This window comes from Streptomyces cyaneochromogenes, from assembly GCF_003963535.1.
GTDB classification, from domain to species: domain Bacteria; phylum Actinomycetota; class Actinomycetes; order Streptomycetales; family Streptomycetaceae; genus Streptomyces; species Streptomyces shaanxiensis.
Map to the genome: position 1 here is coordinate 3310909 of NZ_CP034539.1, position 113273 is coordinate 3424181.

At 70.8% G+C, this 113273-nt stretch carries 106 protein-coding genes and 1 pseudogene (2 of these 107 only partly in view); 55 read left to right on the top strand and 52 right to left on the bottom strand.

The window, feature by feature from the left end; translation table 11 throughout:
• Positions 1-705, bottom strand: the 5' portion of a protein-coding gene (locus tag EJ357_RS14765; RefSeq protein ID WP_126392060.1) for a sulfite exporter TauE/SafE family protein. 78 nt of this gene lie to the left of the window's left edge; only the first 705 of its 783 coding nucleotides appear in the window; its start codon is at positions 703-705; the stop codon falls past the left edge of the window.
• A 322-nt stretch (positions 706-1027) separates the two neighbouring features.
• Between EJ357_RS14765 and EJ357_RS14770 the strand changes: the two genes are divergently transcribed.
• The 5 genes from EJ357_RS14770 to EJ357_RS14790 all read left to right on the top strand — a co-directional run bounded on the left by EJ357_RS14770 (position 1028) and on the right by EJ357_RS14790 (position 6683).
• Positions 1028-2251 carry an NAD(P)/FAD-dependent oxidoreductase gene (locus EJ357_RS14770; RefSeq protein WP_126392061.1) on the top strand — a complete coding sequence of 408 codons (1224 nt, stop codon included), beginning with the start codon at positions 1028-1030 and terminating at the stop codon, positions 2249-2251.
• Positions 2251-4854: a nitrite reductase large subunit NirB gene (nirB, locus tag EJ357_RS14775; protein ID WP_126392062.1), complete on the top strand. Its 2604-nt coding sequence runs from the start codon at positions 2251-2253 to the stop codon at positions 4852-4854. Before EJ357_RS14770 ends, nirB begins: the two co-directional genes overlap by 1 nt.
• A complete protein-coding gene (nirD, locus tag EJ357_RS14780; RefSeq protein WP_126392063.1) occupies positions 4851-5201 on the top strand; it encodes a nitrite reductase small subunit NirD in 351 nt (116 codons plus the stop codon). The genes nirB and nirD overlap by 4 nt, the downstream gene beginning before the upstream one ends.
• Before the next feature lie 56 nt (positions 5202-5257).
• Entirely contained in the window at positions 5258-5842 is a 585-nt protein-coding gene (locus tag EJ357_RS14785) for a TetR/AcrR family transcriptional regulator (RefSeq protein WP_126392064.1), read from the top strand.
• A 73-nt stretch (positions 5843-5915) separates the two neighbouring features.
• Complete coding sequence (locus EJ357_RS14790; protein ID WP_126392065.1) at positions 5916-6683, top strand: SDR family NAD(P)-dependent oxidoreductase; 768 nt, start codon at positions 5916-5918, stop codon at positions 6681-6683.
• A 35-nt stretch (positions 6684-6718) separates the two neighbouring features.
• Here the strand turns inward: EJ357_RS14790 and EJ357_RS14795 are convergent, their stop codons facing one another.
• A complete protein-coding gene (locus EJ357_RS14795; protein ID WP_126392066.1) occupies positions 6719-7645 on the bottom strand; it encodes an oxidoreductase in 927 nt (308 codons plus the stop codon).
• Between the two features lie 318 nt (positions 7646-7963).
• Between EJ357_RS14795 and EJ357_RS14800 the strand changes: the two genes are divergently transcribed.
• Together EJ357_RS14800 and EJ357_RS14805 are read left to right on the top strand one after the other, a co-directional pair.
• Complete coding sequence (locus EJ357_RS14800; RefSeq protein ID WP_126392067.1) at positions 7964-9298, top strand: S8 family peptidase; 1335 nt, start codon at positions 7964-7966, stop codon at positions 9296-9298.
• A complete protein-coding gene (locus EJ357_RS14805) occupies positions 9295-9543 on the top strand; it encodes a hypothetical protein (RefSeq protein WP_126392068.1) in 249 nt (82 codons plus the stop codon). The genes EJ357_RS14800 and EJ357_RS14805 overlap by 4 nt, the downstream gene beginning before the upstream one ends.
• Before the next feature lie 49 nt (positions 9544-9592).
• On the opposite strand, the gene EJ357_RS14810 is transcribed toward EJ357_RS14805, so the two are convergent.
• From EJ357_RS14810 to EJ357_RS14825, 4 genes are all read right to left on the bottom strand, one after another.
• Positions 9593-10066, bottom strand: a complete 474-nt coding sequence (locus tag EJ357_RS14810) for an excalibur calcium-binding domain-containing protein (RefSeq protein WP_126392069.1) — start codon at positions 10064-10066, stop codon at positions 9593-9595.
• A 91-nt stretch (positions 10067-10157) separates the two neighbouring features.
• On the bottom strand, positions 10158-11315 hold the full coding sequence (locus tag EJ357_RS14815; protein WP_126392070.1) for an alkaline phosphatase PhoX: 1158 nt from the start codon (positions 11313-11315) through the stop codon (positions 10158-10160).
• Positions 11316-11803: 488 nt separating this feature from the next.
• Positions 11804-13288, bottom strand: coding sequence for a sensor histidine kinase (locus EJ357_RS14820; protein WP_126392071.1), 1485 nt, complete (start codon positions 13286-13288; stop codon positions 11804-11806).
• Complete coding sequence (locus tag EJ357_RS14825) at positions 13285-14106, bottom strand: response regulator transcription factor (RefSeq protein WP_175647395.1); 822 nt, start codon at positions 14104-14106, stop codon at positions 13285-13287. The genes EJ357_RS14820 and EJ357_RS14825 overlap by 4 nt, the downstream gene beginning before the upstream one ends.
• Positions 14107-14295: 189 nt before the next feature.
• Here EJ357_RS14825 and EJ357_RS14830 point away from each other — a divergent pair, with 189 nt between their 5' ends.
• The 3 genes from EJ357_RS14830 (at position 14296) to EJ357_RS14840 (ending at position 17072) form a co-directional block, all read left to right on the top strand.
• Positions 14296-14901, top strand: coding sequence for a carbonic anhydrase (locus tag EJ357_RS14830; RefSeq protein ID WP_126392072.1), 606 nt, complete (start codon positions 14296-14298; stop codon positions 14899-14901).
• Complete coding sequence (locus tag EJ357_RS14835) at positions 14898-16673, top strand: SulP family inorganic anion transporter (RefSeq protein WP_126392073.1); 1776 nt, start codon at positions 14898-14900, stop codon at positions 16671-16673. Before EJ357_RS14830 ends, EJ357_RS14835 begins: the two co-directional genes overlap by 4 nt.
• Before the next feature lie 111 nt (positions 16674-16784).
• On the top strand, positions 16785-17072 hold the full coding sequence (locus EJ357_RS14840; protein ID WP_126392074.1) for a hypothetical protein: 288 nt from the start codon (positions 16785-16787) through the stop codon (positions 17070-17072).
• Positions 17073-17228: 156 nt separating this feature from the next.
• Here the strand turns inward: EJ357_RS14840 and ppdK are convergent, their stop codons facing one another.
• The gene (gene ppdK / locus EJ357_RS14845) at positions 17229-19949 is read right to left on the bottom strand and encodes a pyruvate, phosphate dikinase (RefSeq protein WP_126392075.1); all 2721 of its coding nucleotides are present in this window, start codon (positions 19947-19949) and stop codon (positions 17229-17231) included.
• A gap of 406 nt (positions 19950-20355) precedes the next feature.
• On the bottom strand, positions 20356-21585 hold the full coding sequence (locus tag EJ357_RS14850; RefSeq protein WP_175647396.1) for an ROK family protein: 1230 nt from the start codon (positions 21583-21585) through the stop codon (positions 20356-20358).
• Positions 21586-21705: 120 nt separating this feature from the next.
• Here EJ357_RS14850 and EJ357_RS14855 point away from each other — a divergent pair, with 120 nt between their 5' ends.
• The 3 genes from EJ357_RS14855 to EJ357_RS14865 all read left to right on the top strand — a co-directional run bounded on the left by EJ357_RS14855 (position 21706) and on the right by EJ357_RS14865 (position 27211).
• Positions 21706-23244 carry an MGH1-like glycoside hydrolase domain-containing protein gene (locus EJ357_RS14855; RefSeq protein WP_126392077.1) on the top strand — a complete coding sequence of 513 codons (1539 nt, stop codon included), beginning with the start codon at positions 21706-21708 and terminating at the stop codon, positions 23242-23244.
• Complete coding sequence (locus tag EJ357_RS14860) at positions 23241-25178, top strand: amylo-alpha-1,6-glucosidase (RefSeq protein ID WP_126392078.1); 1938 nt, start codon at positions 23241-23243, stop codon at positions 25176-25178. The genes EJ357_RS14855 and EJ357_RS14860 overlap by 4 nt, the downstream gene beginning before the upstream one ends.
• 176 nt (positions 25179-25354) lie before the next feature.
• Entirely contained in the window at positions 25355-27211 is a 1857-nt protein-coding gene (locus EJ357_RS14865) for an alkaline phosphatase family protein (RefSeq protein WP_407698486.1), read from the top strand.
• 466 nt (positions 27212-27677) lie between these two features.
• Here the strand turns inward: EJ357_RS14865 and dusB are convergent, their stop codons facing one another.
• Positions 27678-28832, bottom strand: a complete 1155-nt coding sequence (dusB, locus tag EJ357_RS14875; RefSeq protein WP_126392079.1) for a tRNA dihydrouridine synthase DusB — start codon at positions 28830-28832, stop codon at positions 27678-27680.
• A gap of 64 nt (positions 28833-28896) precedes the next feature.
• On the opposite strand from dusB, the gene EJ357_RS14880 reads away from it, so the two are divergent.
• Entirely contained in the window at positions 28897-30342 is a 1446-nt protein-coding gene (locus EJ357_RS14880; RefSeq protein ID WP_126392080.1) for an MFS transporter, read from the top strand.
• Between the two features lie 138 nt (positions 30343-30480).
• Here the strand turns inward: EJ357_RS14880 and EJ357_RS14885 are convergent, their stop codons facing one another.
• The gene (locus EJ357_RS14885) at positions 30481-30777 is read right to left on the bottom strand and encodes a hypothetical protein (RefSeq protein WP_126392081.1); all 297 of its coding nucleotides are present in this window, start codon (positions 30775-30777) and stop codon (positions 30481-30483) included.
• A gap of 59 nt (positions 30778-30836) precedes the next feature.
• Positions 30837-31733, bottom strand: coding sequence for a helix-turn-helix transcriptional regulator (locus EJ357_RS14890; protein WP_126399499.1), 897 nt, complete (start codon positions 31731-31733; stop codon positions 30837-30839).
• A gap of 110 nt (positions 31734-31843) precedes the next feature.
• On the opposite strand from EJ357_RS14890, the gene EJ357_RS14895 reads away from it, so the two are divergent.
• From EJ357_RS14895 to EJ357_RS14905, 3 genes are all read left to right on the top strand, one after another.
• On the top strand, positions 31844-33289 hold the full coding sequence (locus EJ357_RS14895) for an MFS transporter (protein WP_126392082.1): 1446 nt from the start codon (positions 31844-31846) through the stop codon (positions 33287-33289).
• Between the two features lie 164 nt (positions 33290-33453).
• The gene (locus EJ357_RS14900; RefSeq protein ID WP_031477043.1) at positions 33454-33672 is read left to right on the top strand and encodes a hypothetical protein; all 219 of its coding nucleotides are present in this window, start codon (positions 33454-33456) and stop codon (positions 33670-33672) included.
• A complete protein-coding gene (locus EJ357_RS14905; protein ID WP_126392083.1) occupies positions 33669-34298 on the top strand; it encodes a GNAT family N-acetyltransferase in 630 nt (209 codons plus the stop codon). The genes EJ357_RS14900 and EJ357_RS14905 overlap by 4 nt, the downstream gene beginning before the upstream one ends.
• A 43-nt stretch (positions 34299-34341) precedes the next feature.
• Here the strand turns inward: EJ357_RS14905 and EJ357_RS14910 are convergent, their stop codons facing one another.
• Together EJ357_RS14910 and EJ357_RS14915 are read right to left on the bottom strand one after the other, a co-directional pair.
• Complete coding sequence (locus EJ357_RS14910; protein ID WP_126392084.1) at positions 34342-34947, bottom strand: TetR family transcriptional regulator; 606 nt, start codon at positions 34945-34947, stop codon at positions 34342-34344.
• Positions 34948-35160: 213 nt separating this feature from the next.
• Entirely contained in the window at positions 35161-36174 is a 1014-nt protein-coding gene (locus EJ357_RS14915; RefSeq protein ID WP_126392085.1) for an aldo/keto reductase, read from the bottom strand.
• Positions 36175-36362: 188 nt separating this feature from the next.
• Here EJ357_RS14915 and EJ357_RS14920 point away from each other — a divergent pair, with 188 nt between their 5' ends.
• Positions 36363-37427, top strand: coding sequence for a chitinase (locus EJ357_RS14920; protein WP_126392086.1), 1065 nt, complete (start codon positions 36363-36365; stop codon positions 37425-37427).
• A 33-nt stretch (positions 37428-37460) separates the two neighbouring features.
• The gene (locus EJ357_RS49335) at positions 37461-38234 is read left to right on the top strand and encodes a hypothetical protein (protein ID WP_228473068.1); all 774 of its coding nucleotides are present in this window, start codon (positions 37461-37463) and stop codon (positions 38232-38234) included.
• Here the strand turns inward: EJ357_RS49335 and EJ357_RS14930 are convergent, their stop codons facing one another.
• A complete protein-coding gene (locus EJ357_RS14930; RefSeq protein ID WP_126392087.1) occupies positions 38235-38840 on the bottom strand; it encodes a LysE family translocator in 606 nt (201 codons plus the stop codon). It lies immediately after the preceding gene.
• Positions 38841-39056: 216 nt separating this feature from the next.
• Between EJ357_RS14930 and EJ357_RS14935 the strand changes: the two genes are divergently transcribed.
• Both EJ357_RS14935 and EJ357_RS48285 read left to right on the top strand, forming a co-directional pair.
• Positions 39057-40166, top strand: coding sequence for an endonuclease/exonuclease/phosphatase family protein (locus EJ357_RS14935; RefSeq protein ID WP_126392088.1), 1110 nt, complete (start codon positions 39057-39059; stop codon positions 40164-40166).
• Between the two features lie 148 nt (positions 40167-40314).
• Positions 40315-40467, top strand: a complete 153-nt coding sequence (locus EJ357_RS48285) for a hypothetical protein (protein ID WP_175647398.1) — start codon at positions 40315-40317, stop codon at positions 40465-40467.
• A 57-nt stretch (positions 40468-40524) separates the two neighbouring features.
• On the opposite strand, the gene EJ357_RS14940 is transcribed toward EJ357_RS48285, so the two are convergent.
• A complete protein-coding gene (locus EJ357_RS14940; protein WP_126392089.1) occupies positions 40525-41436 on the bottom strand; it encodes a DUF4394 domain-containing protein in 912 nt (303 codons plus the stop codon).
• Positions 41437-41574: 138 nt separating this feature from the next.
• Positions 41575-42957, bottom strand: coding sequence for a glycine--tRNA ligase (locus tag EJ357_RS14945; protein WP_126392090.1), 1383 nt, complete (start codon positions 42955-42957; stop codon positions 41575-41577).
• A 162-nt stretch (positions 42958-43119) separates the two neighbouring features.
• Here EJ357_RS14945 and EJ357_RS14950 point away from each other — a divergent pair, with 162 nt between their 5' ends.
• The 4 genes from EJ357_RS14950 to EJ357_RS14965 are packed head-to-tail and all read left to right on the top strand — an operon-like array spanning position 43120 to position 46244.
• Positions 43120-44085, top strand: coding sequence for a metal ABC transporter substrate-binding protein (locus tag EJ357_RS14950; RefSeq protein ID WP_126392091.1), 966 nt, complete (start codon positions 43120-43122; stop codon positions 44083-44085).
• Between the two features lie 20 nt (positions 44086-44105).
• Positions 44106-44873: a metal ABC transporter ATP-binding protein gene (locus tag EJ357_RS14955; protein WP_126392092.1), complete on the top strand. Its 768-nt coding sequence runs from the start codon at positions 44106-44108 to the stop codon at positions 44871-44873.
• On the top strand, positions 44873-45775 hold the full coding sequence (locus EJ357_RS14960) for a metal ABC transporter permease (RefSeq protein ID WP_126392093.1): 903 nt from the start codon (positions 44873-44875) through the stop codon (positions 45773-45775). The genes EJ357_RS14955 and EJ357_RS14960 overlap by 1 nt, the downstream gene beginning before the upstream one ends.
• 58 nt (positions 45776-45833) lie before the next feature.
• The gene (locus EJ357_RS14965) at positions 45834-46244 is read left to right on the top strand and encodes a Fur family transcriptional regulator (protein WP_093909474.1); all 411 of its coding nucleotides are present in this window, start codon (positions 45834-45836) and stop codon (positions 46242-46244) included.
• Between the two features lie 130 nt (positions 46245-46374).
• Here the strand turns inward: EJ357_RS14965 and EJ357_RS14970 are convergent, their stop codons facing one another.
• From EJ357_RS14970 to EJ357_RS14985, 4 genes are read right to left on the bottom strand one after another with little or no spacing between them, the layout of a single operon-like run.
• The gene (locus tag EJ357_RS14970) at positions 46375-47211 is read right to left on the bottom strand and encodes an isoprenyl transferase (protein ID WP_126392094.1); all 837 of its coding nucleotides are present in this window, start codon (positions 47209-47211) and stop codon (positions 46375-46377) included.
• A 40-nt stretch (positions 47212-47251) separates the two neighbouring features.
• Positions 47252-47998 carry a DNA repair protein RecO gene (gene recO, locus EJ357_RS14975; protein WP_126392095.1) on the bottom strand — a complete coding sequence of 249 codons (747 nt, stop codon included), beginning with the start codon at positions 47996-47998 and terminating at the stop codon, positions 47252-47254.
• Positions 47999-48024: 26 nt separating this feature from the next.
• Entirely contained in the window at positions 48025-48648 is a 624-nt protein-coding gene (locus tag EJ357_RS14980) for a DUF1266 domain-containing protein (RefSeq protein WP_126392096.1), read from the bottom strand.
• 30 nt (positions 48649-48678) lie between these two features.
• Entirely contained in the window at positions 48679-48894 is a 216-nt protein-coding gene (locus EJ357_RS14985) for a hypothetical protein (RefSeq protein ID WP_126392097.1), read from the bottom strand.
• Positions 48895-49211: 317 nt separating this feature from the next.
• Between EJ357_RS14985 and EJ357_RS14995 the strand changes: the two genes are divergently transcribed.
• Together EJ357_RS14995 and EJ357_RS15000 are read left to right on the top strand one after the other, a co-directional pair.
• Positions 49212-50045 carry a helix-turn-helix domain-containing protein gene (locus tag EJ357_RS14995; protein WP_126392099.1) on the top strand — a complete coding sequence of 278 codons (834 nt, stop codon included), beginning with the start codon at positions 49212-49214 and terminating at the stop codon, positions 50043-50045.
• Positions 50027-50224 (top strand): DUF397 domain-containing protein, encoded by a 198-nt coding sequence (locus EJ357_RS15000; protein WP_126392100.1) that lies wholly within the window; start codon positions 50027-50029, stop codon positions 50222-50224. The genes EJ357_RS14995 and EJ357_RS15000 overlap by 19 nt, the downstream gene beginning before the upstream one ends.
• Here EJ357_RS15000 and EJ357_RS15005 read toward each other — a convergent pair.
• The 6 genes from EJ357_RS15005 to EJ357_RS15030 all read right to left on the bottom strand — a co-directional run bounded on the left by EJ357_RS15005 (position 50208) and on the right by EJ357_RS15030 (position 56823).
• The gene (locus tag EJ357_RS15005) at positions 50208-51083 is read right to left on the bottom strand and encodes a DUF6879 family protein (protein ID WP_228473069.1); all 876 of its coding nucleotides are present in this window, start codon (positions 51081-51083) and stop codon (positions 50208-50210) included. The genes EJ357_RS15000 and EJ357_RS15005 overlap by 17 nt on opposite strands.
• 105 nt (positions 51084-51188) lie before the next feature.
• Positions 51189-52160 carry an SCO2521 family protein gene (locus EJ357_RS15010; RefSeq protein WP_126392102.1) on the bottom strand — a complete coding sequence of 324 codons (972 nt, stop codon included), beginning with the start codon at positions 52158-52160 and terminating at the stop codon, positions 51189-51191.
• 1 nt (position 52161) lies between these two features.
• Positions 52162-53142, bottom strand: coding sequence for an SCO2522 family protein (locus tag EJ357_RS15015; RefSeq protein ID WP_126392103.1), 981 nt, complete (start codon positions 53140-53142; stop codon positions 52162-52164).
• Positions 53139-54056, bottom strand: a complete 918-nt coding sequence (locus EJ357_RS15020; protein WP_126392104.1) for an SCO2523 family variant P-loop protein — start codon at positions 54054-54056, stop codon at positions 53139-53141. Before EJ357_RS15020 ends, EJ357_RS15015 begins: the two co-directional genes overlap by 4 nt.
• A gap of 3 nt (positions 54057-54059) precedes the next feature.
• Positions 54060-55910: an SCO2524 family protein gene (locus EJ357_RS15025; protein ID WP_126392105.1), complete on the bottom strand. Its 1851-nt coding sequence runs from the start codon at positions 55908-55910 to the stop codon at positions 54060-54062.
• Between the two features lie 121 nt (positions 55911-56031).
• On the bottom strand, positions 56032-56823 hold the full coding sequence (locus EJ357_RS15030) for an SCO2525 family SAM-dependent methyltransferase (RefSeq protein ID WP_126392106.1): 792 nt from the start codon (positions 56821-56823) through the stop codon (positions 56032-56034).
• A gap of 181 nt (positions 56824-57004) precedes the next feature.
• On the opposite strand from EJ357_RS15030, the gene EJ357_RS15035 reads away from it, so the two are divergent.
• Complete coding sequence (locus EJ357_RS15035) at positions 57005-57574, top strand: GNAT family N-acetyltransferase (protein WP_126392107.1); 570 nt, start codon at positions 57005-57007, stop codon at positions 57572-57574.
• 94 nt (positions 57575-57668) lie between these two features.
• Complete coding sequence (locus tag EJ357_RS15040; protein WP_126392108.1) at positions 57669-59156, top strand: alpha/beta hydrolase; 1488 nt, start codon at positions 57669-57671, stop codon at positions 59154-59156.
• Positions 59157-59160: 4 nt separating this feature from the next.
• Here EJ357_RS15040 and EJ357_RS15045 read toward each other — a convergent pair whose 3' ends face one another.
• Complete coding sequence (locus EJ357_RS15045) at positions 59161-60303, bottom strand: abortive phage infection protein (RefSeq protein ID WP_126392109.1); 1143 nt, start codon at positions 60301-60303, stop codon at positions 59161-59163.
• Positions 60304-60456: 153 nt separating this feature from the next.
• Here EJ357_RS15045 and bla point away from each other — a divergent pair, with 153 nt between their 5' ends.
• Entirely contained in the window at positions 60457-61335 is an 879-nt protein-coding gene (bla, locus tag EJ357_RS15050; RefSeq protein ID WP_126399503.1) for a class A beta-lactamase, read from the top strand.
• Here the strand turns inward: bla and EJ357_RS15055 are convergent.
• The gene (locus EJ357_RS15055) at positions 61328-61765 is read right to left on the bottom strand and encodes a protein-tyrosine phosphatase family protein (RefSeq protein ID WP_126392110.1); all 438 of its coding nucleotides are present in this window, start codon (positions 61763-61765) and stop codon (positions 61328-61330) included. The two genes, bla and EJ357_RS15055, sit on opposite strands and share 8 nt — an antisense overlap.
• 103 nt (positions 61766-61868) lie before the next feature.
• Here EJ357_RS15055 and EJ357_RS15060 point away from each other — a divergent pair, with 103 nt between their 5' ends.
• Both EJ357_RS15060 and EJ357_RS15065 read left to right on the top strand, forming a co-directional pair.
• Positions 61869-62390 (top strand): SigE family RNA polymerase sigma factor, encoded by a 522-nt coding sequence (locus tag EJ357_RS15060; protein ID WP_126392111.1) that lies wholly within the window; start codon positions 61869-61871, stop codon positions 62388-62390.
• Entirely contained in the window at positions 62387-63328 is a 942-nt protein-coding gene (locus tag EJ357_RS15065) for a hypothetical protein (RefSeq protein WP_126392112.1), read from the top strand. The genes EJ357_RS15060 and EJ357_RS15065 overlap by 4 nt, the downstream gene beginning before the upstream one ends.
• Before the next feature lie 47 nt (positions 63329-63375).
• Here the strand turns inward: EJ357_RS15065 and EJ357_RS15070 are convergent, their stop codons facing one another.
• From EJ357_RS15070 to EJ357_RS15085, 4 genes are all read right to left on the bottom strand, one after another.
• The gene (locus tag EJ357_RS15070) at positions 63376-63786 is read right to left on the bottom strand and encodes a helix-turn-helix transcriptional regulator (protein ID WP_126399505.1); all 411 of its coding nucleotides are present in this window, start codon (positions 63784-63786) and stop codon (positions 63376-63378) included.
• A gap of 218 nt (positions 63787-64004) precedes the next feature.
• On the bottom strand, positions 64005-66410 hold the full coding sequence (locus EJ357_RS15075; RefSeq protein WP_126392113.1) for an ATP-binding cassette domain-containing protein: 2406 nt from the start codon (positions 66408-66410) through the stop codon (positions 64005-64007).
• Between the two features lie 26 nt (positions 66411-66436).
• Positions 66437-66847, bottom strand: a complete 411-nt coding sequence (locus EJ357_RS15080) for a VOC family protein (RefSeq protein ID WP_126392114.1) — start codon at positions 66845-66847, stop codon at positions 66437-66439.
• Positions 66848-67110: 263 nt separating this feature from the next.
• Positions 67111-67827: a FadR/GntR family transcriptional regulator gene (locus EJ357_RS15085; protein ID WP_228473070.1), complete on the bottom strand. Its 717-nt coding sequence runs from the start codon at positions 67825-67827 to the stop codon at positions 67111-67113.
• A gap of 226 nt (positions 67828-68053) precedes the next feature.
• On the opposite strand from EJ357_RS15085, the gene EJ357_RS15090 reads away from it, so the two are divergent.
• Genes EJ357_RS15090 through EJ357_RS15110 form a run of 5 tightly spaced genes read left to right on the top strand, consistent with a single transcriptional unit; the run spans position 68054 to position 74621 of the window.
• A complete protein-coding gene (locus EJ357_RS15090; RefSeq protein ID WP_126392115.1) occupies positions 68054-69682 on the top strand; it encodes an ABC transporter substrate-binding protein in 1629 nt (542 codons plus the stop codon).
• A gap of 17 nt (positions 69683-69699) precedes the next feature.
• A complete protein-coding gene (locus EJ357_RS15095) occupies positions 69700-70659 on the top strand; it encodes an ABC transporter permease (RefSeq protein WP_126392116.1) in 960 nt (319 codons plus the stop codon).
• Positions 70656-72647, top strand: a complete 1992-nt coding sequence (locus EJ357_RS15100; protein WP_126392117.1) for a dipeptide/oligopeptide/nickel ABC transporter permease/ATP-binding protein — start codon at positions 70656-70658, stop codon at positions 72645-72647. Before EJ357_RS15095 ends, EJ357_RS15100 begins: the two co-directional genes overlap by 4 nt.
• A 19-nt stretch (positions 72648-72666) precedes the next feature.
• Positions 72667-73686 (top strand): oligopeptide/dipeptide ABC transporter ATP-binding protein, encoded by a 1020-nt coding sequence (locus EJ357_RS15105; RefSeq protein ID WP_126392118.1) that lies wholly within the window; start codon positions 72667-72669, stop codon positions 73684-73686.
• The gene (locus EJ357_RS15110; RefSeq protein WP_126392119.1) at positions 73686-74621 is read left to right on the top strand and encodes a dihydrodipicolinate synthase family protein; all 936 of its coding nucleotides are present in this window, start codon (positions 73686-73688) and stop codon (positions 74619-74621) included. The genes EJ357_RS15105 and EJ357_RS15110 overlap by 1 nt, the downstream gene beginning before the upstream one ends.
• A gap of 215 nt (positions 74622-74836) precedes the next feature.
• On the opposite strand, the gene EJ357_RS15115 is transcribed toward EJ357_RS15110, so the two are convergent.
• The 4 genes from EJ357_RS15115 to EJ357_RS15130 form a co-directional block, all read right to left on the bottom strand.
• Positions 74837-76042, bottom strand: a complete 1206-nt coding sequence (locus tag EJ357_RS15115; protein WP_126392120.1) for a sialidase family protein — start codon at positions 76040-76042, stop codon at positions 74837-74839.
• A gap of 48 nt (positions 76043-76090) precedes the next feature.
• Positions 76091-76750, bottom strand: a complete 660-nt coding sequence (locus EJ357_RS15120; protein ID WP_126392121.1) for a response regulator — start codon at positions 76748-76750, stop codon at positions 76091-76093.
• Positions 76747-77940 carry a sensor histidine kinase gene (locus tag EJ357_RS15125; RefSeq protein ID WP_228473169.1) on the bottom strand — a complete coding sequence of 398 codons (1194 nt, stop codon included), beginning with the start codon at positions 77938-77940 and terminating at the stop codon, positions 76747-76749. The genes EJ357_RS15120 and EJ357_RS15125 overlap by 4 nt, the downstream gene beginning before the upstream one ends.
• 119 nt (positions 77941-78059) lie before the next feature.
• Positions 78060-80135, bottom strand: a complete 2076-nt coding sequence (locus tag EJ357_RS15130) for an MMPL family transporter (RefSeq protein WP_126392122.1) — start codon at positions 80133-80135, stop codon at positions 78060-78062.
• A gap of 207 nt (positions 80136-80342) precedes the next feature.
• Here EJ357_RS15130 and EJ357_RS15135 point away from each other — a divergent pair, with 207 nt between their 5' ends.
• Complete coding sequence (locus tag EJ357_RS15135) at positions 80343-80771, top strand: DUF6234 family protein (RefSeq protein WP_126392123.1); 429 nt, start codon at positions 80343-80345, stop codon at positions 80769-80771.
• 9 nt (positions 80772-80780) lie between these two features.
• Here EJ357_RS15135 and EJ357_RS15140 read toward each other — a convergent pair whose 3' ends face one another.
• Together EJ357_RS15140 and leuA are read right to left on the bottom strand one after the other, a co-directional pair.
• Positions 80781-81479, bottom strand: coding sequence for a TerB family tellurite resistance protein (locus EJ357_RS15140; protein ID WP_126392124.1), 699 nt, complete (start codon positions 81477-81479; stop codon positions 80781-80783).
• Between the two features lie 291 nt (positions 81480-81770).
• On the bottom strand, positions 81771-83492 hold the full coding sequence (leuA, locus tag EJ357_RS15145; protein ID WP_126392125.1) for a 2-isopropylmalate synthase: 1722 nt from the start codon (positions 83490-83492) through the stop codon (positions 81771-81773).
• Between the two features lie 319 nt (positions 83493-83811).
• On the opposite strand from leuA, the gene EJ357_RS15155 reads away from it, so the two are divergent.
• The 4 genes from EJ357_RS15155 (at position 83812) to EJ357_RS15170 (ending at position 87818) form a co-directional block, all read left to right on the top strand.
• Positions 83812-84882 carry a M4 family metallopeptidase gene (locus EJ357_RS15155; RefSeq protein WP_126392126.1) on the top strand — a complete coding sequence of 357 codons (1071 nt, stop codon included), beginning with the start codon at positions 83812-83814 and terminating at the stop codon, positions 84880-84882.
• A gap of 21 nt (positions 84883-84903) precedes the next feature.
• Positions 84904-85170, top strand: coding sequence for a protealysin inhibitor emfourin (locus EJ357_RS15160; protein ID WP_126392127.1), 267 nt, complete (start codon positions 84904-84906; stop codon positions 85168-85170).
• 69 nt (positions 85171-85239) lie between these two features.
• On the top strand, positions 85240-86580 hold the full coding sequence (locus EJ357_RS15165; protein ID WP_126392128.1) for a GH1 family beta-glucosidase: 1341 nt from the start codon (positions 85240-85242) through the stop codon (positions 86578-86580).
• The gene (locus EJ357_RS15170; RefSeq protein ID WP_126392129.1) at positions 86577-87818 is read left to right on the top strand and encodes an MFS transporter; all 1242 of its coding nucleotides are present in this window, start codon (positions 86577-86579) and stop codon (positions 87816-87818) included. The genes EJ357_RS15165 and EJ357_RS15170 overlap by 4 nt, the downstream gene beginning before the upstream one ends.
• A gap of 33 nt (positions 87819-87851) precedes the next feature.
• Here the strand turns inward: EJ357_RS15170 and EJ357_RS15175 are convergent, their stop codons facing one another.
• On the bottom strand, positions 87852-88247 hold the full coding sequence (locus EJ357_RS15175; RefSeq protein ID WP_175647399.1) for a peptidase inhibitor family I36 protein: 396 nt from the start codon (positions 88245-88247) through the stop codon (positions 87852-87854).
• Between the two features lie 122 nt (positions 88248-88369).
• Positions 88370-89224 (bottom strand): NAD-dependent epimerase/dehydratase family protein, encoded by an 855-nt coding sequence (locus EJ357_RS15180; RefSeq protein ID WP_126392131.1) that lies wholly within the window; start codon positions 89222-89224, stop codon positions 88370-88372.
• 119 nt (positions 89225-89343) lie between these two features.
• On the opposite strand from EJ357_RS15180, the gene EJ357_RS15185 reads away from it, so the two are divergent.
• A complete protein-coding gene (locus EJ357_RS15185) occupies positions 89344-90192 on the top strand; it encodes a helix-turn-helix transcriptional regulator (protein ID WP_126392132.1) in 849 nt (282 codons plus the stop codon).
• Between the two features lie 169 nt (positions 90193-90361).
• Here the strand turns inward: EJ357_RS15185 and era are convergent, their stop codons facing one another.
• A complete protein-coding gene (era, locus tag EJ357_RS15190; protein ID WP_175647400.1) occupies positions 90362-91321 on the bottom strand; it encodes a GTPase Era in 960 nt (319 codons plus the stop codon).
• Positions 91322-91372: 51 nt separating this feature from the next.
• Here era and EJ357_RS15195 point away from each other — a divergent pair.
• Both EJ357_RS15195 and EJ357_RS15200 read left to right on the top strand, forming a co-directional pair.
• Positions 91373-92196, top strand: a pseudogene (locus EJ357_RS15195) (ammonium transporter).
• Positions 92193-92531: a P-II family nitrogen regulator gene (locus EJ357_RS15200; protein ID WP_062724541.1), complete on the top strand. Its 339-nt coding sequence runs from the start codon at positions 92193-92195 to the stop codon at positions 92529-92531. The pseudogene EJ357_RS15195 and the gene EJ357_RS15200 overlap by 4 nt, the downstream one beginning before the upstream one ends.
• Positions 92532-92593: 62 nt before the next feature.
• On the opposite strand, the gene EJ357_RS15205 is transcribed toward EJ357_RS15200, so the two are convergent.
• Positions 92594-93070, bottom strand: coding sequence for a hypothetical protein (locus tag EJ357_RS15205; protein ID WP_126392134.1), 477 nt, complete (start codon positions 93068-93070; stop codon positions 92594-92596).
• Positions 93071-93494: 424 nt separating this feature from the next.
• On the opposite strand from EJ357_RS15205, the gene EJ357_RS15210 reads away from it, so the two are divergent.
• The 5 genes from EJ357_RS15210 to EJ357_RS15230 are packed head-to-tail and all read left to right on the top strand — an operon-like array spanning position 93495 to position 97016.
• Positions 93495-94562 (top strand): PhoH family protein, encoded by a 1068-nt coding sequence (locus EJ357_RS15210; protein WP_126392135.1) that lies wholly within the window; start codon positions 93495-93497, stop codon positions 94560-94562.
• 15 nt (positions 94563-94577) lie between these two features.
• Positions 94578-95075: an rRNA maturation RNase YbeY gene (ybeY, locus tag EJ357_RS15215; protein WP_126392136.1), complete on the top strand. Its 498-nt coding sequence runs from the start codon at positions 94578-94580 to the stop codon at positions 95073-95075.
• Entirely contained in the window at positions 95072-96373 is a 1302-nt protein-coding gene (locus EJ357_RS15220) for a hemolysin family protein (RefSeq protein WP_126392137.1), read from the top strand. Before ybeY ends, EJ357_RS15220 begins: the two co-directional genes overlap by 4 nt.
• Positions 96370-96660: a hypothetical protein gene (locus EJ357_RS15225; protein ID WP_126392138.1), complete on the top strand. Its 291-nt coding sequence runs from the start codon at positions 96370-96372 to the stop codon at positions 96658-96660. The genes EJ357_RS15220 and EJ357_RS15225 overlap by 4 nt, the downstream gene beginning before the upstream one ends.
• Positions 96657-97016: an MmcQ/YjbR family DNA-binding protein gene (locus EJ357_RS15230; RefSeq protein ID WP_126392139.1), complete on the top strand. Its 360-nt coding sequence runs from the start codon at positions 96657-96659 to the stop codon at positions 97014-97016. Before EJ357_RS15225 ends, EJ357_RS15230 begins: the two co-directional genes overlap by 4 nt.
• Here the strand turns inward: EJ357_RS15230 and EJ357_RS15235 are convergent.
• Positions 96978-98453 (bottom strand): MFS transporter, encoded by a 1476-nt coding sequence (locus EJ357_RS15235; protein ID WP_175647401.1) that lies wholly within the window; start codon positions 98451-98453, stop codon positions 96978-96980. The genes EJ357_RS15230 and EJ357_RS15235 overlap by 39 nt on opposite strands.
• 148 nt (positions 98454-98601) lie before the next feature.
• Between EJ357_RS15235 and EJ357_RS15240 the strand changes: the two genes are divergently transcribed.
• Entirely contained in the window at positions 98602-99423 is an 822-nt protein-coding gene (locus EJ357_RS15240) for a helix-turn-helix transcriptional regulator (protein WP_228473170.1), read from the top strand.
• Positions 99424-99451: 28 nt separating this feature from the next.
• Positions 99452-99805, top strand: coding sequence for a cytidine deaminase (locus tag EJ357_RS15245; RefSeq protein WP_126392142.1), 354 nt, complete (start codon positions 99452-99454; stop codon positions 99803-99805).
• 77 nt (positions 99806-99882) lie between these two features.
• On the opposite strand, the gene EJ357_RS15250 is transcribed toward EJ357_RS15245, so the two are convergent.
• Positions 99883-100293 (bottom strand): nuclear transport factor 2 family protein, encoded by a 411-nt coding sequence (locus tag EJ357_RS15250; protein WP_126392143.1) that lies wholly within the window; start codon positions 100291-100293, stop codon positions 99883-99885.
• 110 nt (positions 100294-100403) lie between these two features.
• On the opposite strand from EJ357_RS15250, the gene EJ357_RS15255 reads away from it, so the two are divergent.
• Positions 100404-101204, top strand: a complete 801-nt coding sequence (locus EJ357_RS15255) for a VOC family protein (protein ID WP_126392144.1) — start codon at positions 100404-100406, stop codon at positions 101202-101204.
• A 24-nt stretch (positions 101205-101228) separates the two neighbouring features.
• Here EJ357_RS15255 and EJ357_RS15260 read toward each other — a convergent pair whose 3' ends face one another.
• The 3 genes from EJ357_RS15260 to EJ357_RS15270 all read right to left on the bottom strand — a co-directional run bounded on the left by EJ357_RS15260 (position 101229) and on the right by EJ357_RS15270 (position 104708).
• Entirely contained in the window at positions 101229-102347 is a 1119-nt protein-coding gene (locus EJ357_RS15260; protein ID WP_126399512.1) for a carbohydrate kinase family protein, read from the bottom strand.
• A 178-nt stretch (positions 102348-102525) separates the two neighbouring features.
• On the bottom strand, positions 102526-103815 hold the full coding sequence (locus tag EJ357_RS15265) for a glucarate dehydratase family protein (RefSeq protein ID WP_126392145.1): 1290 nt from the start codon (positions 103813-103815) through the stop codon (positions 102526-102528).
• Positions 103812-104708, bottom strand: a complete 897-nt coding sequence (locus EJ357_RS15270) for a 5-dehydro-4-deoxyglucarate dehydratase (protein ID WP_407698518.1) — start codon at positions 104706-104708, stop codon at positions 103812-103814. Before EJ357_RS15270 ends, EJ357_RS15265 begins: the two co-directional genes overlap by 4 nt.
• A gap of 167 nt (positions 104709-104875) precedes the next feature.
• Between EJ357_RS15270 and EJ357_RS15275 the strand changes: the two genes are divergently transcribed.
• Both EJ357_RS15275 and EJ357_RS15280 read left to right on the top strand, forming a co-directional pair.
• Entirely contained in the window at positions 104876-105661 is a 786-nt protein-coding gene (locus tag EJ357_RS15275; protein WP_126392147.1) for an IclR family transcriptional regulator, read from the top strand.
• 231 nt (positions 105662-105892) lie between these two features.
• Positions 105893-107080, top strand: a complete 1188-nt coding sequence (locus EJ357_RS15280) for an MFS transporter (RefSeq protein ID WP_126392148.1) — start codon at positions 105893-105895, stop codon at positions 107078-107080.
• 21 nt (positions 107081-107101) lie between these two features.
• Here the strand turns inward: EJ357_RS15280 and EJ357_RS15285 are convergent, their stop codons facing one another.
• From EJ357_RS15285 to EJ357_RS15305, 5 genes are all read right to left on the bottom strand, one after another.
• On the bottom strand, positions 107102-108094 hold the full coding sequence (locus EJ357_RS15285; protein ID WP_175647402.1) for an adenosine deaminase: 993 nt from the start codon (positions 108092-108094) through the stop codon (positions 107102-107104).
• Between the two features lie 20 nt (positions 108095-108114).
• A complete protein-coding gene (locus tag EJ357_RS15290) occupies positions 108115-109020 on the bottom strand; it encodes a ribonuclease Z (protein ID WP_126392149.1) in 906 nt (301 codons plus the stop codon).
• Positions 109021-109042: 22 nt separating this feature from the next.
• The gene (locus tag EJ357_RS15295) at positions 109043-109396 is read right to left on the bottom strand and encodes a histidine triad nucleotide-binding protein (RefSeq protein ID WP_126392150.1); all 354 of its coding nucleotides are present in this window, start codon (positions 109394-109396) and stop codon (positions 109043-109045) included.
• Between the two features lie 101 nt (positions 109397-109497).
• Entirely contained in the window at positions 109498-112707 is a 3210-nt protein-coding gene (locus EJ357_RS15300) for a S41 family peptidase (RefSeq protein WP_126392151.1), read from the bottom strand.
• 75 nt (positions 112708-112782) lie between these two features.
• Positions 112783-113273: the 3' portion of a hypothetical protein gene (locus EJ357_RS15305; RefSeq protein ID WP_126392152.1), read on the bottom strand. Its footprint extends 7 nt past the window's final position; 491 of the gene's 498 nt are visible here — the last part of the coding sequence; the start codon falls outside the window, past its right edge; it ends in the stop codon at positions 112783-112785.

Below are 113273 nucleotides of genomic sequence, written 5' to 3' on the forward strand. Positions count from 1 at the left end.
GCTGCCCTTCTTCAGCGCCGTACGGGCCCCCAGCGTGCCGCCCGCCAGGTTGAACACCGCCATCACCGCGGCCAGTTGCCACAGGACCGTGCCCTGCCAGGCGAAGGTGGCCAGGGCGCCGGCGTTGGTGCAGCAGTTGACGATCTTGGCGGTGGCGGAGGCGGTGACGAGGTCGAGGTGGAGTACGGCGGTCAGGGCGAGGACCAGGAACGTGCCGGTGCCGGGGCCGATCAGGCCGTCGTAGAAGCCGATGCCCAGGCCGGCGAGGCCGATCGCGGCGAGGATCTGGCGGCGGGTGGCCGGGCCCGTCGCCGGGGCCGTGCCGAAGGCGGGGCGCAGGATCACGAAGGCGGCGACGGCGAGCAGCACCACCATGATCACGGGCTTCAGCACCTCGGTGCTCATGCCGGCCGCGAAGAAGGCACCGGCGGAGGAGCCCGCGAGCGCCGCCAGTCCGATGCGTACGGCGAGGCGCACGTCCACGGGTGCCTTGCGGGCGTAGGTGACCGCGGCGCCCGTCGTGCCGACGATCGCGACCGCCTTGTTGGTGCCGAGCGCGTACGCGGCCGGGGTGCTCGCGGGGAGGCCGAGCAGCAGGGCCGGGAGCAGGAGGAGGCCTCCGCCGCCGACCACGGCGTCGATCCAGCCGGCCGCGAGGGCCGCGAGACACAGGACGACGAACGTGGTCAGCGATATGTCGGGCATGATCGCGACCCTAGGCGGATGATGCGTGCACGGTCCATGTACATGAGGAGTATCTGAGGTTCGGAGGTTCGGTGGGTTCGCGGCGGAGTCCCGGGCGGGCCGGGCTCGGGCCGGGAACCGGGATCTTCGTAGACGATGGTGGCTGCACGGAAACCCCGGGTGGGGTCGGCCCCGCCCCTGCCTTCCCGAACGACCTCACAGCCGGACCCCACCGCCCCCGCCGAACCCTCACACCGGTCCACGGCCCCCGCTGAGGGCAGCGTTCCTCGCGGGAAACAGATGTGATGCGGTCGGGTAACACCCGCATCGCACGCTCCTGGACATGACCTCGAATACGCGTGTGGTGGTGATCGGCGCCGGACTCGCGGGCGTACGACTCGCCCGGCGGCTCGGCGAGCTGGGCACGCCCGTGACGCTCGTCGGCGACGAGGAGCACCGCCCGTACAACCGGGTGCTGCTCGCCGAGGTGCTGGCCGGACGGTACAGCCCCGATGTGATCGCCCTCCCGGCGCCCGCGGAGCTGGTGCGCGGCCAGGTCACGGGCATCGACCGCGAGATGCGAGCCGTACATCTCGCGGACGGCTCGGAGATCGCATACGACACACTCGTGCTGGCCACCGGCTCCAACCCGGTGCTCCCGCCCCTGCGCGGTCTGTTCACCCCCGACCGCGTGCTGCCCGAGGGTGTGCACGCGTTCCGGACGATGGACGACTGCCTGGGGCTTTCGAAGGCCGTACGGCCGGGGGTCCGGGCGGTCGTCATCGGCGGCGGGCTCCTCGGGGTCTCCGCGGCCCGCGCGCTCGCCCAGCGCGGCGCGCAGGTGGTGCTGGCCCAGCAGGGCGAGCGGCTCATGGAGCGCCAGCTCGACCCGAGCGCGTCGAAGCTGGTCAAGCGGCACCTCAAGGACCTCGGCGTCGAGATCCACACCGAGTGCCGGGTGCGTGACGTGCGCTGCGTCGCCGGCGCGGTCCGTTCGGTGGAGATGGCCGACGGGTACGCCCTCGACGCCGACCTCGTGGTCCTGGCCTGCGGGGTCCACCCGCGCGCGGGCCTCGCACAGGCCGCCGGCCTCGATGTGCGCAAGGGGATCGTCGTCGACGACGAGCTCCGTACGTCCGACCCGCACATCCGGGCCATAGGCGACTGCGTCCAGCACGACGGCACCGTCTACGGACTCGCCACCCCGGCGCTCGAACAGGCCGAGGTGCTGGCCGAGCTGCTGGCCGGCGAGGCCGGTGACGCGGGCGCCCGTTACACCGGCACCCGCGCGCTGACCCGGCTCACGCTCGTCGGGCACGACTCCCCCTTCGACCTCGCCGCCTTCGGCGAGACCGAGCCGCTGCCCGGGGACGACGTCGTGCAGCTCGCGGACGCCACCCGCGGCACCTACCGCAAGGTCGTCGTCCGCGACGACCGCCTGGTCGGCGGGGTTCTCGTCGGCGAACTCGGCACCGTCGGCGCGCTCGCCCGCGCCTGGGAGGGAGCAGAGCCGCTCCCCGACGACGGCCCCCTGCTCCACCTGCTCACCAACGATGGAGGCTCCTGATGACCGCCGCCCTCGGGGTCACCCCCACAATCGTGCTCGTCGGCCATGGCATGGTCGGCCAGCGCTTCCTCGAAGCGCTCGCCGCGCGCGGCCTGACCGCCACGCACCGCGTGGTCGTGCTGTGCGAGGAGCCGCGTCCCGCGTACGACCGCGTCGCCCTCACTTCGTACTTCTCGGGCAAGACGCCCGAGGACCTCTCCATGACCGACATGGAGTTCATCAACGACCACGGCATCGAGCTGTACGTCGGCGACCCGGCCGAGGCGGTCGACCGCGAGACGAGGCAGGTCACGGCCAGGTCCGGCAAGGTCTTCACGTACGACACCCTCGTCCTCGCCACCGGCTCCTTCCCCTTCGTGCCGCCGGTCCCGAACAAGGACGCCGAGGGCTGCTTCGTCTACCGCACGATCGACGACCTCCTCGCCATCGAGGAGTACGCCAAGACCCGCACGACCGGTGCCGTGGTCGGCGGCGGTCTGCTGGGTCTCGAGGCCGCCGGTGCGCTCAAGGGTCTCGGGCTCACCTCCCACATCGTGGAGTTCGCGCCCCGGCTGATGCCGGTCCAGGTCGACGAGGGCGGTGGCGCCGCGCTGCTGCGGACCATCGAGGAGATGGGCCTGACCGTCCACACGGGCGTCGGCACGCAGGAGATCGTCATCGACGAGTCCGGCGCGGTCACCGGCATGAAGCTCTCCGACGGCTCCGAACTCGCCACCGACCTGGTGGTGTTCTCCGCCGGTGTCCGCCCCCGCGACCAGCTGGCCCGCGACTGCGGCCTGACGGTCGGCGAGCGCGGCGGTATCACTGTCGACGAGCAGTGCCGCACGGTCGCCGACCCGCACGTCTTCGCGATCGGCGAGTGCGCACTGGCCTCCGACGGCCGGGTGTACGGCCTGGTGGCCCCGGGGTACGAGCAGGCCGAGACGGCCGCCGCCACGATCGCCGCCGACGAGTCGGAGCAGCTGACCTTCACCGGCGCCGACCTCTCCACCAAGCTGAAGCTCCTCGGCGTCGACGTGGCGTCCTTCGGCGACGCGCACGGCACCGCCGAGGACTGCCTGGACGTCGTGTACTCCGACTCCCGCGCCGGCCTGTACAAGAAGCTGGTCATCGGCCGCGACGGCACGCTGCTCGGCGGCATCCTGGTCGGCGACGCGGAGGCGTACGGCACGCTGAAGGCGTTCACCGGCTCGGTCCCGCCGGTCTCGCCCGAGTCGCTGGTGCTGCCGGCCGGCGCCGGGGCGCCCGCCCAGCTCGGCCCGTCCGCGCTGCCGGACGAGGCGATCATCTGCTCCTGCAACAACGTCACCAAGGGCACGATCCGCGGCGCGGTCACCGACCATCAGTGCACGACCGTGCCCGAGGTGAAGAAGTGCACCAAGGCCGGTACGACCTGCGGCAGTTGCGTCAAGGTCCTCGGCCAGCTGATCAACGCGGAGCTGGAGGCGTCCGGCGTCGAGGTCGACAAGGGCCTGTGCGGCTGCTTCGCGCAGACCCGCGAGGAGCTGTACGAGATCGTCCTCGCCCTGCGCATCAACACCTACCAGGACCTCCTCGACCGCTACGGCCGCGACGGCGCCCGGGGCGGCGACGGCTGCGAGGTCTGCAAGCCGGCGGTCGGCTCGATCATCGCCTCGCTCGCCCCGACGATCGGCGCGAGCGGCTATGTCCTGGACGGCGAGCAGGCGGCGCTGCAGGACAGCAACGACCACTTCCTCGCCAACATCCAGAAGAACGGCTCGTACTCCGTCGTACCGCGGATCGCCGGTGGTGAGATCACGCCGGAGGGCCTGATCGTGATCGGCGAGATCGCCCGCGACTTCGGCCTCTACACGAAGATCACCGGCGGCCAGCGGATCGACATGTTCGGCGCGCGGGTGGAGCAACTCCCGCTGATCTGGGCGCGGTTGGTGGACGCGGGCTTCGAGTCCGGGCACGCGTACGGCAAGGCGCTGCGCACCGTGAAGTCCTGCGTCGGCCAGACCTGGTGCCGCTACGGCGTCCAGGACTCGGTCCGGATGGCGATCGACCTGGAGCTGCGCTACCGGGGTCTGCGCTCCCCGCACAAGCTGAAGTCGGCGGTCTCCGGCTGCCAGCGCGAGTGCGCGGAGGCCCAGTCGAAGGACTTCGGCGTGATCGCCACCGCGGCCGGCTGGAACCTCTACGTCGGCGGCAACGGCGGCGCGACCCCGCGCCACGCGGACCTCCTCGCCCAGGATCTGTCCGACGCCGAGCTGATCCGCCTGATCGACCGCTTCCTGATGTTCTACATCCGCACCGCGGACCGCCTGGAGCGCACGAGCGTGTGGCTGGAGCGGATCCCCGGCGGCCTGGACCACGTGCGCGACGTGGTCGTCGAGGACTCCCTCGGCATCTGCGAGGAGCTGGAGTCGCTGATGGCGGCCCATGTCGCGAACTACCGCGACGAGTGGGCGGAGACCATCAAGGACCCGGAGAAGCTGGCCCGCTTCGTCTCCTTCATCAACGCGCCCGACACCCCCGACCCGGTCGTCGGCTTCGTCCCCGAGCGCGACCAGATCAAGCCCGACCTGCCGCTGCTGACCATCGGCCAGCGCCCCCTGGAAGGAAGCGCCCAGCGATGACCCTGGCACCCGAGACGACCGACCTGAAGGTCCAGGTACGCCTGGGCGAGGACTGGCTGACGGTCTGCGACCTGCCCCGGCTGCTCCCCGGCCGCGGTGTGGCGGCCCTGCTGCCGGACGGCAGCCAGGTGGCCCTCTTCCGCGACCGCGCGGGCCGGCTGTACGCCATCGACAACCGCGACCCGTTCGGTGGGGCGGCGGTGCTCTCCCGCGGCCTGACCGGCAGCCACCAGGGCCGCCCGTTCGTGGCCTCGCCCCTGCTGAAGCAGCGGTTCGACCTGGAGTCCGGGCAGTGCCTGGACGACGAGACGGTGCGGGTGGCGACGTACGAGATCCGTACGTCCTGACCCCTCAGCTCGACCGAGCTTGACCGATCGTTCCAGAAAATCCTAGGCTGCAGCACGTGGCCAGGACCAAGGAGTTCGATCCCGAAGCCGCGCTGCAGGCAGCCCTGGAGCTGTTCTGGCAGCGCGGATACGAGGCGACGTCGATGTCCGACCTCGTCGAGCACCTCGGCATCGGCCGCGCCAGCATCTACGCGACCTTCGGAAACAAGCACGAGCTCTACCTGAAGGCGCTGGAGCGCTACGACCGGGCCGGGCTCCCGCCGATCGTGCGGGAGCTGTCCCAGCCGGGGCCCGCGCTGTCGGCCGTACGCGCACTCGTGCGACGGTATGCGACCGAGGCGTCCGACGAGCGGCTACGACTGAACGGCTGCATGGTCACCAACGCGGCGGCCGAACTCGCCCCGCACGACCCGGCCGCCGCGCGCAGCGTCGAGCGCAACTGGGACCAGTTGGAGACCGTGCTGCACTCGACGCTGGTCCGCGCACAGGCACAGGGCGAACTGCCGGCCGGCCGCGATCCGCTCACGCTCGCACGTCTGCTGCTGGTACTGCTGCAGGGCCTGCGCGTGGTCGGGAAGGCGTCCTCGGACCCGGCGCGGGTGCGGGACGCGGCGGAGCAGGCACTGGCGCTGCTCGACTGAGCCTTTCGGGGTCGGGCGGCGCCCCTTTTTTTGCCGCCATATTGGATCGATCGGTCAAGAATAAGGGGAGATCATGACCAGCACTCGTTTCACCGGCAGGACCGCCCTCGTCACCGGAGCGGGCTCGGGGATAGGACGGGCGATCGCTGTGGCCTTCGCCTCGGAGGGCGCACAGGTCGTCGTGGCGGGACGCAGGAGGGAGCCGCTCGACGAGACAATGGCCCTGATCGAGGAAGCCGGGGGCAAGGCGCTGGCGGTCACCGCCGACGTCACCGCCGCGGACGAGATCCAGGCCGTCGTCGACGCCGCCGTGGACCGCTTCGGCACGCTCGACGTGGCCGTCAACAACGCGGGCGTCTTCCGCGGGGGCGCGCCGCTGGCCGAGCTTTCACAGACGGCCTGGCGAGAGCAGCTCGACATCAACGTCACGGGCGTGTTCCTCGCCCTGCAGGCCGAGATCCAGCAGATGCGCACCCAGCCGAACGGCGGCGCGATCGTCAACATCGCCTCCATCTTCGGCGTGCACGCCCGTCACCCCGGCACCGCCGCCTACGCCGCCTCCAAGGCCGCCATCTCCGTCCTCACCAGGGGCGCCGCCCTCGACCACATCCGCGACGGCGTCCGCATCAACGCGGTCAGCCCCGGCGCCGTGGACACACCCATGTCCCTGCTCCCCGGCGAGACGGAGTCCGACCGGGCCGACCGCGCCCGCACCACCCTCCCCCTCGGCCGCGTCTCGACCACGCACGAGGTGGCCGCGGCGGTGCTCTACCTGGCCTCGGACGACGCCACGTCCGTGGTCGGCACCGACCTGGTGGTGGACAGCGGCGCGACGGCCTGAGCGCACGCGGCCTGAGCGCACGCCCAGGGGTTCGCTCACACCTTCAGGGCCTCGTACGTCACCCCGGTCAATCGCTCCGACTCCGCCCACAGCAGTTCGCCCGCCCGGTCGTCGAGGGTCCAGGGAGCCCGCCAGGACGGGGCGGGTGAGCCGCGCCAGCCGGCGAAGGACGGGCCGGTGAAGGAGTCGGGGCGGACGCCGGGGGCGGTGGCGGCGTACAGGGTGGGCAGGGCGCCGGCCTCGGCGGACTGGGCGAAGACGCGGTTGCCGAACCGCATGAGGCGCTCGCCTGCCCGGCGCCCCGCCATGCGCGGCCCCGCGGTCTGCAGGTTGGTGTCCGCGTACCCGGGATGGGCGGCGGCCGCCACCACCCCCGCCCCCTGGGCCGCGAGCCTGCGCGCCAGCTCGTGCGTGAAGAGCAGGTTGGCGGTCTTGGACCGGGCGTAGGCGATCCAACGTCGGTACCGGCGCTCGCTGTTGAGGTCACCGATGTCGATGTTGGCCATCGCGTGCACGGGGCTGGAGACGGTCACCACCCGCGCGTCCGGAGTCCCGAGCAGCGCGGGCAGCAGCAGGCCGGTGAGCGCGAAGTGCCCGAGGTGGTTGACGCCGAACTGCGTCTCGAAGCCGTCCACCGTCGTGCCGTACGGCAACGCCATCACCCCGGCGTTGTTCACGAGCAGGTCGAGACGGTCGCCCGGGAACGACGCGGCGAACTCCCACACGGAACCGAGGTCTGCGAGGTCCAGCAGCCGCAACTCCGCCTGCGTGCCCGGCACTTCGGCCCGGAGTCGCTCCACCGCCGCCACGCCCCGCGCCTCACTCCGGCACGCGAGCACCACCCGCGCACCCCTGCGCGCCAGCTCCCGTGCCGTGACGTACCCGAGCCCACTGTTGGCCCCGGTGACGACGGCGACCCGGCCGCCCTGGTCGGGGATGTCGTACGCCTTCCAGCCGGACATGACGAAGCTCCTTCCGGTGGCCACCTCGGTTCAGCCTACGAGGGTGGGGTGCGCGGCGTGATCGCCCGCCGGCACCGGCGGGGAGTCGTCACCGCTCGTGGTCACGGTCCGACGTCCGTCGGTTGCGGGCCGAGGTGTCCGGTGCGAACGTTTTCGAGGGGGTCGTGCCGCGAGCCCGGCAAGGGACGCCCTTGTCGGCGACGGCATTTCGCGTCGATACACGACCGGACCGCAGTCCACCACTCCGGCTACCTGCCGCACCGTGCATCGGCGTGCGTCCAACCAACGGGGGGAAGCACACAGAAAGCGGGAAATTCAATGGCGAACGGACCCATGGACAGGCGCTCCTTCGGCGGGCAGCCCGACCGGCCCAATGGCCACAGCCCGGATCAGCGTACGGAGTACACCGGCCGGTACGTGGTCCTGCTCGACCCGAGCAATCAGGAGAGCGGGCTGAACGCGCTGCGTTCCACCGCCGACATCGCGTCGGTCGAGCGTGTCCGAGGAACCGAAACCGCGAACATAGCCGAACTCCTCGAGCGCCCCGATGTCTCGGTGCACTTCGAGGAACTCGGCGCCGCCGTCGTCGAGGTGCGGCCCGACCAGCGCCACGCGCTGGTCACCACGGCCGAGGCCGACCCGTCGATCATCGCGGCGGAACCGGAACGCATGGTGTACGCCATGCCGATCACCGCCCCGACGCAGGCGCCGACCGAGTTCTTCCCGGCGTACCGCAGCGACGAGGAAGTCGTCGCCCGCCACTCCAGGGCCGAGATGGCCGTGGCTCAGGGCCCGGCCTGGGACGAGAAGACCTGGACCTGGGGCCTGCAGGCGATCCGGGCCAACCTGTCCCACCTGACCGGACGCGGCGTGAAGGTCGCCGTCCTCGACACCGGTGTGGACACCGACCATCCGGACCTGGTCGGCTGTCTCGAAGAGACGATGTCGTTCGTGCTCGGCGAGTCGGTCGAGGACTCCAACGGCCACGGCACGCACTGCATCGGCACCGTCGCCGGCCCGAAGAACCCCCAGCAGCAGCCCCGCTACGGCGTGGCCTGCGACGCCCGGATCCTCGCCGGGAAGGTGCTCAGCAACCGGGGTACCGGCACAGACGGCCAGATCCTGGCGGGCATGGCCTGGGCGATCGCCCGCGGCGCGCGAGTGATCTCCATGTCGCTGGGCGCACCGGTCCGCAAGAACGAGCTCTTCCCGCAGACGTACGAGATCCTGGCCAAGCGCGCGTTCGAGCGCGGTACGGTGATCGTCGCTGCCGCGGGCAACGACAGCAACCGGCCCCAGGACATCGACCCCGTCAGCCGACCCGCCAACTGTCCGTCGATCCTGGCGGTGGGCGCGCTCGACAAGGCGATCGCACCGGCCTTCTTCTCCAACGGCGGCATCAACGGCCAGGGAGGCGAGGTCAACATCGCCGCGCCCGGCTGGGACATACGCTCGGCCGCCCCTGGCGGCGGGTACCAGGAGCTGAAGGGCACGAGCATGGCCACACCGCACGTCGCGGGTGTCCTCGCCCTGCTCGCCGAGGCGAACCCCAACGCTACCGCGGCCCAGCTCAAGGCAGCCTTGCTGTCCAGCGCGTATCCGCTCACGCAGCCCGTCAGGGACGTCGGTTCGGGCCTGCTCCAGGCCCCGTGAACGAGTCCCCCCAACCCGCCCCGGTCGGGGTCATCCTCGCGGTCGACCCCGACCGGTTCGCGGAAGTCGTCGAAGCCCTGCGGCGGGAGGGCCTGACGGTCACGGGCGAGCAGCCGATCCTCGGGACCCTCTCCGGCACCGTCCCGGAGGACCGGATACCGGCTTTGGAGGCGATCGACGGCGTCGAGTCCCTCGACCGCGAACTCACCATCCGCCTCCCCCCACCGGACTCGCCGATCCAGTGAGACCGAGACGGTTGCCCCGGATCCTCGGACCGGGGCAACCGTCTGCCCGTCAGCTGTCGCAGCCCACCCCGTCGTTGTCGCGGTCCAGGTGGGAGGCGTAGCCGGGCTCGCCCCGGTGGACCGGGGCGGCACCGGCCGCACGGGCCTCGCTGCAGTTGGCGTAGTAGACGGCGTCGCCGGACGAGTCGCCGCTGTCGCCGGAGCCGGCACCGCTGTCGGCAGCGGGCGCCGCGGTGACCGTCCTGGTGACCTTGATCGTCTTCGTGGCCGTCACGGTCGGCGCCGGTTCGGGTTCCTCCGCCGGCGCCGTCGCGGTCGCCGTGACCGTGACCGTGGGCCGCGGTGACGCCGCTGTCGGCTTCGCCTCGGTGTTCTTCGAGTCCTCGCCGGAGGTGCCGCCCGCGCCGATGCCCACGAAGAAGGCCAGGGCGAGCGCGGGCAGTACGTAGCGTTTCCGGGCCCATCCCGGCGCCGGGCGGTGAGGCGGCTGCGGCATGTGTGGTGCGGTGTACGGATTGGTCATGTCATCCCCCCACTGGTGTTGCGTGAGGGGATGACCGTAAATCCCGTCCTCCGAATGTGGATGTGATGTGTCTATTTCGTGACCACTGTCGCTACGAGCGGAACGGCCCCGTCACCTCATAGGTGATCCCGCCCGACGAACTGCCGCTCGTCCCCCGCTGGCTGGAGAAGTACAGCCGTGCCCCGTTCGGCGAGAACGCCGGGCCCGTGATCTCCGAGCTCGACTGGCCGTCGATGCGCAGGAACGTGGCGACGATGTCGTCCGGCGTGATCAGGCAGATCTCCATGTTGCCGCCGTCCTCGGCGACGAAGAGGTCGCCGGAGGAGGACCCGGTGATGTTGTCGACGCCGGTGAGGGGGGCCGTGCCGTTGACGAGGGAGTCGTCGTACGCCAACTCGTAGGTGCTGTTGGTGAGGTTGAGCTGCCAGACGCGGTTGTCGCCCTTGGTCGTGAACCAGACCGTGTCGTCGGCGTAGTGGCAACCCTCGCCGCCGTTGAAGGACTTGGAGCCCGAGACCTGGGAGCGGGTGGCGGTCGGGGAGCCGTCGGGGTCGGGGACGTTCGCCCAGCTGAAGGAGCCCGAGGTGCCGGAGCCCGCGACCATGACCTGGAGCGTGCCGGACGACAGGTTGCCCCAGGTCGTCGGGACGAAGCGGTAGAAGCGGCCGTTGGACTCGTCCTCGGTCAGGTAGATCACCTGGCGCACCGGGTCGGCGGCGGCCGCCTCGTGCTTGAAGCGGCCCATCGCGTCCCGGCGGGTCGCCGCGTTGACGCCCCACGGGTCGGTCTCGTAGACGTAGCCGAGGGAGACCTCCTCGCAGGACAGCCAGGTGTTCCACGGGGTCTTGCCGCCGGCGCAGTTCTGCCGGGTGTTGGACAGGATGCGGTACGCGCCCGTGATCGCGCCGGTCGACGAGAACTTCACCGCGCTCGCGCCGCCGGACGGGTTGATCTCCGAGTTGGAGACGTAGATCCAGCCGCTGCCGTCGGCGTAGCAGGCGCCGCCGTCAGGGGCGTTGTGCCAGGTGTACGACGTTCCGGAGACCGTCTGGCCGGATCGGGCGATGACCCGGCTGGTGAAGCCGCTGGGGAGTCTGATGCCGTTGGCGTCGGGGGAGCCGAGCGGCCCGTAGGGGCTGGGGCCGGGCTGGGCGGGCGCGGCGTACGCGGCGCCGCGCCACAGGGTTCCGCCGAAGACGGCGGCAGAGCCGCCGAGGACGGCCGCACGCAGGAGGTTACGACGTTCCACTCTCACTCCAAGAGGTGGAGTACCGCCCCGCCGCCGGTCGGCGGCGGGGGTCGTGCCTGTGGGGCGGCATGGAACCTAGGGCCGCATGGTGGACGGGCCGTGGCCAACGCATGACCATCGGACGGCGTGCCTGGGTGCTGCCTAAGTACCGCCCACGAGTGCTCAGTTGAGTGCTACCCGCGCGCACTCCCCGGAGTGCAGCCACCTATATGCGCCCCTCGCGTGGCCTCGCGGGTTGCGCCCGCCCGAGTACCGCCGCGGCCATCCGCACTCCTGAACTCACCCACGCGCATGGGCCCTCCCGAGTGCCGCGGCCCGCCTGCACCCCGTAAGCACGGCCGCGCGTATCCGCCCCCCTGGAGCCCCGCCGCGCGCATGCGCCCCCCAACACCCCGGCCCGCCGGCACCCCCTCAGTACGGCCCCCCGCACGCACCCCCCTACGTACGGCAACCCGCACACACCCCCTGAGCACCACCCCCGCGCCCCCTCACGCCCGCAACGCCGGCACCCCCCGCTTCCGCTGCCCGGGCTTCTCGGGCGCCGGGCCATGCCCCTCGCGCGGCGCCTCCGCCGACGGCAGCCGGATCACCGCGTCCAGCCCGCCCGCGGCGGCCGCGTGCAGGCTCGCCTCGCCGCCGCTCGCGTGCGCGAGCCGTTGGACCAGGGACAGGCCCAGTCCCGTCCCGCCCTTGGGGGCGCCCGGCGCGCGCCAGAAGCGGTCGAAGGCGCGGGCGCACTGCTCCGGGGTCATACCGGGGCCCTCGTCGGTGATGTGCAGGTCGACCCAGGCGGGGCGGGCGTCGCGCAGGGCGCGGCGGGCCGGCACATGGAGTCGCAGTTCCATGGTCGCGGTGCTGTCGGACGGCGAGGCGCGCAGGGCGTTGGACAGCAGGTTGTCCACGATCTGCTCGACGCCACCGGGCACGGCGAGCACCGGACCCACGCTGCCCGCGAACAGCACCAGCGAGACCCGCTGCTTCTCGAAGAGCGGCTGCCAGGTACGGTGCCGTTCCGCGCAGATCGCCCCCACGTCGACCGGGCCGGGTGTCGCGGCGTTCTCCTCCAGGCGGGCCATCGCCAGCAGGCCCTCCACCATCCGCGAGAGCCGGTCCGTCTCGGTCACCGCCGCGGCGAGGCTGCCCCGGCCGCGGGCGGCGACGTTCGGCTCCAGGTTCTCCAGCCGCAGCCGCAGCGCCGCGAGCGGCGTTCTGAGCTGATGGGACGCCTCGCCCGCGAACGCGTGCTGGGCGTCGAGGAGATGGGCGAGCCGGGCGGCCGTACGGTTGAACGCGGCGGCCAGCGCCCGCACCTCGGGCGGGCCCTTCGTGATCGTCACCGGCGTGGCCACGCCGCCGTCCGCCAACTCGTGGGTGGCGAGCTCCAGTTCACGGATCGGACGGCCGGTCCAGCGGGCGATGGCGAACCCGACCACCGCGACCGCGGTGAGCACACCGAGCCCGCCGACGCCGAGCAGCAGCCAGACGTGATGGACGCGTTCGTGCACCGTCCGCGTCGGCAGCGTCAGCCATACGGCCCCCTGCAGCCCCGAGGTGTGCCGGATGGGCGCGGCGACCGACAGGTACTCCACGCCGCCGATGGTCGACGTGCGCACGTCCACCGTGGAGGTGCCGTGCAGGGCGGCCGCGATGCCGGGGCGGGAGGCGAGGTTGGAGGACATGACCGCGGCCAGGGGGTGCGAGGTGGCGAGCAGGGCACCCGAGGCGTCCACGACCACGACCTTCCCGCCGACGCGCTCGGCGCAGTGGATCACCCGGCGCGGCAGGTCCCGCTCCGCCCGCCCCGCGCTGAGGGACAGCGAGGCGTACGCCGACACCGACTCGGCCTCGTCCTTCGCCGCGCTCACCACCCGCTCCCGCTCACTGCGCGAGTACACGTAGCCCAGCGGGATCTCCAGGCAGACCAGGACGAGCGCGGCGAGGCTCAGATAGCTGAGCAGCAGCCGGCGGGTCACGGCGAGGACACCTGCTGCCCGCCCGGATCGGTCTGCACCGCCAGCCGGAAGCCGACCCCGCGCAGCGTCTGGATCCACGCCGGGTCGCCCAACTTCCGCCGCAGCGAGGCGACATGGACGTCCAGCGTCTTGGTCGGACCCTCGTAGTGCGGATCCCACACCCGGTCCAGGATCTGCTGCCGGGAGTAGACCGCGCCCGGATCCTCGGCCAGCAGCGCCAGCAGCTCGAACTCCTTGGGCGTGAGGGCCACGGGCATCTCCCCGACCCAGACCTGCCGGGTGCGGCGGTCGACGACGAGGGGGCCGGGGGCGTACGCGGGCCGGGCCACGGTCTCGTCGTACGACGCGGGCGGCGCGGCCTCCTGCGCCGGGGGCGGCGCGATCTCGTACGACGGGGACGGCCCCGTTTCGTACGACGACCGCGGCAACGCGGCGGCCACCGGCTCCGCCACCGCCTCCGTGCGCTGGGTCCGCCGGGTCACCGCACGCACCCGGGCCACCAGCTCCCGCACGCTGAACGGCTTCGCCAGATAGTCGTCCGCCCCGAGCTCCAGCCCGAGCACCCGGTCGGCCTCCTCACCCCGCGCACTCAGGATGATGACCGGCACGTCCGAGACCTGCCGGATGCCGCGGCAGACGTCGATGCCGTCCATGTCCGGCAACCCGAGGTCGAGCAGGACGACATCGCCGTACGGCCTTCTCAACCCCTCCGCGCCGGTGGTGACGTGATCCACCGTCAGGCCGAAGTTGCCCAGTCCCTCGGCGAGCGGTTCGGCGATCGTCTCGTCGTCCTCTATGAGCAGCACTTGTATGCCCATGGGTCCCGTCTCTCGAATTAACAATCTCTGCCCTGAAGTCAACACGCTACAGTCGACAAGCGCTTTCATGGACGTGCGACAAAGAATGGCCAATTCCTGGGCGCGCTCTGGCCTTCGCTTAACCTTCGTCTGGATCGGCCCCCTCTACGGTGTGTTGACCTGGCCGAACTCCCAGATGAGGAGAGACCGTTGAAGGCATTGCTGGACCGCGCACGCTCGTTCAAGCGACGGGTTGATTTCGATAGCGGTGAATACCGGAAACTGGCCGACGGGCAATATCCCGAGGCACTCTTCATTACCTGCTCGGACTCACGGGTCATACCGGCCCTGATTACCGGCGCACGGCCCGGAGAGATATTCGAGCTGCGAAACGCGGGCAATATCGTCCCGCCGTACGGCAGCCCCGGCGCGTCCGGGGAGGCCGCCACCGTCGAGTACGCGTTGGAGGTGCTCGGCGTTCAGGACATCATCGTGTGCGGTCACTCACACTGCGGTGCGATGGGGGCCCTGAAGTCGGGCGACGACCTCTCCTCGCTGCCCGGCGTGGACGCCTGGCTGCGACTGGCCCGCCCCGAACTGGCGTCGGTCCTCACCACCGCCACCGACGACCCGTCGCTGCCCGACGTGGCGCAGGGCAACGTCGTCAACCAGCTTGCCGTGCTGCGGACCTACCCGGTGGTGCGGCAGCGGCTGGACGCGGGGCGGCTGCGGCTGCACGGCTGGTACTACGAGGTCGACACCGGGCAGGTGCACGAGCTGGAGGGCGACGGTCTGTTCCGGGTGCACAGCGGATGAGCGGGGCGCATGCGCGCGGGCGTACGCGCACCAAGGGCGGTCCACCGAGGAGCGGGGCGGCCGGGGGGCCGCAACCGCCGAAGGCCGGGGCGGCGACCGGGGGGCCGCAACCGCCGAAGGGCGGGGGCGTCGGCGCTCCGGGTGGCAAGCTCGACCTCGCCAACGAGATCACCGCCTCCCTCGTCGTCTTCCTCGTCGCCCTGCCGCTGTGCATCGGCGTGGCCGTCGCCTCCGGCGTCCCCGCCGAACTCGGGATCATCTCCGGGGTGATCGGCGGTCTGGTGGTCGGCGCGGTGCGGGGCAGCACGCTCCAGGTCAGCGGGCCGGCCGCCGGGCTCGCCGCGCTGGTCGCGGAGACGGTGCTGGAGCACGGCGTGGCGATGCTCGGGGTGATCGTACTGTTCTCCGGCATCCTGCAGATCGTCCTCGGCGTCGTACGCCTCGGCCGGATGTTCCAGGCGATCTCCATCGCCGTGGTGCAGGGGATGCTGGCCGGCATCGGGCTCCCGCTGATGTTCAGCCAGGTCTACCCGATGTCCGACCACAAGGCCCCGGGCACGCCGATCGAGAACATGGCCGGGATACCGGACCTGTTCGCCGACATCCTCACCGACTCGCAGGCGATGATCGCCACGCTGCTCGGCGTCGTCACGATCGTGCTGAGCTTCCTGTGGAAGAAGGCGCCGGGCCCGGTCAAGAAGATCCCGGCCGCGCTGGTCGCGGTCGGCATCGGCATCGCGGTCGCCGCGCTGCCCGGCGTGGACGTCAAGACGCTCCAGGTCGGCAACCTGCTGGCGTCGGTGCAGCCGCCGGGCGCCGAGCAGTTCGCGGGCCTCGCCGACACCGCGGTCATCACCGCCATCCTCACCTTCACGGTCATCGCCTCCGCGGAGAGCCTGTTCACCGCGGCCGCCGTGGACCGTATGCACAGCGGCCCGCGCACCCGCTACAACACCGAGCTCATCGCCCAGGGGGCCGGCAACACGGTCGCGGGCGTCCTCGGTGCCCTCCCGATCACCGCGGTCGTCGCCCGCAGCTCGGCGAACGTCCAGGCCGGCGCGAAGACCCGCATCTCCCGCACCCTGCACGGACTGTGGCTGCTGGCCTTCGCGCTGCTGCTGCCGCAGGTCCTGGCGCTGATCCCGATCTCGGTGCTGGCGGGCGTCCTCGTGCACAGCGGCTGGAAGCTGTTCGCGCCCGAGGAGTTCCCGAAGATGTGGCGGCAGGACCGGGGCGAGTTCGTCGTCATGACCGTGACGACACTGGTCATCGTGGCGACTGCCCTCCTCGAAGGCGTCCTGCTCGGCCTCGCGGCCGGGATCGTGCTGGCCGCCCTGCGGATGTCCCAGACGGTGATCCGGCAGCACATCGAGGAGGACACCGCGAAGGTCGTCATGGCCGGCAACGCGACGTTCCTGCGGCTGCCTCAGGTGATCGACGCGCTGGAGTCCGCGGCGGCCGCGGGCAAGCCCCGCATCCGCCTGAACCTGACCGGCGTGACCCACCTGGACCACGCCTGCCGCAACCAGGTGGAGGAGTTCACGGCGCAGCAGCGGGGGCTGGGGCTGCGCGTGGAGCTGCTGATGCCGGGCCCGGCGAAGACGGAGCCCGCCGTCACCGCGGCACCCGAGCCGACACCGCCCCCGCGTCCGGCCGCACAGCCGGCCCCGAGCCCGGACGCCGAGTGGTTCTACCTGGACACGCGGCCGCTTCCCGGCGACTACGGCCACGGTTACGACGACCCTGTGGAGCGCCCGCCGCTCGTGAGGTGAGCGGACCCGCGCCATGGGCCCTCGAAGGAACAGGTTCCGGCTCGATGAACCCCCCGCGCCGCGGACCCGTCTCTCCTCGTGACCACCACACGCACAGGGGGAGCAGACACCTTGACGGGCAAGGACGTTGAGCAGACCGACGAGCGGGGTTACGGCCCGGGGCCCTGGTGGGCGGATCTCGGGACGTGGGGCGCCGTCGGACTGATCGCCTTCGGGTGCGCCGTGGCGGCGTGGGGCTTTCTCCGGCTGCCCGGCGCCCCGGAGGAGATGGCGACCGCCTACTACATGGCCGCCAAGATCGTCGCCGTCGGCCTCGTGGTCGCGGGAAGCTCCCTTCTGGGCCGCCGCTGCGACCGAGTCGCGGGTGGCGGGGGGACGCGCGAGACGGATCCTGCCTGATGTGAGAGGGCGGCACCCCCGCACAGGGTGCCGCCCTCTTTGGTGCACCGGAGTCGCCGCCCATCGGTCTTGAGGGTCGGGGACAGGCGACGACTCCGGAGTTCGGAGGCCGTAGGGCCTATAAGTGGCCGTAGGGCCTATCGGTGGCCGTAGGGCCTATCGGTGGTCGCTGCCCTCCGACTGCGTCGCCGCGCGACCCGCCTCCAGGCGCGCCACCGGGATCCGGAACGGCGAGCAGGAGACGTAGTCGAGGCCGACCTCGTGGAAGAAGTGCACCGACTCGGGGTCGCCGCCGTGCTCGCCGCAGACGCCGAGCTTCAGGTCGGGGCGGGTCGCACGGCCCGCCTGCGCGGCCGCCGCGACGAGCGAGCCCACGCCGTCCTTGTCGATCGTCTCGAACGGGGAGACACCGAAGATGCCCTTCTCCAGGTACGCGGTGAAGAACGAGGCCTCCACGTCGTCCCGGCTGAAGCCCCACACGGTCTGGGTGAGGTCGTTCGTGCCGAAGGAGAAGAACTCGGCCGCCTCGGCGATCTGACCGGCGGTCAGCGCGGCGCGCGGCAGCTCGATCATCGTGCCGATCGACAGCTTGAGCTTGGTGCCCGTCGCCGCCTCGACCTCCGCGATGACCTGGTCGGCCTCCTCGCGGACGATCTCCAGCTCCTGGACCGTGCCGACGAGCGGGATCATGATCTCGGCGCGCGGGTCGCCCTTGGCGTTCTTGCGCTCGGCCGCGGCCTCGGCGATGGCGCGGACCTGCATCGTGAACAGGCCGGGGATGACCAGGCCGAGGCGTACGCCGCGCAGGCCCAGCATCGGGTTCTGCTCGTGCAGCCGGTGCACCGCCTGGAGCAGGCGCAGCTCGTTCTCGTGCGGCTCCTGGCGGGACTCGGCGAGCGCCACGCGGACCGACAGCTCGGTGATGTCGGGCAGGAACTCGTGCAGCGGCGGGTCCAGCAGACGGACCGTCACCGGCAGGCCGTCCATCGCCGAGAACAGCTCGACGAAGTCCTTCTTCTGCAGCGGGAGCAGCGCCTTCAGGCTCTCCTCGCGCTCCTCCTCCGTGTGCGCCAGGATGAGGCGCTCGACCAGCTCACGGCGGTCACCGAGGAACATGTGCTCGGTACGGCACAGGCCGATGCCCTGCGCGCCGAAGCGACGGGCGCGCAGCGCGTCCTCGGCGTTGTCCGCGTTGGCGCGCACCCGCAGCCGGCGCTTGCGGTCGGCGAACGCCATGATCCGGTGCACGGCCTCGACCAGCTCGTCGGCGTCCTGGGCGCCGGCGTGCATGCGGCCCTCGAAGTACTCCACGACCGGGGACGGGACCACCGGCACCTCACCGAGGTACACCTTGCCGCTGGAGCCGTCGATGGAGATGAGGTCGCCCTCCTCCACCACATGCCCGCCCGGCACCGTCATCCGGCGCCGCTTGGTGTCGACCTCGAGCTCCTCGGCGCCGCAGACACAGGTCTTGCCCATGCCGCGCGCGACCACGGCCGCGTGGGAGGTCTTGCCGCCACGGCTGGTCAGGATGCCCTCGGCGGCGATCATGCCGTCCAGGTCGTCGGGGTTGGTCTCCCGGCGGACCAGGATGACCTTCTCGCCGGAACGGGACCACTTCACGGCGGTGTACGAGTCGAAGACCGCCTTGCCGACCGCCGCACCGGGCGAGGCCGCGATGCCCCGGCCGACCTGCTCGACCTTCGCCTCGTCGTCGAACTTCGGGAACATCAGCTGCGCGAGCTGGGCGCCGTTGACGCGCTGCAGCGCCTCCGCCTCGTCGATGAGGCCCTGGTCCACCAACTGGGTCGCGATCCGGAAGGCGGCGCCCGCCGTGCGCTTGCCGACGCGGGTCTGGAGCATCCACAGCTGACCGCGCTCGATGGTGAACTCGATGTCGCAGAGGTCCTTGTAGTGGTTCTCCAGCGTCTCCATGATCTGCATCAGCTGGTCGTACGACTTCTTGTCGATCGTCTCCAGCTCCGCCAGCGGCACGGTGTTGCGGATACCCGCGACCACGTCCTCGCCCTGGGCGTTCTGCAGGTAGTCGCCGTACACGCCCTGGTGGCCGGAGGCGGGGTCGCGGGTGAAGGCGACGCCCGTGCCGGAGTCGGGGCCCAGGTTGCCGAAGACCATGGAACAGACGTTGACGGCCGTGCCGAGGTCGCCGGGGATGCGCTCCTGGCGGCGGTACAGCTTGGCGCGGTCGGTGTTCCAGGAGTTGAAGACCGCCTCGATGGCGAGGTCCATCTGCTCGCGCGGGTCCTGCGGGAAGTCCCGGCCGGCCTCCTTCTTCACGATCTTCTTGAAGGCGGTGACCAGCTTCTTGAGGTCGGCGGCCTCGAGGTCGGTGTCGACCGTGACCTTCTTGACCTCCTTGGCCTTGTCGAGGGCGTCCTCGAAGAGCTCGCCGTCGACACCGAGGACCGTCTTGCCGAACATCTGGATGAGGCGGCGGTAGGAGTCCCACGCGAACCGCTCGTCGCCGGCCTGGTCGGCGAGGCCCTTCACGGACTTGTCGGAGAGTCCGATGTTGAGGACCGTGTCCATCATGCCGGGCATCGAGAACTTGGCACCGGAGCGGACGGAGACCAGGAGCGGGTTGTCGGCCTGGCCGAGCTTCTTGCCCATGCGGGTCTCGAGAGCGTCGAGGTGCGCACTCACCTCGTCACGCAGTGCCGCGGGCTCCTCGCCACTTTCGAGGTAGACCTTGCAGGCTTCCGTCGTGATGGTGAAGCCCGGGGGAACGGGGAGTCCCAGGTTGGTCATCTCGGCGAGGTTGGCGCCCTTGCCACCCAAGAGGTCCTTGAGGTCCTTGTTTCCCTCGGTGAAGTCGTAAACGAACTTCGCTACGTGGGGTTCTTTGTTTTCCGACACGGTCTCGACTCCCTCGAGGACGCGGTGGCTGCCCTGACGGCCAGGAACATACCCAGATCGAAGGCGCCTGGGTACGTCTACTCACGCGTCATGCGCCTGTAACCACCCGTCCGCCAGTGGATCGAAAGTCAAAGCTTGGCAAGCGCTGACGGCCGGATGTTTTCACTTCTTGAACGCAAGAGCGCCCACAGGTGCGGAATTTCGCTCAGATGAGCGCCCTTACCGCACGTCTGATTTCGATCGATGAACGATCAAGGGGTGGCACCGAGTGCCACCCCTTGGAGAAGTGCAACCGCTCAAGATCCGCTCATCTGAGCGCAACCCTTATCAAGGGTGGCGAGAATCACGCTGCCACAGCCAGGGAATTTCCACCATGCGGACGGCTGACCTGGCCGAAACGTCCTGGTTACACGCCGAGCGCCAGCAGCCGTTCCTCCACCCGCTCCGGCGCGTACAGATGCTCCACGACCAGCGCCCCGGCCCCCACCAGCCCGGCCCGCTCCCCAAGCCGCGACGTCACGACGTCCAGATGAGCGGTGGAGCGCGGCAGCGCCCGCTGGTACAACAACTCCCGTACGCCGGTGAGGAAGGGCGTCCCGGCCAGGTCCCCGGCGATCATCAGCACCCCCGGGTTGAGCAGCGTCACGACCGTCGCCAGCACGTCCCCGACCTGTCGTCCGGCCTCCCGGGCCAGCGCGGCCGCCCCCGGATGCCCGGACGCCAGCAGGTCCCGCACATCCGATCCCGAGGCCGCCGGCACCCCGGTCTCGGCCAGCCGCCGGGCCACGGCACCGCCACTGGCGACGGCGGCCAGACAGCCGTACGAACCACACCGGCACAGCGCGTCGGCGCCCACCCGGATGTGCCCGATGTCGCCCGCGCCCCCGTCGACGCCCCGGAACACCGAGCCGTCCACCACGACCCCCGCGCCGATACCGGTCGACACCTTGACCAGCACGAACGCCGAGCAGTCCGGGTATCCGGTGCGCTGTTCGCCGTACGCCATGAGGTTGGCGTCGTTGTCGACGAGGACCGGCACCGGCCCGGCCCCCGTGTGCTCGCCGAACGCCCCGGCGAGGCGGCCTCGTATGTCGTAGCCGTCCCAGCCCGGCATGATCGGCGGCTGGACCACCCGGCCGGTCTCGCTGTCCACCGGCCCCGGCACCGCCAGCCCGATGCCGCCCACCTCGTCGGCCCGGCGCCCGGCCTTCTCCAGCAGTTCGGCGAACCAGCGCCCCAGCTCGCCCAGCACCACGTCCGGCCCGTCCTCGATGACCAGCACCCCTCCGTGCTCGGCGAGGATCTCGCCGGTCAGGGACAGGACCGCGGCGCGCGCGTGCCGGGTGTCCAGGTCGGCGGTGAGGACGACCGCGTGCTCGCCGTCGAACTCCAGGGTGATGGAGGGGCGGCCGCCCAGCGGGGAGCCCACGGGACCGCCGGCGCCCTCGCGCAGCCAGCCCGCGCGGAAGAGCCGGTCGAGGCGCTGGCCGACGGTCGCACGGGAGAGTCCGGTGGCCTGCTGAAGGGCGCCGCGCGTGGTGGCGCGCCCGCTGCGCACGAGTTCGAGCAGATCGCCGGCGCCCGCCTGACTGCCACTCCTGGTCGCCTTGCCCGTCCGTCCCGGCTGACCGGTCATGCGCACCCCCTTGTGTTTCTCAACTCTGCATTACATATTGAGTTTTGCGTGTTAAATAGACGTAACCCTACGGTAGCCATGACCGAACCGGTCGGCCGGACGTCTTTCGGGGAGCCCCGAGTGGATCGCACTGCCCAGCTCACAGCCCGTCGCATCGAGCGTGACATTGCATACGATCCACCCCCCGTGGCGGATTCGCTGCACGTCAGGGCCGCACGGGTTCTGGAGGCCAACTGGACCGGCACGTCGACGGTGCCCTCGCGCAGCCTGTATCCGCACCAGTGGTCCTGGGACTCCGCGTTCATCGCGATCGGCCTCAGGCACCTCTCACCCCTGCGGGCCCAGACGGAGCTGGAGACGCTGCTGGACGCCCAGTGGGGTGACGGGCGCATCCCGCACATCGTGTTCAACCCCTCCGTGCCGCTCGACGCCTACTTCCCGAGCCCCGACTTCTGGCGTTCCTCGACCGCGGGGCGCGCTGCGGGCGCCCCGCGCACCGTACAGACCTCCGGCATCGTGCAACCACCGGTGCACGCGCTGGCGGCCTGGCTGGTGCACCGCGCCGACCCCGGGCTGTCCCGGGCGCGCGGCTTCCTCACCCGGGTGTATCCCCGCCTGGCCGCCTGGCACCGCTATCTGCTGCACCGGCGCGACCTCGGCGGAGGCGGCCTCGCGTCCGTCGTGCACCCCTGGGAACAGGGTATGGACAACAGCCCCTGCTGGGACGCCCCGCTCTCCCGCATCACCCCGGCCCCGGCCCGCTCCTTCCGCCGCGCCGACCTCGACCACGGGGCGGCCGAGGACCGGCCGACGGATCTGGACTACGGGCGGTATGTGCGGCTGGCGACGGAGTACCGGGACGCGGGGTACAGGGATGGGTTGGGCGGGGGATATGAGGCTGGGTTGGGCGGGGGATATGAGGATGGGTTGGGCGGGGGACATGAGGCTGGCGGCGCGGGCGACTTCGCCGTCGAGGACCCGGCGTTCAACGCCCTGCTCATCGCCTCCGAGCACGCGCTGGCCGGGATCGCGCGGGAGCTGGGGGCCACGGGCACGGCCCGGCACGCACGCGCCGAGCGCCTGACGGCGGCGCTGATCGAGCGGCTGTGGGACCCGGCGGAGGGGATGTTCTTCTGCCGCGACCTGGGCGACGCACACGACACACGCGACGCCCACGACGTACGCGAAGCAAGGGCCGGCGGCCCGACCGGAGAGCTGATCCCGGAGCGCAGTGTCTCCGGCCTGATCCCCCTCCTCCTCCCCACCCTCCCGCGCGACATCACCGCCACCCTGCTCCGCACGGCCCAGGGCCCGCACTTCGGCCTCGGTGACACGACCCGCCTCGCCCCGTCGTACGACCTCCTCGGCGAGGCCTTCGACCCGCACCGCTACTGGCGGGGCCCGGCCTGGTTCAACACGAGCTGGCTGCTGGAGCGCGGGCTGCGCACCCACGGCGAGCGGGAGCGTGCCGACGCCGTGCGCACGGCGGTGCTGGACCTTGCCGCCGCCTCCGACTTCGCCGAGTACGTCGACCCGTACACCGGCGAGGCCTGCGGAGCCACCGGCTTCGGCTGGACGGCCGCCCTCGCACTCGACCTGCTGCACAGCGAGACCGAAGCCACCGCGATCACGGGATTCAAGGGAGGTAACCGGGGATGACGGACCGCCATCATCTGCTCGTGTACGGGGGCACGTTCGCCGCCGTGGGAGACCGTGGGGACATCAGCGGCGTACGGGGCGTCGGCTCCCCGGAGGGGTTATTCGTACGCGACGCCCGGCACCTGAGCCGCTGGCAGCTCACCGTCGACGGGGCCGTGCCCGAGGCGCTCAGCCCGGTCGCCGACGGCGACACCGCCCGCTGCGTACTGGTCCCGCGCGGCGGCCGCAACGAACCGCCCGCCTACACGCTCTTCCGCGAACAGGCCGTCGGGGACGCCTCGTTCATCGAGTCGCTCCGTGTGACCAGCAACCGTCCGGTGCCGACGACGGTCCGCCTCGCCGTCACCGCCGACGCCGACTTCACCGACCAGTTCGAGCTCCGCTCCGACCACCGCACCTACGCAAAGACCGGCGCCACCCGCTCCCGCCAGGTCCTCGACCACGGCGTGGAGTTCACCTACCAGCGCGGCGAATGGCGGTCGATCACGACCGTGACGGCCGACCCCGCCCCCGACGGCGTGGAGGAGACGGGCACCGGCGCCCGCCGCCTCGTCTGGACCCTGGACCTGGAGCCCCACGGCACGGCGGAACTGACCCTCCGGGTGATGGCCCGCCCGCACGGCGACAAACGGGCCCTGCGCGTCCCAGCTTCCCCCGCCGCCCTGACCGAACAGCTCCTCTCCCTGGAGGGCGAGTTCGTGGAGGGCGTGGCCTTCCCGACCGGCTGGCCGGAGCTGGCCGCCGCCTGCGCCCGGGGCCTGGCCGACCTGGCCTCGCTCGAGGTCCCGGCGACGGGCCCGGAGGGCGAGGAGCTCCGCGTCCCGGCCGCCGGCGCCCCCTGGTTCCTGACCCTCCTGGGCCGCGACGCCCTTCTCACCTCCCTCTTCGCCCTCCCCTACCGCCCCCAGCCGGCCGCCGCCACCCTCTGCGCGCTGGCCGCGACCCAGGCGACACGGACGGACCCCGAGTCGGTGGCCCAGCCCGGCAAGATCGTGCACGAGGTACGGCACGGCGAGCTGGCGCACTTCGGGCAGGTGCCGTACGGCCGTTACTACGGCTCGGTGGACGCGACGCCGCTGTTCCTGATCCTGCTGGGCGCGTACGTCGAGCAGACCGGCGACACGACCCTCGCGCGGCGCCTGGAGCCCTACGCCCGCGCGGCGATCGGCTGGATGCTGGACCACGGCGGCCTGACCTCCCGCGGCTACCTGGTCTACCGCGCCGACCAGGGCGGCCTCGCCAACCAGAACTGGAAGGACTCCCCCGGCGCCATCTGCTCGGCCGACGGCACCCGCCCCGCGGGACCGGTGATGGCGGCGGGCGCGCAGGGCTACGCGTACGACGCCCTGCGCCGCACGGCATGGCTGTCCCGCACTGCGTGGCAGGACGAGACCTACGCGGCCCTCCTGGAACAGGCGGCCGGCGATCTCCGGGACCGATTCCAGCGGGACTTCTGGATGCCGGAGCACTCCTTCCCCGCCCTGGCACTGGACGGCGCGGGCAACCAGGTGAACGCACTCGCGTCGGACGCGGGGCATCTGCTCTGGTCGGGCCTGCTGGACAAGGAGTACGGCGAACTGGTGGGCCGCCGCCTGCTGGAACCCGACTTCTTCTCGGGCTGGGGCGTCCGCACCCTCGCCGCCGGCCAGCCGGCGTTCCACCCCCTCTCCTACCACCGGGGCTCGGTCTGGCCGCACGACAACGCCCTGATCACCCTGGGCCTGGCCCGCTACGGCCTCCACGACGAGGCCCGCACGGTCGCCCACGCCCTGGTCGACGCGGCGACGACCACCGGCCACCGCCTGCCGGAGGTCATCGCGGGCTACGGCCGCGACACCCACGCGGAACCGGTGCCGTACCCGCACGCATGCGTCCGCGAATCCCGCTCGGCGGCGGCCCCGCTGGCACTCTTGACGGCGGTGGGAGGGGCGTAGGAGGGGGTGCGACGGGCCTGTTGGCCTGGCGTTTGCCGAGCGTTTGCCGAGCGCTGGGGCACCGGGGCTGAACACCGGCTGGGGGCCGGCCGTACGGGATGACGGCGGGCCCCCAGCCTCCCCAGCGAGGCCCGCCACACCACTCCACCAGGGGCCTCGCACGGAAGGACCTTCGGGTGCCCGTCTTCACGCGCCTACGTCAACTGCCCGGTAAGAAGGACGACTTGCCCGTCGAGGACGCCGTCGCCGAGGACACACCCGCAGCCGCCGACGGCGAGGAAGCCCCACAGGGGCCGGTCGCACCCGACGACGATGCCCGCACGGATGGTGCGGATGGGAACGACTCGGCCGAAGGCGAGGCCGAGGCCGAGGGCGACCAACCGCCGACCACCACCCCCCGCACTTGGCGCACCACATACCTCCCGTGGACGATCACCGCCCTCGCCGCCGCCCTCATCCACATCTGCCTGCAGATGCCGAACACCCTCGGCAACCTCAAGGCGACGGAGTTCATACGCCTCCCCGCCGAGGCCATCATCGGCGCCGCCGTACTCCTCACCCTCCCCCGCCGCCCCCGCCTGATCGTCGCGGCGACGGCCGGCGCCGCCCTGGGCGCCCTGACCGCCCTGAACATCCTCGACCTCGGCTACAACGAGTTCCTGGGCCGGCACTTCAACATCGTCCTCGACTGGGAACTCCTCGACGACGCCCAGTCGTACCTGAAGGACTCCCTGGGCGGCACGACCACCACGCTCCTCACGATCGGCGTGATCCTCCTCGTCGTCCTGCTCGTGGCCACCGTCGCCCTGGCCACCGTCCGCGTCGCCAACGCCCTGGCCCGCCACAAGGCGGACGCGTCCAGGGGCGCCCTCGTCGCCGGCACCGTCTGGATCACCTGCACGGCGTTCGGCCTCCAGGTCGCCGGCGTGCCGATCGCCGCGGACCACACCGCCGGCGTCCTCAAGGTCCACGCACGCCGGGCGATGGACACCCTCCGCGACGAGGCCCGGTTCGCGAAGGACGCGAAGGCCGACACCTTCGGCAACACACCGCCCGACCAGCTCGTCCCGGACCTGCGCGGCAAGGACGTCATCTTCACGTTCATCGAGAGCTACGGCCGCAGCGCGCTGGAGGACCCGGAGATCGCCCCCGGAGTCACCGACACCCTCGACACCAGCACCAAGGCCCTGGCCGACGCCGGCTTCCACGCCAAGAGCGGCTGGCTGACGTCGGCGACGTACGGCGGCAGCAGCTGGCTCGGCCACTCCACCACGCTCTCCGGCCTGTGGATCGACAACCAGCAGCGCTATCGCACCGTCATGGCCAGCGACCGCCTCAGCCTCACCAAGGTCTTCCAGAAGACCGGCGAGTGGGACACGGTCGGCGTGATGCCCGGCGTGCAGAAGGCCTGGCCGGAACAGCGGTACTACGGCCTCGACAAGGTCTACAACGCCTTCCGACTCGGCTACAAGGGGCCGAAGTTCAGCTGGTCGACGATGCCGGACCAGTACGCCCTCGAAGCCTTCCAGCGCCAGGTCCACGGCAAGAAGCGCGACAAGCCCCTGATGTCGGAGATCATCCTGACCTCCAGCCACCAGCCCTGGGCTCCCCTCCCCAAGATGGTCGACTGGGACGACCTGGGCGACGGCTCGGTCTTCACGCCCATCCAGCAGTCGGGCACGAAGCCGGCGGACATCATCTCCGACTCCTCCCGCTCCAAGCAGGAGTACGGCAAGTCGATCTCGTACTCCGTCACCAGCCTCACCCAGTGGCTGGAGCGCTACGGCACCGTCGACACCGTCCTCGTCTTCCTCGGCGACCACCAGCCGATGTCCCGGGTCAGCGGCACGAAGGCCAGCAGGGACGTCCCGATCTCGATCGTCGCCAAGGACCCCGAGATGCTGGACAAGATCGCCGACTGGAACTGGACGGACGGCCTCCAGCCGGGCCCCCAGACCCCGGTCTGGAAGATGAGCTCCTTCCGAGACCGCTTCCTGACGGCGTACGGCTCGACCCCCAGCCCGTCGAGGTAGCCCAGAGCCGCCCCCGCCGCCCCTACCCGTCCCATCCCTGGGGGCTGCCACCCCCAGACCCCCGCTTCGGCCCGAAGGGCCTCGTCCTCAAACGCCGGACAGGCTGAAATGCCTGGGCCGGCATCGAGAGGTGGTCGCGTACCCCCACGGACGGGCAGTCGCCCGCGGCGGGAGGCCGATACGGCTGTGATGGGCGTACCCCCGCGGCGCCGCAGCCGCGTACGGCGGGAAGGGGACGCGTCGGGGGGTGTCCGCCCGCAGTGGCCGGCGTCAACACGCGGCACCTCCCGGCCTAAGTCCAACCGCCGGTCCGAGGACGGACACCCCCCGACGCGGCCCCGACCCACCCACCGCCCCGCAGGCGCTACGCGCACCCCCACCAAACCCGCACAGGCCGCCGCAGGCACAGACGCGCACCCCCACCAAGGCGGCACAGGCCGCCGCAGGCACAGACGCGCACCCCCACTCAACCGCCGGAGGTATCCAGCTCCGCGTCCTCGCCCACACCCGCACAGTCATACGGATCCTTCAGCCACCCGTCCGGCAGCACCACCCGGTTGTTACCGGACGTACGCCCCCGGGGCCCGTCGGCGCCCACCGGCCACGGCTGGTCGAGGTCCAACTCGTCCAGCCCGCCCCGCAGTTCCTCCAGCGACGACGTGATCGCCAGCCGCTTGCGCATCTCGGAGCCGACCGCGAAGCCCTTCAGGTACCACGCCACATGCTTGCGGAAGTCGATGACCCCCCGCGCCTCGTCCCCGATCCACTCACCGAGCAGCTCGGCATGGCGCACCATGACGTCGGCGACCTCCCGCAGCGAAGGACGCGCGATGGCGTCCTCCCGCCCCTCGAAGGCAGCCACCAGATCCGAGAACAACCAAGGCCGCCCCAGACACCCCCGCCCGACCACAACCCCGTCGCACCCGGTCTCCCGCACCATCCGCACGGCGTCCTCGGCCGACCAGATGTCACCGTTCCCGAGCACGGGAATCTCCGGCACATGCTCCTTGAGCCGCGCGATGGCGTCCCAGTCGGCCGTACCGCCGTAGTGCTGGGCGGCCGTACGGCCGTGCAGCGCGATGGCCGTCACGCCCTCCTCCACCGCGATCCGCCCGGCGTCGAGGTAGGTGATGTGATCGTCGTCGATGCCCTTGCGCATCTTCATCGTGACCGGCAGGTCCCCCGCCCCGCTGACCGCCTCCCGCAGAATCGCCCGCAGCAGATTCCGCTTGAACGGCAGCGCCGACCCCCCACCCTTGCGGGTCACCTTCGGCACCGGGCACCCGAAGTTCAGGTCGATGTGGTCGGCCAGCCCCTCCTCCGCGATCATGCGGACTGCTTTGCCGACGGTGGCCGGGTCGACGCCGTACAGCTGGATCGAGCGCGGCTTCTCGGTCGCGTCGAAGTGGATCAGCTGCATGGTCTTCTCGTTGCGCTCGACCAGCGCCCGAGTCGTGATCATCTCGCTGACGAACAGCCCCTTGCCGCCACTGAACTCCCTGCACAGCGTGCGGAAGGGCGCGTTCGTGATCCCCGCCATGGGGGCCAGGACGACGGGCGGCTGGACGACATGCGGGCCGATCCGCAGCGGCGAAACGGTGGGCGAGACGGTCGTGGGCATCCACCCATTCTCACGTACCGGACGGACTGCCGCGAAATTCATTAGTTAGGCGTACTATTCAAGAATGCCGGAGCTCAGCCCTCGCCGCCGCCTGCTGGTCCTCGCGATCTGCTGCATGAGCCTGCTGATCGTCAGCCTCGACAACACCGTGCTCAACGTCGCCCTGCCCGCCCTCCAGCGCGACCTCGACGCGAGCACGTCGGGCCTGCAGTGGACCATCGACGCGTACACCCTCGTCCTCGCCTCGCTGCTGATGCTGGCCGGCTCCACCGCGGACCGTATCGGCCGCAAGCGCGTCTTCATGGCGGGCCTGGTCGTCTTCACCATCGGCTCGGCCCTGTGCTCCCTCGCACCGAACCTCGACGCCCTGATCGCGTTCCGGATGGTGCAGGCGGTGGGCGGCTCGATGCTCAACCCGGTCGCGATGTCGATCATCACCAACACCTTCACGGACCCGCGGGAGCGGGCCCGGGCGATCGGCGTGTGGGGCGCAGTCGTCGGCATCTCCATGGCCGCGGGCCCGCTGGTCGGCGGACTGCTGGTGGAGTCGGTCGGCTGGCGGTCGATCTTCTGGGTCAACCTCCCGGTGGGCCTCGCCGCCCTCCTCCTCACCCTCCGCTACGTCCCCGAGTCCCGCGCCGCGAAGCCACGCCGCCCCGACCCGATCGGACAGGTGCTGGTCATCGCCCTGTTCGGCTCACTGACGTACGCGATCATCGAGGCACCCACCGCGCCGGCCACCGAGCTCCTCCTCTTCGGCGGCATCGCCCTGACCGCACTGACCGCCCTCCTCGTCTACGAGCCCCGCCGCGCCGAGCCCCTCATCGACCTGCGGTTCTTCCGCTCGGCACCGTTCAGCGGAGCCACCGTGATCGCGATCAGCGCGTTCGCCGCGCTCGGCGGCTTCCTGTTCCTGTCGACGCTGTACCTGCAGAACGTACGCGGGCTTGACGCACTGCACGCGGGCCTGTGGATGCTGCCGATGGCCGCGCTGTGCTTCGTCTGCGCGCCGCTCGCGGGACGGGTGGTCGGCAACCGGGGGCCTCGGCTGCCGCTGCTGATCGCGGGAGTGGCGATGACGACGTCGGGGGTGCTGTTCGCGGCCTTCGAGGCGGAGACCGGGAACACGACGCTGGTCCTCGGATACGTCCTGTTCGGGCTCGGCTTCGGCTTCGTCAACGCGCCGATCACCAACACGGCGGTGTCCGGCATGCCGCGCGCGCAGGCGGGAGTCGCGGCCGCCGTCGCCTCCACCAGCCGCCAGCTGGGACAGACGCTGGGCGTGGCCGTCGTCGGCGCGGTGCTGGCCTCGGGCGTGGGGGCGTCGTCGTACCGGGACGCGTTCGTCACCGCCGCCCGCCCGGCGTGGTGGATCGTCGCCGCGTGCGGGCTGGCGGTGCTGGTCGTGGGGCTGGTGACCAGCGGGGCGTGGGCGCGAAGGACGGCTGAGCGGACGGCCGAGCGGCTGGAGTCGGCCGAGGTGCGTGAGGCGTCGAGGGTCGGCGCGTAGGGCCTGGTCGCCCTGGTCCCCAGGGGCTGTCCGGCGGATCAGCTCGGCGTCGCGGGGTCCGGCACGCACATCCGACCCCGCTCGGGTCGGCCGAGAGGCACCGATCGCTGCAGCCGATCCGATCCGCCGGACAAGCCCCTAGTCGTCCTCGTCCTCGAAACTCCATCGCACGTCGACCTGTGCGGCGGGGGCAACCTCACGCACGGTGTTCTGAGACTCCTGCTCGATCTTGTCGGCCCACGCGCCGAAGCGGGTCACGATGATCGGGTACTCGCTCCACGCGGAGACCTGCCCCGGCGCCTCCACTCCCACCGTCATGTCTCCGTCGAGATCGTGCTCGGTGAGGAACGCGGTCAGCGCCTCGGCGACGTGCGCCGTCTCCTCGCCCGGCCGCAAACCGGAGACATCGATACTGAGGCCAACAGACATAGACATGCGCCCAAGCTATCGCCCACCACTGACAACCCGGCGGCAGGGCCATCGAGGCCGTCGCATCAGGGCATCTCCCTCGCCAGCGCGGTTTCGTGAAGGCGCCTCAGCTTCTCCCCCGACTCCTCGTCCGCCGGGACGTACGTCACCATCCGCGGCCCCACCTGCGGACTCAGCCACATATCCGTGTGGTCGACCACGACGCGCCCCACCTGCCGGTTGAGGAACTCCTTCCGCTTGCTGCGGTGTGCCACCACCTCATGGCGGTCCCACTCCTCGCGGAACTCCGGCGACTCCGCGCGCAGCCGCTTCAGCAGCATCTTCCAGGCGGGCTCGGCGAGATGACCGGCCATCGCGGCCCGGAAGCGGGCGGCCATCAGACGCTGGGTCTCCTCCAGGTGCACGATCGACGAGCGCCACTCGTCGTGCGTGTACGACAGGACCATGCAGTTGCGGTCCTCGGGCGGCACCGCGTCCAGGTCGCACAGCAGCAGCCCGTAGGTGCGGTTGTAGGCGAGGATGTCGTACCGGCTGTTCTGCAGGCAGGCCGGGTACGGCTCCAGTTGCTCCAGTACCGCCCGCAGGGCAGGGGTGACCGAGGAGCAGGTCGTCGCCGGTGTCGGGTCGACCGCGCCGGCGAGCTGGAAGAGGTGGGTCCGCTCGCTGGGGTCCAGCATCAGCGTGCGGGCGAGCGCGTCGAGGACCTGGACGGAGACCTGGATGTCGCGGGCCTGTTCCAGCCAGGTGTACCAGGTGACGCCGACCGCCGAGAGCTGGGCGACCTCCTCGCGGCGCAGGCCGGGCGTACGGCGTCGGCGGCCGCGGGGCAGGCCGACCTGCTCGGGGGAGATGTGCTCGCGGCGGTGGCGCAGGAACGCGGCGAGTTCGTGGCGCCGGATCGCGGAGGCGGCCGTAGCGGGCGGGGCTTCGGGCGGTGTCCGCGTCCACGTCTGCTCGGCCATGCTCGTCATGCCTCCAGCCTGCCCCTGCCCGGACCCTGTTTCCAGGTGGTTCTTCTACCAGGATAAGAACACTCTGGTACCACTCTGCGAACCGCCGCAGTCTCGTAACCGTGACCGAAACCATCACCGCGCACAAGGCCCGGACGACCGCGGCACCACCCACGCTCGGCGCCCTCGGCCTCTTCACCGTGCTGCTCGCGGCGGCACTCCCCCTCATCGACTTCTTCATCGTCAACGTCGCCCTGCCGACGATCGGCCACGACCTCGCGGCGAGCGAGACCATGCTCGAACTCGTCGTCGCCGGCTACGGGTTGGCATACGCCGTCCTCCTCGTCCTCGGCGGACGGCTCGGCGACCTGTTCGGCCGGCGCCGGCTCTTCCTGGGCGGCATGGCGGCCTTCGGGCTGACCTCGCTGGCGTGCGGGCTCGCCCCCAGCGCGTGGGCGCTCGTCGCGGCGCGGGTCGCGCAGGGCGCGGCGTCGGCGGCGATGCTGCCGCAGGTGCTCGCCACGATCCAGGCGGCGACCAGCGGGCAGCGCCGCGCCAAGGCCATGGGGCTGTACGGCGCCACGGCCGGGCTGTCCATGGTCGCCGGGCAGATCCTCGGCGGCGTCCTGGTCGCGGCGACACCTTTGTCTTTTCTTTTCGGCGCGGGCACCGGCTGGCGCTCGGTGTTCCTGGTGAACGTCCCGGTCGTCCTCGTCGGCCTCTTCCTGGCCGCCCGCACGGTCCCGGAGACCCGCTCACAGCACCCGGAACCGGTGGACGGACCCGGCACGGTCCTGCTCGCCGCCGCCCTCCTCACGCTCCTGGCCCCGCTCACCGAGGGCCGGGCGGCGGGCTGGCCGCTGTGGACGTGGCTGTCGCTGGCGGCGTTCCCGTTCGTGGCGGCGGCGTTCTACGCGGTGGAGCGCAGGGCGGACCGTCAGGGCCGTACGCCTCTGGTGCCGCCGAGCCTGTTCGCCCTGACGTCCCTGCGGCGCGGTCTGGCGTTGATCGTGCCGTTCTCGATCGGCTTCAGCGGCTTCATGTTCGTGATCGCGGTGGCGCTGCAGCAGGGCGCGGGGCGCGGCCCGGTCGCGGCGGGACTGGCCCTCGTCCCCATGGCGGTGGTGTTCTTCTTCGTCTCCCTGGCCGGCCCTCGGCTGGTGGCCCGCTACGGCACCCGCGTCGTGACCGCCGGTGCGGCGATCCAGGGGGTGGGCGTGGCCCTGATGGCACTGGCCACCTGGTACTCCTGGCCGGACCTCGGCCTCGTCGAGCTGCTCCCCGGGGCCGCCGTCGCGGGCGCGGGCCAGGCACTCCAACTCCCCGTCGTCTTCCGGATCGTGCTCTCCGAGGTGCCGGCGGCGCGGGCGGGCGTGGGCAGCGGGGTGATGATCACGACCCAGCAGTCGTCCCTGGCCCTGGGCGTGGCGACGCTGGGCACGCTCTTCCTCTCCCTGGTCCCCGGGCTGGGCATGCGCGACGCCCTGGTGACCACGCTCCTGGTCCAGTTGGCCGGAGTGGCGCTGACGGGGCTGCTCAGCCTGCGTCTGCCGCGCACGATCGGCTGACGGACCTGTGCTCGTCCGGCGGACATGTGAGGGTGTGGCCACAGGTTGGTCAACTCGCGAGGGAAGTGTCCCTGTTGATGTTGGTCTTGCTGCACACTCCTTGCTGCGCACGGCCGATCGGGGCCGCGCACGCGTACTCGATGTCCTCGGACGCTGGAGGCGTCATGCTGGAGATCAACACGAGCAAGGTGAGCCGCTGGGACCAACACGGACGGGAGCACGTCGTACAAGTACTGCGCAGGGGCGCGCAACGCACGGTCAGGTGCGACACGTGCGGTTGGCGCAAGGGCGCGCAGTTCCTGCCGTGGCTGAAGGCGGAGGAGCATCTGGCGGAGGCCCACCAGGCGACGGTGGACCCGACGGAGGCGCAGTCGGACCGATGACGCGCATCCGTCGGTACCGCCCCGAGGACCGCGAGGCCGTCGAGGACATCTGCGTCCGCACGGCCCACGAGGGCGGCGACAGCCGGCCGCACTACCAGGACCCCGGCATCTTCCCGACGACGTTCGCGCTGCCGTACGCCACGCTGGAACCGGACCTCGCCTTCGTCCTGGACGACGGAGCGGACCGAGCGGTCGGCTACGTCCTCGGCGTCGCGGACACCCCCCGCTTCGTCGAGGCCTTCCGCACCAAGTGGCTCCCCCTGGCGGCCCACCGCTACCCCGAGCCGCCCGACCCGCCGAGCACACCGGACGAGGAGATGATCCACCTCCTCCACCACCCGGAACGCATGCTCGTCCCCGAGGTGACCGCCTACCCGGCCCACCTCCACATCGACCTGCTGCCCGCCTGGCAGGGCCGGGGCCACGGCCGCGCCCTGATACGCAGGCTCCTGCGCGCCCTCCAGGACCAGGGCGTCCCGGCAGTCCACCTCTCCATGGTCACGGCCAACACCCCGGCGAGAGCCTTCTACGACCGCCTCGGCTTCCACGAGATCGACGTTCCGGACCCGGGCCCGGTCACGTACCTCGGCCGCACGACGAAGACCGAGGACCTGGACATCCCCTGACGGTTCAGCCCCTCAACCCCTCAGTCTCTGAGCCTCTCAGCCCTCAATCCTCGGTCCGGGCCCGCAGCCCTCGCACGAGCAGATCCATGACCGCCTCGAACTCCCCCTCCACGCCGGGCTGTTCCCACTCCTTGGCGTAGCCGGGGTCGTGGAAGCGGCCCGTGGCCTGGAAGAGGGCGCGGGCCGCGGTGGCCGGGTCCTGGACGGCGAAGACGCCCGCGTCGACGCCGGCGCGCACGATCTCGGTCAGCTGGCCGGTGAGTTCGGCGATGTGCGCGCCGACCACCTCGCCCTGATCGCCGACCAGCACCTGGTACGTGGCGAAGAGCTCGGGGTCGCCGCCCGCCTTCTGCCGCTTGGCGGCGAACAGGGCCGCGAACCACTCGCGCACCCGGGCCTCCGGGTCCCGCTCCGCGTCCGCGGCGATGTCGGCCAGCACCTGGGTCGTACGGTCCAGCCACCGCTTCGTCACCGCCCCCCGCAGCTCCGCCTTCGTCCGGAAGTGGCGGTAGACGCTGCCGTGGCTGACGCCGAGCGCGCGGGCCACGTCGACCACGGTGGCCTTGGCCGGCCCGTGGCGGCGCAGCACCTCCTCGGTCGCTTCGAGGATGCGCTCGGCGGTCAGGGTCTGGGAGGTCGGTGGGGCCATGGCCTAGACCGTACCCGGCACGATGGTCGGAGCCTGTGTCATGCCCCCGGCCGGATCAGCGGCGGCGTCTGCTGCGGGCGGCCGCAAGGCGCCGGAGTCGCCCTCGACGCGGGGGCAGGAGCCGCGTGGGCGGTTCGGCAACGCGGCTGGGGTCCCCCTCTGGGGGGAGTACGTGCCGGACGCCGTGCCCAGCCGGGGACATGACACAGGCGCTCAGTGCTCGGTGCCGAGGTGTGCCATCTGTGCGGCCGGGTAGCGCGTGCCGGCCGCCGCGTCCGCCGGCACGGCCTCCTCGATCGCCGTCAGGTCGGCCTCGTCCAGCGTCACGTCCAGCGCGCCCAGCGCCTCGGTGAGCCGCTCCCGGGTGCGGGCCCCGACCAGCGGCACGATGTCCTCGCCCCGGGAGAGCACCCAGGCGAAGGCGATCTGCGCGACGGAGACGCCCTTCTGCTCGGCGATCTTCCGCAGCGCCTCGACCAGATCCAGGTTGTGCTGGAGGTTCTCGCCCTGGAATCGGGGCGAGTGGGCGCGGAAGTCGGTCGCGGCGAACTGCCGGTCGCGGGCGATGTGGCCGGAGATCAGGCCGCGGGAGAGCACACCGTACGCCGTGATGCCGATGCCCAGCTCACGGGTGGTCGGCAGGATCTCCCGCTCGATGTCGCGGGTGATGATCGCGTACTCGATCTGCAGGTCGGCGATGGGCGCGGTGGCGGCGGCCCGCCGGATGTTGGCGGCACTGGCCTCGCTCAGGCCGATGTGGCGCACATAGCCCTTCTCGATCAGTTCCGCGATGGCCCCGACCGTCTCCTCGATCGGTACGTCCGGGTCGACCCGGGCGATCCGGTAGACGTCGATGTGGTCGACGCCGAGGCGCTGGAGGGAGTACGCGGCGAAGTTGCGGACCGCGACGGGACGGCCGTCGTACCCGCCGCCCCAGCCGCCGGCCGGGTCGCGCAGGGCGCCGAACTTCACGCTGGTCAGGGCACGTTCGCGCAGGCCCGCCGGGGCAGTGCGCAGGGCCTCGCCGATCAGCATCTCGTTGTGGCCCATGGCGTAGAAGTCGCCGGTGTCGAGCAGGGTCATGCCGGCGTCGAGGGCTGCGTGAACGGTCGCGATCGACTCCGTTCGGTCCGCGTCGCCGTACACCGGGGACATGCCCATGCAGCCGAGGCCGAGGGCGGAGACCTTGGGGCCGGTGGTTCCGAGCTTTCGGGTTCGCATCGTCATGACATCCACCCTGCCCTAACAGCTGACAGATTTCAATATCTGTCATTCCATACTCGACCTCACCCTCCCGCGGCACACCAAGGGCCCAAAATGGTCCAGACCTATTGACGAAAGGTCTGGACCACGAGCACTGTCATGCCTACGTCGTACCAACGACGCCTCACCGCACCCCCACCGGGAGGATCCGCATGCTCCGCCGCGCTCTGCGCCTGCTCGCCGCCGGCCTGACGACGGCCGTACTGGCCCCCCTCGCGATCGCCACCGCCCCAGCCGCCGAAGCCGCCTCCGCCACCGCGGACACCTGCGCGGTCAAGTCGAAGCCCGCCGGCAAGGTCTTGCAGGGCTACTGGGAGAACTGGGACGGCGCCGCCAACGGGGTCCACCCGCCCTTCGGCTGGACCCCGATCACCGACTCCCGCATCCCCTCCCACGGCTACAACGTGATCAACGCGGCGTTCCCGGTCATCCGCTCCGACGGCACCGCGCTCTGGGAGGACGGCATGGACACGGGCGTGAAGGTGGCGACTCCGGCGGAGATGTGCGCGGCGAAGGCGGCCGGCCGGACGATCCTGCTCTCGATCGGCGGCGCGACGGCCGGCATCGACCTCAGCTCGACCGCCGTGGCGGACCGGTTCGTCGCGACGATCGTCCCGATCCTGAAGAAGTACAACTTCGACGGCATCGACATAGACATCGAGACGGGCCTGGTCGGCAGCGGGAACATCTCCCAACTCTCCACGTCCCAGGCCAACTTGATCCGCATCATCGACGGGGTACTGGCGCAGATGCCGTCGAACTTCGGCCTGACGATGGCTCCGGAGACGGCGTACGTCACCGGCGGCAGCGTCGTCTACGGCTCCATCTGGGGCGCGTATCTCCCCGTCATCAAGAAGTACGCCGACAACGGCCGCCTGTGGTGGCTGAACATGCAGTACTACAACGGCAGCATGTACGGCTGCTCCGGCGACTCCTACTCCGCCGGCACCGTCGAGGGCTTCGTCGCGCAGACGGACTGCCTCGACAAGGGCCTCGTCATTCAAGGTACGACGATCAGGGTCCCGTACGACAAGCAGGTCCCGGGCCTGCCCGCCCAGCCGGGCGCGGGCGGCGGCCACATGTCCCCGTCCCTCGTCGCCCAGGCCTGGCGGCACTACGGCACCGCGCTCAAGGGCCTGATGACCTGGTCGATCAACTGGGACGGCTCGAAGAACTGGACGTTCGGCGACAACGTGAAGGCGCTGCAGGGACGTTGAGCCCCGAGCCGGCGGGAGGCCCTGGCCCGGCTCGTGCTCAGCCAGGCCGCGGCCGACCTCGCCCGGGGGGCGGGCACGTTGGTGGTCACCCGCAACGACGCCGACACCGGCCCCGGCGGCCGGGTGAGCGAGGCCCGGCAGCTGGTGGAGCACGCCGAAGAGCTGGTGGTGCGGGCGGTCGTGTTCGAGCGTGAGCGGGGCGCCTCGTGGGCGGACATCGCCCACTACCTCGACGTGACCCCGCAGGCGGCCGAGGCCCGTTACGCACCCGAACTCGCGCGCTGGCGCGAGGCGTTGGCGGACCCATTCCCGTTGGACGAGGCCCGCGGCAGGTACGTCCGACGCCTGCCTCCCGCCGCGCACGCCCCGGACGTCACCCGTCGCGAGCTCGATCTCTGGGCTCACTTCCACGTCACCATCAGGGACCTGTACGCGGTCGGGGCCGGGCTGCGCATGACCGACCCGGCGCGGCGGGAGACGTACCCGGAGACCGAGCCGGACGAGATGACCGGCGCCGTCTGCGAGGAGTCCCGCCTCCGCCCCTTCGTCGAACTCCTCGCCGACTACGTCAACCACGCCTTCGACGACACCGACTGGGAGACGATCGAGATCGGCCTCGATCCGACCGACAACGAGGACCCGGACGCCTGGTACTCCTACCCGCTGACCGGCCCCGCCCACTCCCTGGAGATCCGCGTCGCGCGGGACGTCGAAGACGGTGACATGGTCTCGGTGGCCGTCAAGGGCGCCACCGCGGCCGACCTGCGCCTGCGCATCGACACCCTCTTCGCCGCCTTCGCCCGCTGATCACGTCCACGCGAGCTTGGCCCCCAGCGCCACGAACGCTCCCGCGAAGGTCCGCCGCAGCCACGCCATCACCCGGGGCCGGGAGATGACGTGATCGCGCACGGAGGCGGCGAGCACCCCGTACGCCGCGAAGACCGCGAACGTCATCGCCATGAACACCGCGCTCAGCGCCAGCATGCGCGGCAGGGCGTTCGCCGCGCCCGGGTCCACGAACTGCGGGAGAAAGGCGAGGAAGAACATCGTCAGCTTCGGATTGAGGATGTTGATCAGCACTCCCCGCACGATCACCCGCCCCGAGGAGAGCGGCGCGGCGCCCTCGTCCACCGCGATGGCGTCCTTGTCCCTGAGCATGGCCCAAGCCATGTACAGCAGATAGGCGACCCCGGCGTACTTGAGGATCTGGAACGCGGTCGCACTCGCGTGCAGCAGCGCGGCCAGTCCGGTGATGGTGGCCAGCATGTGCGGCACGATCCCGAGCGTGCAGGCGAAGGCGGCGACGACGCTTGCGCGGCGGCCGCGGGAGAGGCCTGCGGCGAGGGTGTAGACGACGCCGGTGCCGGGGGTGGCCACGACGACGAGGGTCGTGAGGAGAAAGGCGAGACTCATGCCGCCACCCTTGTGCCGCCGCACACGGGGATACAGGGCCAATCGACGGCCGGGCTGCTGGACCAATCGGAGGGCCGGGCGGCCCGTCCGAACCGTCCGACTCCGTTGGACACCCTCCCCCACCCCTCGGAGAATGGGATTTGTCGGCGAGCAGTCACTTCGGCGGCGCCTGCCGTCGGCCGCCCGGTGCTCATGCGCCGCCCGCGGGAGGCTGCCGTGATCGTTCGTATCGCCACCTTCAACGCGCAGAACCTCTTCCGCCGTCCCAAGGCGTTCAACCTGGCGGACGCGACGCAGCGGAACGAGGTCCTCGCCGATTTCAGCACGCTGGTCTCGCTGCTGAACCTGACGACCTACGACGCGCAGGACAAGGCACGGATCTCCGCGCTGGTGAAGAAGCACCGCGCCAACGCCTGGAACCCGGAGGACCCCCCGCCGATCTACATCAATGAGACCCGCCCGGGAAAGAAGTCCAGCCTGTTCAAGGAGCCGGGGTCCACGGAGATCAAGGCCACGGGCCGTGGCACATGGGCCGGCTGGGCCGAACTCGTACGGGAGGAACTCGACACGGAGGCGGTGCGGAACACCGGCCGGGTGGTCGACGCGGTCGATGCCGACATCCTGGTCGTGGTGGAGGTCGAGGACCGGCTGACCCTGGACCGCTTCAACCAGCAGATCCTGGCCGGCGTACTCGGCAAGCGGCCATACCCCTTCAACATGCTGATCGACGGCAACGACAGCCGCGGCATCGACATCGGGATCCTCAGCCGCCACCCCATCACCTCCGTCCGGTCCCATCTCTTCGACCCCGACCCGGACCGTCCCGGCGAGCCGTTGTTCAGCCGTGACTGCCCCGAGTTCGAGATCGAGCTGAACGGGGCGCCTCTGATCGTTCTCGGCAACCACCTCAAGAGCAAGTTCATGGACGACCCGGCCCTGCGCCTGGCCCAGGCCAAGCGGGTCGCGGAGATCTACGAGGCCGCCCGGGAGCGCACGCCGCACGTCGTGGTCGCCGGAGACCTCAACGACGACCTGAAGAGCGAGCCCCTCGAGGTTCTCCTGGACACCGGCCTGCAGGACGTGATGACCCACTCCTCCTACCGGGGAGGCCCCGGCACACACGGCCAGTGCGACGAGCCGAGCGACAAACTCGACTACCTGCTGCTCCCGCCACCGCTGCGGCACCGGGTGCAGCACGTCGCCCTGGAGAAGCGCGGAATCTACTGGGAGCCGCCGCTCCCGGACACCAAGCGCTTCGAGGAAGTGACGTCAAAGATCAACGCGGCTTCGGACCATGCCGCGCTCTACGTCGATCTGGACTTCTGAAGGCCGGTTCCGCATGCCTGCGAGATCGCCGCCGCGGTAGCCGCAGCGCCGGTCACGCTCGGGGTGTCGTCACTCCTGGGTCTGGCGGGCATCCAGGCCCGCCGTATCGCGGTGAAACGCATCCGTCCGGCGCCTCCACCTGTGGCACATGCTCAGCGGGCGAATGGCGGTACTGCCCGCACCCCAAGGCATCCACAGCCTCGCCCTCACCGACGACGCCCGTCTCCTGTCGGCCGGACGCGGCGGGATCCGGCACTTCCGGCTCGACCTCGCCGCCCTGTGGGCAAGAGCGGAGCGCTGACCGACCCGGACGGGCCCCGGCGGCGTCGACACCCACCGGGAGCCCGAACCACCCCCCTCACCCCTGCCGCAACGGCACCGCCAAATCCACCACCTGCCGCCCCTGCGGGAAGGCCCCGGTCGAAGTCGCCCTACCCGTAAGCAGGTTGACCCGGAAGACCCGCGACCCGGTAACCGCATAACCGGTGTTGGTGCCCGAGTTCGCCGAGCTGTAGATGTCGAAGCCCGAGTCGCGCGGTACGTCCACGCCCGTCTTGCCGGTCGGGGCGAGGTTGCCCGCGTTGGCCGGGGACTGGACCGACACCTGGTCCTGGGTCGTGTCGAGGTCGAACAGGGTCGTGGCCGTCGTCGCGTCGAGGTCGTTGTTCGTGTACGCCGCGCCGGTCACGCCCGTCGCCGTCGCGCCGGTCGTCGCGGGCGGCACCGGCGGGTTGGTGAGGGTGCCGTCGACGGCCGTGGTGCCCGCGGCGGGGGCGCCCGCCGGGTCGTCGATGTTGTGGCGGAGGTTCTGGCCGGTGTCGCTGATGACGCGCAGCCGGTTCGCGGCCGGGTTGAAGTCGACGCCGAAGCTGGTGCCCTGGAGGGCGACGCTCAGCTGAGAGACCTTCGTGGCCTTGGCGCCGATCTCGCGGATCGTGTAGACGCCGCCCTTGTCGCCGACGCCGTACAGCGTGTTGTTCTGCACCCGGAAGTCGATGCCGACGAGCCTGCTGTCGCCCTGGAGGCCGTTCACCTTGCCGAGCGGGAGGACGACGCCGGGCCGGTCGACGCGGAAGCGGACGAGACGCTGGTCGCCGGTCAGCCCGACGGCGACGAGCCGGTCAGCGGACGCCTGGGCCCGCCCGGCCGCGGTGCCGGACTGGGTCGAGAGCGCCGGAGAGGACCCGCTGTTGTCCTTCGCGGCGACAAAACCGATGGTGCCGACGGCCAGGGCCAGCGTGGTCACGCCGATGACTGCTTGCTTGCGCATGATGCCCCCGTAAGAGACGCGTGGCCCCCTGCGGGCCGCGCATGCCTCCCCTTCGGAGCCGTATGCGCCCTGGATGGGCAAAACCCCGGTTTCGTTACGTCTGTTACGTCCGTAACGAAACCGGGGTCTTCAGCAGAGTCAGGCGCCGACCAGCCGGCCCGCCAGGTAGCCCTCGATCTGGTCCAGCGACACGCGCTCCTGCTTCATCGAGTCACGCTCACGGACCGTCACCGCGTTGTCGTCCAGCGTGTCGAAGTCGACCGTCACGCAGTACGGCGTACCGATCTCGTCCTGGCGGCGGTAGCGGCGGCCGATCGCGCCTGCGTCGTCGAACTCGATGTTCCAGTTCTGGCGGAGCGCCTGCGCGAGGCCCTTGGCCTTCGGGGACAGCTCGGGGTTGCGGGAGAGCGGGAGCACCGCGACCTTCACCGGGGCCAGGCGGTGGTCGAGACGCAGCACCGTGCGCTTCTCCATCTTGCCCTTGGCGTTCGGCGCCTCGTCCTCGACGTAGGCGTCGAGCAGGAACGCCAGCATCGCGCGGCCGACACCGGCCGCCGGCTCGATGACGTACGGCGTCCAGCGCTCGCCGGCCTCCTGGTCGAAGTAGGAGAGGTCCTGGCCGGAGGCCTTGGAGTGAGCGCCGAGGTCGTAGTCGGTGCGGTTGGCGACGCCCTCAAGCTCGCCCCACTCGTTGCCGCCGAACTGGAAGCGGTACTCGATGTCAGCGGTGCGCTTGGAGTAGTGGGAGAGCTTCTCCTTCGGGTGCTCGTACCACCGCATGTTCTCCTCGCGCAGGCCCAGGCCGGTGTACCAGTTCCAGCGCTGCTCCATCCAGTACTCCTGCCACTTCTCGTCCTCGCCCGGCTTGACGAAGAACTCCATCTCCATCTGCTCGAACTCGCGGGTGCGGAAGATGAAGTTGCCGGGCGTGATCTCGTTGCGGAAGGACTTGCCCATCTGCGCGATGCCGAACGGCGGCTTGCGGCGCGAAGTAGTCTGCACCTGGGCGAAGTTGGTGAAGATGCCCTGGGCGGTCTCCGGGCGCAGGTAGGCGATGGAGCCGCTGTCCTGCGTCGGGCCGAGGTGGGTGGAGAGCAGACCCGAGAACTGCTTGGGCTCGGTGAACTGGCCCTTGTTGCCGCAGTTCGGGCAGTTGATGTCGGCGAGGCCGTTCTCCGGGAGGTGGCCCTTCTTCGCCTCGTACGCCTCCTCGAGGTGGTCCGCGCGGAACCGCTTGTGGCAGGAGGTGCACTCGGTGAGCGGGTCCGTGAAAGTGGCGACGTGGCCGGAGGCGACCCAGACCTCGGGGGCCAGGATCACGGACGAGTCGATACCGACCACGTCCTCGCGCGACGTCACCATGTAGCGCCACCACTGGCGCTTCAGGTTCTCCTTGAGCTCGACACCCAGCGGCCCGTAGTCCCAGGCGGCGCGCTGGCCGCCGTAGATCTCACTGCAGGGGAATACGAAGCCACGGCGCTTGCTCAGGCTGACGATGGTGTCGATCTTGTCGGCGGCCACGGTGCTCTCTTCATTACGACGACGGGCGACGAAGCGAGGCGCTTCACAGCGAATGCTTCAGGGTACCGGCGGGGGCTGGCCCTCAACCAAATCGGTTGCCCTCTGTGGACAGCCGCTCACGGTTGTTGACAATGGTTTCCATATTTGCTGAAAATGAGTGTCATGAACGTACGACGACACCACATATCCGGGGTTGCCATCGCCGCCGTGACCGCCCTCGGTCTCGGCACGCTGTCCGCCTGCTCCTCGGACAGCGCGGCGGTCGGCAACACGGAGAAGTTCGACGTCGTCGCGTCGTTCTACCCGATGGCCTTCCTCGCCGAGCGGATAGGCGGCGACCATGTGAAGGTCACCAGTCTGACCGAGCCCGGCCAGGAGCCGCACGACCTGGAGGTCAGCGCGCAGCAGCGGGCGCAGATCGAGGAGTCCGACGCGGCTCTGTACCTCAAGGGTCTCCAGCCGGCCGTCGACGAGGCCGTGTCCCAGTCCGGCGCCAAGACCAAGATCGACGCCGCCACGCTCACCAAGCTCGAGGACCACGGCAGCCTTGAGGACAGCCATGAGCACGAGGGCGAGGAGGCGCACTCCGAGGAGGAAGAGGAGCACGCCCTCGACCCGCACGTCTGGCTGGACCCGGTGAAGTACGCCGAGATCGCCAAGGGTGTCGGCGCGGCCTTCGAGAAGGCCGACCCGGACCACGCCGCCGACTACAAGAAGAACACCGACGCGCTGGTCAAGAAGCTCGACGGTCTCAACACCCAGTTCGCGGACGGGCTGAAGGACACCAAGACCAAGGTCTTCTTCACCAACCACGCCGCCTTCGGCTACCTCGCCGAGCGCTACGGCCTGACCATGGAGGCCATCGCCGGTCTCGACCCGGAGAGCGAGCCCAGCCCGGCCCGGATCAAGGAGCTCCAGCAGGAGGCCAAGGCCGACGGCGTGACCACCGTCTTCTACGAGACACTGGTGTCCGACAAGACCGCGAAGACCCTCGCCGACGACGCCGGCCTGAAGACGGACGTGCTCGATCCGCTGGAGGGCATCACCGACAAGTCCAAGGGCGACGACTACTTCTCGGTCATGGAGGCCAACCTCACGGCCCTGAAGACGGCCCTGGGAGCCAAGTGACCGACCCCATGGAGGACGGCATGACCGAGCCCGTCATATCGCTGCGCGGCGTCCGCGCCGAGCTGGGCTCGCGCCCCGTCCTGCGCGGCATCGACCTCACCGTGAACCGCGGTGAGGTCGTCGCGCTGCTCGGCGCGAACGGCTCCGGCAAGTCGACGGCCGTACGCAGCGTCATCGGCCAGGTGCCGGTCAGCGCCGGCGAGATCGAGCTGTTCGGCACCCCGCGGGCGCGCTTCCGCGACTGGGCGCGGGTCGGGTACGTCCCGCAGCGCACGACGGCCGCGGGCGGCGTCCCGGCCACGGTGACGGAGATCGTCTCGTCCGGCCGCCTGTCCCGCACCCGCTTCGGCGTCTTCCGCAAGGCCGACCGCGCGGCCGTACGGCATGCCTTGGAGCTGGTCGGCATGGCCGACCGCGCCAAGGACTCCGTGGACGCCCTCTCCGGCGGCCAGCACCAGCGGGTGCTCATCGCCCGCGCCCTGGCCTCCGACCCCGAACTGCTGATCATGGACGAGCCGATGGCGGGCGTGGACCTGGCCAGCCAGGAAGTGCTCGCGCGCACCCTCCGGGAGCAGGTCGCGGCCGGTGCGACGGTCCTCCTCGTGCTGCACGAACTGGGCCCCCTGGAGCCCTTGATCGACCGCGCGGTGGTCCTGCGCGACGGCTGCGTCCTGCACGACGGCCCGCCCCCGAAGGCCGTCGGCCAGCACGCGCTGCCCGGCCACGACCACGTACACCCGCACGCGGCTCACGACGCCGAACCGATCCGGACGGGACTGCTGAGCTGATGGACTTCCTGAACTACGACTTCATGCAGCGGGCGCTGCTCGCCGCGGTCCTGGTCGGCATCACGGCACCCGCCGTGGGCATCTATCTGGTCCAGCGCCGCCAGGCCCTGATGGGCGACGGAATCGGCCACGTCGCGATGACCGGTGTCGGCCTGGGCTTCCTGCTCTCCTGGTCCCCGGTGTGGATGGCGACGCTGGTCTCCGTCCTCGGCGCGGTCCTGATGGAGCTGATCCGCTGGTACGGCCGCACCCGTGGCGACATCGCCCTCGCGATGCTCTTCTACGGCGGTATGGCCGGCGGCGTGATGTTCATCAACCTCGCGCCGACGGGCTCGAACGCGAACCTGACGTCGTACCTGTTCGGTTCGTTGTCGACCGTGAGCGAGTCGGACGTGACCGCGATCGTTCTGCTCGCCGCCTTCGTGGTGTTGGTCACCCTCGGTCTGCGCCGCCAGCTGTTCGCGGTGAGCCAGGACGAGGAGTTCGCGAGGGTCACCGGGCTTCCGGTGCGCGCCCTGAACCTGCTCACGGCGATCACGGCGGCGGTGACCGTGACCGTCGCCATGCGGGTGGTCGGCCTGCTGCTGGTCAGCGCGCTGATGGTCGTCCCTGTGGCGGCGGCCCAGCAGTTGAGCCGCAGCTTCGCTGCGACGTTCGCGATCGCCGTCGGCATCGGCGTCACGGTGACGATCGGCGGCACGGTCACGTCCTACTACCAGGACGTCCCGCCCGGCGCGACCATCGTGCTGCTGACCATCGGCGCGTTCATCGCGCTGACGGCGCTGGCGGCCCCGCTGGCCCGCCGCAGAGCCCGTGCCATGGCCACAGGGGAGCCCGCCGGTGACCCGGCGGAGTGCGCGATTCCGGCCAGCCGGGAATCCGACGGAAAGGTCGGCGTCTGACCGCTGTGGGTCCGGGCTGGCACAATGGCCCGGCAAGTGCAGACGTGAGGAGGCAACGGTGACGACCGCTGGACCGCCCGTGAAGGGCCGCGCGACCCGGCAGCGGGCAGCCGTGGCGGCGGCCCTCGACGAGGTCGACGAGTTCCGCAGCGCGCAGGATCTCCACGACATGCTCAAGCACAAGGGCGACTCGGTCGGCCTGACCACGGTCTACCGCACCCTGCAGTCCCTCGCCGACGCCGGCGAGGTCGACGTCCTGCGCACCTCCGACGGCGAGTCCGTCTACCGCCGCTGCTCGACCGGCGAACACCACCACCACCTCGTCTGCCGCGTCTGCGGCAAGGCCGTAGAGGTCGAGGGCCCGGCCGTGGAGAAGTGGGCGGACGCCATCGCCGCGGAGCACGGCTTCGTGAACGTGGCGCACACGGTGGAGATCTTCGGTACGTGCGCGGAGTGCGCCGCGGGTTGAGCCGTTGACCTGAGGGGCTGAAATCAGCCCCTCCGGCGTTTGAGGAGCGGGGTCTGGGGCGGAGCCCCAGAAGGACGGGACGGGTAGGGGCGGCGGGGGCGAAAGCCTCCTCGCGCACCCCAACGCACCGTCACTCCTCCGTCCGGCCCTCCATGGCCAGCAGCTCCTCATTCGGGATCGCCCCGCCGAACCGCCGATCCCGCGAAGCGAACTCCACACACGCCCGCCACAGGTCACGCCGGTCGAAGTCCGGCCACAGCACGTCCTGGAAGACCATCTCGGCGTAGGCGCTCTGCCAGAGAAGGTAGTTGGAGGTGCGCTGCTCGCCGCTCGGGCGCAGGAACAGGTCCACGTCCGGCATGTCCGGGTAGTACATGTACTTGGCGAAGGTCTTCTCGTTGACCTTGGACGGATCCAGCCGCCCCGCCTTCACATCCTCCGCAAGCGCCTGCGCCGCGTCCGCGATCTCGGCCCGCCCGCCGTAGTTCATGCAGAAGTACAAGGTCAGCTTGTCATTGCCCTTGGTCTGCTCCTGGGCGACCTGGAGCTCCTTGGCGACCGACTTCCACAGCTTCGGCATCCGCCCGACCCACCGCACCCGGATCCCCAGCTCGTCGAGCTGATCACGGGTCTTGCGGATGAAGTCGCGGTTGAAGTTCATCAGGAAGCGCACCTCGTCCGGCGACCGCTTCCAGTTCTCGGTGGAGAAGGCGTACAGCGAGATCGCCCCGACGCCCATCTCGACGGCGCCCTGCAGCACGTCCAGCACCCGCTCGGCACCGACCTTGTGCCCCTCGGTGCGCGGCAGCCCCCGCTCCTTCGCCCAGCGGCCGTTGCCGTCCATGACGATCGCCACATGCTTCGGAACCAGCTCGCCGGGGAGCTTCGGCGCGCGGGCACCGGACGGGTGCGGCTCCGGCGCCTTGTACTCTCGGCGCCGGCGCCCCAGGATCCCGCTTACCACCATGTGCTTCTCGTCTCCTTTTCCGGCTTGCTTCTCTTCCGGCTTACTTCTCTACGTAACGAAGCGAACGCAGCCCGCGTTCGAGATGCCAGTGCAGATACGCGGACACCAACCCGCTGCCCTCGCGGACGTACCGCGACTCACAGGCGTCCGCGGTCTCCCAGTCTCCCGTGAGCAACGCACCCAGCAGTTCCAGCGTCTGCGGCGACGGTACGACGCTACCGGGCACCCGGCAGTCGACACAGACCGAGCCCCCGGAGGCGACCGAGAAGAAGCGGTTCGGTCCGGGCATACCGCACTTCGCACAGTCGCTGAACGTCGGGGCGTAGCCGTTGACGGCGAGCGACCGCAGCAGGAACGCGTCGAGAACAAGGTGCGGGGCGTGCTCACCGCGTGCGAGCGTCCGCAGCGCCCCCACCAGCAGCAGGTACTGCTGCACCGCTGGCTCGCCCTCGTGATCCGTGAACCGCTCCGCCGTCTCCAGCATCGCCGTCCCGGCGGTGTACCGCGCGTAGTCCGTCACGATCCCACCGCCGTACGGCGCGATGGTCTCGCTCTGCGTGCACAGCGGCAGCCCCCGCCCGATCAGCTCGCTCCCCCGCGCGAAGAACTGCACGTCGACATGGGAGAAGGGTTCGAGCCGGGCACCGAACTTGGACTTCGTACGCCGCACGCCACGGGCCACGGCCCGCACGCGCCCATGCCCCCGGGTGAGCAGCGTGATGATCCGGTCCGCCTCACCCAGCTTCTGGGTGCGCAGCACGATGCCGTCGTCGCGGAACAGACTCATGGGCTCATTCTCGCGTACGGCGGGAGTCAGCGGGTGCGGTCGGGGTGGCTTATGGCGTCCCAGGGGGCCATGCTCCATGGGCTGGCGCGGTTCGCCGGGTCCAGGAGGGCCTGCAGATGGGCGTCGGCCACCGACTGCGACGCCGGCAGTCCGGAGGCGCCCTCCCCGCCGCGCAGCCCGTCCCGCCACACCTGCCGCCCGAGCAGATAGTGATCGGCGTACTCGCTCCACGAGCCGTACGTCCCCGCCACCCTCGGCACGATGTTCTTCAGCGCGGTCCAGGCGTCGGACTCGTCGATCAGCCCGCAGGCGAAGCCACGGCGGGCGATGTCGACGTACAGGGCGGCGTCCCAGGCGAGCGGCGCGACGCCGGTGAGCTGGTACGCCCGCGCCCGGTACCCGGTGCGGGACAGCCCGTCGAGGCGGCCGACCAGCTGCTCACGCGTGGTGATCTCCCACTGCTCCGCCAACCAGCGCCGGGCCCCGTCCCCGTCGATCCGCGCGAACGGGTACAGCGTGGTGCGCGAGACGCCCCGGTCCCTGCTCACCGGCGCGCTCAGCGACACCATCCACAGCTGGTGCATGGTGAGCGGCACGGGGTAGCGGCGGGACGCCTTGGCCCCTCTTCTCCTCCATCTCCACAGGCCCATGCCGCCGCACCCTATGCGCAGGCCCCTACGTCAAGGAACCTCACCCCGGCTGCGTGCGTTGGCGTACGCGGTCGCCGCGCGGAGCCGCTCGGCGGGTGTGGCGGTGCGTACGGACCCCGGGTCGGCGTCCCACTCCTTGCCGCCGCCATACGGTCTCAATTGGACATACGGCCCCTCATGCCCCATCACGATGCCGATCCGACCCGAACGGGTGTCGACGACGTACGCGCCGATCGGCGGCTTCATCGCAGAACCGCCGTGAGCCGCTGCACCGTCTCGACGGAACATCGACCCAATTCCACGAGCGGGCAAGGGGCTTCACGCGCGAGACTCGCCGGGTCGATCCGGAGTGTCGGGAGCGTAATTCCTGCCTTCTCCAGCACCGCCCGCAATTCCTTCACTGCTTCCTCCGCTTCTTCGACGCAGCGCGCCGAGTGTCGTGCCGTCACTGAACTCCCCTCCTATTCGGGTTTCACTCTTTGCACTTCCATGGTGACCTGCGACGCCTACACTCGGCAGGAGTCTGTGCTCTACAAGTGCGGGGCAGTACAAGGGGGTTGGCCATGGCCAACGATTCGCGGTTGGCGGCATGGGAGTTCTTCGGCAGCGAGCTGAAGCGACGCCGGGAGAACGCGGGGATGACTCAAGTGGAACTGGGGTCGCGAGTCTTCGTATCCGGTGGCTATATCGGCCAGTTCGAACAGGCGATTCGAAAGCCACAATTGGACGTCGCACAGCGGATTGACGAGGCGCTGCAAACCGACGGTATTTTCGAGCGGATGTGGAAGAGACTCATCAGGGAGCAGCCGTATACGGAGTACTTCGCACATGTGGCGGAGCTGGAGCGGCTGGCGACGAAGATCTGCGAGTACGCGCCGATGGTGATCCCGGGGCTTCTCCAGACGCCGGAGTACGCACGGGCGGTCTTCCTGGCGGGCAATCCACTCGCCGCCGACGAGTACATCGAGGAGTTGCTCAGAGGCCGCATGGACCGGACGCAGCTCCTCAAGGACGCTACACGGCCCGTGTATTGGGCGATCTTGCACGAGGCCGCCCTGCGCGTCCCCGTCGGGGAAGCGGGGGTCATGGCGGGTCAGCTGGACAAGGTCGCGGCGATGATGCGAGAGCGCACGGTGTTGGTCCAGGTGCTGCCGTTTGCTGCTGGGGCGCACCCTGAGATGGGCAAGATGATGAAGCTCATGGAGTTCGAGGACGCCCCGCCAACTATCTATACAGAGGGGGTGCTTTCGGGGAGCCTGCTGGACGACCCAGCTGTGGTGAAGCGGATCCAGGCGTCTTACGATCTCCTCAGGGCCACCGCGCTGTCGCGGGAGGCGTCTCTGGCCCTGATCGAGTCGGCAGCGGAGGACTACAGACGATGCGCGAGTACGACCTGAGCAACGCACGCTGGCGCAAGAGCAGCTACAGCGGTGGTAGCGGCGGGGAGGACTGCGTCGAGGTAGCCGACGGAGTCCCTGGCGTAGTCCCCGTCCGAGACACCAAACTCGCCTCGGACAGCCCCGTACTCCTCATCCCCGCCCCCGTCTGGAGCGGTTTCGTCACGTCTCTGAAGTGACCCTCTGCGGCACCTCCGGTTCGGGTGCCGCGGCCCACAGCGCGTTGAAGTCCTCGATGCGTTCCTCGACGTGCTCACGTGTCATCTTCAGCTTCGTCATGGCCGGCCTGCCCCGGACGTCCGGCTGCATCTCGTAGCACAGCTCCCCGTCGAAGATGATGACGTCGTTCAGCAGCGGAGCGTCCGGCCCCGCCTGGGACTGGGTCGAGATACGCGCGTCGATGCCGCTCCTGCGCTGCTTGTCGCAGAGTTGCCGCAGGCTCTCGGTGATCTCCGCCTCCGTGTCCACGAGGAACAGGCGCCGCACCTCCACGCCCCGTGCCCTGATGGCCTTCTCCTGCGCGGCGAGATAGCGCTTCGCGGGTTCGCTGGACCAGAAGTCCCGGTCCACGGAGGTGCTGGTGGCGAAGATGGTCATCTTGGCGCAGTCGGTGATGTCTATCAGCCACTCGTGGTTCTCACCCGGGCAGTCCGCATTGCCGCTGCCGAGGCCCTCCATCAGTCTGGCGAGGCGGCCCAGCTCCTTCTCCGCGAAGGCCTCCACGATGTCGCCGCCCTGCTCGCCGACCTTCGTGTACCCGAGCACCAGCCGAGTCACCTTGTCGGAGCGCAGCACCGAGCCGTCGACCTGGCTGAACAGCTCCGTCGCGGCGATGATCTCCGCGAAGCGACGGTCGACCTTCTCCAGCCGCTCACTGAAGTCCACGAGGTACTGCACGATCAGCACCGCGCTGCCGATGACGATGGACGCGGTCCACTGCCAGATATTGCCGTCGTCCTCGCTGAGGATGCTCGTCAGCAGGAAGGCCAAGCCGGCCGCCACGGCGGTGATCAGGATCCGCCAGAACAGCTTGGGCATGCGCTGATCCTGGCGCGGTACGGCTTGTCCGTTGTTCCCTGCTCCTAACGATGACGCTCCGCTCATTTCTCATCCCCCGTCGGGTATTCGGTTCTGGTACCGCCCTCAGCGCGCGCTCAGCTCCTGGTTCGGCGTCGCCACGGCCTGGAGGGCCAGTCGGTCTCTGATGCGTCGGCTCAGGTTCTCCCACTGTCGGGAGAACCCCGGCTTCTGTTCCAGTACGTCCCACAGATGACCCAGCGCGGGGTCCACATGCGCCCGCGGCATCCACAGATGCAGCAGATGAACCACGACCGGCTGCAGCGCCTCCACGACCGAAGGCCCGTCCGCCGTGCCGAGACGGCTGTTGTCAAGCATGTGCTGAACGGTCGTCAAAAGCCAGTCGTGCAGGGCGAGATCCTCGCAAATGCCCGCCGCGGATGCGGCCGGGATGTGCTCCGGCAGCCGTAGCTCCATGGTCCGCAGTCCGCCCTCGGCCACGACGAAGCTCACCAGGGACGCCCGCTCGCCCTCCGGTTCGCGCCGGGCCACCCAACGCAGCTTCGTGGGGCTGGACTTGAACGGCACGCGGCGGTCGAGGAGAGCGTGGCGGCGGAGCTGGGCGAGCAGGCCCTCGGCGATCATCCCGAGGTCGAGTTCGCCGCGCCCCGCACCGCGCAACGCGCCTTCCGCGGCGGCCTGTTGGGGCAGCTTGCCGAACGGCTCGACCAGGCCGGGGCGTACCAGGTACTGGCCCCAGGGGCGCCGGATGTCGGGCCCGGCGGCCGGGAGGCTGAAGTACGCGGTCGACTGCAGCAGACGGCCCTCGGTCAGCGCCGCGCGGGCGGCCACCGTACCGACGGCCCGGACCTTGCTGCCGTTGGAGGTGGGCAGCCGGCAGTCCACGCCGGTCAGGACCTCCGGGGACAGGACGTACATGGTGGGCCGCTCGGAGATCCGCACGTCGACGTCGGCACGGAGCCTGAGCAACTGGGCGGCGGCCCGGCGATCCAGTGCCTGGAGGGACGGGAGCAGACAGGTGCGTACCTCGCCACAGGCGAGGACCGAGCGTGCGGGCTGTCCGGGGGCCGCCGTCATCTCAGGTCTCCTCGGCCCCGGAGGAGTCGCCGGGCTCCTCGTAGAAGACGTAGGTGGCGCGTTGCGCGACCGCGGCCGGCACCGGGATCCCCTCGGCGGCGGACCGCTCCTCGACCTGCTTCAGGGCCCCGGCGTCGACGTCTATCTGGTCCAGGACGAGCCGTACGGCGTCCTCGACGGCGAGGAAGCGGTTCGGCATGAGCGTGCACGTGCGGTACGCGCTGAACGGCACCTTGGTGTCGGTGAGCCTGAGCAGGGGGTCGAGCCGGTCCCAGTCGTGCGGGAAGTCCTCGCCCTGCCACTCCTTCGGCACCAGCACGGGCTCACCGAGGTGCCGTAGGAGCCCGAGGCGGGCCAGCTGCCATACGGCGGCCAGGAACGGGCAGGACCACAGCCGCCGTCCGTCCTTCTCCGACCACAGCTCGACGTCCATGAAGACCGAGTGGTTGCGGGCCGCGGTCTCCTGGGGCGGCTCCCAGCCCTTGGCCTTGCTCAGGGCGGGACCGGGCATCGTGGGGGTGCGCTGGCCGTTGGCGAGCCAGCCGGTCTGGCTGACGGGCGGGCGGGAGCCGTAGCTGCCGGGCGGCGGTGACTCGACGAGCCGGTGCATGACCGATTCCGCGAGGTCGATGCGGTCGGCGACCGCGCAGGCCGACTCACGGGCGAGGTAGTCGATGACCAGCCCCGCCTTCTCGGCCTCCTTCAGCACCATCGGGATCAGCTCGGCCGGGGTGGAGAAGCGGGTGAAGTAGTCGTCGATGAGGAAGCAGGTGCTGATACGCGGGCGCCTGCTGCGCCGGGCCATCGACGCCCGTACGGCGTCCACCCAGATCCGCACCTCGGCGAAGTGCTCGCCGAGGCGCTTGGGGCCCGCCTCGAAGTCCTCCATGTAGAGGTGGCCCAGCTCCAGGGAGAGGTGGGCCAGCGGCACGGACTGGGTGCGCAGCTCCGCGGTGGTCTCCTGGAACACGGCTTCGGTCACGCCTGCTCCCAGTACTTGTCGTCGGTCAGGCGTCCGGCGAGCTGGTTCAGCGCCTGCCAGGTCGCCTCGTTGGCGATCTGGCTGTCGAGCACGTCCTCGTCGGTGATGAGCTGCTCACGCCATTGCAGGACCGGTTCGAGAGGTACGGAGCCGAGGACCTGGCTGTAGCCGATGCCGTGGTTGGAGGCGAGCTGCTTGAGGTCGCCGTCGGTCTTGCGCATCCATGCCGACTGGGTGGGCGAGACCTGGGACCACAGCGGGGACTCGGGGTCGGGCACGGCGGCCCGTACGAAGCGGATGGAGTTGCGCAGCTCCTCCTCGTCGTGACCGCGGTCGACGCCGCCGGCGAGGATGCCGCGCTTGCCGAAGACCAGGCTGGCGGCGGCGCCCACATGCTGGCGGGTCCAGCGGTGGAAGACCAGCCAGCGGGCCGTGACCTCGCTCATCTCGGGCTGTGCGGTGGCCTCCAGGACCATGTCGACGGCGTAGGAGCGGCCGGCGCTGAGGTCGATGACGACGAGGTCGAACTCGTAGTAGAGCGTCATCAGCAGGTCGACGCAGCGACGCAGGTTCTCCTCGCCGGTTGCGAACTCGCCGCCGCTGACGTCGCCGGGCATCAGCACGAGGCGGCCGCAGCCGGGCGGCGGGAAGCGCAGTACCTGGTGCTCGGTCTCGGACCAGACGTCGATCCGGGCCGGTTCGCTCACCTCCCCTATGAGATAGGCGTGCAGGCCGCGGTCCTCGGTGTCCTGGCGGGCGTCGACGACGTCGAAGACGGCCGCCGCGGTGGGCGAGCCGAAGTCGAAGTCCAGGTAGCAGACGTCGTCCCCGGCCAGCGCTCGGTGGTAGGCGAGGTTGGCGCTGGTCACGGAGCGGCCCGTGCCTCCCTTGTCGGAGGCGGCGAAGATCAGCACGGTTCACACTCCCCGGTCCGCGGCTTCGCGGGCCCGGGCGAGCGCGTCGAGCTGTCCCAGCACCTCCAGCGTCAACGCGTAGGCCGTGCCCGGCTGTTCGTCCACGAGGGTGCGGGCGCGGCGCAACTTGACCTCGATGTTCCTGAGCTGCATCCCGTGCCGGCCGTCGTCCTTGGGCGCGGGTTCCATCTGTTCGTTGCCCAGCAGGTGGGCCGACTCACTGAGCAACGCCCTGGAGAGCTCGGTGAGTTCGAGGCTGCGGATCGGTGGCTGCTGGTACATCTGGTAGGCCTGCACCATGACCTCGGTGACCCGCTCGGTGATGCTCCAGGACACCGGTACGCGCCGCTTGTGGATCTCCGCCTCGGGATAGGCCGCGTGGATGTTGTCCCACAGGCCCACGCCCTCCCCTTCCCGGATCCGGCGCTTCCACATGTGGTCGAAGATGCCCTCGGCGAGCCTGAGCAGCCGGTCGTGCGAGGCGAGGTTGCGCGACAGCGTGCACAGCTGGACGGTTCGTTTCAACAGCTGCGCCGAGAAGTCGGTCATGGACCACGTCATGGGCGGGCCGACCCGCTCGCTGCCCTGCAACGGCAGGGCGACGCCCACGTTGTGCAGCTCGTGGACCATGGGGTCCTCGCGGGTCATCCGGCTGGTGATACGGCCGCGCTCGGCGAGGCGTTCCACGACGGCGACGGTGCGGGTCAGGTCGTCGTCGGTGGCCCGGCGCCGCATCAGGTCGTGGACGAGGATGGCGGCGACGGAGAGGGAGAAGTACGCGGACTCCAGCTTCTGGCCCGTCGTACGCCAGGGAATGTCCTCCAGGGGCCAGCGGTCGGCGTCGAAGCGGGCGATGCCGGACCAGTACTGCTGGGTCAGCTCCCAGCGCAGTCGGAGCGCCTCGGCGAGCTTCTGCTGTTCGGTGTTGAGCAGGCCGAGGGTGAGGGTGCGGTCGGAGAACAGGTCCTGGATACCGTCGAGGGCGACCACGGTGAAGTACAGGTACGGCACCGCGTTGGCGACGCCCTCGGGCTGCGGCCCGATGGGTTCGTCCGTCTCGACCTCGGGGGCGTCCTTCACCATGCTCCACGCCCAGCCGCACTCGAAGAGCTGGTTCTCGTCCTTGAGGCCTTCCTGGACGTCGATACCGAGGAAGACGCTCTCGTTGATCGCCGCACGCAGTGAACGGAAGCGGGACTGGAACTTGTTGAGCACCTGGCGCTGCGACAGCCGTCCCTGGCCGAGGAGTTCGCAGAGCGTGGCGCCCTGCGAGGAGTCGGTGTCGAAGACGTTGACGGTGAAGGAGCGCAGCAGGCTCACCATGGCGGCGGTGAGCCGGTTGCTGGTGTCCTGGCGCAGCTCGGCGATCGTCTCCTTGATGTCGCTGCGCCGGGTCCTGGTCTCGTAGACCTTGAGGAAGCCGAGCGTGGCGAGGCACAGGGTGACGGACATGGAGAACGAGTCGACGACGCCGAGTTGGCGCTGCTCCTCGGTGAGCTGCTTGGTCTTGTCGGCGGAGCCGAAGTAGTAGCCCCCGGCGAAGGTGGGCCTCTTGTCCTCACCGGTGTGCGCCCGCATGAAGTCGGCCGCGGCCGTGACGAGGCTGGCCGGGACCTCCAGGCGTCCGCCGGCCCGCTTCAGGGCCTGCTGGACGTCCTCCTGTGTGGTGTCCGGGTCGTCCAGCCGGAACGCCGGGATCTCGGTGGCGGGGTACAGCAGGCAGAGCAACCGCTCCGCGTCCGCGACACTGCTCTCCTTGCCCCAGTCGCCCCATTGCCACCCTCCCGCGTCGAAAGAGTGGCGGGCGATTGCCTGCCAGATGTCCAGCAGATGCTGGCGTGGCTTGATCTGCATCCCATGCCCCTCACACAGGCCGCACTGCCATTACCTGAGGAATAACCCTCTTCTGTTGTGAAGATTCACCATGACGATTCTTCGATCAGTGGTTCTGTCAGCGGATCGGGCATCCGATCCGTCAGCGGATCGGAATGTCCGCGTCCGAATTCCGGCGCCAGCCGTAGGCGACGATCATTCCCGAATATCCGTCGCGCACCTCGGCCTCGGATTCGAGCCGTTGCACCTTGAAGTCGCGCGCGAATGCCTCAAGGCTCGCACGCACCTCGGATTCTCCCACGTCACAGGCCGGGAAGAAATGTTCGCCCGCGTGATAACCCTTCGAATGCTCCATGAAGGCGGCGGCGAAGGGGGCGCCGGGGGCAAGGGCGCGCAGAAACCGCTCGACGCCGAGCGTGAACTCGTCGTAGTCGGTGGTCATCGATTCCGCGACGAAGAACATGGTCCCCATGGACCACCGGCCCTCGTACCGTGCCAGGCCGAAGAGGTCGCCCTCCTCGACATGGACGACCTTGCGGAATCTCTCACGCGGGTCCGCGCCCAGGGAGCCGTAGGCCTCGTGCTCGCACAGGGCGCCCCAGAACTGGTCCCAGTTCGTGTCATAGGCGTCGACCTGGCTCGCCAGATACTTGACGTTGGCGGGTGAGCGTTCGAAGAGGGTGATCTCCTCGCACCAGGGCATCATCGCCAGTGCGGGATAGAGATTGGCTCCGGCCCCTACATCGATACCGGAAACCGGACCGCCGCCCTGCTTCCGGAAATGATCGACGAAATGATCCCGGATCAGGTGCAGGATCTCAGCGTCCTCCGCCTGTAAGACACTGTAGTTGTGCTGCACGTAGGCGATCGGGTCGAACTCGGCCCAGTGCACCTGTGCGTTCAGCTGGGCGTCCCCCGACGATCTCTGGGTCATTCACTCACGGTACCAAAAGAAGGCGCACTGGGAGCGCGTCGAGGCATAGACAAGTCACGGCCTTGAACCGCCGGATTGGCCCTGCTCAAGATGGGCGGATCTCCAACCGAGCGCCTGAAACGGCGGGCAACGGGTGCTCACCCGCACGAGTGACTCCATTCCATCGCATAGGGGGCAGTTGATGGCTGTGCCGGAGGAACGTTTCCCTGTTCTGGGTCGCCGCACTGACCAGGCGTTCTTCGCCGACAGCAGCGATCGGCCGCTGACGATGCGGGGTGTCACCGAGGCGGACCTGCCCGAACTCCTCCGCGTGGACAGGGAGGTCTTCCCCGACGACCCCTATCCGTACTTCGTGCTCCGCCAGCATCTCGACGTGCACGGCGACCGCATCCTGGTCCTCGACGACGGCGAGTGCCTGCACGGCTACGTCCTCTTCGTCACCACCTCGGACGGCTATGTGTGCTGGGTCCTGAGCCTGGCCGTCAGCGCCGACCAGCGCGGCCGGGGGCTCGGCAAGCGGCTGATGCTGGAGGTGCTGCGGCAGCTACGTCGGGAGCGGGTCCGCGAGGTGCGGCTCACCGTCGAGCCGACGAACGCCGCGGCGATCATGCTGTACCGGTCACTGGGGTTCGCCGCCGAGGGCGGGGTGTTCCGGGACTATCTGGGACCCGGGGAGGACCGGCTGATCATGGTGCTGGGGTTGGGGTCGGGAATGGGGCCGGGGCCGGGGCCCGGGCCTGGGCGGGGGTAAACCCCACCCCGTTAACCCCACCGGGTAAACCCCACTGAACATAGGGGAGTTACCAGGATGTGACGCTCCGTCAAGATCGGTCAGGCTGCTGTTCATGAAGCAGATCACGAAGAGTGCCGCCCTGATCGCCGCCGCCTCCGCAGTCGTCTTCGGAGCCGTCACCCCGCTCACCGCGTCCGCGACCGACACGGCGGCGCCGCCGAAGCCGAAGTGGAAGAAGTGCGCGGGCGAGGGGCTCGATCCGCGGCAGCAGTGCGCGACCGTCTCCGTACCGATGGACTACGACGACCCAGGCGGCCGGAAGATCGACATCGCCGTCTCCCGCATCCCCAGCGAGAAGCCGTCCGCCCGGCGCGGCGCGCTGCTGCTGATCGCCGGCGGGCCCGGCGGTGACAGCCTCGGCGACCCCTCGGGCAAGGGGCAGAAGCTGCCGCAGTCGGTGCGCGACGCCTACGACCTCATCGGGTTCGCGCCGCGCGGCAATGCCCCCTCCACCCCCGTGAGTTGCGAGGCCGACCACGACGACCTCGCCCGGACGAAGCTGCTCCCCTGGCCCGCCCCCGACGGCTCTGTCACCGAGAACCTCGCCACCGCCCGACGCCTGTCCGACGCCTGCGCTCGCAACGGCGGCGAGCTGATGAAGCACATCAGCACCAAGAACAACGCCCGCGACATCGACCGCATCCGGGCCGCCCTCGGCGAACGCAAGCTGTCCGCCTGGGGCGTCTCGTACGGCACGTACATCGGCGCCGCCTACACCGAACTGTTCCCCCACCGGAGCGACCGCATCGTGCTGGACAGCAACGACGCCCCGGACCCCGTGCGTGCGGAACGCGCCTGGCTCCAGTCGTTCGAGGCGGGCGTCGAGGACAACTTCCCCGAGTTCGCCAAGTGGGCGTCCACGCCCGGCAACCCGTATCGCCTCGCCGACACGGCGGCCGAGGTGCGGCCGCTCTTCCTGCGCCTCGCCGCGCGGCTCGACCGCGAGCCGATCCCGTGGCCCGGCGCCAACCCGGAAGAGCTCAACGGCAACGTCCTGCGCCAGGCCATGCTGGACAACTTCTACGACCCCGACGACTACCCGAAGCTGGCCAAGCTGATCCTGGCCGCACAGCAGGGGACGCTGCCGCCCGCACCGCCGGCCCCGCCGCGGTCGGCGCTGCAGAACTACACCGCGGTCAGCGCCGCCACCATCTGCAACGACGCCGCATGGCCGAGGTCGGCCGCGGTGTACGAGAAGGGCGTTGCCGAGAGCCGGGCGAAGTCCCCGCTGACGGCGGGTATGCCGAGGAACGCGATGGTGTGCGCCGCGTGGCCCTGGCAGCCGAAGGAGGCGCCGGTGCGGGTGACCGACCGGGGGCCGTCGAACATTCTGCTCGTGCAGAACGAGCGGGATGTGGCGACGCCGTTGAGCGGGGCGTTGAAGCTGCGCGAGGCCTACGGGCGGCGGGCCGTCATGGTTACCGTCAACTCCACCGGGCACGACGCGTATCTCGAGAATGGCAACGCGTGCGGTGACGGTGCGGTGTCTCGGTTCCTGGCGACTGGGAAACGGCCCGACGGGGACCTCTACTGCGAGTGACCCCTCAGCGGCACTGCGCGTACCGGTGTGCCAAGGCGTGGAAGGCCTCCTTCGGCTCCCAGTGCCAGCCGGAAGCAGGGTTGTCAGGGTCGTCCTTGATCGGCTTGGTGATGGCGTAGCTCGCCATGTCGAGGTCGTAGCGCGGGTTGTCGGGGCGGTGTGGGGCGTCCGGGGTGACGAACTCGAAGGCCATCGCCGCGTAGAGGTTCATCGACTCGAAGACGTCCAGCAGGTCTGCCAGGTAGGCGGCCTGTGTGTGCTCGCTGCGCACCAGGTCGCCCTTGATCTCCGGTGGGGTCTTGTCGTAGTCGACGATGTACCAGCCCATGTCGCCCGCCTCGGGGGCGCCGGCGTACGCGCAGGTGCCGAACTCGGTGATGGCGAGGGGCTTGCCCCAGCGCAGGTAGCGCTTCAACTCGCGGACGTGGTCGGCGGGTTGGCGGTGGTAGGAGTAGTAGTCGATGCCGACCACGTCGAAGAGGGTCCAGTCCACCGGCTCGAAGCCCTCGTCCTGGGCGGCGGCGTAGCTCAGCCGGCCGTGGAAGACGGAGCGGCCGACCGCCGCCGCCTTCGCGGTGAAGCGGGCCAGGCGGCGTTGCATCTTCGCCATGTCGACCGTGCCCTTCTGGAGGTTGGCGACGCGGTCGAGGACCGTCTCCCCCGGCACGATCCCGGGCACGAACAGCCAGAACTCGCAGCCCACGCTGAAGTCGACGCTCGCGCCCTGCCTGCGCAGCCGTTCCGCGAACCGGCCGCACTCGGCGATGCTCTCCAGGATCTCCCGCTCAGGCACATCGCCGAGGGTCGGCTGCAGCCAGACGTGCAGCCCGCGCTCGGCGGCTTCGGCGGCCGTGGCGGTGAGGCGCTCCACGCCGTCGCCGGTGACGTCGAGGGTGTCGGCGTGCAGGTCGTCGCGGATGACCCGGACGTCCCGGCGCATCCTGGCCGCGCTCCACGCGGTTCCGGGCGTCTCCCCCGCGCCGACGGTGTAGACGACGCCCCGGTGTTCCAGTCCCCTGTGCCGACCTCCTTGCTGACCTGCTCCCGTCGCCACGGCCGGTCCGGCGGGCAGCACCGCCCCCGCCAGTCCGACGGCCGCCGCCCCCGCCAGAAACCGTGCCCGGCTGATCCCGTTGGTCTTCTCCATACGGCCACTGTGGCGAGCGCGCGCCCGCCGCGCCGTCGGCCGATGGTCTACGGCGACGCAACCAAGGGATGAGACGGGGCGTCGATCATTGAAGAGATCGTCGAGAACTCATGAGCGAAGGAGAGCAAGATCTTGGCCCCCTCCAGATCCCCGATGACCCGGCGCACGCTCCTCACGGCCGGCACCGCCGCCACCGCGGCCGCCTTGTTAGCGACCTCCCCCGCCCATGCCACCGGAAGCGAGGGCGACGTCTCCGCGCGCCTCCGTGCGCTGGAGGAACAACACGGTGCCCGGCTGGGCGTGTTCGCGCACAACCTCGCCACGAAGCGGACCGTCTGCCACCGCGCCGACGAACGGTTCCCGATCTGCTCCCTGTTCAAGACCCTGGCCGCCGCGGCCGTCCTGCGCGACCTGGACCGGGACGGCGAGGTGCTGAACAAGCGCATCCACTACACCGCGGCCGACCTGGTGGAGAACTCCAAGCAGACCGAGGCGCATCTGGCCACCGGCATGACCGTCGCCGAACTCGCCGACGTGGCCATCCGCTTCAGCGACAACACGGCTGGCAACCTCCTCCTCCGCGAGCTCGGCGGCCCGACCGCCATCACCCGCTTCGCCCGCTCGCTCGGCGACCCGGTGACCCGTCTCGACCGCTGGGAGACGGACCTCAACTCGGCGGAGCCTTGGCTGGTCACGGACACCACGAGCCCGCGCGCGATCGGCCGGACGTACGCCCGGCTGGTCCTCGGCAACGCCCTGAACCGCCCGGACCGCGACCTCCTCACCCACTGGTTGCTGAACAACACCACCAGCGTCAACCGCTTCCGCGCCGGCCTGCCGAAGACCTGGACGATCGCCGACAAGACGGGCGGCGGTTTCTACGGCGCGAACAACGACGCGGGGATCGCCTGGACCGAGGACGGCACCCCGCTCGTGCTCGTGGTCCAGACGACGCAGCCCGAGCAGGACGCGGCGCCCGACCACGCCCTGATCGTCGAGACGGCCGAGCTGCTGGCGGAGACGCTCACCTGAAGCGCCGCACGTACCTGCGCTGCCAGGGCGTCTCCACGGCGTGCCGGTCGTAGGTGCGCCGTACGAAGTCCACGGCCTCCTCGGCCGGTACGCCGTCCAGGACCGCCAGACACGCCAGCGCCGTACCCGTACGACCGCGGCCGCCGCCGCACGCGATCTCGACCCGTGCGGTGGCGGCCCGCTCCCAGGCCTCGGTGAGCGCGGTGCGGGCGGCGGCGCGGTCGGCGGGGAGCCTGAAGTCTGGCCAGCGCAGCCAGTGGGACTCCCAGGGGACCTCCGGCGGTCGTCTGCCGAGCAGGTAGAGGGCGTAGGTGGGGGTCGGTGCCGTCGGGTCCGGGGGATGGCGCAGGCCCCGGCCGCGGACCAGGCGTCCGGACGGCAGCCGGAGGACTCCGGCGTCGTTCTCGTCCCACGGCTTCTCGCTTTCCATGTGCCTCTCGTCCTCCTCCATTGCCCCTATTCGAAAGGGGCCCGGCCGACCGGGCAACCGAATCCGGAGGATCCGTGGTCTGGAGGGCGAGGGAGGGTGCTTGATGCAGGCCGAACCAGAGGCCCAGTTCCAGGAGTTCGTCAGGGCGCGGTGGTCCCATCTCGTGCGGACCGCGTATCTGCTCACGGGTGACGCGCACCATGCCGAGGACCTGACGCAGACCGCGCTGGCGAAGGCGTACCGGTCATGGCGGCGGGTGTCGCGCGCCGACAATCCGGAGGCGTACGTGCGACGGATGCTGGTCAGCTGCAACAGCGACCGGTTCCGCAAGCGGCGCGTCACCGAGGCGCTGACCGACGCACCGCCGGAGGTGGCGGGGCGCGACGCGGGCTACGCGGGCGTGGACGAGCGCGGCGCGCTGCTCGGCGCACTCGCCCAACTGCCGCCCAAACAGCGGGCGGTGGTGGTCATGCGCTACTGGGAGGACCTGTCCGAGGCGGAGGTCGCCGACATGCTCGGCTGCTCCGTCGGCACGGTCAAGAGCCAGGCGTCGAAGGGGCTGGCGAAGTTGCGTACGTTCCCGGGGCTCGCACGGGTCCCGGAGGGGCAGGGAGGTGGCAGGTGAGCGACGAGGAGCAGCGGCAGGACGCGCCGGGCGAGCAGGGCTTCGAGGAGCGGTTGCGGGAGTTGCTCGCCGAGGACGCGTACACGATCAGGCCGTCGCCGGCGCCGTATCCGGCGATCCGGCGGCAGGGCGTGGTCGAGCGCCGGCGCCGGGTGGCGGCGGCCGGGGCGGCGCTGGTGACGTTGGCGGCGATGCCGGTCGGGGCGTACGCGCTGGGCGGCGGCGGGAACGGCGGGGGCACGGCGACGGACCCGAGGCCCTCGGCCAGTGCCACGCGGGCCCCCTCGCCGACACCGTCCGCGACGGAGAGCAGGCCGGAGCGGCCGGGCACGGCACGGCAGCTGTTCGACGGGATCACCTTCGAGCAGGCGGCGGACGGGCTGGAGAACTGCCTCGCCTACGACGCGGGGGGCGTGCGGCCCTCGGGTGATCCGGGCCGGGGCACGGCGGACGAGTACCGGATCCTGCTGGCGATGCGCAGCACCGGCGACTCCAACGCCGTCGGTGACGGGATGTTCGTCGTCGCGGTGCGGGAGAAGGACCCGGAGCGGATTTCCCTGATGTGCCGCGTCATCGACGGTGAGACCCAGGGCATCTCCGGCTTCGGCGACGACACCGGCCTCATCGAGGACGAGGGCCCCGTGTACGTCAACCCCAACGCCGGCAAGCTGTACCAGCAGTCGATCATCGACCGCGGCAACTGGAAACTGCCGTTCCGCTGGGGTGTGGTCGGCATCGTCAAGCCGTCGGTGGCCGAGGTGACGGTCTCCTACGGCGGCTCCAGCGGCGAGGCCGCCCTCGACGACGGCTTCTTCGTGGCGTCCGGCGAGCTGAACCGGCAGGTCACCGAGGCACCGCACATCAAGGGCTACGACGCCGACGGCAAGTTGGTCTACGACTCCGACGGCGACAAGTACTACCAGCGGACCCTTCCGTAACAACGGCGGTCCGGGGGCGCCGCACCGGGGACGGCGCCCCCGGACCGTCAGGACGCCTGCTGCTCGCCGACAGGCGTTTCACGGCCGCCCGGCGCTTCGCGGTTCCTGAGCGGCCTGGTCGCCTGCTTGTACAGGCACGACGGCAGCCCCGCCGTCGTGTCGGCCGTCGGGTCGGCCGCCTGCCGGCGGTAGGCGCTCGGCGACATGCCGACCAGCTCCGTGAAGCGGGTGCTGAAGGTGCCCAGCGACGAGCAGCCGACCTCGAAGCACACCTCGGTGACGCTGAGGTCGCCCCGGCGCAGCAACGCCATCGCGCGCTCGATGCGGCGCGTCATCAGGTAGCCGTACGGCGACTCACCGTAGGCGGCCCGGAACTCGCGGCTGAGGTGCCCGGCCGACATGTGCACGCCGCGCGCGAGCGCCTCGACGTCCAGCGGCTGTGCGTACTCGCGGTCCATCCGGTCGCGGACGCGACGCAGCGCGGCGAGGGTCCGCAGGCGCTGCTCCTCGGGCGTGGAGTGGTTGGATCGCACACCCGCATCATCCCCAACCCCTTCCCGGCCCGTCCACTCCCGTGCCCGCCCCGAAGAGCGGTCCGCCTCCCGGGAACGGGCCAGTTGCCGGGCGCGGGCCGCGACGAAGGACCTGGCCGGTGACGTGGTGAGACACATCGGGGTCAGCCGCCGACGTAGGCGGCGAGGTGCTCACCGGTGAGGGTGGAGCGCTCGGCGACCAGGTCGGCGGGGGTGCCCTCGAAGACGATCCTTCCGCCGTCGTGGCCCGCGCCGGGGCCGAGGTCGATGATCCAGTCGGCGTGCGCCATGACCGCCTGGTGGTGCTCGATGACGATGACCGACTTGCCCGAGTCGACGAGCCGGTCGAGCAGGCCGAGCAGCTGCTCCACGTCGGCGAGGTGGAGGCCGGTGGTCGGCTCGTCGAGGACGTAGACGCCGCCCTTGTCGCCCATGTGCGTGGCCAGTTTCAGCCGCTGCCGCTCGCCGCCGGACAGCGTGGTCAGCGGCTGGCCGAGGGTGAGGTAGCCGAGTCCGACGTCCGCCATGCGCTCCAGGATCCGGTGGGCGGCCGGGGTCGCGGCCTCGCCGCTCGCGAAGAACTCCTCGGCCTCGGTCACCGACATCGCGAGCACCTCGCTGATGTCCCGTCCGCCGAGGTGGTACTCCAGCACCGACGCCTGGAACCGCTTCCCCTCGCAGTCCTCGCAGGGGGTGTCGACGCCGGCCATCATCCCGAGGTCGACGTAGATGACCCCGGCGCCGTTGCAGGTGGGGCAGGCGCCCTCGGAGTTGGCGCTGAACAGGGCCGGCTTCACGCCGTTGACCTTGGCGAACGCCTTGCGGATCGGGTCGGCGAGCCCGGTGTACGTCGCCGGGTTGCTGCGCCGCGAGCCGCGGATCGGCGTCTGGTCCACCGAGATCACGCCCTCCGGCGCCGGAATGGACCCGTGGATGAGGGAGCTCTTGCCGGAGCCGGCGACGCCGGTGACCACGCAGAGCACGCCGAGCGGGATGTCGACGTCGACGCTCTGGAGGTTGTTCGTGGTCGCGCCGCGGATCTCCAGCGTGCCGTTGGCCTTGCGCACCGTGTCGCGCAGCCTGGCGCGGTCGTCGAGGTGGCGGCCGGTGACGGTGTCGCTCGCCCGCAGGCCCTCGACGGTGCCCTCGAAGCAGACGGTGCCGCCCGCCGTGCCGGCGCCGGGGCCGAGGTCCACGACGTGGTCGGCGATGGCGATGGCCTCCGGCTTGTGCTCCACGACGAGCACCGTGTTGCCCTTGTCGCGCAGGCGCAGCAGCAGGTCGTTCATGCGCTGGATGTCGTGCGGGTGCAGGCCGATGGTGGGCTCGTCGAAGACGTACGTGACGTCGGTGAGCGAGGAGCCGAGGTGGCGGATCATCTTGACGCGCTGCGCCTCGCCACCGGACAGGGTGCCGGCGGACCGGTCGAGGGAGAGGTACCCGAGGCCGATCTCCGTGAAGGAGTCGAGGGTGTGCTGGAGCGCGGTGAGCAGCGGCGCCACGGTCGGCTCCTTGAGCCCGCGGACCCATTCGGCGAGGTCGCGGATCTCCATGGAACAGGCGTCGGCGATGCTGACCTTGCCGATCTTCGAGGACCGGGCGCCCTCGCTGAGCCGGGTGCCGTCGCACTCGGGGCAGGTGGTGAAGGTGACCGCGCGCTCCACGAAGGCCCGGATGTGGGGCTGCATCGACTCCTTGTCCTTGGACAGGAACGACTTCTGGATCTTGGGGATCAGGCCCTCGTAGGTGAGGTTGATGCCGTTGACCTTGATCTTGGTGGGCTCGCCGTAGAGGAAGGCGTGCATCTCCTTCTTGGTGTACCGGCGGATCGGCTTGTCCGGGTCGACGAAGCCGGACTGGGCGTAGAGCTGCACGGTCCACTGGCTGTCCGACTTCCAGCCCGGGATGGTGAACGCGCCCTCGGACAGCGACTTGGAGTCGTCGTAGAGCTGGGTGAGGTCGATGTCGGAAACCGAGCCGCGGCCCTCGCAGCGGTTGCACATGCCGCCGGTGCGCTCGAACGTCGCTTTCTGGGCCTTGGTCTTCGCGCCGCGCTCCACGGTGATCGCGCCGCTCGCCCGGACCGAGGCGGTGTTGAAGGAGTACGCGCTGGGCGGGCCGATGTGGGGCTTGCCGAGGCGGCTGAAGAGGATGCGCAGCATCGCGTTGGCGTCGGTGGCGGTGCCGACGGTGGAGCGGGGGTCGCCGCCCATGCGCTGCTGGTCGACGGTGATCGCGGTGGTGAGGCCGTCCAGGACGTCCACCTCGGGGCGGGCCACGTTCGGCATGAAGCCCTGGAGGAACGCGCTGTACGTCTCGTTGATCAGCCGCTGCGACTCGGCGGCGATCGTGTCGAACACCAGCGAGCTCTTGCCCGAGCCGGAGACGCCGGTGAAGACCGTCAGCCGGCGCTTGGGGATCTCGATGCTGACGTCCTTGAGGTTGTTCTCGCGCGCGCCGTGCACGCGGATCAGCTCATGGCTGTCGGCGGCGTGTGGCGCGGGCGGCTGCGCGTCCGTGCTCGTGGCCCTGGCCCTGGCCCTGCTCATCGTGTGCTCTCCCTCCGGTGGGTGGCTCAGGCCCGCTGCTGGATTCGGATCATGTTGCCCGCGGGGTCCCGGAAGGCGCAGTCGCGGACCCCGTACGGCTGGTCGATCGGCTCCTGGACGACGTCGGCGCCGCCGGCCTGCACACGCTCGAACGTCGCGTCGACGTCGGGGGTGGCCAGGACGATGCCGCCGTAGGTGCCCTTGGCCATCATCTCGGCGATGACCTTGCGCTCGTCGTCGGTGACGCCGGGGTCGGCGGCCGGGGGAGTCAGCACGATGGAGGTGGTCGGCTGGCCGGCCGGTCCTACCGTGATCCAGCGCATGCCGCCGTAGCCGACGTCGTTGCGTACCTCGAAGCCGAGGATGTCGCGGTAGAAGCCGAGGGCGGCGTCCGGATCGTCCTGCGGAAGAAAGCTGGCGTGAATCGAGATGTCCATGGCCGTCACGCTAGCGGCGGGTGGGGGGCCGCGCTTCTCGATTCCTGACCGCTCTTTCCTCGCCCCCGCCGCCCCTACCCGTCCCGTCCCTGGGGGCTGCCGCCCCCAGACCCCCGCTTCGGCCCGAAGGGCCTCGTCCTCAAACGCCGGACGGGCTGAAAAACCAGCCCCTCCGGCGTTTGAGGAGCGGGGTCTGGGGCGGAGCCCACAGAAGGACGGGACGGGTAGGGGCGGCGGGGGCGAAACCCCTCCCGGCCCAGCCGTCAGCCGACCCCCCGCGCCTCGATCCCCCGGAAATGCACAGCCATCGCCCGCTGCGCCCCCTCCACGTCCCGCGCCCGCAGCGCGGTGACGATGTCGCGGTGCCGGCGGGCCGTGAGCTCGGGCGACGGCGCGTCGGGCCGGCCGCGGGCGCCCGAGACACGCCGGAAGACCGTCCAGAAGGCGGCAAGCAGCTGCGGCACCAGGTCGTTGCCCAACGAGGCGTACAGCAACTCGTGGAACTCACGGTCCAGTTCCGGGAACGAACGCCCCGCACGGCCGGCCTCCTCCATCCTCGCCACCACCCCCTCCAGCCGGTCCAGCTCCCCCTCGGTGACCGTCGCCGCCACCCGCCGGATCAGCCCCTCCTCCAGCACCTCCCGCACCTGGAGGATCTCGGCGAGCGCACCGGAGTCGTCATGGTCGTGCCGGGCGAGCGTGCGGAAGGTCAGCCCGTCGATCAGCGGGGTCAGCGAGGCCTGGCCCACGTACGTGCCGTAGCCGTGCCGGATCTCCACGATGTCCAGGGCCTGGAGCGCCTTGAGCGCCTCACGGACGGAGTTGCGGCTGACGCCGAGGTCCTCCATGAGCTCGGCCTCGGTGGGCAGCAGGGCGCCGGCCTGGAGCCTGCGGTCGATGATCAGCTGCATGACCTTGCGCTGGATGCGGCTGTTCCTGGACTCCTCGGACGTACGGCTGTTCCTGGGCTGCCCGGGCATGCGGCGCATGCTACGCGCAGCGGACGTCCCACATCCCATGTCTGCCCGATCCGCAGCTGACAGGCGGTCAACTCGCGCCATTTCACAGCACCATTGGTCCGACCTGTGGCAGATGCGCCATTCGTGTGAGATCCCTTGACCGCCCCCACCACCCCACCTATGGTCGCGCTGACCGTCAGGACGTAGGACGTCGTATCTCCTCACACCACCCACCGCAGGAGGAACCGTGCGCGACGTGACCCACGACGTGCCGGCGCTGCACCGCCGGTCGTTCCTGAAGTACACCGGCGCGCTGGGCGCGGCCGCCGCCGTCTCCGCGTCGCTGTCGGCCTGTTCGTCGGGGCCGGAGTCCACCAACGAGACCGGCGGGGGCGGCGGCCAGAACCGGACGCTGACCGCGGTGATCGGCTACGGCAACGACGGCAGCTGGGACCCCACCCAGACGGCGTCCGCCTTCTGCATGGCCGCCAACAACCACATCTACGAGGGGCTCCTCGACACCGACCCGATCTCCCGGGAGCCGTACGCCGCGCTCGCCACCCAGGTGCCGGCCGACCCGAACGCCACGTCCTGGAAGTTCACCCTGCGCGCCGGCGCCAAGTTCCACGACGGCAAGCCGGTCACCGCCGACGACGTGGTCTTCGTCTTCGACCGGATCCTCGACCCGAAGACCCAGACCCTCGCCAAGGGCTTCTTCGCCAGCTGGCTGAAGGAGGTCCGGAAGATCGACGCCCAGAACGTCGAGCTGGTGCTCAAGTTCCCCTTCCCGGACGGGATCTCGCGGCTCACCCTGGCCAAGATCATGCCGAAGCACGTCTTCTCCCAGCCGGGCGCCTGGGAGGACGCCATCAAGGGCAAGGCGATCGGCTCGGGGCCGTACCGGCAGACCGCGCACCACCCGAAGTCCAACACCACCTTCGAGGCGTTCGCCGACTACAACGGGCCGCGCAAGCCGGCCTTCAAGAAGATGAACTGGCTGACGATCGTGGACGCGGCGCCTCGCGTGGCCAGGATCTCGGGGGCGAGTGCCGGCGCGCAGATCGCGGACAACATCCCGTACGCCAACATCGGTCAGCTGGAGAGCAGCGGACTCACGGTCGCGGGCGGCGCCGGGATGAACAACCTCTTCCTGATGTTCAACACCAAGCACAAGCCCTTCGACGACGTACGCGTCCGCCAGGCGCTGCACTACGCCATCGACACCGAGAAGATGATCGAGGTCGCGCTCAAGGGGCACGGGAAGCCGTCGAGCTCCTTCCTCAACGAGGCCAACCCCAGCTACCGGCGGGCGAAGACCGTCTACGACTACGACCCCGACAAGGCGAAGGCGCTGCTGAAGGAGGCCGGGGTCAGCGGGCTGGAGATCGAGATCCTCGCCGTGAACGTGAGCTGGATCGTGGACTGTCTGCCGACCGTCAAGGCGTCCTGGGACTCGATCGGTGTCGAGACCACCCTGTCCCCGCAGGAGACCACGGCCGTCTTCACCAAGATGGACCAGAAGCAGGACTACCAGGTCGTCGCCGCCGCCTCGAACCCCAACCAGTTCGGCCTCGACGCCGACCTGATCATGCACTACAACTACGGCCCCGAGAACCTGTGGATGCAGTACACGCGGTGGGCCGGCGACTCCGTCGCCAAGGCGCTCTTCAAGGACATGGACCGGGCGACCCAGGAGCCGGACGCCGACAAGAAGAAGACGATGGTCCAGGACTACATCGACGTCGTCGCCGAGCAGGCCGTGCTCTACCCGGTCGTCCACAACGAGCTGATGACGGCCTGGAACCCGAAGCAGCTCACCGGCATAAGGGCACAGCCGTATCCCGGCATCAACCTCCTCCAGGCCAAGTGGTCCTAGGCCCCAGGAGTCCCTGAGTGGTCACCGTCGTCCGGATCCTGGCCCGTCGCGTCGCGCTGCTCGTGCCGCTGATGCTGGGCATCGTGCTGTTCGTGTTCCTGGTGATGCGGTTCTCGGACGTCGACCCGGCGTCCGCGTTCTTCCAGGGCGCCAACCCCACCGCCCAGCAGCTGCACGACTTCCGCGAGGAGAACGGCCTGCTGGATCCCCTCCCCGTCCGCTACGTCGCCTTCATCGGCGACCTGGTCCACGGCGACATGGGCACCAGCGCCCTGACCCGTGCGCCGGTCGTCGACCAGGTCATGACCGCGCTGCCGCTCACCCTCCAGCTCACCTTCCTGGGCCTCGGCATCGCGGTCGTCCTGTCGCTGCTCGGCGGCGTCACGGCGGCCATCTACCGCGACCGCCTGCCCGACCAGATCATCCGCGTCGTCTCCCTCACCGGGGTCGCCGCCCCCGGCTTCTGGCTGGCGCTGCTGATGATCCAGTACCTCGCCGTCGACCTCGGCTGGTTCCCGACCGGCGGCTACATCAACCCGGCGGACTCCTTCACCGGCTGGCTGAAGACCATGACCCTGCCCGCTTTCGCGCTGTCGCTGCCGGTGGCGGCGCAGCTGACGCGGATCGTGCGGACGGCGGTGGTGGAGGAGCTGGACAAGGACTATGTGCGCACGGCGATCGGCAGCGGGCTGCCGCCGGTGGTGGTTGTCGGCCGGAACGTCCTGCGCAACGCGCTCATCAACCCGCTGACCGTCCTCGGCCTGCGGGTCGGCTATCTCCTCGGCGGCGCGGTCGTCATCGAGACGATCTTCTCCCTCCCCGGGATGGGAAAGCTGATGATCGACGCCGTGAAGAACGGTGACCCGGCGGTCGTCCAGGGCGTCGTCCTGACGACGGCGACCGGGTTCGTGGTCGTGAACCTCGTCATCGACATCCTGTATCTGCTGGTCAACCCGCGACTGCGGGAGGCGACGTGACGTTCAACCGCAAGCGTCTGGCCGAGGCGCTGTCCCGGCCCGGCATCCGGCTGCGCGGCTGGCGCAAACTGCCGCTGCTGTCGAAGGTGGCCGTCTGCTTCCTGGCCGTCGTGGTCCTGATGGCACTGTTCGCGCCGCTGCTCGCGCCGCACGACCCGCTCGACCAGCAGGCCCCCGTCGACGGCACCGGACACCCGTCCGCCGAGCACTGGATGGGCCAGGACAGCCTCGGCCGGGACATCCTCAGCCGGCTGATGTACGGCGCCCGCTGGTCGCTGGCGATCGGGCTCGGCGCGACCGGGCTCGCGCTCGTCGTCGGCGCCCTGATCGGCGCGATCGCGGCGACCTCCCGCAAGGCGGTCGACGAGACGCTGATGCGCTGCCTGGACGTGGTGATGGCGTTCCCGGGCATCGCGCTGGCCGCCGTGCTGGTCGCGGTCTTCGGCGGCGGGATCACGGTCCTGATCTGCGCGATCGCCTTCCTCTTCACCCCACCGGTGGCGAGGGTCGTCCGGGCGAACGTCCTCGACCAGTACGGCGAGGACTATGTGACGGCGGAACGGGTGATCGGGGCACGGACGCCCCACATCGTGCTGCGGCACGTGGCGATCAACTGCGCCGCCCCGGTGCTGGTGTTCTGCACGGTCCAGGTGGCGGAGGCGATCGTCTTCGAGGCGTCGCTGTCCTTCATCGGCGCGGGCGTCCGGCCGCCGGACCCGTCCTGGGGCAGTGTCATCGCGGACGGCAAGAACATGGTGCTGACCGGGGGCTGGTGGGCGACCGTCTTCCCGGGCCTGCTGATGCTGGTGACCGTCCTCTCCCTGAACATCCTCTCCGAGGGCGTGTCGGACGCGTGGGCGGCGCCCTCGGCGCGCGAGGTCGACGTACGGGACGCCGAGGACCGGCTGGAGGCTCCGGAGCCGGGCAGCGGCGAGGTCCTGCAGCTGCCGGGGCTGGCGGAGGCGGCGGTGCGGCTGCGGTCGAGGGCGCGGCCGTTGCCGGACCGGGCCGGGCAGCCGGTGCTGGCGGTGGAGAACCTCGCCATCGGCTTCGAGGGCCGGCACGGCGGCGTGGACATCGTCGACGGGATCAGCTTCGAGGTGCGGCCCGGTGAGGTGCTGGGCCTGGTCGGCGAGTCGGGCTGCGGCAAGTCGCTGACGGCCCTGGCGGTGATGGGCCTGGAGCCGAAGGGCGCCCGGGTGCGCGGCCATGTCCGGTTCAACCAGCGGCAGTTGATCGGCGAGCCGATGCGTGTACGGCGACGGCTCCTGGGCCACGAGATGGCGATGATCTACCAGGACGCCCTGTCGTCCCTGAACCCGGCGATGACGATCCGCTCGCAGCTCAAGCAGGTCGCACGCCGCGGCGGCCGCCGCACCCCCCACGCACTCCTGACGCTGGTCGGCCTCGACCCCGAACGCACCCTGCGCAGCTACCCGCACGAACTCTCCGGCGGCCAGCGCCAGCGCGTCCTGATCGCCATGGCCCTGTCCCGCGACCCGAAGTTGATCGTCGCCGACGAGCCGACGACCGCGCTGGACGTCACCGTGCAGGCGCAGATCATAGAGCTGCTGCTGAGGCTGCGGGAGGAGCTGGGCTTCGCCCTGATCCTGGTCTCGCACGACCTGGCGCTGATCGCGGACGTCACCGACCGGGTGGTCGTGATGTACGGCGGCCAGATCGTGGAGACGGGCGTGACCGCCGACCTGGTGGAGGCGCCGGCGCACCACTACACGCGGGGCCTGCTGGGCAGCGTGCTGTCGCTGGAGTCGGCGCAGGAGCGGATGACGCAGATCAAGGGCGTGGTCCCCTCCCCCGCCGACTTCCCCGCGGGCTGCCGCTTCGCGGACCGCTGCCCGCTGGCGAGCGAGGTGTGCCGGACGACGGCCCCGGACCTGGTGGGCCCGGCGACGCATACGGCGGCCTGCCACCACCCGGCGGTGGTGCTGGCACCGACGGACCGCTCCGAAAGCGGGGTCGTCCAGTGAACGCGAGGGGAGTCGTCGGGTGAACGCGCTGGTGGAGCTGTCGGACGCGCACGTCGTGCACAAGGCGCGCAGCGGCGGGCTGTTCACCCGGGACAAGGTGTACGCCCTGACCGGCGCCGATCTCGTCATCGCGCCCGGCGAGACGGTCGGCGTGGTCGGCGAGTCGGGGTGCGGGAAGTCGACGCTGGCGAAGGTGCTGGTGGGAGTGCAACGGCCGACGGCGGGGACGGTGGCCTTCCGCGGACGCGACCTGTGGACCATGACCCCGGCCGAGCGCAGGACTGCGGTGGGTGCCGGCACCGGGATGATCTTCCAGGACCCGTCGACGGCGTTGAACCGCCGCCTGCCGGTCCGGCAGATACTGCGGGACCCGCTGGATGTGCACGACCGAGGGACGAAGTCCCAACGCGAGGAGCGTGTCAGGGAGTTGATGTCCCTGGTCGGCCTCCCGCGCGCCCTCACCGACGCGCTGCCCGGCCAGTTGTCGGGCGGTCAGCGCCAACGCGTGGCGATCGCGCGGGCATTGGCCCTGGACCCCGACCTGGTGGTGGCCGACGAGCCGACGAGCGCGCTGGACGTGTCGGTCCGCGCCCAGATCCTGAACCTCCTCCTGGACCTGAAGGAGCGGCTGGGCCTGGCCCTGGTCTTCGTCTCGCACGACATCCAGACGGTACGGCGGATGAGTGACCGTGTGATCACGATGTACCTGGGCCGGATCGTCGAGGAGGCCCCGGCGGCCGATGTCACCGACGGCTCCCGGCACCCGTACACCCGCGCCCTCTTCTCCGCGACGCCCGGCCTGCTGGACCCCATCGACCCGATCCCGCTGACCGGCCCGGTGCCGTCGGCGACGCGGCCGCCGAGCGGGTGCCCGTTCCGGACGCGGTGCTGGAAGTCGGACGGCGTGTGCGCGGACGTGATGCCGGACTTCTCGGCCGCGTCTCGCCCGGAGCATCGTTACAGGTGTCACCATCCAGTGGAGGAGGGCGAGGCCACCCGCGACCTCGTACGGCAGAGTCACCTTTCCAAGGAGCCTTGATGACGTTCCCCACCCCGCTCACCGGTGTCGTCCCGCCCGTCTGCACGCCCTTGACGCCGGACCGCGAGGTGGACGTCCCCTCACTGCTCAGGCTGGTCGACCACCTGGTGGAGGGCGGGGTGCACGGTCTGTTCGTGCTGGGTTCGTCGTCGGAGGCGGCGTATCTGACGGACCGGCAGCGCAGGCTGGTGGTGGAGGCGGTGGCCGGACATGTCGCGGGGCGGCTTCCGGTGCTGGCGGGTGTGATCGACATGACGACGCCGAGGGTGCTGGACCATGTGCGGGCGGTCACCGCCGCCGGTGCCGACGCGGTGGTGGCGACGGCGCCCTTCTACGCCCGCACCCACCGTGCCGAGATCGCCCGTCACTACCGCCTGATCGCGGCGGGCTCCCCGGTGCCGGTCATCGCGTACGACATCCCGGTCTCCGTCCACACCAAGCTCCCCGCCGACGTGATCCTCGACCTCGCCGCGGAGGGCGCCCTGGCGGGCCTGAAGGACTCCAGTGGCGACCTCGCCGGGTTCCGCGAGGTCGTCACCGGCGCCCGCGGCCGGCCCGACGTGCGGGGCTTCAGCGTGCTGACCGGCTCGGAGCTCGTCGTCGACGCGGCGCTCGCGATCGGTGCCGACGGGGCGGTGCCGGGTCTCGCCAACGTCGATCCGCACGGCTACGTCCGCCTCGACCGGCTGTGCCGTTCCGGCGACTGGGAGGGGGCGCGGTCCGAACAGGAGCGGCTGTGCGCGCTGTTCGGCCTGGTCACCGTGGGCGATCCCGAGCGGATGGGGGGCGGTTCTTCGGCGCTGGGCGCGTTCAAGGCGGCGCTGCATCTGCGGGGGATCATCGACTGCCCGGCGACGGCGGAGCCGCAGGTGCCGCTGGCGCCGGAGGAGGTGGAGCGGGTGGGGAAGTATCTGGCATTGGCGGGGTTGCTGTAAGGAGGGTTTTCGCCCCCGCCGCCCCTACCCGTCCCGTCCCTGGGGGCTGCCGCCCCCAGACCCCCGCTTCGGCCCTGAACGGGCCTCGTCCTCAAACGCCGGACAGGCTGAATTCAGCCCCTCCGGCGTTTGAGGAGCGGGGTCTGGGGCGGAGCCCCAGAAGGACGGGGAGGGTAGGGGCGGCGGGGGCGAGAAACCCTCCCCGCCCGCGCCCGCTACACCAGATCAGCCACCCCCACCCGGCGAAACTCGATCGTCTCGTACGCCCCCGCCACCCCCGTCTCGTACAGAATCCCCACCGCATGCCGGTCGAGCGGCACCAGATCGGAGTACGCCGCCCGCTGCTGGGACAGCGTCAGCGCCTTCGTGAAGGTGGCCCCGCCGTCCACGCTCCGCCACACGGCCATCGCCTGCCGCGCGGTCGGAACCGAGGGCCCGGAGAAGAGCAACGGGGCGCCGGCGCCGGGGAGTTGGAGGACGCTCGCCTCGACCACGGGGACGTCGTTCAGAGAGGGCTGGACGGCGTACGGGAGGTCCAGCGTCTCGCCGCCGTCGCTGGAGTACGCGTCGAGCCGGTTCCCCGCTTCCGTACCGAGCTGATCACGCGAGTTGAAGTACACCCTGCCGTCGGGAAGTTCGGCCGCCGTCGACTCGTTGGCGTTGCCGCGACCGTCGTAGGAGTCGTCCACGAACCCCGTGCGCCAGGTGAGCCCTGCGTCGTCGCTGTAAATGGCGTGCCCGCCGTAGTACTTGGGCTCCTGCCCGGTGTCGGACGAGCCTGGCCCGGGCGCCACCGAGTGGTTCGAGGGGACGACCAGCCGCCCGGCGTGCGGCCCCTTCCTGAGGGCGATCGCGTGCCCCGGCCCCGTCGCGTACCAGCGCCAGTTCGCCGGCTTCACCTGCCGCGTGATGTCCCGGGGTGAGGAGAAGCGCCGGCCGTCGTCCAGGCTCCGCTGTACGAACACCCGCCGGCTCTCCTGAGGCGTCGCCTCGCCCCGCATGATCTCCGCCTCCGTCACAGCACCGCTGTTGTAGGAGGTGACCAGCACCACCGTGCCCGTGCGCGGATCCACCACGGGCGCCGGATTGCCCCGCGTGTCCCCGTCCCCGGCGGCGACCAGCGTCAGCGGGCCCCAGCTGCAGCCGCCGTCGGTGGAACGTCTGAGGACGACATCGATGTCGCCGGTGTCCCCCGCACCGTCGTGCCGGCCCTCGGCGAAGGCCAGGACCGTGCCGCGCGGGGTCGTGATGGCCGCCGGGATGCGGTAGGTGTCGTAGCCGCCCTCCCCCGACACGTAGGGGACGGAGGACGTGCAGCCGGCGTCGCCCGCCGAGGCGTTGCCGGCCGTGGTGAGGGGGGCGGTCAGGAGTACTGCGGTGACTAGGAAAGTACGACTGAGCGTGCGACTCAGGATGGTCATCGAGTTCCCTTGAGTTCCCTTGACGGGGTGTCAGCATTGACCTGTCCGTCACAGGTTCCCCGGTGTCACCATCCCTGACTCATACGCCACGATGACCAACTGCGCCCGGTCCCGAGCCCCCAGTTTCCCCATGATCCGGCTGACGTGGGTCTTCGCCGTCAGCGGGCTCAGCCCCAACGCCTCCGCGATCTCCGTGTTGTTGAGGCCGCGCGCTACCAGCGTCAGCACTTCGCGTTCACGTTCGGACAGGTATTCGGGTCCCCCGGCAGTGGGCGCGGAGGGGCTGCGCAGGAACCGCTCGATCAGCCGTGCGGTCGGCCCGGGGGACAGCAGCGATTCACCCGCCGCCACCGTACGGATGGCGTCGAGGAGTTCGGCGGGCCGGGTGTCCTTGACGAGGAATCCGGAGGCGCCGGCGCGCAGCGCGTCCACGATGTTCTCGTCGGTGTCGTAGGTGGTGAGGACCAGGATGCGCACCCCGGCCAGGTCCTCGTCGGCCGCGATGAGCCGGGTCGCCTCGATGCCGTCCAGGTCGGGCATCCGGATGTCCATCACGACGAGGTCGGCGCGTGCGCTGCGGACCAGTTCCGCGGCCTGGCGGCCGGTGCCCGCCTGGCCGACGACCTCCATGTCCGGGGCCGACTCGACCAGCATGGCGAACGCCTCCCGGACGAGCGTCTGGTCGTCCGCGAGCAGGACGCGGATCATCGGTCACCTTCCCCGTCCGTTCCGACAGTTCTGACGGGCAGTACGGCCGTCACCTGGAAACCCCCCTCGTCGCGCCGTCCGGCGTCGAGTGTGCCACCCACGCTGCGGGCCCGTTCCCGCATGCCGACGAGGCCGTAGCCGGGGGCCGCCTCCGCGCCCTCCGCGTACCCGCCCTCGTCGGTGACCGACACGCGCAGGGCGCCCTGCTCCTCGTACAGTTCGATGTGTACGGCGGGGTCGGGCCCCGCGTGCCGTACGACGTTCGTCAGCGCCTCCTGCACGATGCGGTAGGCGGCCGCGCCCACGGCGGGCGGCGCCTGGCTCACCCGTACCGCCGACTCCACCCGCGCCCCGGCCAGCCGCGCCGCCTCCACCAGGTCCGGCAGGCCGTCGAGTCCGGGCAGCGGGCCGCGTGCCTCGCCGGCGACCCCCTGCTCGCGCAGCACGTCCAGCGTCGTACGGAGTTCGCCGCGTGCCGTGCGGCAGGTCCCGGCGATGTCGTCCAGGGCCTTCGCGACGGCCTCGCGGTCCAGCCGCTCGGGGTCCGCGGCCAGGACATGGGCGGCCACCGAGGTCTGCACGCCGATGAGCGTGATGCTGTGGGCGAGCAGGTCGTGCAGGTCGCGGGCGATGCGCAGACGTTCCTCGGCGACGCGGCGGCGGGCCTCCTCCTCGCGGGTGCGTTCGGCGCGTTCGGCGCGTTCGACGATGGCGGCGACGTACTGGCGGTAGTAGCGGACGTCGATGCCGCAGAAGAGGAACGCGAAGACCCAGCCGGAGATCCGCAGGAGCTCCAGCGTCCCGTCGGGGTTGCTGAGGGAGTTGAGGAGCAGTGTCACGCCGAGGACGGCGGCGCCGGTGAGCAGCGTGCGACGGACCGTGCCGGTGGCCGCGACCGTGTACAGCACCACCATGGTCGCGAAGATGGGCGCGGCGTGGTTGTTCTCCAAGGCGTGGTACGGGGAGATGCAGACCATGACCGCGAGCAGGACCAGCACCGGACGGTGGCGCCGCCATACGAGGGGGACATGGGCGGCGAGCAGCAACGTCCAGCCCAGCGCGTCGGGCCGGAGCGCCTTGTCGCCGAGCAGGGCGATCGCGGTGGCGAGGGCGGCCCACGCCACGGCCAGCAGGGCGTCGTTGCGGGTTCGGTGGGGGGCGGTCAGGGGGTCGCGGTTGATGGCCGCCATGACCCGCTCGCCGATGCGGGGGCTGTCCGCCGCCTTCGTCGTCTGCTGCACCGGCTCATCCTCCGCCACGCGGGCGCCCCTCCGGGAGGGGAGGGACGCCCTGACGGTGCGCGGGAGGCTCACACCGGCTCCGGCTGGCGTTCCCGCCGGACCGGGGGCTGCGGCGCCCGGGACAGCCCGCCCGGCCACCACACCTTGCGGCGCAGCGCGACGCTCGCGCTGGTGACCAGGTAGGTGCGGACCAGGAAGGTGTCGAGCAGCACGCCCACCGCGATGACGAAGCCCAGCTCGACGAGGGGGACCAGCGGCATGTTGGTGAGCACCGCGAAGGTGGCGGCGAGGACGAGCCCGGCGGAGGCGATGACACCGCCGGTCGTACGCAGCGCGGTGAGCGCGGCCGTCGCGGGTTCGGCGCCGTTCAGGCACTCCTCGCGCATCCGGTGCATCAGGAAGATGCCGTAGTCGACGCCGAGGGCCACCAGGAACACGAAGGACAGCAGGCCGAGTCCCGGGTCCGTGCCCTCGAAGCCGAAGAGCGGCCCGAAGACGAGCCCGCCGATGCCGAGCGCCGCGCCCCACACCGCGACCACGGCCGCCACCAGGATCAGCGGCGCCACGAGCGAGCGCAGCAGGGCGACCAGGATGAGCAGCACGGACAGCAGCACGATCGGCACGACGACCAGACGGTCCCGGGCGTTGGTGTCCTTCAGGTCGATCTGCTCGGCGCTGGGCCCGCCGACGTAGGAGCCGTGGAGCTTGTCGCGCAGGGCCTCGATGGTGGCCGTCTCGCCGGCCGACTGGGGTGGTGCGGCGGCGAGGACGGAGATCTCGGTCCAGCCCTCTGCGGTACGTCCCTTCTGCGCGCTGTCGACGCCCCGGGTGCCGCGGATCGACGTGAGCGTCTCGGCGAGGCGGTCTTGCGGCGTGATGACGCTGATGGGCTGGGTGCCGCGCTCGGGGTAGGCCTTGGCGAGCGTCTCCATGGCGGCGACCGCGTCGGGCTTGCTGGTGAAGGAGTCCTCCTGCTTGAGGCTGCCGGGCAGGTTCAGCACACCGAGGGCCAGTGCGCCGAGCAGGACGGCGCCGCCCGCGAGGACGGTGAGGGGCCGGCGTCCGGCGGAGCTGCCCATCGCGGTGAACAGGGACCGGCGGGCCTTGGGCGTGCTGCCGTAGCGCGGTACGAGCGGCCAGAACACGCGCCGGCCGAGCAGCACGAGGATCGCGGGCAGCAGGGTCAGCATGGCGGCGAGCGCGCACAGCACGCCGACGGTGCCGAGGGGGCCCATGCCCCGGCTGGAGTTGAGGTCGGCGGCGAGCAGGCACAGCAGCCCGGCGGCGACGGTGCCGGAGGAGGCGAGCACGGCGGGCCCGCAGCCCTTGAGCGCGGCGACCATCGCGTCGTACGGCCGCTCGACGCGCCGTAGCTCCTCGCGGTAGCGGGAGACGAGGAGCAGCGCGTAGTCGGTGCCCGCCCCGAACACGAGGATCGTCATGATCCCGGAGCTCTGGCCGGAAACAGACGTCCCGAACCCCTGGTTGAGGCCGTAGGCGACGCCCATCGACAGATAGTCGGCCACGCCCGCGACGGCGAGCGGCACGAGCCACAGGAACGGGCTGCGGTAGATGAGGATCAGCAGCAGGGCGACGACGCCGGCGGTGGTGTAGAGCAGCGGTCCGTCGAGCGAGTTGTAGACCTCGCTCGCGTCGGTGGCGAGCGCGCCCTCGCCGCCGACGTCGACACCGAGCCCGTCTTCGCCCTTCGCCATGTCCCGTACGGCGTTGACCAGTTCGTCGCGGGCCTCCTCGTCCTGGCCCGGCTCGGTGCTGGCCACCGGGTACATCAGGGTGGTGCCGTCCCGGGACGGGATGCCCTGGGGTTCGCCGGTGAGCTTGTGGGCGCTCGCGATCCGGTCGATCTGCTCGGCGGCGGTGGCCTTGTCGGCGGCGGTCAGGCCGCCGTCGCGGTGGTAGACGACGACCATCTCGGTGGCCTCGCCGCCGGGCAGCCGGTCCTGGATCTTGGCGACCTGCGTGGAGTCGGCGCTCGCCGGCAGGTAGTCGATGGCGCGGTCGCGCTGGACGTCCGCCAGCTTCGACGCGAACGGTGAGGCGAGCGCGAGCACGGCGATCCACAGCCCGAGCACGAGCCAGGGCACGGCACGCCTGCGCAGCACTGCTTTCCTTACGGCCCCCATCTGACGGGCCTCCCTCCGGTCCGGATGTCTGGGTCGGTTCCAGACTCCCGGCGCGGCGGGGCCGATTCGTCGGACGGAAGGGCGAGTTGGGGGCTACTGCCGGGGGCGGTGCGCTGCCCCGATTACTCCCTGGGGAGTACCGCGGGACGCGGCACCTGAGTATCCGTACTCAGGCACCGGCGCCGTTTTCCGGGAAGGCTGGCCCCCATGACTGCCCCGACCGGCCTCCCGCACTTCCGCGGCGCCAATGTGCCGCCCCCGCCCGGCGGACGCGGGCAGCTGCCCGTCGCCGGGGACATCGCCCTGGCGGTCGGACTGCTCGTCCTGGACGTTCTCGGGGCCGTCGTGGCCTTCGTGCTCGGCATCGAGGTCAGCGGCGACTGGAAGCCGTTCGATCCGGGTGCGGACAACTCCGACGTCACCTTCACGTTCAATTGGCTCTACGTGGGCATCGCAGGCGGCATCGTGCTGCTGACCGCCGCGCTGCTGTGTCTGCTCCGGGCCGTCGTCAGCGCCTCGCTGCAGGTGCTCGCCGGGATGGTCGTCGTGGTCCTCGCGGTGAACGGCGCGCAGTTCGACAAGCGGCACGAGGACCGGGCCCGCACGGCCGTGTCCGCCCCCGCCGCGTACCGCTGAGCGTCCGTCTCAGGAAGGCGTCCGCGCCGCCGCGGCCAGCAGCCGGGTCACGTCCTCGGCGCAGATGGTGAGGGCCGCGCCGACCGTCGCGAGGACGTCGCGCTCGGCGGGCGTGTACGGGCCGTCGGCCAGGGCGATGCGGGCGCCCTGCAGCAGGATGGACTCGCGGCCGGCCGCGGCGAGGTGCGGGGCGAGCGGGTCGAGGGCCTCATGGAGCTCTATGGCCAGCCCGGCACCGCACGGCTCGGAGAAGACCCGCCCGGTGTCCGCCGCCAGCGCCTCGACGAGGGCGCCCAGCCCTTCCTCCGTACAGTCGTCGAAGCCGGCCGCGCGCACCGTGACCGCCGCGGCCTCCAGGGCCGGACGGGCGCACGTGCCGCCCGCCGCCAGCACCGCCAGGGCGACGGTGTGCACGGCGTCGCGGAGCATCGCGGAGAAGCGGGTCGTGGTCGGGTGGTCCAGGACGTCGGTGCCGAAGTGACGGCGGCAGGCCGCGCACTCCACGACGGGCGCGGTCTCACCGCGCGGCAGGACCGGCACTCCGAGCAGAGTGAAGCGGCGGTGCCCGGTCAGCCGCTGGTAGTTGCGGTCGCCCCCGCATCCGGGGCAGAAGAACTCGCCGTCGCCGACCGGCGACCACGCGGTGCGGGTGCCCAGGATGCGCGCAGCCCTGGCGGCACGGCCGTCTTGTCCCCGTCCTGGCAGCACGTCGCACCTCCGTAACACCGCGGCAACATCGCCGCGCTTGCGTGATGTTAGCCACATCACGGACGCGGAGTCAGTACCCCGAACGAGACCTTTCCGTGACCTGCACAGGTCAATGGCCGGAAACAGACGTGCCCCGCCCACCGAAATCACGGCGGACGGGGCCTCTGATCGCCGGGGTCAGCGGCGCCGCCAAAGGGGCGCGGGGAACTGCGCGACCAGCCACGAACGACCCGCGGCCGCCCGACAGTCCATAGCGGCACTCCCCTTACGCGCCCCCTCCGGAGCGAACCGTCAACGAGCCGCCCTGTTGACGGCCGACACAACCGCCTTCAGCGACGCCCGCGTCGTATTGGCGTCAATGCCGATCCCCCACAGCACCTTGCCGTCGATCGCACACTCGATGTACGACGCGGCCTGCGCGGACGCGCCCTCGCTCATCGTGTGCTCCTGGTAGTCCAGCAGCCGCGCGTCCACACCCACGGCGTCCAGCGCGTCGAAGAAGGCCGAGATCGGACCGTTGCCGGTACCGGACAGGACGGTGTCGACGCCGTCGACCGTCGCCTCCACCTTCAGCGTGTCCACGCCGTCCGTGTCCGTCGTCGACTGGCCGTTCTTGACCTGGATACGACCCCACGGGTTCTCCGGGTTCGGCAGGTACTCGTCCTGGAAGGTCGCCCAGATGTCGCCGCCGGTGACCTCGCCGCCCTCGGCGTCCGTCTTCGCCTGGATGATCTTGGAGAACTCGATCTGCATCCGGCGCGGCAGGTCCAGCTTGTGGTCGTTCTTCAGGACGTACGCGATACCGCCCTTGCCGGACTGCGAGTTGACGCGGATGACCGCCTCGTAGGAGCGGCCGACGTCCTTGGGGTCGATCGGCAGGTAGGGAACGGCCCACTCGATGTCGTCGACCGTGACGCCCTTGGCGGCCGCGTCGGCCTCCATGGCGTCGAAGCCCTTCTTGATGGCGTCCTGGTGGGAGCCGGAGAAGGACGTGTAGACCAGGTCGCCCACGTACGGGTGGCGCGGGTGGACCTCCATCTGGTTGCAGTACTCCCACGTACGACGGATCTCGTCGATGTCGGAGAAGTCGATCTGCGGGTCGACGCCCTGCGAGAACAGGTTCATGCCCAGGGTGACCAGGTCGACGTTGCCGGTGCGCTCGCCCTGCCCGAACAGACAGCCCTCGACGCGGTCGGCGCCGGCCATCAGCGCCAGCTCGGCGGCGGCGACGGCCGTACCGCGGTCGTTGTGCGGGTGGACGGAGATGACGACGTGCTCGCGGCGGGAGATGTTGCGGCTCATCCACTCGAAGCGGTCCGCGTGCGTCGAGGGGGTCGAACGCTCCACCGTGGCGGGCAGGTTGAGGATGATCTCGCGGCCCGGACCGGGCTGGTAGACGTCCATCACCGCCTCGCAGACCTCCAGCGCGAAGTCCAGCTCGGTGTCGGTGAAGATCTCGGGGCTGTACTGGTAGCCGAACTCGGTCTCCGGGCCCAGCAGCTTCTCGGCGTACTCCATGACCAGGCGCGTGCCGTCGACGGCGATCTGCTTGATGTCGTCCTTGGAGCCACGGAAGACGACCCGGCGGAAGACCGGCGCGGTGGCGTTGTACAGGTGGACGGTCGCCCGCTTGGCGCCCTTCAGCGATTCGACGGTCCGCTCGATCAGGTCCTCGCGGGCCTGGGTCAGTACGGAGATGGTGACGTCGTCGGGGATCGCGCCCGGCTCCTCGATGATCGACCGTACGAAGTCGAAGTCCGTCTGGCCCGACGCCGGGAAGCCGACCTCGATCTCCTTGTAGCCCATCTTGACCAGCTGGTCGAACATCCGGCGCTTGCGCTCGGGCGACATCGGGTCGATCAGGGCCTGGTTGCCGTCACGCAGGTCGGTGGAGAGCCAGCGGGGGGCGACGGTGACGCGGTTGTCCGGCCAGGTGCGGTCCGGGATGTCGACCTGCTCGTAGCGGCCGTACTTGTGGATCGGCATGGAACTGGGCTGCTGGCGGTTCGCCATGTTTGCGGGGCTCCTCAGGATGTCCGGAAGGACGGCCGACGACGCAACGCGAAGCTCCGCGGGGAGGGAGTCGACCTGGACTACAGGCCCTCGCCGCGGCAGCTAAGAAGAAGCAGCCCGAAACGCATGATGCTCCGCATGCTAGCCGAGCCCCTTCGGACGCGGGGCGCCGTATCAGTATGCGGGACCCCTGGAACGAATGGGGCAAAAAGTGCGCCATACCACTTCGTCACAGAGCGTGCGGTCCCCTGTCCGCATATTTCACCAATCATGGTTGCGGGTAGTGACAGCGGCATAACTCAGTGCAAGTGTGCCGGGCATGACGACCAACGGGGGCTTCGTGCCCGTCTTCTGCACCGTCGTACCGCCGCATGTCCTCGACAAGCTGGCCCGCAACGACGACCCCGCACTCTCCGGTCCCGCCCAGCGGACCTTGATGCGAGACAGCGAGCTGCGCGGCAGGCGCCGCGTCACGACCGAGTTCGCCCTCGCGGCCGCCCCGACGGCGAAGGCACCGTCGGACCAGCCGCTGCGCACCATCTACGACGCCGAGCACAAGGCCGCCCTGCCCGGCACCAAGGTCCGCGGCGAGGGCCAGGACCCCGGCCAGGACGCCACCGTCAACCGGGCCTACTCCGGCCTCGGCGCGACCTTCGAGCTCTTCCTCAAGGCCTACCGGCGGCACTCCATCGACGGCGACGGCCTGCCCCTGGACGCCACCGTCCACTACGACGAGAACTACAACAACGCCTTCTGGAACGGCGAGCAGATGGTGTTCGGCGACGGTGACGGCGAGATCTTCCTCGACTTCACCATCCCGATCGACGTCATCGGCCACGAGCTCACCCACGGCGTCACGCAGTACACGGCCAACCTGACCTACTACGGCCAGCCCGGCGCGCTGAACGAGTCCATGTCGGATGTCTTCGGCGCCCTGATCAAGCAGTACACGCTCGGCCAGACCGCCGCCGAGGCCGACTGGCTGATCGGCGCCGGCCTGCTCGCCCCCAGCGTCTCCGGCAAGGCCCTGCGCTCCATGAAGGAGCCGGGCAGTGCGTACGACGACGACGTGCTCGGCAAAGACCCGCAGCCCGCGACCATGGACGACTACGTCCGCACCGGCCGCGACAACGGCGGCGTCCACATCAACTCCGGCATCCCCAACCACGCCTTCTACCTGGCCGCCACCGCGCTCGGCGGCAACGCCTGGGAGAAGGCGGGCCAGATCTGGTACGACGTCCTGACCGGCGGCGAGCTGTCGGACCGGGCCCTGTTCACCGACTTCGCGGGGCTTACCGTCAAGGCCGCGCGCGAGCGCTTCGGCGACGGCGGCGAGGAGCTCCAGGCCGTGTCGAAGGCGTGGGAGCAGGTCGGGGTGCGGATCCCGTAAGTCCGTACTAGACAGGGACCCATGCGTATTCAGGTACGGCGCACGGGTGGATTCGCGGGCATCGAGCGGCTCGCCGAGGTGGACACCTCGGAGCGGCCCGACGCCCAGGAGTGGCACGCCCTGGCCGATCGCGCGGTCGCGGCCGGCCGGGGCACGCCCCCGATCGGGGTTCCGGACGGCTTCAGCTACCAGATCACCGTGGACGGCAAGACGGTGTACTGCTCGGATCCCCGGCTCACGGACGAGCAGCGCAAGCTGATCTCCAGGGTGCTGAAGGAAGGAGCGTGACGGGCTCACGCGATGGGCGGTAACGGGTAGTTCACGCCGGGGCGTTGACTTCCGTTACCGCCGGTACGGATGATCCGGCGCATGGTGACTGATGCGCGCGGCGCGACGAACCCGATACCGCAGTTCCCGGCCGGCTTCCTGTGGGGCGTCTCGACCTCGGCCCACCAGATCGAGGGTGCGACGGACGAGCGCGGGGCATCCGTGTGGGACGCCTTCACGGCCGAGCCGGGCAAGGTGAAGGACGGCTCCACGGCCGCGGTGGCCTGCGACCACTACCACCGCTACCCCGAGGACGTGGCGCTACTGGCCCGCCTGGGCGTGGGCGCGTACCGCTTCTCGGTCTCCTGGCCGCGGGTGAACGCGCCGCAGGGCCTCGACTTCTACGACCGTCTGGTCGACGAGCTGTGCGCGGGGGGCGTACGGCCGGTGCCGACGCTCTTCCACTGGGATCTGCCGGTCGCCCTGGACTGGCTCGACCGGGACACCGCCGCCCGTTTCGCCGAGTACGTCTCGGTGGTCGCCGAGCGCCTGGGCGACCGCGTCCAGAAGTGGATCACGATCAACGAACCCGCCGAACACACCCTCCTCGGCCACGCCCTCGGCACCCACGCCCCGGGCAAGCGGCTCCTCTTCGACGCCCTCCCCGCCGCCCACCACCAGCTGCTGGCCCACGGCCTGGCCGTCCAGGCCCTGCGCGCGGCCGGCGCCACGGACATCGGCATCGCCAACTCGCACGGGCCGACGTGGCCGGCGTCGCAGGAACAGGCGGACGCGGAGGCGGCCGACTTCTACGACCTGCTGCTCAACCGACTGTTCTCCGACCCGGTCCTGCTGGGCGAATACCCGCACGGAATCGGCGAGTTGATGCCAGGGGATGTGGACTCCGACCTGAAGATCATCGCGGAGCCCCTCGACTTCTACGGCGTCAACTACTACGCGCCGACCCGCGTGGGCGCCCCGCAGGGCACGGAGATCGAGTTCGGCGGGGTGAGCATGCCCGCCGAACTCCCCTTCTCCGTACGGGAGATCGAGGGCGTGCCGACGACCGACTTCGGCTGGCCGGTGGTCCCCGAGGGTCTGACGGAGCTGCTCACCGGCTTCCGGGAGCGGTACGGCGACCGGCTGCCGCCCATCGTCATCACCGAGAACGGCTGCTCGTACGAGGGGGTCGACGACCAGGAGCGGATCGCCTACCTGGACGGTCACATCCGCGCGCTGCACAAGGCGGTGGAGGCGGGCGTGGACGTACGGGGCTACTTCGTCTGGTCGTTGCTGGACAACTTCGAGTGGGCCGAGGGCTACGCGCGCCGGTTCGGGCTGGTCCATGTGGACTACGAGACGCTGACGCGGACGCCCAAGGCGTCGTACGGCTGGCTGCGGGACGTGCTCCGGGCGCAGGCCCAGGGATGACGGTCGACGCCCTGGCCGAACCCACGGAGCGGGTCGGCCGGGGCTGGACCGCTGCGCTGTCGCTGGCCAACGTGGCGATCTGGGTGGGCTGGTACGGCCCGCTGCAGATCCTGCTGGCCCAGCAGGCGGAGGACTTCGCGCCCGGCACGGGGATGTCGAAGGAGACGCTGCTGGCCTGGGTGACGGGCGCGGGCGCGGCAGTGTCGCTGGCGGCCAACCCGTTCTTCGGCGCCCTGTCGGACCGCACCACGGCCCGCTGGGGCCGCCGTACGCCGTGGATCGTGGCCGGTGCGGCGGGCGGGGCGCTGTCGCTGCTGCTGCTCGCCGGGGCGGGCGGGCTGTGGGCGATGGCGGTCGGCTGGAGCCTGGTCCAGCTGACCCTGAACGCGGCCTTCGCGGCGGTCACGGCGGCCGTACCGGACCGCGTGCCGCGGCTCCAACGGGGCGCGGTGGGCGGCTGGTTGGGGGCGGCGCAGATCCTCGGGGCGGTCGCCGGGACGGGGCTGGCGACGGCGGCGGGCGGGATCGCGGCGGGGTACGCGGCGTGCGCGGTGTTCGTGACGGTGGGGGTGCTGCCGTACGTGCTCCGGTACCCGGATCTCCGGCTGGGGGCGGCGGACCGGCCGGCGTGGTCCTGGCGGTCGTTCGCGCGGGGCTTCTGGCTGAGCCCGCGCCGCCACCCGGACTTCGGCTGGGCCTGGCTGACCCGGTTCCTGATCAACCTCAGCAACGCGCTGGTCATCCTCTATCTGCTCTACTACCTCCGGGACCGCCTGCACCACGACGACCCCGAGCAGGGCGTGCTGATCCTCACCGCCGTGGACAGCGTGGCGCTGCTGGCCACGGTCGTGGTGGGCGGGGTCTGGTCGGACCGCGTGGGCCGCCGCAAGCCCTTCGTGAGGTGGTCCGGGGTGCTGATGGCGGCGGCCACCGCCCTGCTGGCCGTCTGGCAGACCTGGGCGGGCGCCATCGTCGTGGCGGCATTGCTGGGCGTGGCCCTGGGGGTGTTCATGTCGGTCGACTTCGCGCTGATGACCGACGTCCTGCCCGAGGCACGGGACCGCGGGAAGGACCTCGGCGTCATCAACGTGGCCAACGCCCTGCCCCAGGTCGCGGCGCCCGCCCTCGCCGCGCCGATCGTCACCCACCTGGGCGGCTACCGGATGCTGTACCTGGTGGCGGCGGCGGTGGGGCTGGCCGGGGCGGTGCTGGTGGGGCGGATCAGGGGTGTGGACTAGGGGCCGGGGCGGCCGGGCCGGGAGGCGATCAGCTCAGCATTCGCCGCCCCACCGTGCGCTGTGCAGGGTGACGGGGCCCTCGAAGGTCACCATGTTGGTGTCGTTCGGGTAGTGCAGGCAGCCCTTGAAGTTGCCGCCGTTCTCCGGCGTGGCGGTGAGGTTGTACCAGATGTGGTCGGCACCCGGCTGGCGCACACCGTTGTTGACGATGGTCACCCCCTTCTCGGAGTGCAGGTCGTACAGATTCCCCTTCGACTTCCACTTCGGCTTGCCCGACGCCGTGTCGTTGTTCCAGACGCAGACGTATTCCCTCGGACAGTCCGCCGGGGCGGCCGCCGCCGACGGCGCCGACGCCACACCCATGGCGGCCATCATCAGCACTGCCGCCACACCCACGCCGGCCTTCGCGCGCAACCGTGTCTTCACCATGTCGCCCCTCCGTTTTCGGTCACTCGGGGCAGCCGTGGTCAATTCGGCCGCCCCCAAGTGGCCAGCATCACGCATGGTTCAAGGCTCCGGTCCCTGACATCTGTCAGGCAACCGGAGGCCGGTCACAGCGCTCCGGCCTCCCGGGCCGCGTAAACACTGGGGAACAGCGGCCGATACCCCAGCTCACGGCGGATCCGCTCCGTGGAGGTGATCACGAGCCACGGGTCGGGATCGGTGCGGTCATACAGCTCCTCGGGAACCTCGACCCCGTTGAGCTGGTGCAGCTCGACCGCCGTGACGGGGGCGTCGTCGGCGATGTTGTAGACGCGGCCCGCGATGCCCGGCGCGTGCAGGATGCGCAGCAGCGCCTGGGCGACGTCCGCGTGATGGCCCATCTGGAGCCGTTGGGTGGCCGCCCAGTTCCGGGCCCACATCAGGGACTGGGCGAGATGCGGATCGCCCTCGCCGTAGACGAAGGGGAGCCGGGCGACGCGCACGTCCAGCCCTTCCATGGCGAGCAGCTCCCGCTCGGCCTCGGCCTTGGACTCGGGGTAGGCGCCCCACATCGCCCCGCCGGGCCGGGTCTCGTCGTCCTCGGTGAGCGGGCGACGCCGTCCGACGCCGTACACCAGTCCCGTGCTGACCTGCACGAACCTCCCCACCCCGGCGGCCAGCGCGGCGCGCCCCAGCTCCACCGCCGCGTCCCGGTTGACGGCCCGGGCCTCCTCGTCCGGGACCCCGCGGAAGGACGCTGCGACGTTCACGACCGCGTCGACCCCGGCGACCGCCTTGCCCAGCACCTCCGCGTCCCGCAGATCACCGACGACGACCTCGGCGCCCAGCTCGGCGAAGGGCTCTCCGCGCGCCGCGTCCCGCACCAGCACCCGCACGCGCTCCCCCGGCCGGGCCTGCGCCAGCAGCCTCGGCGTGAAGCGGCGGCCTACCTGACCCGTCGTACCTGTCACCAGCGTCAGCATGTTCTGCTCCTCTCGTCACCGACCACCCTCGGACGGAGCCGGTGCGCGCGGGAGAGACCCGTTGATCAGGGGATCGGCAGTCCCTGGATAAGCCGGGCGGCGTGCCGCAGCCTTGAGGGGTGAACCGAGCCGAACTCGCCGACTTCCTCCGCCGCGGCCGTGCCCGCCTCGACCCGTCCGACGTGGGCCTCACGGCCGGCACCCGCCGCCGTACGCCGGGGCTGCGCCGGGAGGAGGTGGCGGCGCTGGCCGGGATGTCCGTGGACTACTACGCGCGGCTGGAGCAGTCCCGGGGGCCGCGTCCGTCCCGCCAGATGCTGACGGCGCTGGCCCGGGCGCTGCGCCTCGCCGACGTCGAGAGCGACCACCTGTTCCACCTGGCCGGCGAGGAGCCGCCGCGCCGCGAGACGGCGTCCGGGCATGTCCGCCCCGGCCTGCTGCTGATCCTGGACCGCCTGCACGACACCCCGGCACAGGTGGTGACCGACTGCGGCGAGGTACTCGCCCAGAACGCCATGGCCAGGGCGCTGGTCGGCGACGTGATGTCCCGCCCTCCGCGCGAGCGCAACCTGGCCCGCCTGTTCTTCCTGGACCCGGACGCACGCGGCCTGTTCCCTGAGGAGGACCGCGCGGAACACGCCCGCGGCCACGTCGCGAGCCTGCGCGCGGTGGCCGCCGCCCGCCCCGACGACCCGGAACCGGCCGCGCTGGTCGCCGAACTCAGGTCATCCAGCGAGGAGTTCGCCCGCCTCTGGGACGAACATGAGGTGTCCCAGCGCAACCGCGCCACGAAGCGCTTCCTGCACCCTTTGGTCGGCCTGCTGGAACTGGACTGCGAGGTCATGCTCAGCCACCAGCACCACCACCTCCTGATCGTGCACACGGCACGACCGGGGACGGAGGCGTACGAGCGGCTGCAGTTGTTGCGGGTGGTGGGTCTGCAGGACATGGCACCGAGCCGGAAATGACAGCACGGGGGCCATCGCATCTCGGCGCCGGTCCCGGCATTTCAGCCCGTTGGGGGTGCCCCCTCTGGGGGAGTTTGAGGACGAGGCCCGTTCAGGGCCGAAGCGGGGGTCTGGGGGCGGCAGCCCCCAGGGACGGGACGGGTAGGGGCGGCGGGGGCGAGAAGAACCCTCAGAACCCCAACTTCCGCAACTGCCGAGGATCCCGCTGCCAGTCCTTCGCCACCTTCACATGAAGGTCCAGGAACACCGGCGTCCCGAGCAACGCCTCGATCTGCTTGCGCGACTTGATCCCGACCTCCTTCAACCGCTTCCCCTTGGGCCCGATGATGATGCCCTTCTGGCTGGGCCGCTCGATGTAGACGAACGCGTGGATGTCGAGGAGCGGCTTGTCGGCGGGCCGGTCCTCACGCGGCAGCATCTCCTCCACCACGACGGCGATGGAGTGGGGCAGCTCGTCGCGCACACCCTCCAGCGCGGCCTCACGGATCAGCTCCGCGATCATGACCTGCTCGGGCTCGTCGGTGAGCTCACCGTCGGGGTAGAGAGCGGGACCCTCCGGCAGAAGCGGGACGATCAGATCGGCCAGCAGACCCACCTGCTTGTCGCCGACCGCCGAGACGGGAACGATCTCGGCCCACTCGAACCCGAGCTCCTTGCCCAGCTGATCGATCGCGATCAACTGCTCGGCCAGGGTCTTCGGATCCACCAGATCGGTCTTGGTGACGATCGCGATCTTCGGCGTCTTCTTGATCGACGCCAGTTCCTTCGCGATGAAACGGTCACCGGGACCGAGCTTCTCGTTCGCGGGCAGGCAGAAACCGATCACGTCGACCTCGGCCCAGGTGGTGCGTACGACGTCGTTCAGCCGCTCGCCCAGCAGCGTGCGCGGCTTGTGCAGTCCCGGGGTGTCGACCAGGATCAGCTGGGCGTCGGGCCGGTGCACGATGCCGCGCACCGTGTGCCGCGTCGTCTGCGGCTGGTTCGCGGTGATCGCCACCTTCTGGCCGACCAGAGCATTCGTAAGGGTGGACTTGCCCGCGTTAGGGCGGCCCACGAAGCAGGCGAAGCCGGCGCGGTGGGGTGCCTCGGACGGCTCGGATGACTGGTGGCGAACGCTCATGGCGCCCATTCTCCCTGATCCACAACCCCCTGCCGTACAAGGGAGCGACCCAGAGACACCGTGCCCCTCGCTGCCGCAAGCGTCGACACCGGCGACACCGGCGACACCGCCTGGCTGCTCGCCGCCACCGCCGTCGTGCTGCTGATGACCCCGGGCCTGGCCCTGTTCTACGACGGCATGGTCCGCACGAAGAGCGTCCTCAACATGCTGATGATGAGCTTCGTGTCCATCGCCCTGGTCACGGTCGTGTGGCTGGCCTGCGGGTATTCGCTCGCCTTCGGGGACGACGCGTTCGGCGGCCTCATCGGCGGGCTCGACCTCGCCGGCATGTCGGGCCTCGGCCCGGACAGCGTCCAGGGCACCGTCCCCACCCTCCTCTTCGCCACCTTCCAGCTCACCTTCGCGATCATCACCGCCGCGCTGATCAGCGGCGCGGTCGCGGACCGGGCGAAGTTCGGGGCGTGGATCGTGTTCGTGCCCGTGTGGGCCCTCGGCGCCGACGGCCTCGCGGCCGCCGTCTTCCTCGACACCCTCGCCGCCGGCTGCACCGGCCTGGTCGGCTGATCGGCGTCTTCGCGACGGCGACGATGACGGGCGGGGCCGAAGGGCTGCTGTACGGCGGCGGGCTCGCGCAACTCGGCAAGCAGCTGGTGGCGATCGTGGCCGTGGCGGCATACGCCTTCCTCGTCACGTACGGCATCGCCAAGGTCATCGACAAGGCCATGGGCTTCCGGGCGAGCGAGGAGCAGGAGCACACCGGCCTGGACCTTACGGTGCACGCCGAGAGCGCCTACGATCACGGGGTCCTGGGGCACGGCGACCCGGTCACCGCGTCCGTCTCCTCCCCCGTCCCCGCCACGCAGAAGGTCCACAAGCAGGCATGAAGCTGATCACCGCGATCGTCAAGCCGTACCGGCTCGACGAGGTCAAGACCGCTCTCCAGGAGATCGGTGTGCACGGTCTGACCGTGACCGAGGCGAGCGGCTACGGCCGCCAGCGTGGCCACACCGAGGTGTACCGCGGCGCCGAGTACCAGGTGGACCTGGTGCCCAAGGTCCGGATCGAGGTCGTCGTGGACGACGCGGCGGCCGACGACGTCATCGACGCCATCGTGAAGGCCGCCCAGACCGGCAAGATCGGCGACGGCAAGGTCTGGGCGCTGCCGGTCGACACGGTCGTACGGGTGCGGACGGGCGAGCGCGGCCCCGACGCGCTGTAAGCGCCGGACGCCGGGACCGCGCCCCCCTTCGGAACGTCAGCGCGTCACGCGCGCCGTGTGGGTCAGTCGAACACGAACGGGCCCGGCGACTGCGGCCCGGTCGCCGTGCACGTGATGGTGATGCCGAAGACGGTCATCTGCAGCGAGCCGCCGAAGGCCTCCAGGCTGTCCCCGGAGGCGACGGTGCCGCTGAGCGGGCCGACCTGGACGGGGTCGCCGGCGGCCATCGCCGGGTTCTCCGTGCCGGTGAAGGCGGTGGTGCCGCCGCTCGCCTTCACGAGGGTGAGCGTCGAGGAGATCGAGTCCTCCCCCAGCGCGATCGGCGCGGTGATCGCGGAGGAGTTGACGGTGATGGTGGCGGCGGTGCCGTTCTGCGTCGCCGTGAGGGTGGCCTCGCCGCCGCCGAAGCTGCCGCAGTCGGCGGTGATCGTGGCGGTTTCGGGGGTGACGGCGAGGGCTGCGGGCGCGAAGGCCAGTCCGGTGACCGCGAGGGCACCGGCCACCAGCGCCGCACCTGCTCCGATGCGCGTTCGTCTCATGGGGATGAGCTCCCTTCCCGTGGGGATTGCCATGTGGGGATGGACGGGAGGTACATGAGCAGGCCGTCGGCCGCAGGCGAGCGTGGTGCGGGACGCCGCATGGGGGGGTGAATCTGACGACCCGTCGGAACTGCTGTTTCCATTGATACGCGTGGGGCGGGGCCCGGCAAGGGTGATTTCCGGACGACAACAAGCGCTCTCCCTCGGGGCGGGCTCCGCCGACAACGGCGCCCGGAACAGCGGAGTGTGACCGGACGGGTACCGGCCGCGAGGAGCCGCGAGAAGCCCGGCCGCCCGTGAACAGGGCCACCGCGAAAAGGCCTACGGCGTTGTCAGTCCTCCGGCGTACTCTTGAAATCGCCAGGCCGCCCACGTGGCAGGCGAGTCGTATCGAGGAGGATGAGCAGGCCTACAGAGCCGGCCCATGACTCAGACACCCACAGCTCACACCCCCGCGCAGGGGCAGGCACGAGCACAGTTCACCGTCCCCGCCCAGCACCCCATGGTGACCGTCCTGGGGTCCGGCGACTCGCTTCTGCGCGTGATCGAGAAGGCCTTCCCGGCGACCGACATCCATGTCCGGGGCAATGAGATCAGCGCGCTCGGCGACAGCCATGAAGTCGCCCTTGTCCAGCGTCTGTTCGACGAGATGATGCTGGTGCTCCGCACCGGACAACCGATGACGGAGGACGCAGTGGAACGCTCGATCGCGATGCTCAGGGCAAGTGAGAACGGCGAGGGACCGGAGGAGACTCCGGCCGAGGTCCTCACCCAGAACATCCTCTCCTCCCGCGGCCGCACGATCCGCCCCAAGACCCTCAACCAGAAGCGGTACGTCGACGCGATCGACAAGCACACGATCGTCTTCGGCATCGGCCCCGCCGGTACGGGCAAGACCTACCTCGCCATGGCCAAGGCGGTGCAGGCCCTGCAGTCCAAGCAGGTCAACCGCATCATCCTGACCCGACCCGCGGTCGAGGCGGGCGAGCGGCTCGGGTTCCTCCCGGGCACGCTCTACGAGAAGATCGACCCGTACCTGCGCCCGCTGTACGACGCGCTGCACGACATGCTCGACCCCGACTCCATCCCGAGGCTCATGGCCGCCGGGACCATCGAGGTCGCGCCGCTGGCCTACATGCGCGGCCGCACGCTGAACGACGCCTTCATCATCCTGGACGAGGCCCAGAACACCAGCCCCGAGCAGATGAAGATGTTCCTCACCCGTCTCGGCTTCGACTCGAAGATAGTCATCACCGGTGACGTGACCCAGGTCGATCTCCCGGACGGCACCAAGTCCGGTCTGCGGCAGGTGCAGGACATCCTGGACGGCCTCGACGACGTCCACTTCTCCCGGCTCTCGTCCCACGATGTCGTCCGGCACAAGCTGGTCGGCCGTATCGTCGACGCGTACGAGTTGTACGACAGCAAGCACGGCACCCAGAACGGCACGCACAAGGGCCGTGGCGGCAAGGCCGGGCACAAGGGGAAGTAGAGAACACGCGCGACCATGTCGATCGACGTCAACAACGAGTCCGGAACCGAGGTCGACGAGCAGGCGATCCTCGACATCGCCCGCTACGCACTCGCACGGATGCGCATCCACCCGCTCTCCGAGCTCTCGGTGATCGTCGTGGACGCCGACGCCATGGAGCAACTGCACATCCAGTGGATGGACCTGCCCGGGCCCACCGATGTCATGTCCTTCCCGATGGACGAGCTGCGGCCGCCGTCGAAGGACGACGAAGAGCCGCCCCAGGGGCTGCTCGGTGACATCGTGCTGTGTCCCGAAGTCGCCACCAAGCAGGGGGCCGAGGCGCCCACGCAGCATTCCATGGACGAGGAGCTCCAGCTGCTCACCGTCCATGGAGTGCTGCATCTGCTCGGGTACGACCACGAGGAGCCCGACGAGAAGGCCGAGATGTTCGGCCTGCAGGCCGCCATCGTGGACGGCTGGCGTTCGGAGAAGGGCCTGACCGGGCCCTCCCCCGCCCCTACCGTGTCATGAGCATCACCCTCATCTCCGGCGCGATCGCTCTGGTGGTCGTCGCCTGGCTCGCCGCCTGCGCGGAGGCGGGCCTGGCGCGTGTCTCCAGCTTCCGCGCCGAGGAGGCCGTACGCAACGGGCGGCGCGGCAGCGAGAAGCTCGCGCTGGTCGCCGCCGATCCGACCCGCTATCTGAACGTCGCGCTGCTGGTCCGCGTGGCCTGCGAGATGGCCGCCGCCGCGATCGTCACGTACGCCTGCCTCCAGGAGTTCGACAGCACCACCGAGGCGCTCCTGGTCGCCATAGCGGTCATGGTGCTGGTGTCGTACGTCGCCGTCGGGGTCTCCCCGCGCACCATCGGCCGCCAGCACCCGCTGAACACGGCGACGGCGGCGGCGTACGTCCTGCTGCCGCTCGCGCGGATCATGGGGCCGATCCCCTATCTGCTGATCCTCATCGGCAACGCGCTCACCCCGGGCAAGGGCTTCCGCCGCGGCCCCTTCGCCTCCGAGGCGGAGCTGCGCGCGCTGGTCGACCTCGCCGAGAAGGAGTCGCTGATCGAGGACGAGGAGCGCCGTATGGTGCACTCGATCTTCGAGCTGGGCGACACGCTGGTGCGGGAGGTCATGGTCCCGCGCACCGACCTCGTCGTGATCGAGCGCTACAAGACCATCCGCCAGGCCCTCACCCTCGCCCTGCGCTCCGGCTTCTCTCGCATACCGGTCGTCGGGGAGAGCGAGGACGACGTGGTCGGGATGGTGTATCTCAAGGATCTGACCCGCAAGACGCACATCAGCCGGGACGCGGAGAGCGAGCTGGTGTCGACGGCGATGCGGCCCGCGTTCTTCGTGCCCGACACCAAGAACGCCGGCGACCTGCTGCGGGAGATGCAGAAGGAGCGCAACCACGTCGCCGTGGTCATCGACGAGTACGGCGGCACCGCCGGCATCGTCACCATCGAGGACATCCTCGAGGAGATCGTCGGCGAGATCACCGACGAGTACGACCGTGAGCTGCCGCCGGTGGAGGAACTGGGCGAGGACCGCTACCGGGTCACCGCACGCCTGGACATCACCGACCTGGGCGAGCTGTACGGCCTCGACGAGTACGACGACGAGGACGTGGAGACGGTCGGCGGGCTGCTGGCGAAGGCGCTGGGCCGGGTGCCGATCGCGGGGGCGTCGTCGACGGTCGACCTGCCCGACGGCCGTGAGCTGCGGCTGACGGCGGAGGCGGCGGCCGGCCGCCGGAACAAGATCGTGACGGTGCTCGTGGAGCCGGTGGGACCCACCGGGGCCAAGGAGGAGCAGGACGGGTGACGGACGCCGACGGGGGATCGGTGGCCCGTATGCGGGTCACCAACCGGGGCACGGACTCGCTCGAGCTGATCCTGGAGCCGTACGGCAGTGACCACTGGCTGCGGCCCAGGGAGACCTTCGTCGTCGTGGCGTACGGCTTCGGCGACGCCGACCCTTTCGAGGTCGAACACGAACCGGCCGTGGTGACGGTGCACCTCGGCGGCCACGGACATGTGACCGACGTGCGCGGCGACGGCGTCGCGTGCGCCCACGGCCGCCCGGAGACCTGCGAGGAGACCCCGGTATGACCCCTCAGGAACTGCGTGCCTTCTGCCTGTCCTTCAACGCGGCGGTGGAGGACTTCCCGTTCAGCCCGGAGACCTCGGTCTTCAAGGTCGGCGGCAAACTCTTCGCCCTGTCCTACCTGGACGCCGAACCCCTGAAGGTCAACCTCAAGTGCGAGCCCGAGAACGCGGTACGGCTGCGCGAGGAGTACCCCGGCCTGATCGTCCCCGGCTGGCACATGAACAAGCGGCACTGGAACACGGTCACGGCGGACGGCGAACTCCCGGACCGCCTGGTCCGGGAGCTTGTCGAGGACTCGTACGACCTGGTCGTGGCCGGTCTACCGCGAGCCGAACGACTCCGCCTCGACCGCCCCTGAGCCGATCGTCCCCGAGCCGGCCGTGCGCCGGGTCCGCAGGCCGAGCGCGATCAGGGCGGCGGCGGCCAGGACGATCGCCGCGTTCAGTCCCATGACCGTGCGGGTGCCGGACAGCAGGTCGTCGGCGGTCGTCGCGAGGACGCCCAGCAGCGGGATGCCGACCGTGAGGCCGATCTGCTGGGTCGAGGTGACCAGGCCGGTGGCCAGGCCCTGCTCCTCGTCGGGGACGCCGGAGGTGACCGTCAGTCCGTAGGAGATGATCGCGCCCAGGTGGAACATGCTGGCCAGCGAGACGGCGGCCGTGGCGAGCCAGACGGACCAGGCGTCGGCGTTCAGGAACAGCAGGCCCACGATGAAGGCGCCCTGGCCTGCCAGCGAGACGACCAGGGTGCGGCGCGCGCCGAGACGGCCGATGAACCGCGGGGTCAGGGAGCCGGCGATCACCGACATGACGCCCTGGAAGCCGAAGACCAGGCCCGTCTCCCAGGCCGACAGGTTCAGGATCTCCTGCAGGTACAGGGTGAGGACGAAGACCACCGTCGACATCATCGAGAAGGTGACCAGACCGCCCAGGTTGCCCCACGCCACCGTGCGGCGGCGCAGCATGGGCAGGGAGACCAGCGGTGCCTCGGTGCGGGACTCGACGACCACGAAGGCCGTGAGGAGCGCGAGGCCGACGATCAAGGTCGCGATGACGTCGGTGCGGGCGAAGCCGTGGTCCGCGGCGGTCGTCAGGGCGTAGATCAGGGACAGCAGACCGCCGGTGACGGTGATCGCGCCGGGCACGTCCAGGTGCGGGCGGTCCGGGGTGCGGGACTCGGGCAGCAGGCCGGGCGCGAGGGGCAGCACGACCAGCGCGAAGATCGCGAGCAGGCCCATCGTGGAGCGCCAGCCGAGCGCGTCGGTCAGGACGCCGCCCGCGACCATGCCGATGGTGAAGCCGAGGGACATCAGCGTCCCCGAGATGCCGAGGGCGCGGTCCCGGGCGGGACCCTCGGCGAAGGTGGTGGTGAGCAGGGACATGCCGGACGGGACGATGACCGCCGCGCCGAGGCCCTGCAGGGCGCGGCCCGCGAGGAACGACGCCGGGTCCCAGGCGAACGTCGCGAGCACCGAGGCCGCGGCGAACAGGGCGAGACCCATGAGGAACAGCTTGCGGCGGCCGTAGAGGTCGCCGATGCGGCCGAACAGGAGCAGGAAGCCACCGGAGGGCAGCGCGAACGCCGTGACCGCCCACTGCAGCGCCGACTGGCTCATGCCGAGGTCGGTGCCGAGGACGGGGAGTGCGACGTTCAGTACGGAGAAGTCCAGCGCGACCATGAACTGGGCGGCGCACAGGACGAACAGGACGAGTTTGTCGCGCGTCGACATCCGGGGGGTGTCGAGCGGCGGGGTGGTGGTGGAACCGGGGGTGGGACTGTCGGTGTCGATCGCCATGGGCAAGAGACTGCAGGCGCCGGAATAGCCGTGGGGAGCGGGCAGTTGTCCTGGTGGTGGCACCACCAGCCAACAGCACAAGGGGGATCCGTACGTGTCCGAGGGCACGCTGAAGAGCAGGCGGCGGCACGAGCTGCGCGAGTTCCTGATGAGCAGGCGGGCGCGGGTGACGCCGGCCGAGGCGGGCCTGCCGGACGGTGGGGCGCGGCGCCGCACACCGGGGTTGCGGCGCGAGGAGGTGGCCGTGCTCGCCGGGGTGGGCGCCTCCTGGTACCAGTGGCTGGAGCAGGGGCGGGAGATCTCCGTGTCGCCACAGGTGCTGGACTCGGTGGGGCGGGTGCTGCGGCTGAGCAACGCCGAGCGGCGGCATCTGTATCTGCTGGCGGGGCTGAATCCGCCCGAGCGCGAAGTGGCGCCCGAGAAGCGGCACATGTGCGACGGGCTGCGGCGGCTGATCGACGCGTGGATGCCGTATCCGGCGCACATCATGGACCGGTACTACAACGGCGTGATGTACAACGACGCGGCCGCGACGGTGCTCGGGATGCGCCCCGGCAAGAACTGGAACTGCCTGATCGACTTCTTCACGGATCCGATGTACCGGTCGCGGTCGAAGAGCTGGGAGCAGAACGCCCGTACGGTCGTGGCCCAGTTCCGCGCGGTGTGCTCGGCCTCCCCCGACGACGAGGGGTTCCAGGCCGTGCTGGCCGAGGCGAAGGCGTCCAGCCCGGAGTTCGGTGAGCTGTGGCAGCGGCGGGACATCGAGGACGCCGGGCAGATCCGCAAGGAGCTGGACCATCCGCTGGTCGGGGTGCTGTGCCTGGAGTCGAGCGTGATGCAGATGCCGGTGCGGCCCGATCTGTCGATCGTCCTGCACACGCCGCTGGACGAGGCGAACACGGCGGCGAAGCTTCAGTGGCTGGCCTCGCCGGAGGGGCGGCGCGGGGCGATGTACCCCGTGGCCGGTTAGGCGGGGCGTCGCTTCGTATGCTCAGGTCATGACCGACAACAGCGCGCTCGACCCCGAGGACCGCAAGATCGTCACCCTGGCCCGTTCCGCCCGGGCCCGCAACGGCGTGCCCGAGGGCGCGGCCGTACGCGACGAGACCGGCCGTACGTATGTCGCCGGGACCGTCGCCCTGGACTCCCTGAAGCTGAGCGCGCTGCGGACGGCGGTGGCGATGGCGGTGGCGTCCGGGGCCAAGTCGCTGGAGGCGGCGGCGGTCGTGACGGAGGCGGAGTCGCCGTCGGCGCAGGACCTGGCGGCGGTACGGGATCTGGGCGGGACCGAGACGCCGGTGCTGGTGGCGGGGCCGGACGGGACGGTTCGTTCCACGGTTACGGCGGGCTGAGGTTCGTTTCCGGGGGCTGCGCCCCCCATGACGTCCCGCACGGGTGGGTGGGGGCCAGGGATGGCGGGTCCTCGTCCTCAAACGTCGGGCCGGGCCGCCGCCGTGATGTGGCTGAGCACGCAGCGCCAGCCGCCGTCGCCCCTCACGAAGACGTCGGTCGTCCACTCGTCGGCGTCGAAGCGCTCGCCCTTGTAGTGGGCCGTGTTCGTGACCCGTACCGTCACGACCGCCGAGTCGCCGTACACCTGGACGCGCGGCTCGCCGACGAGCCGGAACGCCGAGTGGGTGAGGTCGCCGGAGTCGACGTGTGCCAGGAACCGCGCCTTGGTGGAGATGCCCGACTCGGAGACGATGACCCAGTCGTCGGCCATGAAGTCGGCGATCCGGGCGGGGTCGTTGGAGACCATGGCCGCCGCCCAGTCGTGGGCGAGGGCGGCGATCCGGTCGGCGTCCCCTGCTTCCGGGGTCGCGCTCGCGTCGTCGCTCATGGCCGGATGCTAACCAGAGCAGGCCGATCCCGCGCCCGGGGTTCATCCGGCGGGCGATTGTCAGTGCCGGGTGTCACGCTGAGGTCAGAGGATCTGCGAAGGGAATCGCCATGATCACCACCGACCTCACTCCCGGCTCCCCCTGTTGGCTCGACCTCGGCGCCCCCGACGTGCGGGCCGCCGCGGCCTTCTACGGCGCGGTGCTCGGCTGGGAGTACGAGCCCATGGGCGAGGCGGAGGACTTCGAAGGCGGGATGTTCAAGAAGGACGGCAAGACGGTCGCCGGGCTCGGCAAGCTCACCGAGGAGGGCGCGCGCTCGGCCTGGATGATCTACTACACCGTCACCGACGCGGACGCCGCGAAGCAGGCGGTCGAGGGCGCGGGCGGCACGGTGCGGGTGGCGCCGATGGACCTCGAGGACTGGGGTCGGATGGCCCAGTTCAGCGACCCGCTGGGCGGTCAGTTCGCCGTCTGGCAGCCGGGGAAGGACACGGGCTTCGAGCTGGCGGACGAGACGGGGTCGCTGTCGTGGACCGAGCTGTACACGAGCGACGCAGGGGCCGCGAAGGAGTTCTACGGCTCCGTCTTCGGCTGGCAGTACAGCGACATGGCGATGCCGGGCGGCGAGGGCACGTACACCCTCATCACGCCCGCCGGGCAGCCCGAGGAGCGTATGCAGGGCGGCCTCATGGAGCTGCCCAAGGAGAACCTCGCGCTGGCGGGCGGGCGGCCGTACTGGCACCCGGTCTTCAATGTCGACGACTGCGACGCCGCGGTCGCCAAGGTCACCGAGAGCGGTGGCAGCGTGCAGATGGGGCCGGCGGACGCGGAGGGCGTGGGGCGCCTGGCGGTGTGCCTCGACCCTTCGGACGCGGACTTCGTGGTGCTGAAGCCGGCGACGCCGAGCTGACCCGGCCGACGGGCACTGTCACTGTCACGCCGACCGTCTGAACCCGATCGTCGGCACCGCCCGCCGCAGCGGCCAGGGTCTCCCCACGTCCTCCGGCACCAGGTCCGCCAGGAACGCGTACCGGCGCAGGGCCTCGGGGTCCTGCTGCTCCAGGGACTGGACCTGGCGCCACCAGGCGCCGATCTCCGCCCAGCCGGGGGCCGAGAGGGAGCCGCCGAACTCCTGGACGGAGAGCGCCGCGGTCAGGCCCGCGAAGGCTAGGCGGTCCGCGAGGGGCCAGTCGGCCAGGGTGCCGGCGACGAAGCCGGCGACGAAGACGTCCCCGGCGCCGGTCGGGTCGAGGGCCTCCACCGCGATGGCCGGGACCACGGCCGTCTCCCCGGTCCCGCCGTCCACCGCGTACGCGCCCTCTGCGCCGAGGGTGACCACCGCGACCGGGACGTACTCGGTGAGTGCGTGCGCCGCCTCGCGCGGGCTTTCCGCGCCCGTGTACCGCATGGCCTCCTGCGCGTTCGGCAGGAACGCCTCGCAATGCTCCAGGTCGGCCAGCCCCGCCAGGTCCCACGCCCCGGTGTCGTCCCAGCCGACGTCGGCGAAGATCCGCGCCCCCTTGCTCGCGGCCTGGGCGATCCAGGGGGCGCGGGTGCCGGGCACCAGGGAGGCGATGGCGGCACGCGCGCGGGGCGGGCAGTCCGGCGCCGGCTCCTCCGGGGGCGGCTCGTGGCCGTGGGAAACCATCGTGCGCTCCCCCTCGTACGCCATCGAGACCGTCACCGGCGAGTGCCAGCCCGGCACCGTCCGCGACGGCGAGAGGTCGATGCCCTCGCCGTGCTCCAGCGCGTCCCAGCAGTACTCGCCGTAGTGGTCGTCGCCGAAGGCCGCCGCGAGCGACGTCTTCAGACCGAGGCGGGCCAGGGCCGTCGCCATGTTCGCGACGCCGCCCGGACTCGATCCCATCCCGCGCGCCCAGGACTCGGTCCCGCGCACCGGGGCCGAGTCGAGGCCGGTGAAGATGATGTCGAGGAAGACCGTGCCCGTGAGGTAGACGTCCCAGGGCGGGTCGGCGGGCGCGCGCAGGCCGGCGAGGGGGTCGACCTGGGCCGACGGGGCAGCCTGGGCCCGGCGGTTCGGCCCGCCTGCCATGGCCGCCTTCGCCATGGCCGCCTTCCCCTGCGGCGAGGGTCCCTTCCCGTTGGGCGCGGTGGGCGTGGTCACGGTGCGCTCCCTGGCGTGGTGCTGATCTGGCCAGTGTGCACCACGCCACCGACAACGCCACGGCGATCCGGCCCGATCCGCCCCGTCCTGGCAGGTCGGCGGCCTCCTACCAGCGAGGCACCGTCGGCGTCACCCACCCGGGATCGGCGATCCGCATGGCGGCCGCGTCGTCGCGCTCCCGCAGCGAGCCGTCGTCTTCCAGCCACCGCCGGTGCAGCTCGGCGAGCCGGTCGCGGTCCAGCTCGACGCCGAGGCCGGGCGCGTCCGGCACGGTGACCCTGCCGTCGTCGAAGGTGAGGCGCTCGGTGAGGACGTCCTCGGACTGCCAGGGGTAGTGGGAGTCGCAGGCGTGGTGGAGGTTCGGCACGGTCGACGCCACGTGGGTCATCGCGGCCAGGGAGATGCCCAGGTGGGTGTTGGAGTGCATGGACACCCCGACGCCGAAGGTGCGGCAGATCGCCGCCAGCTGCTGGGTGTTGCGCAGCCCGCCCCAGTAGTGGTGGTCGGAGAGGACGACCTGGACGGCGTCCTTGGTGAACGCCTCCTTGATCTCCGCGAACGTCGTCACGCACATGTTGGTCGCCAGCGGCACCCCGCTCCGCGCGGCCACCTCGGCCATCGCGGCCGTACCGAGGGCCGGATCCTCCAGGTACTCCAGGACCTCCCCCAGCTCCCGCGCCACCCTCAGCGAGGTCTCCACGGACCAGGCCCCGTTGGGGTCGAGGCGCAGGGGGTGCCCGGGGAAGGCCCGCGCGAGCGCCCGTACGGCGGCGATCTCCTCCTCCGGTGGGAAGACACCGCCCTTGAGCTTGAAGGACGTGAACCCGTACCGCTCCTTGAACCGCCGTGCCTGCTCGACGACCCCGGCCGGATCGACGGCGGCACCCCAGTCGTCCTTCTCCGCGGGCACGCCCTCCGGATGGTCGGCCCACTTGTAGAACAGGTACGCGCTGTACTCGACCGCGTCCCGCACCTTGCCGCCGAGCAGCGCGTGCACGGGCAGCCCGAGCGCCTTGCCGAGGGCGTCGAGGCAGGCGACCTCGAAGCCGGAGACGACGGACAGCCGCAGCTTGTCGGCGGTCTGCACGCCGCGCAGCCCGCCGACGTCGACCTGCCCGGACACCCGGGAACGGTCGACGGCGACCTCCTCGGCGACGACGAACAGGCCGTTGAGATCGCCGACTTGACGGCCAATCAGCTTCCGCGCGAACGGCCGGGCGAGCTCCAGGTACTTGGTGTCGCCGTACGTCTCACCGACACCGACGACCCCGCCCTGCGTCTCGACCTCCACGATCAGCCGGGGCGTGTACGGCTGGTGGACGCCCTGGGTGTTCAGCAGCGGCGGATCGGCGACGAGGATCGGCGTCAGGCGGACATCGGTGATCGTGAGGTTCACAGGGCGGCTCCTACGAGGTCGAGTCCGGCGGCGAGGAGGGTGCGCAGCTCGGCCAGGTCGGCGGCCGTCGGGTCGGTGAGCGGGGCGCGTACGGGGCCGACGGGGCGGCCGCGCAGCCGGGCCGCCGCCTTCACCAGGGACACGGAGTATCCGGGCACCCGGTCGCGGAGCTCGACGAGCGGGACGTAGAAGTCGCGCAGCAGCTTGTCGACCGTGCCGTGGTCGCCGCCTCGGAGGGCGGTGAAGAAGGCGTTCGCGATCTCGGGGGCGAAGGCGTGGACGGCGGAGGAGTAGGCGGGCACGCCGACGGCGGCGTAGGCGCGGGCCTGGATCTCGGCGGTGAGGGCGCCGTTGAAGAAGAGGAAGTCCTCGGGGGCGGCGAGGGTGAGGCGCTGGAGGCGGTCGAGGTCGCTGTGGCCGTCCTTGAGGCCGATGACGTCCGGAATGGCGGCGATCCGCTTCAACGAGGCAGCGGTGAAGGCGACCTGACCGCGCTGGTAGGCGATGAGCGGGAGGCGGGTGCGGGCGGCGATGTGCTCCAGCTGGGCGACCAGGCCGTCCTGCGGGGCGGCGATCAGATAGTGCGGCAGGACGAGGAGGGCGTCGGCGCCGGCCTCCTCGGCGACACGGGCGAAGCGGACGGCCTGCGCCCAGCCGTAGCCGGTCCCGGCGACGACGGGCACGCGGCCGCCCGACTCCTCGACAGCGATCGAGACGACCTGCCGGTACTCGTCCTCGTCCAGCGAGAAGAACTCGCCGGTGCCGCAGGCGGGGAAGAGGGCGCCGGGGGCGGTGGCGAGCTGGGCGGCGACGTAGGCGCGGATGCCGTCGGGGTCCAGTGAGCCGTCCTCGTGGAAGCTCGTGAGCGGAAACGACAGCACGCCCTGTGCCATGCCGTCCCGCAGACGCCGGGCGGTGCGCGTATCGAGGCTCGTATCGAGGCTCACCCTCGCCATCTCCCCATGTAGATGTCATCCACGTATAAAAATGGAGATTAGATACGCGAACGCCGACCGTCAATGGCGCGGTCGAGCCGATTCGATCCGATTACCATCGCCCCATGTCGGAGACAGGCGGCGTCCGCGAGGTGAAGTCCGCGGCGCGGACGGTCGAGTTGCTGGAACTCCTCGCCGCGCGCGGCGACCGCCCGGCACGCCTCCAGGAGCTGGCCGACGAGCTGGAGGTGCCGCGCAGCTCCATGTACGCGCTGCTGCAGACCCTGATCTCCCGCGGCTGGGTCCGCACCGACGTCACCGGCTCGCTCTACGGCATCGGCATCCACGCCCTGCTCACCGGCACCAGCTACCTCGACTCCGACCCGCTCGTCCGCGTCGTACGCCCGTATCTCGACGAGGCCTCCGACGCGCTGGGCGAGACGATCCACCTGGGCCGGCTGGACGGCCGGGACGTGGCATACCTGGCGACGCGCGAGTCGCACGAATACCTGCGGACCATCAGCCGCGTCGGCCGCCGCCTCCCGGCGCACGCGGGGGCACTGGGCAAGGCACTCCTGGCGGAACGCCCGGAGGCGGAGCTGGCCGAGGGCCCGTACGAGGCCCTCACCCCCAACACCCACACCACCCGCGACTTGCTCGCCGCGGACCTCGCCGAGGTGCGGGCGCGGGGCTACTCGGTCGACCGCGAGGAGGGCGTCCTCGGCATCGTCGGCTTCGGATTCGCCCTGCGCTACGACATCCCGGCCCAGGACGCGATCAGTTGCTCAGTGCCGGTGGCACGGCTGTCGGCGGGGCACGAGGAGCGGATCGTCGCGGTCATGCGGGAGATCAGGGCGAAGATCGAGGCGACGGTTCCGGGCGGCGGCGGGTCGGTGCACTGGCGCAGGTGAGGGCCCGGTCCGAGGCCCGCGCGAGGCGCACACAGAGCCCGTGCGGGGCGCTCTTCTACCCGGCCTCCCCCACCCCAAACAGAACGTGCCCCACATCACACCCCCCGCGCTTCTTCACGCCTCCCCCCGCTTGATACAAATTCTCCGCGCGTTCCTGTCCGTCGACGGCCTGCGCTCCTCCCCCTCTTGGCTCCTCTCGAGCCGCTCCTTTCGCATGCCCTGGGAACGCCCGTGTTCGCCCCCCGCACCACCCCCTGGCCCCTCGTCGCCCTTTTCACGGCCGGGTACCTCGCCCCGTATCTGCTGCCGACCGTCGTCGGCAGGCTCGACTCCGGACTTCCGCTGTCCTCCACCCAGGCCGGCGCCGTCGGCAGCGCACTGCTGCTGAGCTCGGCGTCGGCCGGGTTCGCGCTGGCATCGCGGGTCGAGCGGATCGGGGCCCGCAGACTGGCCCGCCTCGGCCTCACCCTCGCGCTCCTCGGCTACGGCGGCGCGGCGCTCGCGCACTCCGTACCGGCCGTCGTCCTCGGCGTGCTCGTCGGCGGCTTCGGATCCGGTACGGCCACCGCGGTCGCCGCCACCCGCATCGCCGCCCAGCCGGACCCGCACCGAGCCACCACGGTCGGCCTCCTGGGCGTCTCCGCCCTCGCGGGCGCCGTCTACCTGACGGTCCCCCACCTCGGCCCCGGCCACGGCCTCCCCCTCGCCGCGATCGCCCTCACCGCACTGGCCGTATGGCCGCTGACGGGCCGGCTCCCGGCCGCCGCGGCCACGTCGCTGCACAGCGGTTGGGGCAGGTCCCCCCTCCCTCACCGCCGCCAGGGCCTGACCCTCGCCGGCTGCATGCTGTGCTGGTCCCTCGCCCAGAACTCCCTCTGGGGCGTCAGCGGCCGGATCGGTCTGACGCAGGCGCACCTGACCGAGGCCACGGTCGGCGCGGTGTTCGCCATCGCGCTCGGCGCCGGGCTGCTCGGCGTCACCGGTGCGGGCGCGCTCGGCCCGCGCCTCGGCCGCGCGCTGCCCATCGGCGCCGGTACGGCCCTCATCGCGGCCTGCATCACGCTCAGCGCGTCCGCCACCGACCTGCCGACCTTCGCGACCGGCGAGATCGCCTGGAACACGCTCTACCCGATCGTCCTGTCCTACGTCATCGGCCTCGCCGCCTCCCTCGACGGGCGCGGCCGCTGGGCGGTGCTCGTCGGTTCGGCGTCGTCGCTGGGCACCGCGGCGGGCCCGCTGACCGGGAGCGTGCTGTCGGCGCAGGCCGGGTTCCCGGTCATGGGGGCGGTGCTGGCGGCCGGGCTGCTGGTGATCGCCGTACCACTGACGGTGGTCGCGCTGGGCGCGGGCAGGCGCCCGCTGCCGGTGGTGGAGATCCCGGTGGAGGCACCTGCCTACGACAAGGCAACAGCGGCCTGAGCGCCTTGAGGAGGCACTCGGCTAGGGGAACTCGTACGCCTCGACCTCCGCGAGATACCTCTCCCGCCTCTCCTCGTCGTCCTCCAGGAAGGACGCCGCAAAGGAGTTCCGGGCGAGCTCGCGCAGCCTGTCCTCGCTCAGGCCCAGCGTCGAGCGCACCGCGTCGAAGTTGTCGCCGGCGTAGCCGCCGAAGTAGGCAGGGTCGTCGGAGTTGACCGTGCACATCAGCCCGGCGTCGAGCATCGCGGGCAGCGGGTGGTCGGCGAGGACGTCGACGGTCCGCAGCCGCACGTTCGACAGCGGACACAGCGTCAACGGCACCCGCTCCCGCACCAGCCGCTCGACCAGCGCCGGGTCCTCCATGCACCGCAGCCCGTGGTCGACGCGCTCGACGCCGAGGACGTCGAGGGCCTCGGTGATGTAGGCGGGCGGTCCCTCCTCGCCGGCGTGCGCGACGCGGCGCAGGCCGAGCGCGGCGGCGGCCTCGTAGACCTCGCGGAACTTCACCGGCGGATGCCCGACCTCGGCCGAGTCGAGGCCGACGCCGGTGATCCGGTCGAGATAAGGTTCGGCGGCCCGCAGCGTCTCCATGGCCGACTCGGCGGAGTCGTCGCGCAGGAAACACATGATGAGCCGGGTGGAGACGCCGTGGTTCGCCTCGCTGCTCCCCAGCGCCCGCCACAGTCCCTCGACGACCGTGCCCAACTCGACGCCCCGCTTGGTGTGCGCCTGCGGGTCGAAGAAGATCTCCGCGTGCCGCACGCCCTGGGCGGCGGCGCGGGCGAGATAGGCGTTCGCGAGGTCCGCGAAGTCCTGCTCGGTGCGCAGGACGGCCATGAGCTCGTAGTACAGGTTCAGGAACGACTGGAGGTCCTCGAACTGGTAGGCCTTGCGCAGCTCGTCGGTGTCGCCGTACGGCAGCCGCACACCGTTGCGGGCGGCCAGTTCGAAGGCGAGCTCGGGTTCGAGGGTGCCCTCGACGTGGAGGTGCAGCTCTGCTTTGGGGAGGGGCATCGAAGCATCGTACGGCGAGGTCAGCGCCGCTTCGGCAACGGCACCCGCAGCAGGTCGTGCGCGACCGTCAGCTCCCCGTCGAAGCCCGCGTCCCGGGCCTGCCGCTCGAACTCGTCGGGCTCGGTGTAGCGCTGGCTGAAGTGGGTGAGCACGAGATGCCGCACGCCGCAGTCGAGGGCGACGCGAGCGGCCTGACCGGCGGTCAGATGACCATGCTCGACGGCGAGTTCGGTGTCCTCGTCCAGGAAGGTGGACTCGATGACGAGCATGTCGCAGCCGTCGGCGAGGGTGTACACCCCGTCGCACAGCCGGGTGTCCATGACGAACGCGAACCGCTGCCCGCGCCGCACCTCACTGACCTCGTCGAGCGAGACCCCGCCGAGCACCCCTTCCCGCTGGAGCCGCCCGACGTCCGGCCCCTTGATGCCGTGCGCGGCGAGCCGGTCGGGCAGCATGCGGAGCCCGTCGGGTTCGACCAGGCGATAGCCGTACGACTCGACGGGGTGCGACAGCCGGGCGGTGTGCAGCGCGTAGCCGCCGGTGTCGGCGATGACCCCGTCGGTGCTGATCGGCTCCTGGGCGATGTCGACGGTCTCACGGTAGGCGGTGGCGTAGCGCAGCCGGTCGAAGAAGCGCTGCCCGGAGAGCGGGTAGTGCGCGGTGAGGGGGTGCGGAACCTTGTCGAGGTTGATCCGCTGGATGACGCCGGCGAGGCCGAGCGAGTGGTCCCCGTGGAAGTGGGTGACGCAGATCCGGTTCAGGTCGTGCGCCGCGACTCCGGCACGCAGCATCTGCCGCTGCGTGCCCTCGCCGGGATCGAAGAGAATGCCCTCTCCGTCCCAGCGCAGCAGATAGCCATTGTGGTTGCGGTGCCGTGTCGGGACCTGGCTCGCGGTCCCGAGCACGACCAATTCACGTACGGACACGGTGACTTCGGCTTACTTCTCGTTACCCGGGGGGCCACTGCATGCCGCGCCCGCCGAGGATGTGGGCGTGGGCGTGCCAGACCGTCTGCCCGGCGCCCGCACCGGTGTTGAAGACGATGCGGTAGCTCTCCAGCTTGTCCTCGTCGGCGACGGCCTGGGCCTCGCGCAGGACGTCCGCGGCGAGCGTCGGCTCGGCGGCGGCGAGGGCGGCGGCGTTCGGGTAGTGAGCCTTCGGGATGACCAGGACGTGCGTGGGCGCCTGAGGGTTTATGTCCCGGAAGGCGACGGTCGTCTCCGTCTCCCGCACGATCGTCGCCGGGACGTGGCCCTCGACGATCTTGCAGAACAGGCAGTCGTCCTGCGGCTCCGCTGCCATGCGGGTCCCTCCGGGGGTTGGGCCGGTTCGGTTTACGGGGGGCATCGTATCGTCGTCGGCCAGCCGTAGTCGGTGGCTGGTCGCGCAGTTCCCCGCGCCCCTTAGGTGGGCAGACTGGGCGGCGTTTTGGCCGGGTGTTGCTCCAGGCCCTCCAATGCGATGCGGATCGCCTCGTCCAGTTGGGTGTCACGGCCGGCCACGTAGTCCTGCGGGCGCTGGAGTACCTCCACGTCCGGGTCGACGCCGTGGTTCTCCACGTCCCAGCCGTAGCCCTCCAGCCAGATGGCGTACTTCGGCTGGGTGATCAGTGTGCCGTCGACCAGGCGGTATCGGCTGTCGATGCCGATCACGCCGCCCCATGTCCGGGTTCCGACCACCGGGCCGAGCCCCAGCGCCTTGATGGCCGCGTTGACGATGTCCCCGTCGGAGCCGGAGAACTCGTTCGCCACCGCCACCACGGGCCCTCGCGGGGCGTCCGTCGGATAGCTGAACGGCCGCATCCCGCGCGGCAGTTCCCAGCCCACGATCCGGCGGGCCAGCTTCTCCACGACGAGCTGCGAGGTGTGGCCGCCGCCGTTCTCGCGGACGTCCACGACGAGCCCGTCCCGGGCCACCTCGACCCGCAGGTCACGGTGGATCTGGGCCCACCCCGGCGCCTGCATGTCCGGCACGTGCAGATAGCCCAGCCGTCCGCCGGACTTCTCGTGGACGTACGCCCGCCGGTCGGCGACCCACGCGTGGTACCTGAGCGGCTGCTCGTCCGCGATCGGGACCACGACGGCATGCCGTACGTCCCCGCCGCCCGCCGGCGAGATCGTCAGCTCCACCGCCTTGCCCGCCGTACCGACCAGCAGTGCCCCGGGTCCGGTCACCGGATCCACCGGCACCCCGGACACGGCCACGATCGCGTCGCCGGCCCGCACCGCGACCCCGGGTGCGGCCAGCGGTGCCCGGGCCTCAGGGTCGGAGGTCTCCGAGGGCAGGATCCGGTCGATGCGCCAACTCCCGTCCGGATGGCGGGAGATGTCGGCGCCGAGAAGACCCTGCCGGGCCCCGCCGCCGTAGCCGCCGCGCGGCGAGACGTACGCGTGCGAGGTGCCCAGCTCGCCCTGGACCTCCCACAGCAGGTCCATCAGGTCGTCGTGGGTCGCCACGCGATCCACCAGCGGACGGTAGCGGTCCAGCACACCCGCCCAGTCCACGCCGCTCATGTCCGGCCGCCAGAAGTGGTCCCGCATGATGCGGCCGGTCTCCTCGAACATCTGCCGCCACTCGGCCGACGGGTCGACCGTCTGCCGTACGCGCGTCAGGTCCACGGTGATGTTCGAGTCGCTGTCCTCGTCGCCGGAGGCCCGCCGGTCGCTGGGGACGACCTTGAGCCGGCCGTCGGTCCACAGCAGCACCCGCTTGCCGTCACCGCTGACCTCGAAGTGGTCGGCGTCGTCGGCGAGATGCTCCACGCGCCGCTGGAGAAGGTCGTAGCGCTCCAGCTCGGTCTTGGGCTCGGGGTCGTCGGGCGTGGCCCGGGCGGCGCCGAGGGCGCCCCGTACGGGGTGCCGCAGCCACAGGACGCCGTCCTTCGCGGCCCGCAGGTTGGTGTAGCGGGCGGCCTCGACCGGGAAGGGCACAATCCGGTCGGCGAGTCCTTCGAGGTCGATGCGGGTGGTCGGGGTGCCCTCGCTGTCGGGTGTCTCGTCCTTGTCGGGCGCGTCGAAGGGGCGGCCGTGCCGCTGCGGGCCGAAGGGGGACGGCGTGGTCGCGGCGAGCGTGATGAGGTGCGGGCGCGAGCCGACCACGAAGGCGAGGTCGAAGACGTGCTCGTCGTAGACCGGGTCGAAGGCCCGCGTCGACAGGAACACCAGGTGCTTGCCGTCCTGCGTGAACGCCGGCGCGTAGTCCTGGAAGCGCAGCGGGGTCGCCTCGGAGACCGACAGGTCGGTGGTGTTGGCGAGCTTCAGCTGGGACAGCGGACGCGGTCCGGGGTGCGACCAGGCGAGCCAGGCCGAGTCGGGCGAGAAGACCAGCCCGGACACGTCGCCGTCCGCGCTGCGGTCGACCTCGCGCACCTCGCCGGTCTCCCGCTCGACGAGCAGCACCCGCCCGTCGTGCGCGGCGACCGCGGCCCGGCTCCCGTCGGGCGCCATGGCGAGCCCCAGCACCCGCCCGAGCTGCCCGGCGGCCAGCCTGCGCGGGGTGGCCCCGGGCGCGAGCCCGGTCGCGGGGGCGAACTCCAGGGCGTCGTCGCCCTCCGCGTCCGTCACCCAGACGACCCATTCCTCGCCGTCCGCCCGGAAGGTACGGGGCCGACGGGCCCGTACGCCCGGCTCGGCGGCGAGCGCGCGGGCGGGGCCGGAGCGGTGGGTGACCCAGTGCACGGCGCCGCGGACGGCGACCGCGCTGCCGCGCGCGGTGTGGTCGGGGGCCGCCGAGCCGAACCAGCGGGCGGCGTTCACCGGGAACGGCTGCCGGTCGGTGCGCTGCCCGCCGAGCCGGATGTCGAGCCGGCGCGGCTCGGCCCCGTCGAGGTCGTCGAGGAGCCACAGTTCACCGGCGCAGGCGTAGACGACGCGCGTGCCGTCGCTCGCGGCGTGCCGGGCGTAGAAGCCGTCGGTGGGGGTGTGCCGTCGCAGATCGGATCCGTCGGCCAGGGAGGAGTAGATCGCCCCGACGCCCTCGTGGTCGGAGAGGAAGGCGATCCGCTCCCCCACCCACACGGGGTACTCGATGTTCCCGTCCAGCTCCTCGTGCAGCCGTACGAACTCCCCGGCGCCCTCCGGGTCGATCCACAACTTGCCCGCCGTACCGCCCCGGTAGCGCTTCCACCGCGCCGCCTCCAGGCCCATGGGCGCGGATGCGAGCACGAGGTGCGGTCCGTGCGCGACATCGGCGACGGGGCCGTACGACAGCCTGGTGGCCGGTCCGCCGTCGAGCGGGACCGTGTGGGCCCAGGTGCGGCGGCGGCCCGCCTGGCCGTGGGTGCTGATCGCGAGGACCTGGCCGTCGGGGGTCCAGCCGCGCACCCGGGTCTGTCCGCTGCCCCAGTGGGTGAGCCGCCGGGACGGGCCGCCGTCGACCGGCGCGATGTGCACCTCGGGGGCGCCGTCGCGGGTGGAGGTCCAGGCGACGGTCGTACCGTCGGGCGAGATGCGCGGCAGGCTGACCGGGACGTTGTCGGCGCTGACCCGCCAGGCGCGGCCGCCGTCGAGCGGGGCGAGCCAGACGTCGTCCTCCGCGGTGAAGGCGACCAGGTCGCCGTGCGGATGCGGATATCGGAGATACGAGGACGGGCCCGGGGTCGAGGTCTGTGTCACCCGATCACCCTAAGCAAGGGCGGCGGCCACCGACAGGCCTTTGGATCTCTTGCCCGAACTCCCCTGGGGGCCCGCTCACTTGCCCTCCGGCCAGCAGTTCGGGTGCTCCTTGCAGTAGACGGTCTTGGTGACGGTCACCGTGACGGTGGGCCCGGGCTGCTGTCCGTTGCCGGGATTGACGGGCGAGGGCGCGGAGTCGCAGTCGCCGAGCCCGTTGACGTGGAACCACTCCTTGCCGTCGATCTTGGCGACGAGGTCCCCGCGCACACACGAACCGCTGACGGCCCGGGTGATCCGGCCGGTGACGACGATGTCCTTGCCGTCCTTGGTCTCGCCCTCGCAGTCGACCTTGACCACGGTGTTCTCGGTCGCCGTCGGCGCGGCGGAGCCGCCCTTGCCGCCCTCGTACGAGCCCGTGCAGTTGAGCCACTGCACATCGGCCTTCTGCCGCTCCAACTCCTCCGTCACGGTCTGGTCGGTCGTGAACGCCACGGTCGCGCTGCTCAGCCCGCCCGGATCACAGGCCACCGCCCCGCCGACGGCGACCACGACGAGCCCCGCCACGC

Bases quoted from the DNA above. Each gene is read 5' to 3' on its own strand.
- EJ357_RS14950 (WP_126392091.1), top strand. From the start codon at position 43,120: ATGAACGTACGACGACACCACATATCCGGGGTTGCCATCGCCGCCGTG.
- EJ357_RS15155 (WP_126392126.1), top strand. From the start codon at position 83,812: ATGACGACCAACGGGGGCTTCGTGCCCGTCTTCTGCACCGTCGTACCG.
- EJ357_RS14970 (WP_126392094.1), bottom strand. From the start codon at position 47,211: ATGGTGGTAAGCGGGATCCTGGGGCGCCGGCGCCGAGAGTACAAGGCG.
- EJ357_RS15060 (WP_126392111.1), top strand. From the start codon at position 61,869: ATGCAGGCCGAACCAGAGGCCCAGTTCCAGGAGTTCGTCAGGGCGCGG.
- EJ357_RS15250 (WP_126392143.1), bottom strand. From the start codon at position 100,293: ATGAGCGACGACGCGAGCGCGACCCCGGAAGCAGGGGACGCCGACCGG.
- bla (WP_126399503.1), top strand. From the start codon at position 60,457: ATGACCCGGCGCACGCTCCTCACGGCCGGCACCGCCGCCACCGCGGCC.
- EJ357_RS14800 (WP_126392067.1), top strand. From the start codon at position 7,964: ATGGCGAACGGACCCATGGACAGGCGCTCCTTCGGCGGGCAGCCCGAC.
- EJ357_RS14880 (WP_126392080.1), top strand. From the start codon at position 28,897: ATGCCGGAGCTCAGCCCTCGCCGCCGCCTGCTGGTCCTCGCGATCTGC.
- EJ357_RS15240 (WP_228473170.1), top strand. From the start codon at position 98,602: ATGAGCAGGCGGGCGCGGGTGACGCCGGCCGAGGCGGGCCTGCCGGAC.
- leuA (WP_126392125.1), bottom strand. From the start codon at position 83,492: ATGGCGAACCGCCAGCAGCCCAGTTCCATGCCGATCCACAAGTACGGC.
- EJ357_RS15245 (WP_126392142.1), top strand. From the start codon at position 99,452: ATGACCGACAACAGCGCGCTCGACCCCGAGGACCGCAAGATCGTCACC.
- era (WP_175647400.1), bottom strand. From the start codon at position 91,321: ATGGGCGCCATGAGCGTTCGCCACCAGTCATCCGAGCCGTCCGAGGCA.
- EJ357_RS15135 (WP_126392123.1), top strand. From the start codon at position 80,343: ATGACTGCCCCGACCGGCCTCCCGCACTTCCGCGGCGCCAATGTGCCG.
- EJ357_RS15045 (WP_126392109.1), bottom strand. From the start codon at position 60,303: ATGGAGAAGACCAACGGGATCAGCCGGGCACGGTTTCTGGCGGGGGCG.
- EJ357_RS14980 (WP_126392096.1), bottom strand. From the start codon at position 48,648: ATGGGCCTGTGGAGATGGAGGAGAAGAGGGGCCAAGGCGTCCCGCCGC.
- EJ357_RS15070 (WP_126399505.1), bottom strand. From the start codon at position 63,786: ATGGACCGCGAGTACGCACAGCCGCTGGACGTCGAGGCGCTCGCGCGC.
- EJ357_RS14995 (WP_126392099.1), top strand. From the start codon at position 49,212: ATGGCCAACGATTCGCGGTTGGCGGCATGGGAGTTCTTCGGCAGCGAG.
- EJ357_RS15115 (WP_126392120.1), bottom strand. From the start codon at position 76,042: ATGACCATCCTGAGTCGCACGCTCAGTCGTACTTTCCTAGTCACCGCA.
- EJ357_RS14795 (WP_126392066.1), bottom strand. From the start codon at position 7,645: ATGTCCGGCTGGAAGGCGTACGACATCCCCGACCAGGGCGGCCGGGTC.
- EJ357_RS15110 (WP_126392119.1), top strand. From the start codon at position 73,686: ATGACGTTCCCCACCCCGCTCACCGGTGTCGTCCCGCCCGTCTGCACG.
- recO (WP_126392095.1), bottom strand. From the start codon at position 47,998: ATGAGTCTGTTCCGCGACGACGGCATCGTGCTGCGCACCCAGAAGCTG.
- EJ357_RS15030 (WP_126392106.1), bottom strand. From the start codon at position 56,823: ATGACCCAGAGATCGTCGGGGGACGCCCAGCTGAACGCACAGGTGCAC.
- EJ357_RS14850 (WP_175647396.1), bottom strand. From the start codon at position 21,585: ATGACCGGTCAGCCGGGACGGACGGGCAAGGCGACCAGGAGTGGCAGT.
- EJ357_RS48285 (WP_175647398.1), top strand. From the start codon at position 40,315: ATGCTCAGCGGGCGAATGGCGGTACTGCCCGCACCCCAAGGCATCCAC.
- EJ357_RS15025 (WP_126392105.1), bottom strand. From the start codon at position 55,910: ATGCAGATCAAGCCACGCCAGCATCTGCTGGACATCTGGCAGGCAATC.
- EJ357_RS15180 (WP_126392131.1), bottom strand. From the start codon at position 89,224: ATGCTGACGCTGGTGACAGGTACGACGGGTCAGGTAGGCCGCCGCTTC.
- EJ357_RS15285 (WP_175647402.1), bottom strand. From the start codon at position 108,094: ATGCCCCTCCCCAAAGCAGAGCTGCACCTCCACGTCGAGGGCACCCTC.
- EJ357_RS14890 (WP_126399499.1), bottom strand. From the start codon at position 31,733: ATGGCCGAGCAGACGTGGACGCGGACACCGCCCGAAGCCCCGCCCGCT.
- EJ357_RS15205 (WP_126392134.1), bottom strand. From the start codon at position 93,070: ATGAGACGAACGCGCATCGGAGCAGGTGCGGCGCTGGTGGCCGGTGCC.
- EJ357_RS14810 (WP_126392069.1), bottom strand. From the start codon at position 10,066: ATGACCAATCCGTACACCGCACCACACATGCCGCAGCCGCCTCACCGC.
- EJ357_RS15000 (WP_126392100.1), top strand. From the start codon at position 50,027: ATGCGCGAGTACGACCTGAGCAACGCACGCTGGCGCAAGAGCAGCTAC.
- EJ357_RS15235 (WP_175647401.1), bottom strand. From the start codon at position 98,453: ATGGCGATCGACACCGACAGTCCCACCCCCGGTTCCACCACCACCCCG.
- EJ357_RS15255 (WP_126392144.1), top strand. From the start codon at position 100,404: ATGATCACCACCGACCTCACTCCCGGCTCCCCCTGTTGGCTCGACCTC.
- EJ357_RS14770 (WP_126392061.1), top strand. From the start codon at position 1,028: ATGACCTCGAATACGCGTGTGGTGGTGATCGGCGCCGGACTCGCGGGC.
- EJ357_RS14985 (WP_126392097.1), bottom strand. From the start codon at position 48,894: ATGAAGCCGCCGATCGGCGCGTACGTCGTCGACACCCGTTCGGGTCGG.
- EJ357_RS15175 (WP_175647399.1), bottom strand. From the start codon at position 88,247: ATGGTGAAGACACGGTTGCGCGCGAAGGCCGGCGTGGGTGTGGCGGCA.
- EJ357_RS15220 (WP_126392137.1), top strand. From the start codon at position 95,072: ATGAGCATCACCCTCATCTCCGGCGCGATCGCTCTGGTGGTCGTCGCC.
- nirB (WP_126392062.1), top strand. From the start codon at position 2,251: ATGACCGCCGCCCTCGGGGTCACCCCCACAATCGTGCTCGTCGGCCAT.
- EJ357_RS14960 (WP_126392093.1), top strand. From the start codon at position 44,873: ATGGACTTCCTGAACTACGACTTCATGCAGCGGGCGCTGCTCGCCGCG.
- EJ357_RS15210 (WP_126392135.1), top strand. From the start codon at position 93,495: ATGACTCAGACACCCACAGCTCACACCCCCGCGCAGGGGCAGGCACGA.
- EJ357_RS14790 (WP_126392065.1), top strand. From the start codon at position 5,916: ATGACCAGCACTCGTTTCACCGGCAGGACCGCCCTCGTCACCGGAGCG.
- ybeY (WP_126392136.1), top strand. From the start codon at position 94,578: ATGTCGATCGACGTCAACAACGAGTCCGGAACCGAGGTCGACGAGCAG.
- EJ357_RS15005 (WP_228473069.1), bottom strand. From the start codon at position 51,083: ATGCCCAAGCTGTTCTGGCGGATCCTGATCACCGCCGTGGCGGCCGGC.
- EJ357_RS15160 (WP_126392127.1), top strand. From the start codon at position 84,904: ATGCGTATTCAGGTACGGCGCACGGGTGGATTCGCGGGCATCGAGCGG.
- EJ357_RS15260 (WP_126399512.1), bottom strand. From the start codon at position 102,347: ATGGCAGGCGGGCCGAACCGCCGGGCCCAGGCTGCCCCGTCGGCCCAG.
- EJ357_RS14900 (WP_031477043.1), top strand. From the start codon at position 33,454: ATGCTGGAGATCAACACGAGCAAGGTGAGCCGCTGGGACCAACACGGA.
- EJ357_RS15200 (WP_062724541.1), top strand. From the start codon at position 92,193: ATGAAGCTGATCACCGCGATCGTCAAGCCGTACCGGCTCGACGAGGTC.
- EJ357_RS14905 (WP_126392083.1), top strand. From the start codon at position 33,669: ATGACGCGCATCCGTCGGTACCGCCCCGAGGACCGCGAGGCCGTCGAG.
- EJ357_RS14835 (WP_126392073.1), top strand. From the start codon at position 14,898: ATGAGCGGGGCGCATGCGCGCGGGCGTACGCGCACCAAGGGCGGTCCA.
- EJ357_RS14910 (WP_126392084.1), bottom strand. From the start codon at position 34,947: ATGGCCCCACCGACCTCCCAGACCCTGACCGCCGAGCGCATCCTCGAA.
- EJ357_RS14930 (WP_126392087.1), bottom strand. From the start codon at position 38,840: ATGAGTCTCGCCTTTCTCCTCACGACCCTCGTCGTCGTGGCCACCCCC.
- EJ357_RS15270 (WP_407698518.1), bottom strand. From the start codon at position 104,708: ATGGCACAGGGCGTGCTGTCGTTTCCGCTCACGAGCTTCCACGAGGAC.
- EJ357_RS15170 (WP_126392129.1), top strand. From the start codon at position 86,577: ATGACGGTCGACGCCCTGGCCGAACCCACGGAGCGGGTCGGCCGGGGC.
- EJ357_RS14920 (WP_126392086.1), top strand. From the start codon at position 36,363: ATGCTCCGCCGCGCTCTGCGCCTGCTCGCCGCCGGCCTGACGACGGCC.
- EJ357_RS15130 (WP_126392122.1), bottom strand. From the start codon at position 80,135: ATGGGGGCCGTAAGGAAAGCAGTGCTGCGCAGGCGTGCCGTGCCCTGG.
- EJ357_RS15120 (WP_126392121.1), bottom strand. From the start codon at position 76,750: ATGATCCGCGTCCTGCTCGCGGACGACCAGACGCTCGTCCGGGAGGCG.
- EJ357_RS14825 (WP_175647395.1), bottom strand. From the start codon at position 14,106: ATGGGCATACAAGTGCTGCTCATAGAGGACGACGAGACGATCGCCGAA.
- EJ357_RS15275 (WP_126392147.1), top strand. From the start codon at position 104,876: ATGTCGGAGACAGGCGGCGTCCGCGAGGTGAAGTCCGCGGCGCGGACG.
- EJ357_RS15125 (WP_228473169.1), bottom strand. From the start codon at position 77,940: ATGGCGGCCATCAACCGCGACCCCCTGACCGCCCCCCACCGAACCCGC.
- EJ357_RS14940 (WP_126392089.1), bottom strand. From the start codon at position 41,436: ATGCGCAAGCAAGCAGTCATCGGCGTGACCACGCTGGCCCTGGCCGTC.
- EJ357_RS15295 (WP_126392150.1), bottom strand. From the start codon at position 109,396: ATGGCAGCGGAGCCGCAGGACGACTGCCTGTTCTGCAAGATCGTCGAG.
- EJ357_RS15055 (WP_126392110.1), bottom strand. From the start codon at position 61,765: ATGGAAAGCGAGAAGCCGTGGGACGAGAACGACGCCGGAGTCCTCCGG.
- EJ357_RS15165 (WP_126392128.1), top strand. From the start codon at position 85,240: ATGATCCGGCGCATGGTGACTGATGCGCGCGGCGCGACGAACCCGATA.
- EJ357_RS15040 (WP_126392108.1), top strand. From the start codon at position 57,669: ATGAAGCAGATCACGAAGAGTGCCGCCCTGATCGCCGCCGCCTCCGCA.
- EJ357_RS14860 (WP_126392078.1), top strand. From the start codon at position 23,241: ATGACGGACCGCCATCATCTGCTCGTGTACGGGGGCACGTTCGCCGCC.
- EJ357_RS15230 (WP_126392139.1), top strand. From the start codon at position 96,657: ATGACCCCTCAGGAACTGCGTGCCTTCTGCCTGTCCTTCAACGCGGCG.
- EJ357_RS15080 (WP_126392114.1), bottom strand. From the start codon at position 66,847: ATGGACATCTCGATTCACGCCAGCTTTCTTCCGCAGGACGATCCGGAC.
- EJ357_RS14915 (WP_126392085.1), bottom strand. From the start codon at position 36,174: ATGACGATGCGAACCCGAAAGCTCGGAACCACCGGCCCCAAGGTCTCC.
- EJ357_RS14955 (WP_126392092.1), top strand. From the start codon at position 44,106: ATGACCGAGCCCGTCATATCGCTGCGCGGCGTCCGCGCCGAGCTGGGC.
- dusB (WP_126392079.1), bottom strand. From the start codon at position 28,832: ATGCCCACGACCGTCTCGCCCACCGTTTCGCCGCTGCGGATCGGCCCG.
- EJ357_RS15035 (WP_126392107.1), top strand. From the start codon at position 57,005: ATGGCTGTGCCGGAGGAACGTTTCCCTGTTCTGGGTCGCCGCACTGAC.
- EJ357_RS15010 (WP_126392102.1), bottom strand. From the start codon at position 52,160: ATGACGGCGGCCCCCGGACAGCCCGCACGCTCGGTCCTCGCCTGTGGC.
- EJ357_RS14885 (WP_126392081.1), bottom strand. From the start codon at position 30,777: ATGTCTATGTCTGTTGGCCTCAGTATCGATGTCTCCGGTTTGCGGCCG.
- EJ357_RS15085 (WP_228473070.1), bottom strand. From the start codon at position 67,827: ATGCCCGGGCAGCCCAGGAACAGCCGTACGTCCGAGGAGTCCAGGAAC.
- EJ357_RS15075 (WP_126392113.1), bottom strand. From the start codon at position 66,410: ATGAGCAGGGCCAGGGCCAGGGCCACGAGCACGGACGCGCAGCCGCCC.
- nirD (WP_126392063.1), top strand. From the start codon at position 4,851: ATGACCCTGGCACCCGAGACGACCGACCTGAAGGTCCAGGTACGCCTG.